Raw genomic sequence first — 113243 nt, forward strand, 5'->3', positions numbered from 1 at the left:
GTGGCGTTCGCGGCGGGATTCGCCAGCATCCGCGCCTTCAATGACACCGTCCGCGAAGTGTTCGCGCTCACCCCGTCCGCCCTGCGCGACCGCGTCGCCAAGGGACATCCGCCCGCCGGGCCAGGTTCGCTGTCGCTGCGGCTGCCGTTCCGTGCACCGCTGTGTCCGGACAACCTGTTCGGGCATCTCGCCGCCACCGCCGTGCCCGGCGTCGAGGAGTGGCGGGACGGCGCCTTCCGCCGTGCCCTGCGGCTACCCCACGGGCACGGCATCGCCACCCTGCGGCCCCAGCCGGACCACGTCGCCTGCACGCTCAGCCTCAGCGACCTGCGCGACCTCCCCATCGCGATCAGCCGCTGCCGCTGGATGCTCGACCTGGACGCCGATCCCGTCGCCGTGGACGACCTCCTCCGCACCGACCCCGTCCTCGCGCCGCTCGTGGACAAGGCCCCTGGGCGCCGCGTGCCCCGCACTGTGGACGCCCCCGAATTCGCCGTCCGCGCCGTGCTGGGCCAGCAGGTGTCGACGGCCGCGGCCCGGACCCACGCGGCGCGTCTGGTCACCGCCTACGGCGACCCCATAGACGACCCAGGCGGCGGGCTGACGCACCTCTTCCCGACCCCCACCGCCCTTGCCGAACTCGACCCGGAGTCGCTCGCCTTCCCCAAGACCCGCCGCACCACCCTGATGACCCTTGTCGACGCCCTCGCCAAGGAGGAGATCGACCTCGGCGTAGGGAGCGACTGGGACGAGGCCCGCGCGCGCTTGTCCGCCCTACCCGGCTTCGGTCCCTGGACAGTCGAGACCATCGCGATGCGGGCCCTTGGCGACCCGGACGCGTTCATCCCCGGCGACCTGGGCATCAGAGCGGCCGCCGCAACGCTCGATCTTCCCGTCACCCCTGCGGCCCTCACCCGACGCGCCGCACAATGGCGGCCATGGCGCGCCTACTCCGTCCAGTACCTGTGGGCCACCCTCGACCACGCCATCAACCTGCTCCCCGCGAACTGAAGGAACCGCTGTGGAAACAACGCACGTCGTCATAGAGAGCGTCGTAGGACCGCTCACCTTGGTCGCCACGGACGGCGGACTGTCCGGGCTCTACATGGAGATGCAACGGCACCGCCCGTCCCAGGAGACCTTCGGCGCCCCAGGCGACCCCGAAGACGAACCCTTCGCGACCGTCGCCGAACAGCTCAACGCGTACTTCGCAGGCGACCTGACCGAGTTCGACCTGCCGCTCCGCCTCCACGGGACGCCCTTCCAGGAGCGCGTCTGGGCCGCCCTGCAGGAGATCCCCTACGGCCAGACCATCACGTACGGCGAACTCGCCGTCGAGATCGGCAGCCCCACCGCGTCCCGCGCGGTCGGCCTCGCCAACGGGCGCAACCCGGTCGGCGTCATCGTCCCCTGCCACCGCGTCGTCGGCTCCACCGGCTCCCTCACCGGCTACGGGGGCGGCCTCGACCGCAAGCGGTACCTCCTCGACTTCGAGCGCAAGGTCCAGGTCACCGAGAACGCGCTGTTCTGACCCTCGCGAAGGAATGTCGGAGCCCCGGGTTACCGTGCTCGTGAAGGCCGTCCAACCTGAGAAGGGCTGATCGAGGTGGAGTTCCGAGTCGAGCGCCAGACGTTCGCCGACGCAGTTGCGTGGGCCGCGCGGACGCTGCCGTCGCGTCCCGCGCTCCCCGTCCTCGCGGGCATGCTCATCGAGGTCACCGAGCAGGGCGAGCTCACCCTCGGCGCGTTCGACTACGAGGTGTCCGCCCACGCCACCGACGAGGCCGCCGTGGCGGAGCCGGGCCGCGCCCTCGTCCCCGGGCGGCTGCTGTCCGACATCGTGCGCAACCTCCCGAACCAGCCCGTGGACGTCCTCACCAAGGGCTCCGAGGTCGTCGTCCGCTGCGGCCCCGCCGAGTTCGGCCTCCTGACGCTGCCCGTCGAGGACTACCCCACCCTCCCCGAGCCGCCCGCCCGCGTCGGCACCGTCCCCGGCGACCTGTTCGCCGCCGCCGTCGCGCAGGTCACCCCCGCCGCCGGACGCGACGACACCCTGCCCATGCTCACCGGCGTCCGGATCGACATCGAGGGCGACACGATGTGGCTCGCCTGCACCGACCGGTACCGCATCGCCGCCCGCGAGCTGACCTGGTCCCCGGAGGAGCCCGGCTTCACCGCCGGCGTCGTCGTCCCCGCACGCACCCTCGCCGACACCGCCAAGGCGATCAGGCGCGGCGCGGAGGTCTCCATCGGCCTCGGCGGCACCGCCGACACCCTCATCGGCATCTCCGGCGGCGGACGCAGCATGACCAGCCGCCTCCTCGACGACCAGTACATCAACTACCGGTCCCGGCTCACCGGCACCTGGACGTCGGTCGCCGAGGTCCGGGTGGCCCCCTTCGTCGAGGCGATCAAGCGCGCCGCCCTCGTCACCGAGCGCGGCACCCCGATCCGGCTGGCCTTCACCGCCGACGAGGTCCGCATCCGCGCCGCCACCGGCGACTCGGCCCGCGCCAACGAGAGCGTCGGCGCCCAGCTCGACGGCGACGACATCGACATCGCGTTCGCCCCCCAGTACCTGCTCGACGGCCTCGCGGGCATCGACACCGAGTACGCCCGCCTCGAATGCACCGGCCCCACCAAGGCCGCCCTCCTCACCGCCATCCCCGACAAGAAGGACGACGAGCCCGACCCCGAGAACACCGACACCGGCTACCGCTACCTGGCCATGCCCGTCCGCCTGACCGGCTAGACCCCCGCGCGCCAGGTCCCTCCGGGGGTCAGAGGTCGAGGACGGCCAGGACGAAGCGGACTTCAGCGTCCTCCGCGTTGCCGTAGGAGTGGGGGCGGTCACCTACGAAGACGGCGGCCGTGCCGGCCTCGACGAGGTCCGTCCGGCCGTCCACGACCAGGGTGAGCGTGCCCTCCTGGACGTACACGATCTCCTTGGTGCCCGGTACGTGCGCGTCGCTCTCGCGCGTCTCGCCGGGTTGGAGCACCCAGTTCCACAGCTCCAGCGACGGCCGGGGGTCGCTGCCGGCCAGCAGCGTTCCCGTCCCGCCGTGTTCGCCCTGCCACAGCACGACGTGCCGCTCCGGCCGGAACATCCGCACCGGGGGCTCCTCCTCGACCTGCACGAGCCGGGTCAGCGGCACCCCGAGCGCGTCGGAGATCCGGATGAGCGTCCCCAGGTTCGGGTTGCCGCGCCCCTGCTCCAGCCCGACCAGCACGCCCTTGCTCACCCCGGCGCGCCCGGCGAGCTCGTCCAGGCTCCACCCGTGCCCGGCCCGCAGCGCCCGCACCGTCCGCGCGACGGCCTCGCCGATCGCCTCCGGCCCGCCCGACCCGGTCTCCTGCCCGCTCAACCCCGGCCTCCCGCCCGCACGGCCGCGCACGGGCCGTGATCCGACGTCCCCCACGATCCCACCATCGCCGGTGGGGGCGTGCGCCGTCTCCGCGCTCACGACTGAATGCTCACCACGGACCTGTACCGGTTCGCGTGGTCACGCGAAGCGGGGGACAGCGCCGGCGGCCAGGCCGTGGACCCAGTCGAAGATCACCTCGTGGGCCTGCTGGAGGGCGCCGTTCTGGCAGTGCAGGTGCCCGCCGTCGGCCTCGGCGAAGGTGTGCACCCGTGCCGAGCGGGCGCCGGTGAGCCGGGCGGCGAAGTCGTGGCCGAGCGCGGGGTCGTAGAAGTGCTCGCGCTCGGCCAGCAGGACGAGGCAGTCCGCGGTGATCTCGCCGGCCCAGTCGCGGTCGTCGAAGGGGCGCATCGCGTCGATCAGATCGGGCAGCGTCGCGGCGCCGAACGTCCAGAGCGCGTTGCCGATCCCCCAGCGGGCCTGGGCGTCGAACCTGCCGTACAGGGGGACGGCGCGGCGCATCCACCACGGCATGCGCTGGAACGCGCCGCGCACCGGCCGGGGCACGTTGTGCAGGAACGCGGTGAGCATGCCGGGGAAGTAGTCGTACAGGACGACACCGTCGTAGCGCGATTCGAACGCGGCGGCCCGGGCGAGGAGGTGGCCGCCGAAGCTGATGCCGACGCCGACCAGGAGCCGGGGCTCGACGAGGCCGCCCAGCCAGTCGAGCACGGCCCGGGTGGGGCGCTCCCATTCGGCGGTGAACGGCATGCCGTGCTCGCGCAGCGCCGACCCCTGTCCCGGGCCGGTGAACATCAGCACGCCGTGGCCGCGCCGCACCGCCGCGGCGCCGATCATGAAGTACAGCTCCTCAAGGGTGGAGTCGAAACCACCCTGCACGACCAGCACTGCGCGGGTGCCCGGGCCGACGGGCCGCATGAACAGAGCCTCCAGGTCGGCGCCGTCGTAGGGGATGCGGGCTCGGGTGACGTCCATGCCTAGGGCGTCCAGCCCGGCGTCGAACAGGTCGGCGCCGGCCGCGGTGCGGCGCGGGTCCGCCGCGTCCAGGAAGAACTCGGCCTGCCGCAGGTAGTTGGCGGCCCGGAGCAGCGCGGTGCCCCGGGACACGGGCTCGCCGTATGTCCGTCCTCGCGCCGCGACGCGGTCCGCCATCGCCGACCACTCGCGGTACCACGACTCGAAGTCGCCTCGGCGGACCCGTGCCATGACGGCGGCGACCTCGCCGAACTCGCCGCCGTCGTAGGCCGCGGCCCACAGCCCGCGCAGCGCCTCGAAGTCGAGCGCCGGCGTCCGGGAGAACCTGATCCTGCGCATCCCGACTCATTTCCGTGTCATGACACATATTCAGCGGGCGCCCAGCCTATGCATGTCATGACACACAAAGCAATAGACTCCCCCCGTGGAGCCCGTACTCGAACTGCTCATGGCCTTGAAGACCGCGCAGCGGGAGGTCGAGCGGCGGTTCAACCACCTGCTGCGCCCCCTCGGCGTCACCGCCGTCCAGGCCGAGGCGCTGCTGATCATCGCCGACGGGCAGCCGGTCTCCATCGCCGACCTCGGCGCCCGGATGGCCGCCGACCCCGGCCACCCCAGCCGGCTCACCGACCGGCTCGCCGCCGCCGGGTGGATCGAGCGCCGCCCCTCGCCGGCCGACGGGCGCCGGACCGACCTCACCCTCACCCCGGACGGCCGCGACCTCGTCCAGCGCATCGTCGCCGCCCGGCAGCCCTACTTCGACCGGGCGGCCGCCGCGCTCGTCGAGGCCGGCCTCGTCGACGTCCTGCCGGACGTCCGGCGCCTGCTCGACCTGGTCCGCGCGCTGCCCGAACCCGAGTGAGCGCCCAGGAGAACAACCGGCCGCGTCCGCGCGTTGGAGAGCAGGCCTCCCAGGAACACCCGTTCGGTCGGTATGATGAACTACTGAGTTCACTCAAATGACCGTCCGGAGGGGAGTAGCGGGATGTTGGAGCGGATCGTGGTGGACGAGGCCGTGCGGGAACTGCGTCCCGACTTCGCCGTGCTCGTCATGACCGCCGAAGGGCTGGAGAACGGCCCGAGCGACGAGGCCGGCGAGGTATGGCTGGCCGAGGCGGCGCTGGCGGCGGACGCGGACGACCCGCACGTCGAGGCGTGGCGCGCGGCCTACCGGGCGTTCGGGGCCAAGCCGCAGCGGACCCGGCCCTCGGTGGACGCGCTGCTGCGCCGCGCCGACGCGCTCCCGTCCATCAACAGGGTCGTGGACGCCTACAACGCGGTGAGCGTCGAGTACGCGCTCCCCATCGGCGGCGAGAACCTGGACGCCTACCGGGGCCCTGCGCGGCTGGTCAGGGCCACCGGCGACGAGCCGTTCGACGTGATCGCGGGCGGCGAGCCCGCGGTCGAGCACCCGAACCCCGGCGAGGTCGTCTGGCGGGACGACCAGGGCGTCACCTGCCGGCGCTGGAACTGGCGCCAGTGCGTCCGGACGCGGCTGACGGAGACCACGAAGAACGGCCTGTTCCTCCTCGAACGCCTTGAGCCGTACCCCCTCGACAGGCTGGCCGAGGCGGGCGACCGCCTCGCGGAGCGGCTGCGGACGATCTCGCCCGGGGTACGGATCGAGACCAGGCTGATCGGCGGGCGGTGATGGTCACGGTTCTCGCCCTGGCCGCCGCTCTCGCCTACGGGGTCGCCGACTTCCTCGGCGGCACCGTGACCCGCGGATCGACCGCGATCAGAGCCCTGACCTGGTGCGTTCCGATCGGGCTGGCGGTCGTGCTGGTGGCGGCGCTGCTCACCGGCGGGGACGTGAGCCCCGGGCCGATGGCCTGGGGATTCGTGGCCGGCCTCTGCGGCGGCGGCGGACTGATCGCGTTCTACCGGGCCCTCGCGCGGGGACCGATGAGCGTGGTGGCGCCGGTGTCGGCGCTGGCCGCGGCCGTGATCCCGGTCGCCGTGGGCGTCGCCGAGGGCGAGCGGCTGGACGCGTCCGTCCTGCTCGGCGTCCTGCTCTGCCTCGTCGCGATCGGCCTGGTCAGCATGGAGGCCGGCGGCGAGGGGGAGCCCGCGGCGGGCGCGGCCAAACGGCGGCGGCTCCTCGACTCGGGCCCGGTGATGGCCGGCCTGTCAGGTAGCTGCTTCGGCGTCTTCTTCGTCCTGCTGAAGGAGGCGGGGGACGGCACCGGGCTCTGGCCGATCGTCGGCGCCCGCCTCGGCAACCTCGCGATCGTGGCGGTCGCGCTGCTGTTCCTGGCGGCCCGCGGCGGCGACGCGGGCCCGAAGCTGTCCGGCCGGACGCTGATCGTCCTGGCGCTGCTGTCCGGCAGCCTGGACGCGGGGGCGAACGTGCTGTACTTCCTCGCGGTCCACAACGGCATGCTCAGCCTCGCGGCCGTCCTGACGTCCCTCTACCCGGCGATCACCGTCCTGCTGGCGAGAGTCGCCTACAGCGAGCGCCTGCGAGCCGTCCAACGCGTCGGCATGGCCGTCGCCGTAGCCGGCGTGGCCCTCGTCACGGTCGGCTGACGGCTGCTCAGGATCGCCGAGCCGCTCCCAGGAACTGCGACATCGCAGCTCCTGCCGAACCCCATCGGACTGAGACCGGGGCCCCAAGAATGGAGGCCCGGCAGATCTGCCGGGCCCCAGGCTGGACGACAGCCGGCGCTTGCGCCGACTACGGCTGCTCCTCGACGACGGTCGTGTCCGTCGTGCGCCGGGCGGCATCCGAGCCGGTCCGCCCGTCGCGGTCACCGGTCGAGACGCGGCTGCGGCCGCTGGCATCGATCTCGATCCCGAAGACGGTGGGGTTGTCGGGGTCGTCGAAGCGCTCGACGTTCGAGATCCCGAAAACGATTCCGCTCATGGCAGTTCACCTTTGTTTCTGGTCTGGTCGCCTCGTCCGTTCGATGTCCGGACGAGCCAGCCGTGTGTTCGGCTGTAGATGACTGTGCGGCCACGGCGGAAGAACGCACGCACGGACGGCTGCCGGTGGCCGGAACGCGGCCGGGAAAGCGCGAAGGCCGCCGTCCCGGGTTCGGGCGGCGGCCTGGGCGGCGGCGGTGGGCATCGAAACGCGCCAGGCGCGAAAGCGAAGGGCGCTTCTCAAGGAACCCGCGCGCTGACCAGGGCGAGAGGCCCCGGCCGCGACAGACGCCGTCACTCCCTCGAAGCCCGGCGACCGTGTGGCGGGACTCCTCCGGGGACTCGCCGGGGACTACGACGACCCCGAAGGCGGCTGGAAAGCGTCGAGGGCGGGACCGTGGGCCCCGCCCTCTGTGCGTCTGGCCAGTTGGACGACCATCTGGGTGGCGGTGGTGGTGGGATTCGAACCCACGGAAGCTTGCACTTCACACGCTTTCGAGGCGTGCGCCCTCGTCCACTAGGCGACACCACCGCGGGAGAGCCTACCCGACTCTGCGGTGCGCGAAGAACTCGATAAGCGGGGCGGCGCACTCGTCGGCCATCACTTCGGCGATCACCTCGGGGCGGTGGTTGAGGCGCCGGTCGCGGACGACGTCCCACAGCGACCCGACCGCGCCCGCCTTCGGGTCGACCGCGCCGTAGACCACGCGGTCCAGCCGGGCCTGGACGCACGCCCCCGCGCACATCGTGCAGGGCTCCAGCGTCACGACGAGCGTGCAGCCGGTCAGCCGCCACCCGCCGAGGACCGCCGCCGCCCGCCGCATCGCGACGATCTCCGCGTGGCCGGTCGGGTCGGTGGTCCGCTCGCGCTCGTTGCGGCCCGCTCCGATGATCTCGCCGGACGCGTCCAGGACGACGGCGCCGACCGGGATCTCGCCGTCCGCGGCCGCCTCGCGGGCCTCGTCGAGGGCCCTGAGCATCGCCGGCCGGAACGTCCCGGCGACCGGATCGCGCGCGTCAGTCACGGAGGCGGTCGAACTCCTCGCCGAATCCGGCCTGCTCGGCGACGGCGAGGAGCGCGTCGCCGGGCAGGGCGCGCTCGCCGAGTTCGCCGAGGCGCCTGGCGCCGACCCCGAGGTCTTCCAGCAGGGCCGCGTCGCCCGCGGCGTCGCCTTCGGGCACCTCGCCGACGAGCTGCTGGAACAGCGAGCCGAGCCCGTCCTCGCGGACGGCGGAGATGTAGGGGCGCGGCTCGTCGTCGCGGTCGAGCCGGACGACCGCGAACCAGTCGTCGTCCTGCTCGATCAGCAGCACGACGGGGTCGCCGTAGGACTCGACGGCGGCCTCCCGCATCAGGTCGGTGACGTCGTCGACGCTTTCCGCCTCGTCGAGTACGGCCTCGGTCCCGACCCAGCCCTGGGGGGTCTGTGCGAACACGGCGGCGAAGTAGGACACGTGCTCATTGTGACCCAAGCGGTCTGCCCGCTCCCACCCCCGGTGCGCGGGAATCGGCGGCCGGGTGCCCGGAAGCGGTTGTGAATAAACTTCGCGTTCTTGTCCGGTGACGGACGCCCGGCGTCCTTCCCCCGCTTCACGCGAGTCCGCATACTGCTCAGCGATCGCCATCCCGGGAGGAGTGCCATGGGTGCGGACGAACTGACCAGGCGCGGGTTTCTGGCGGGGACGGCGGGCACCGCGGCGATCATCGCGGCGGGCGCCGCCGGCGGGTCGTCCGCCCAGGCCCACGCGGCGGAGACGGCCGCCGCCAGGCGCGCCCCGGTCGCCGAGCTGCCCGATCCGGAGGAGTCCGGCATCGACCACATCGTCGTGGTGATGATGGAGAACCGGTCCTTCGACCACTACATGGGTTGGCTGCCCGGTGCCGACGGCCGCCAGGCCGGGCTCACCTTCACCGACGCCGACGGCAACGCGCACGACACCCATCACCTGAAGGTGCCGTGGGGGTGCGGCTTCAACGACCCCGACCACTCCTACCAAGGCGGGCGGACGGAGTACAACGGCGGCAAGTGCGACGGATGGCTGCGCGCCGGCGACAACGACGTGTTCTCCATCGGCTACTACGAGGGCCCCGATCTCGGCTTCCACGGCCGCGCCGCCCTCGACTGGACGGTCTGCGACCGCTACTTCCCGGCGATCATGTCGTCCACGTTCCCCAACCGGATCTTCCAGCACGCCGGGCAGACCGACCGGACCTCCAACTCGCTGACGATCTCCGAGACCACCACGATCTGGGACCGGCTCAAGGCCGGGGGCGTCTCCTGCCGGTACTACTTCAGCGACGTGCCCTTCACCGCGCTGTGGGGGCTGCGGCACCTCGACATCAGCCGGAGCATCACCGAGTTCCGCGCCGACGCCCGCGCCGGCCGGCTGCCCGCGGTCAGTTTCGTCGAGCCCGGCTTCCTCGGCGAGCTGTTCCTGCCCGGCATGTCCGAGGACGAGCACCCGCTCGCCGACATCCGCTTCGGCCAGGCGTTCCTCAACGAGGTCTACACCGCGCTCGTCACCTCGCCGAACTGGCCCCGCACCCTGTTCGTCATCAACTACGACGAGTGGGGCGGGTTCTTCGACCACGTCCCGCCGCCGGAGGGCCCCGACCCGCGGCCCGACCTCGGCACGGGGCTGCGCGGCTTCCGCGTTCCCTGCCTGCTGATCTCCCCGCGGGCGCGGCGCGGCGCCGTCGCCCACGAGGTGTACGACCACACGTCCGTCCTGAAGGCGATCGAGTGGCGCTGGGGCCTGGAGCCGCTGACCGTGCGGGACGCCGCGGCCCGCAACATCGCCGAGGTCCTGAACTTCGACGACCCGCCCGACCCGCACGCGCCCCGCTACGACGCGAAGCGCCCGATCAGCCTCGGCTGCCTCGACCCGCAGCACAGCCACACCGGCGACGACTGGGCGGGTCTGAGCGACTACGCCCGGCGCAACGGCTTCCCCCGCTGACCGCCGGGCACGGCGGTGGGCAGGAAGCTGAGCCGGGCGGCGGGCGGGTCAGGGGACGGTGTCGAGGGCGCGTTCGAAGGCGGGGGCGAAACCGATGCGGCCCGCGATGCTGAGGAGCATCTCGTCCGGGTAGAGCTCCAGGTCGCCGGAGATCGCGCCGAGCTCCATCTCGTCCAGCCCGAGATCGGCGAAGATCGACATGTCGCCGACCGGGAGGACCTGGTCGAGCTCCTCCTCGTCCGGGATCGGGATGTCCAGGTAGTCCAGCACCTGGCCGGCGAGCGGCCAGTCGACCGAGGCGGTGACGTCCGACAGGAACACCATGACCTCGTCGCCGAGCAGGCGGATCGCGACGAAGAAGTCGTCGCCGACCGAGACCAGCCCGACCGTGCCGCCGAGGCTCGGCTGCTGGCGCAGGGCATGGATCAGCCCCGCGAGGTCCTCGGTCAACGCCACCGGAAGGATCTCGGCCTCCCAGCCCTCGTCTTCCCGATACACCACGACGGCGAAGTCCGTCGCGTCCACATCCGTCATTTCCACCCCACCGGCGCGTCTCCTGCCAGGGCATGGTCGCAGATGCGGCGCGCACTCGCGTGCCCCACCACCAAACTCGCCGCCGCACCCGGGGGTGAGGTCGGGAGTCAGTGGTGCCCGGCGGCATGAACCTAACCGATCCGGATCAATTGATGCGGAACGTGCGGCGGCGAAGCGCCGCGTGGATCCGCGCACGGCGGGACCGGTGCGGCGTCACGCGGCGGCGCAGCTCGCGGGCCTCGGCGAGTTCGCGCAGGAAGACCGCCCTGCGGCGCAGGTGCTCGCGCACCTCCTCGGGGGAGATGTCGCCCTGGGGGCCGGGACGCGGAGCGGCGTCCTCGCCTGTGACTTCGGTCACCGTCGTGTCGGGAGCCGGGGGTTCGGTACCGCGAGCCGAGGCGGGAGCGGGCGGATCGGGCGCGGATTCCCGGGCCCGCGAGCGGCCGCTCGGCTGCTGATCGCTCTCGCTGTTCATAGTGCCATCCTGCCCAGCTCAGCGGCGTCCTATCCTGGCGCCCCGGACCGCCCCGCGTGGTGGGCTACGGTGAGCGCATGCAGACCCTCGCCGTCGATCACCCCCTCGTCGCGCACAAGCTGACCACGCTGCGGGACGTCCGCACCGACTCCCCCACGTTCCGTCGCCTGGCCGACGAGCTGGTCACCCTGCTCGCCTACGAGGCGACGCGTGACGTCAGGGTCGCCGAGGCCACGGTGCAGACGCCCCTCGTCCCGGCGCGGGGCGTCCAGCTCGCGAGCCCGAAGCCGCTCGTCGTGCCGATCCTGCGCGCGGGCCTCGGGATGCTGGACGGGATGACGCGGCTGCTGCCCACCGCCGAGGTCGGCTTCCTCGGGATGATCCGGGACGAGGGCACCCTGCAGGCCCAGACCTACGCGACCCGGCTGCCGGACGACCTTTCCGGGCGGCAGTGCTACGTCCTCGACCCGATGCTGGCGACCGGCGGGACGCTCGCCGCCGCCATCCGGCTGCTGGTCGAGCGCGGCGCCGACGACGTCACGGCGCTCTGCCTCCTCGCCGCGCCCGAGGGGCTGAAGTACCTGGAGCAGGCGTTCTCCGACATCTCGGCGCCCATCAAGGTGGTCACGGCCGCGATCGACTCCCACCTCAACGAGCAGGGCTTCATCATGCCCGGCCTCGGCGACGCGGGGGACCGGCTCTACGGCGTCGTCTAACCCCGCCGGCAGGACTCCGTTTCCCCGACGTGACCTGCGATGTTCGTTCCCGACGGCAGGGGGTACCACCACCCTTACGGAACGCGAGCGCGCGTTCCCCTCCGCCGTCCCGGCACAGGGGACCGTCACGGACCGGGCGGCGCGAGCGAGCATCGGGGACACATGATGGCTCACCCAGGGGACGGCGACCTGCCGCGCTACACCGAGATCGGGGAACGGCTCACCGAGGAGTTCCACGAGGTCCACAGCGCGGACACGGTGGAGCGGTGCGTCTCCGCCGCGCGCTACGGCGCGGAGGAGGTCACCGGATCGGCTCCGCCCGACCTCGTGGAGCGGATCGCGCGCCGGCATCTGGAGGTGCTGGCGACGGTCGCGGCCGAGAAGCGCCGCAAGTCCCGGCGATCCTCGCTGGACAACGCGCCCTGACGTGCCGGAAGACGCCGCGCGCCGTCGCGCTGCTTTGCCGCCCGGGTGGGCTGTGCGAAACTGAAACCGGGGTCCGTGGGTCAACGCTCCGGGAGGCAGCTGTGCCGGCCAAGAAGTACCTCACGTGGGCCGCCGTGGCTTTCGTGGCGTTCTACGTCATCACGCAACCGGACGGGGCGACCGAATCGGTGGAGCACGCGGCGATGGGCATCTCCTCGGCCGCCGACTCCTTCGCCACCTTCGTCAACTCGCTCGCCTGAGGCAGGCATGAGACTCGTCACCCCCGGCGACTCCGCGCCGGCGTCCGTCAACAAGTACCTGCTCCCCCACGAGAACCAGGTGATCACGGTACGGCGCCACCCGGCCGTGCTGATGGTCCCGGTCGGCCTCCTGCTCGGCGGCCTCATCCTCGCGGGCCTGCTGAGCCAGACGCTCGCCGAGAACGGCGGCTCGGTCTTCAGCTGGGTCTGGTGGGGCTGGCTGATCCTCCTCGCCTGGTTCGTGTGGCGGGTCGCCGAGTGGTCCGTCGACTACTTCGTCATCACCAACCAGCGGATGCTGCTCACCACGGGCCTCATCACCCGCAAGGTCGCGATGATGCCGCTGGCCAAGGTCACCGACATGAGCTTCAAGCGGACGATCGCGGGTCGCATGCTCGGCTACGGGGAGTTCGTCCTGGAGTCCGCGGGCCAGGACCAGGCCCTCACGAACGTGCCCTTCCTGCCCTACCCCGAGCAGCTCTACCTCGAAGTCTGCGAGATGATCTTCCCGAACAAGAACCCGGCCCCGGAGGAGGCGCTCCCCCCGCCCCCGCCGCCGCGCCGGCCCCGTCCGGCGGAGGACGCCGACGCGCAGGACGCTCCCACCGCCACGCTGCCCAAGGGCGACGACCCCGACGGAGAGATCTAGGGCCCGTCCCGAAGTGGCTCCGGTCAAGCGCGCGAACGCGTGACCTGGCCGGCGGAGCGAGGCCGGAGGCGAGCGGAGCCGGGCGGATCGCGAAGCGATGCCGCGTTCGCCCAGTGCCGGTCACGTAGCGAGCCGCCAGGCGAGCGAAGTGGGCCGGGACTTTGAAACACAGCCTAACGTGGGAGAGCCGGGCACGATCGTGCCCGGCTTTTCCGTTGCCGCAGGGGGCCGAAGGGGAACGCGCGGCCATCTGAGAGCATGCAGGGCGGCCAGGCGTCATCGGACGCGACGCGGCCGCACCCCCGGAGACCGGACGCGGCGATCAGCGGGCGGCACCGGCCCCTTGCGGGCTGGGAGCGATCCCAAGCCCGCGCGGGAGAGCGCCGGACGTCCGGTACTGGCCGGAAAACGTAACGGGCCGCCCAATATCGGCGGTCTCTGCGATCTTGCCGGGACGGTCGGATACCGTCGGCGAATGACAGAACGTCGCGATCGACCGGAGGGGCCGCCGGCGCGAACCGGCGAACCTCGCCGCGGCGCCGTGCACGCGGGCCTCCCGGCCGTTCGCTTCTCCTGTCGCTTCCTTGCTCTCGATGTGTGATAACCCGCAATGTGCAATCATGTCGGCACCCCAGCCGCCTGTTTACTTCCGCTAAGTGAGTCCACATGCCGGGTCCAGGCAACGTCGGCGAACGTGTCCGCAACCTGCGGCTGACCAGACGCTTGTCGCAGGCACAGCTCGCCGGTCACGACCTTTCCGACAGCTACATCTCTTTGATCGAGTCGGGCAAGCGCACACCGACGCCGACCGTCCTGCGCATGCTGGCCGAGCGTCTCGGCTGCACTCCCGAGTACCTCGCCGAGGGCGTCGAGCCGGAGCAGCGCGCCCATCTCGAGGTGCGGGAACGCCACGCCCATCTGGCGCTGCTGCGCGGCGACCCCGCCACGGCCGAGGCCGGCTTCGACGAGGTGATCGCCCGCAGCGACGACCCCGACCTCACGGCCCGCGCCCGTCTGGGCCGCGCCCGCGCCCTCGAGGAGCTGGGCCGCACCGACCGCGCGATCGCGCTGTTCGAGGAGCTGCGCGAGCAGGCCGAGCGCGACCCGGGCCGGGCGAGCTGGCTGCCCCCGGTGATCGCGCTGGCCCGGGCGTACCACACGGTCGGAGACCTGGGGCAGGCCATCGCGCTCGGCGAGCGCGCCCTCGAACGGCTGGAGTGGCTCGGCCTCCACGCCGGCCACGAGTACACCGAGGCCGGGCGCATCCTGCTGCTCGCCTATGTGGATCGCTCCGATCCCGTCCGGGCCCACGAACTCGGGCGCCGCCTCCTGCACCCCGAGGGGACCGAGGACGCCGAGCCGCTGAGCGTCCACTACCAGCGCGCCAGCCTCCGCGCGCTGGAAGAGGGCGCGGTCGGCGACTCCCTGTACTTCGCTGACCAGGCCCTTGCCGCGCGCACGGACACGACGCCCATACAGGCCCACGCGCGCCTCGCCCTCGCCGGAGCAAAGGCGCTGCTCAGGGGCGTTGAGCCGTTCTCCGCAGCCGCGCAGCCCGACACGCGGCCGTCCGGTGAGTACGGGTTCGAGCGTCCGCGCCAGGAAGGAACGCGTGAGGCGGCCCAGGAGGCGCTCACTCTCCTCCAGGACGCGACCGGCCTCGACGACGCCGAGTCCACCGAATGCACCATCGCCAAGGCCCGCGCACTCGTCCTCGTCGGCGATCTGGACGAGGCGATCGCCGCGCTCGAACAGTTCCTCGACACCGGCATGGCGCTCTCCGCCCCCACGAGCGGACACTCCATGGCGCCGCAGCCCGCCGACGAGCTGGGCGTCCGCACCCAGAAGACCGTTCTGGCCCGCTTGGTCCTGGCGCGCGCACGGGTGGCCCAGGGCAACACCTCGGCCGCCCGGGTCGTGCTCCGCGCCGCCTCGGAACAGCTGGTGACCCTTTCCGAGGGACGTCCCGCAGCGCACCTCTACAGGGAACTCGGCGAACTCTACGAACTGATCGAGTCGCCTGACGACGCTGCCACCGCTTACCGCCAGGCCTTGGAGGCGGCGGGTCTGTCGGTCTTCAACCGCGTCGCCCTGAGCGCCCGGCACTAGCCCGCTCGCCCGCGGGGAGGACGGGCCGCCGCGGTAACGCGTGCCGCCTCGTCTCGCCGTCGGGGTCGCCGTCCCGTTCATGCGCCCACCCGGTCTGGATCGACGCTGCCCGGATACCTCCGCGAGCCGCGTGCCGACGGGGCGGAATAAAACCCGGGTCGGGGATGTCGTATCATCGAAACATGGGATGACTGGTTGACTGGAGGTTCGAGTGACTCTGCGGACGGCACGGCGGTCGTCGCTGGTCGACCAGGTGATCGACCAGCTCAGGGATGAGATCACCGGGGGCGGCTGGCCGGTGGGCGGAAAGATCCCGCCGGAGCCCGTGCTGTCGGAGACGCTCGGGGTCGGGCGCAACACCGTCCGGGAGGCGGTGCGGGCGCTGACCCACGCGGGTCTCCTGGAGAGCCGCCAGGGCGACGGGACGTACGTGCGCGCGACGAGCGAGCTGTCCGGGGCCGTCCGGCGGCGGCTGGAGACCGCGGAACTCGTCGAGATCCTGGAGGTCCGGCGGGGGTTCGAGGTGGAGGCGGCCCGGCTCGCCGCCACCCGGCGCACGGACGCCGACATCGCCGCCATCGCGGTCGCCCTCGCACGCAGGGACGCGGCGTGGGCGGCGGGCGAGCACTCGGCGTTCGTCGAAGCGGACCTCGAATTCCACACCGCCGTGGTCGAGGCCACCCACAACCGCGTCCTGACGGACCTGTACCGCGACTTCAGCGCGGCGCTCCGGGCCAGCATCGGCGCGGCCGGGAGCCTGCTCGAACACGCCGACGTCCCGCACGGCCCCATCGCCGCGGCCATCGAGGCGGGCGACGCCGACGCCGCCACCCAGGCGACCCACGCGTGTCTCGACCAGATCCTCGCCTCGACCGTCCCCCTGCCCGGGACGGCTCCGCAGGAGACCTAGCACGACAAGCGCAAGCCCGCACCGTGACGGGGGCGTGACCCGCTCACCTCACGAGGCGGCCGTCGTGGTGCCCGGCGACGGACATGGGCACCGGAACGCAGCAGAAGCAGCTCGACGCAGAAGAACCTGCGCTCGAAGCGACCGAGCAACGAAGGTGACATGAACAGCTCTACGACTCCAGGTTCCCGGGCCGCGGCCGTGTGGTCGCTCGTCGGCCTGGTGCTGCTGACGATCAACCTGCGTGCCGCGATCACGGGGATCTCGCCGGTGCTCGGCGACCTGCGGGACGCGTTCGGGCTGTCGGGGGCGGAGGCCGGCGTCCTCACCACGCTCCCGGTGCTGTGCCTGGGCGTGTTCGCGGCCGCCGCCCCGGCCGTCGCGCGGCGGTTCGGCACCGAGACCGCGATCGCCGGCTCCCTCGTCATGATCACGACGGGGATCGTGCTGCGGGTGGCGCAGTCCCCGGTCTCGCTGTTCGTGGGAACGGTCCTGGCCGGGGCGGGGATCGCGATGGGCAACGTCCTCATGCCGGCCATGATCAAGCGCGCGTTCCCGTCCCGGCTGGGCTCGCTGACCGGGCTCGCGATGATGCTGATGGCGGCCAGCGGCGCGATCGCGGCCGGGCTCGCGGTGCCGCTGGAGGAGGCGGGCGGCTGGCGTCTCGCGCTCGCGGTCTGGGCCGTCCCTTCGCTGGTCGCCGCGCTCGTGTGGGGCCCGCTCGCCGTGCGGAGCCGCCGCGCTCCGACGGCGCCGGTCACCGCCCCGCGCGCCGGGGGATCGCTGCTGCGCTCGCCGACGGCCTGGTTCGTCACCGCGTTCATGGGCCTGGCGTCGCTGATGTTCTACGTGCTGATGTCGTGGCTGCCGGAGGTCATGCGCGACGCCGGCTATCCGGCCGCCACGGCCGGGATGATGGTCTCCACCATGATGATCGCCGGGATCCCGCTGGGCTTCCTGGTGCCGGTGTTCGCCGCCCGCCTGCGCGACCAGCGCCCCCTCGTCGTCGCCGTCGCGGCCACGATGGTCGTCGGCCTGGTCGGGCTCCTGCTCGCCCCGTCCGCCGGGTGGACGTGGGTCGTCATCCTCGGCATCGGCACCGGCAGCGCCTTCCCGCTGGCGTTCACGCTGCTCAGCCTCCGCTCACCGACCCCGTCCGCGGCCGCGAGCCTGTCGGGGATGGCGCAGACGGGCGGCTACCTCCTCGCCGGGACCGGTCCGCTCGCGGTCGGGGTCCTGCACGAGGCCACGGGCGGCTGGAACGTGCCAGTGGCCCTGCTGCTCGTCCTGGTGGTCCCGGAGGTCGTGGTCGGGCTGCTGGCCGCGCGCCCCGGGTTCGTCCGCCCGGCCCGGCCGGCGACGCCGCTGGTCGAGCCGAAGGCCCTCCGGGCGCCCGAACCCGCGCGCACCCGCTGATCAGGAGAAGTCGACGGCGTCCAGGTCGAGGACGCGCGCGTGCAGGACGAGCCGCTGGTGCAGCGCCGCCCGGAGCGCCCGGTGCAGGCCGTCCTCCAGGTAGAGCTCGCCGTGCCACTGGACCACATGGGGGAACAGGTCGCCGTAGAAGGTGGAGTCCTTCGACAGCAGCGACTGGAGATCCATCTCTCGCTTGGTGCTGACGAGCTGGTCGAGGCGGACCTGGCGAGGGGGGATCTTGGCCCAGTCCCGGGACGAGAGACCGTGCTCTGGATAGGGCCTTCCTTCACCCACCGCCTTAAAGATCACCCTTCGAGTCTACGGGCTCCCCAGGGCGCGGAGAAGGCTCGCAACAACATGCGTCACTCCGCTTTCCGCGTTCGGTAAACCAGTTACCGCCCAGCTCAGCCCGCCCGTGACTTAGTGCCGGGCCCGTCCGGAGCGGCCGTTCACGACTGGTGGTCAGACCAGATGTAGGCGCCGGGAAGCAGCTCGGCCACGGGCACGGCCCGCAGAACGCCGTCCGTGTCGACGATGACGTGGATGGCCGGAAAGTAGTCGAGAAGGACCTGCCGGCACCGCCCGCAAGGAGGCATCACCCCGCGGTCGCCGCCCCCGACCGCGACGACCGCGTCCAGCTGGTGCGCGCCCTGCGCGGCGGCCGTGCCGATCACGGCCAGCTCCGCGCACGGCCCGCCGGTGAAGTGGTGGACGTTCATCGCGGTGACGATGCGTCCGTCCCGGGCCCGGGCGGCGGCCGCCACCGTGTGCTCGTCCCCCCGGCTGCACTCGGCGGCCACACGCCCCGCCGCCTCGACGATTTCGTAGTCGACCATCATGTCCTTCCCAGCGTCCAGAAGATCCCGCGAGCGGTGCCGCGCACCGGCCACTGCGCGCCGACCAGGTGGCGATGGTGTTCGAGCATCGCCGGCCACAACGGTCACAGCGCGTCGAGGTCCTCCGGCGTTCCCGTCGCGATGCCGATGTCCATGATCGCAGCCTAATCGCCGTGATCTTCCTGAGACGGACGCGGCCGACAGGGCCGACCTCGGTGATGCCCCAGGCGCTTCCGGCAGCGTCAGGCGGTGGCCGGCAGGACGACGACCTTGCCCGGGAGAGTGCCCGCGGCCGCCCGGGCGTGGACCGACGCCAGGTCTGCCAGTGCGACGCGCTCGGCGACGTCGACGGTCAGCGCGCCGCGGTCCACCCGCGCCACGAGCTCGGACAGTTGCCCGGCGTCGCTGCGGACGAAGAGGTCGATGCCCCGCACGCCGCGCTCCTCGTCGGCCGGGGCGGGCATCCACACGGTCGTGCTGACCACGACGCCGCCGTCGCGGACCAGACCGGCCAGCGCGGTGAACTCGGCGGGGTCGATCGGCGCGAGGTTGAGCAGGACTGCGACCGGTTCGGTCACCGCGGTGGTCACCTCGGTGGTGGTGTGGTCGATGACCTCATCGGCACCAGCCGCCTTGACGCGCTCGATGCTGCGAGGGCTGCCGGTGGCGATGACGTAGGCACCTGCCGCCTTGGCCAGCTGCACCGCGTAGCCGCCCACGGCTCCGCCCGCGCCACTGATCAGGATCCGCTGCCCGGCCTTCAGTTCGGCCTGGTCGAAGAGCGCCTGCCAGGCGGTGAGACCGACCAGGGGCAGCGCGGCCGCGTCGGCGAGCGGGATGCTCGTCGGAGCCGCCGCCAGGATCCCGGCGGGCGCCAGGACGTACTCCGCCGCGGCGCCATCGTCGACGAACGGCAGGAAGCCGACGATCCGGTCACCGATCTCAAGGCCGCCGACGCCCTCGCCGAGTGCGTCGACCGTCCCCGCGACGTCCAGGCCGGGGATGTGCGGCAAGGTCAGGGGCATCGGGTCCTGCATGAACCCCGCACGGATGTTGCCGTCGACGCCGTTGAACGTCGTCGCGGCGACGTGGACCCGCACCTGCCCGGCGCGCGGCACCGGAAGGTCGACGTCCTCGTAGCGAAGGACCTCGGGATCGCCGTACTCGTGGAATCGAACCGCCTTCATTTGTGCTGCCTCATCTCCGATCGAGCGAGTGCTTCGAATCCGAAGCACATGCGTCACCGTAACAGTGCTTCGAAGTTGAAGCAAGTGCTTCGAAAGTGAAGCAGCTGGTAGGGTGCCGCCATGCCTGACACGCCGCCGTCCCCGGACGCCGTCCAGCTGGGCGCGTACTTCGCCCTCATGGAGGTGGCGGGCCTGCTGCGGCACGCGGTGGAGCAGCAGCTGCGCGAGGCAGGCGATCTCAGCTACGTGCAGTTCCAGCTCCTGGCGCGCCTCGGCCTCGACTCGCCGAGCGGCAGTGAGCGCATGACCGACCTGGCCGACGGCGTCGTGTACAGCCGCAGCGGACTGACCTACCAGGCCGGCCTGCTCGAAAAGGCGGGCCTGGTCACGCGCACGCGCTCCGCGGACGACGACCGGGGCGTCACCGTCACGATCACCGATGCCGGGCGGGCGCTGCTCGCCAAGGTGCTCCCCGGCCACACCGAGGTCCTCGACCGGCAGCTCTTCCAGCCGCTGTCGCGCGAGGACGCCCAGGCCCTGGCCGACCTGCTGTCACCGGTGCGCGACCACATGCGCTCGGCGCCGCCCCGTTCGGCGGCGCCCCGCCGCCGGCGGTGACAAGCCCGCCGCCGGCGGTGACAAGCCCGCCGCCGGCGGTGACGCGCCCGCCGCCGGGCCGGTTCAGTTCTCGATCACTTGCGGGGTCCTCGGCAGGCCGGTCACCGACGTCATCGCCGAGTACAGGCCGGTCGTCGCGGTGATGAACAGGCGGTTGCGCTTGGGGCCGCCGAAGGTGATGTTGGAGACGGGCTCCGGGACGCGGACGCGCCCGATGAGGGTGCCGTCCGGGGCGTAGCAGTGCACGCCGCCCTCCAGGGCCGCCGCCCACAGCCGTCCGTCCCGGTCGAACCGGATGTTGTCGAACCGGGCGACGCCGTCGCGGGCCGCGGTGAAGACCTCGCCGTCCGAGAGCGTGCCGTCGTCGCGGACGTCGAAGACGCGGATGTGCGCGGCGCGGGTGTCGGACACGAAGAGGCGGCGCTCGTCCAGGGAGAAGACAAGGCCGTTCGGCCCGCCGAACCCGTCCGCGACGAGGCGGACCTCGCCGGTAACCGGATCGGCCCGGTAGACGTTGCAGGCGCCGATCTCGCTCTCGGCGCGGTGCCCCTCGTAGTCGCTGGTGATGCCGAAGTCGGGGTCGGAGAACCAGACCGACCCGTCGGAGCGCACGACCGCGTCGTTCGGGCTGTTGAGGCGCCTGCCCCGGTAGCGGTCGGCGATGACGGTGACGGTGCCGTCCGGCTCGGTCCTGGTCACCCGCCGCCCGCCCTGCTCACAGGTGATCAGCCGGCCCTGCCCGTCGAGGGTGTTGCCGTTGCTGTGCCCGGCCGGCGCGCGGAAGGCCGAGACCGCGCCGGTCGCCTCGTCCCAGCGCAGCATGCGGTCGTTGGGGATGTCGCTCCAGATCAGCTGCCGCCACGCCGGAAGGTAGAGGGGCCCCTCGGCCCAGCGGCTGTCCGAGTGCAGGTGTTCGAGGTGCTGGTCGCCATGGCAGCAACGTCCGGTGCGGAAGCGCTCGTCCAGAACCTCGTACATCCCGTCGGCCGCTTCCTTGGGCATCGTTTCCCCTCACCGCGTCGTGACTGAATATTCTTCAGAACAACTTCGGGATGATCGTACGCGATACAGTCATCTTGTGAGGAACGTGGATGACATCGATCGTCAGCTGCTGGAACTCCTCCAGCAGGACGCCACCCGGTCCTACGCGGCGCTCGGCACGGCGGTCGGCCTGTCGGCCGGGGCCGTCCACGAGCGGGTCCGGAAGATGCGCGAGCGGGGCGTCATCCGGCGGACCAGCGTGGACGTGGAGCCCGCCGCGCTCGGGCAGGGCGTGCTGGCCTTCGCCCTGATCGACTCCTCGGTCTGGATGGGCGACCGCGCCGCCGAGTTCGCCGCCATACCGGAGGTGCAGGAGGCCCACGTCGTCGCGGGCAGCGCGTCCGTCCTCGTCAAGGTGCGGACGTCGACGACCGCGCGGCTTCAGGACGTCCTGCGGCGGCTGTACGACATCCAGGGCGTCAGCGGGACGAAGGCGACGGTGGTCCTGGAGACGTTCTTCGAACGCCCCATCTCCCCGATCGGTAAGTGACGCCGTTCCACAGCCGGAACCGGCATGATCATCTTACTCGTCAGTTTGGTATGACCGATATCGATCCGTTGGGCGTTCCGGATTCTCCCGACGCCTGGCGCGCTCTCGCCGCCGACTGGGCCAATACCTCAGGCACCCGCTCACAGCGGTACGCGGACCTCATGCAGGGAACGGCCGCCCACCTGGGCGCCGCCCCGCAGGGCCCGCACGCCCTGGCGTGGGCGCTGGGCGTCCTGACGCTGACGGCCCACCTGGAGGGAATGGCTCTGCCCGACGCCGCGCCTATCGTGAAGGCCCTGACCACGGCGGCCGAGCGACTGGACGCCGAACCCTGCGACCACGCCGACCACCCGTACCTGACGGACTTCGACGCCGAAGGTCTCACCTGGAGGTTCCGTCCGGAGGAGATGGCCCTGCGGGCCGTGGACGCCGGACCGCCCCTGGACGATCCCGGCCGGTGGGGGTGTCCGCGCAACGTCGCCGGGTTCGCGCGGGCGGCGGCCGAAGCGGCGTCCCCCGGCACCTTCGACGACGTCCCGGTCCGGGCCCCCGCGAGTATCAGGCGAGGCCTGGAGTACCTCTCCGACGTGATCTATGACCACCCGCACGGCGACCCCTACGAGACCCTCGTCGACGAAGCCCGTGCCCTGCTGCAGGCCGCGCGCGAGGACACTCCCGAACTGCCGGGCCTGGTGGTCGCCAACTGCGCGCTGCTCCCGTACGCCGTCTCCGAGCGGGTCGAATCCACCGAGGTCCTGGACGAGATCATCAACGCCCTGGAAGCCGCCGCGCGACGCTGCGACGAAACCCCCGCGTGCGATCACGCCGCCCATCCGGACCTCGACGACTTCGAGCGCTACCGCAGAGACGCCGAACTGATGCTCACCCCTGGAGGACGGCGCGCCTACCGATGGCGGCACCGATCGCTCGGCGGCCTCCCGCTGGAAGCCTGGACCTGCCGCCACCACTTCGGGATCGAAGCCGAGATCGCGCTTGACGAGGTCCGCGAGGCCCGCGCGGAGCTGACCGCCGAAGAGGGGTAGCAGCTCCTGCTGAAGGGGCGGGACACGCGAAAGGCCGGTGCCCGCGTCGGGCACCGGCCTCGGTGTGTGGCGGAGGATGCGAGATTCGAACTCGCGAGCGCTTGCACGCAACACGCTTTCCAAGCGTGCGCCCTAGGCCACTAGGCGAATCCTCCACGGGGAAGCCTACCGGTTCTCGGGCAGTGACCTGACATCAATTACCACGTCGACCGGGATCGGTCCGTAGACGTGGGGGAACAGTTCGTCCCCGGCGGGCTCGTAGCGGACGGGCGCGTCGAGTCGGGACACGTCGATGAGCAGCAGAACCAGAGCTTCGCGGGGGACGCCGCCGTAGAAGCGGTCCAGGACGCCCTCCACCTGGGCGATGTCGGACGAGCAGTGGATGAAGCCCTCTTCGTCCAGGGTCCGGCCCAGGGTGGACATGGTGTACGCCACGCCCGTGCTCCGGGCGGATTCCCAGTGGGTTCGTTCGGCGATGTGCAGGAGCGTGTCCTGGGGAGAGGCGGGCATGAGCGGAGACTACGCTGGAATGCGTGGCCATCCTGGGCTCGGGATGCCATAGACTCTGGGCAGACCCCTCGCACGGCGTCACCCTGTGAACCTCCCCAGGGCCGGAAGGCAGCAAGGATAAGCAGGCTCTGGCGGGTGTGCGGGGGGTCCCTTGGTTTGACGGCGATCGGTCCGCGACGACCGGTCCACGGCGACACGGCGCTTCTGACGCTCTGCTTCTCGAGGGAGGGCGGACCCCCGATGAGTCTGGCTCTGTACCGCAAGTACCGGCCAGCGACGTTCGCCGAGCTGAAGGGGCAGGAACACGTCGCCGAGCCCCTCCAGCAGGCGCTGCGCAACGGCCGGATCAACCACGCGTACCTGTTCAGCGGTCCGCGCGGCTGCGGCAAGACGTCCAGCGCCCGGATCCTCGCCCGCTCGCTGAACTGCGAACAGGGGCCGACCCCGGACCCGTGCGGCAAGTGCGACTCGTGCGTCGCGCTCGGCCCTTCCGGGACCGGGCACATCGATGTGATCGAGATCGACGCCGCGTCTCACGGCGGTGTCGACGATGCCCGCGACCTGCGGGAACGGGCCTTCTTCGCCCCGGTTGCGGCGCGCTTCAAGGTGTACATCATCGACGAGGCGCACATGGTCACCCGCGAGGGCTTCAACGCGCTGCTGAAGCTCGTCGAGGAACCGCCGCCGCACCTGAAGTTCGTGTTCGCGACCACCGAGCCGGAGAAGGTCATCGGGACGATCCGGTCCCGGACCCACCACTACCCGTTCCGGCTGATCCCGCCTGGCGTCCTTCAGGACCTCGTCGAGGAGATCCTGAAGAGTGAGGACGTCCCGTACGAGGCGTCCGCGCTGCCGCTGGCCGTCCGGGCCGGGGCCGGTTCCGCGCGCGACACACTGTCGATCCTCGACCAGCTCCTCGCCGGGTCGGACGAGAAGGGCATCACGTACGCGCGGGCCGTTTCGCTGCTCGGCTACACCGACTCCGCGCTGCTGGACGAGGTCGTCGCGGCCTTCGCCTCCCGTAACGGCGCCGCCGTGTTCGCCGCGATCGACCGCGTGATCGAGAGCGGTCAGGACCCGCGCCGGTTCACCGCCGACCTGCTGGAACGCCTTCGCGACCTGGTGATCCTCTCGAACGTCCCGGAGGCCGGGGGGACGGGCCTGCTGAACTTCCCGCCGGACGAGCTGGAGCAGATGCGGCGCCAGGCGTCCTCGATGGGGCCCGGTGAGCTGACGCGCGCCGCCGACCTGCTGCACACCGGGCTCACCGAGATGCGGGGCGCGACGTCCCCGCGGCTGCTGCTGGAACTGATCTGCGCCCGGATCCTGCTGCCGGCGGCGTACGAGGACGAGGCGTCCATGTTCGCCCGCCTCGACCGTCTGGAGCGCCAGGCCGGCCAGGGCGGCTTCGGCGGTGGCCAGGCCGGATTCGGTGGCGGCGGCCAGGGCGGCGACCCTCTGGCGCAGGCCTTCGCGTCCGCGGCTCCGACTCCCGTCCAGGAGGCTCCCGTCCAGGGTGGTCCCGTGCCGGGCGGTCCCGCGCAGGAGGCTCCCGCGCAGGGGGCGCCGACGCAAGGCGTGACAGGACAGGGAGCGACGACGCAGCCAGGGGCGACCGCGTCCCGCGACGGGGGTTCTCAAACGCCCGGAACCCAGTCCCCTCCCTCCCGGGGGGCCGACCCCACTTCCAGTGTCAACCCCCACCCTGGGACGGCACCCGCAGAATCCGATTCTGTGGATAACCGCGCGGCAGACCCCGCCACCAGGCCCCCGGCCAGCGACTCCCCAGCCACCCGGCCCCCGGCAACCGACTCCCCGGCCGGTCGGCCCCCGGCCACCGAGTCTCCGGCCACGGCCACAGCCGCGGCCAACCGGTCCCCGGCCGCGCCGAACAACGCACGCAGCGCACCCCCCGCCCCCTCCGGCGCACCGCCGGCCTCCGCCGCGCCCGGCGGAGGAGGCGGAGGGGCGGACTTCTCCACCATCCAGCGGCTGTGGCCGGACGTCGTCGAGGCCGTGAAGCAGAAGAGCCGCGCCACCTGGATGGTCATCATGGCCGGGGTGCAGCCGGTTTCGCTCGACGGCAAGGTCCTCACGCTCGGCTTCGACGCGGAGGGGCGCCGCCTCGGCTTCGTCAACGGCGGCCGCGACGCCGTCCTGCGCGAGGTCTTCAAGGAGCGGATGGGCGTCGACTGGCGGATAGAGACCGTCGTGGGCGGAGCACCCGGCGGATCCCCACCAGGGGGAAGGCCGGGCCCTAGCGCGGGGTTCGGTGGGGCGGCCACACCGAACCCGGCACCGCAGCCGCGGCCGCCCTTCCAGCCGTCCGCGCAGCCGTCCGCGCGAGGGGCCGAGCGTGCCCCGGAGCCGCCGCCTCCGCCGCCGGACGAGCCTCCGCCGCCGCCCGAACCGTCTCCCGTGGACGAGAGCGACGAGGTCGACCCGGAGGGCGACGCCGACGCCGACGGCACCGAGGCCGAGATGAGCGGGATGGCCCTCATCCAGCGCGAACTCGGCGGCCAGATCATCCGCGAGATCGACAACTCGGCTTCCTGACCTGGCCTCGGAGGGGGCCGGCGGGAGGCCGAATCCCGGATGTGCTTCCGAAATGACGCGCTGGGGTCCTCGCGTACCGAAACGGCGTGGGAGCCCGTAGTCTCGTGGGACGGACGTCCGGTGGCTGGCGGAGCGCCAGAGAGAAGGCCCTCGGGGCCGGAAGAGGGAGTGCACCGTGGAACCCGGTGGTCAGCTGAACATGCAGGAACTCCTCCAGCAGGCGCAGGCCATGCAGGAGCAGCTCTTCAACGCCCAGCGCGAGCTCGCGGAGACCGAGGTGACGGGGACCGCCGGCGGCGGGCTCGTGACCGCGAAGGTCAACGGGCAGGGCGAGGTCACGGGGCTGACGATCGACCCGAGGGCGATCGACGCCGACGACCCGGCCGACACGGCGGAGACGGTCGCCGACCTGGTGCTGGCCGCGATCCGCGACGCGGCCCGCGAGGCGCAGGAGCTCCAGCAGGAGAAGATGGGCCCGCTCGCCCAGGGGCTCGGCGGCGGCGGGGGCATCCCCGGCGGCTTCCCCGGCCTCGGCGGCGCCTGAACCGAGACACGCTAAGAAAGGAGGGGTCCGTTGTACGAAGGGGTGGTTCAGAACCTCATCGACGAGCTGGGCAGGCTGCCCGGTGTCGGCCCCAAGAGCGCGCAGCGGATCGCCTTCCATCTCCTCGCCGCCGATCCGGCCGACGTCGAGCGTCTCGGCAAGGCGCTCAAAGAGGTCAAGGACAAGGTCCGCTTCTGCAAAACCTGCGGGAACGTTGCAGAGGAAGAGGAGTGCCGGATCTGCCGTGACGCGCGCCGCGACCCCCACATCATCTGCGTGGTGGAGGAGTCCAAGGACGTCGTCGCGATCGAGAAGACCCGCGAGTTCCGCGGCCGGTACCACGTGCTCGGCGGCGCGATCAGCCCGATCGAGGGCGTCGGCCCGGACGACCTGCGCATCCGCGAGCTGATGCAGCGGCTCGCGGACGGGGCGGTGACCGAGCTGATCCTCGCCACCGACCCCAACCTGGAAGGCGAGGCGACCGCGACGTACCTCGCCCGGCTGGTCAAGCCCATGGACATCACCGTCACCCGACTGGCCAGCGGCCTTCCGGTGGGTGGCGACCTCGAGTACGCCGACGAGGTCACGCTGGGCCGCGCATTCGAAGGACGGAGGCTGCTCGATGTCTGACACCAACAGCCCGCAGGACTGGGACGCCCTCGCCGAACGCGTGGCGTGCCACGTCGACAACTACCTGGACGGCCTGGAGGCGGTCGCCCGCGGCGACGGCGGGACGCACACGATCCCGCTGCTCCTGCTGGAGGTGTCGCAGGTCATCCTGGCCGGTGCGCAGCTCGGCGCCAGCGCCGACGTGATCCTTCCTGACAACTGGGAGCCCGAGGTGGGCGACGACCCCGACCTCGACTCGATCCGGCAGGGCCTGGCCGAGCGCCTCCAGTCCATGGACGAGTACGTCGAGGTCTTCGACCCCTACAAGGACACCGAGCCGACCTCCTACCGCCTGTCGGACGACCTTGTGGACGTCGCCAGCGACCTCGTCCACGGGCTCCGCCACTACAACCAGGACCGTCCCCTGGAGGCCCTCTGGTGGTGGCAGTACTCCTACTTCAACCACTGGGGCAACCACGCCGGCGCCGCCCTGCGGGCCCTGCACGCCTACGTCTCCAACGCCCGCCTGAGCGTCGCCACGGAGGCGGCCACGGAAGCCGCCCCTGCCTGACCCGGCCGCGCCTCGCCTAGCCGGACACGGCGGGGCCGGTCCGCGCGCCCAGCGCCCACGCGATCAGTTCGGCCGCCTTCTCGACGTCCGAGCCGATCTGACCGCTTCCCCCGGAGTGCCACGCGAACTGTCCGAGATCGTCGTCCCAGGCGACCCGGGCCTCCTGCCCCCGGTACGAGACGTGCAGCAGACCGCCGCCCCCGTCCGGTCGTCCCGTCGCCACCTGCGGAGCCCTCCGCCGCAGCGCCGCGTACAGGGACGGCAGCGGCCCCCGGCGAACCCTCGGCAACTCGTCGAACTGGCCCATCGGCTCTCCCATCAGCTCCCTCACCGCCGCACCCGCCCCCCACCGGGTCATGGCACGGACGCGGCGGATCCCCGGTGGACGAGATGAACCGCGGCACACCGCCAACGCCTGCCTTTACATAGACGCCTGACCCCCCGTCCGGGTGGTCCGCAAAAACGATCTGGGCGGCGGCCGGGGGGCCTCATACCGCTTACGCCCCAGCAACCCTCACGTCACCAGCGCCTCAGCGACCTCATCCCGTTTCCGACGCTGGAGACGATTTGTGCTGCGACTCGGCATATCTTCACGGTCGGCCAGGTTGGTGGGCTCGACGAGTTCTGATCGCCGGCCGGGTGTGCCGGTTCAGGTGCGGGGGGTGTGGAGGGGGACCCTGGCGGCCTGGGCGGCCATGGCGGCGATCTCTTTGACGTCCATGGAGGCCAGGGGTTCGATGCCCAGCAGGTAGCGGCCGTAGGCGATGCCGAGGGTCTGGCTCAGCAGGAGGGCGGCGCGCTCGCGGACGGCGGGGTCGTCCGGCAGGGCCTTCTCCAGGGCCGGGACGATCTCCTTGTCGAAGATGGCCTGGACGCGGGCCGCGGCGTCGGGGTGGGTGGGGGCCGTGCGCAGCAGGACGGCCTCGGCGGTGTTCTCGCCGGTCTCCCAGCGGGCCAGGAACGCCTGGATGTAGGCGGCCGCCGCGTCGTCGGCGCCGCCGAGGTCGGGGACGGCGAGGTCGATGACCGAGGCGGCGGCGTAGAGCTCGGCCTTGCTGCCGAAGTACCGGATGACCATGGACGGGTCGATGTCGGCGTCCGCGGCGATCGCGCGGATCGTCGCGCGCTCGTAGCCGTCCTCGGCGAACCGGCGCCGGGCCGCGTCCAGGATCGCCGTCCGGGTCGCCGCCGAACGCTCGGTGAATGCCATGCCGCCAACCTATGCCATCAAGCGTTGGCAAACACGAGGACAACGGTCTAGAGTCCACCACAAGTTGGCCATCAAGCGTTGGCAAACAACTATTGGCAACTGGAGTGATCATGAACGCTCTTCCGGAGTCGACCGGCGTGCTCGTGGTCGGCGCGGGGCCAGCCGGGCTGTCCCTCGCCGCTTCGCTGCGGCAGAAGGGGGTGGACGCCGTCCTGCTGGACCGGGCGGCGGAGGGCGCGAACACCTCCCGGGCGGCCGTGGTCCATGCCCGCACCCTGGAGACGCTGCGCGAGGTCGGGGCGACCGGCGAGCTGGTCGAGCGCGGCATCATCGTGCCGCGCTTCACCGTCCGGGAGCGGGACCGCGTGCTGCTCACCGTCGAGTTCGGCGACCTGCCGACCGACTTCCCCTACACGCTGCTCGTCCCGCAGAACGTCACCGAGGAGATCCTGCTCGGACGGCTGCACGCGGCGGGCGGCGTCGTGCACCGGCCCTTCGAGGTGACCGGGCTGGAGCAGGACGAAGACGGGGTGACGGCCACTCTGACCGATGGAGGGCAGATCCGCGCGGCCTACGCGGTCGGGACGGACGGGATGCACAGCACCGTCCGCGAACACGCCGGGATCGCCTTCGAGGGTGACGCCTACCCGCAGTCGTTCGTCCTCGCCGACGTGCACCTGGACTGGGCCGGCGGCAGCGAGGAGGTCATGCTGTTCTTCTCCGCGGAGGGCGTCACGGTCGTCGCGCCGCTGCCCGGCGGGCGGCACCGCATCGTCGCGACCGTCGACGAGGCGCCCCGGGAACCGACCGCCGCCGACGTCCAAGCGCTCATGGACGCGCGCGGCCCCAAGCGCCACCCCGCGCTGATCAAGGACGTCGTGTGGGGCTCCCGCTTCCGCGTCCACCACAGGCTGGCGGCGCACTACCGCGCGGGCCGCGTCTTCCTCGCCGGTGACGCCGCCCACGTCCACAGCCCGGCGGGCGGGCAAGGCATGAACACCGGCATCCAGGACGCGCTCAACCTCGCCGGAAAGCTCGCCGCCGTGGTGGGCGACGGCGCGCCCGACGCCGTCCTGGACGAGTACGAGGCCGAGCGCCGTCCCGTGGCCGAGCAGGTCGTCTCCTTCACCGACAGGATGACCAACGTCGCGACCGTCGGCAGCCCGGTGCTGCGCGGCATGCGCAACACCCTGCTGCGCACCCTCGACTGGATCCCCGCCGTCCACCGCACGATGGCGATGAACCTCTCCGAACTGTCCACCGACCCCACCCGCCACTAAACCCATTGCCGCGGGCACGGGTGACGGCGCAGCATGCGGGGGTGCGGTATTCGATCAATATTCCGAACTTCGGGGACTTCGCCGACCCGCGGACCGTCGCCCGGGTCGCGGAGGCGGCGGAGCGGGCCGGGTGGGACGGGCTGTTCGTGTGGGACCACGTCGTCCACGTGAAGAGCGATCGCAAGTCCTTCGGGGATCCGTGGATGCTGCTGACGGCGGCGGCGCTGGCGACCGGCCGGATCAGGCTCGGCACGCTGGTCACGCCGGTCCCGCGGCGGCGCCCGCAGCAGCTGGCGCGCCAGGTCGCGACGCTGGACGTCCTCAGCGGCGGGCGGGTGGTCTTCGCGGCGGGCCTCGGCGGTCCGGTCGACGACGAGTACGGAGCCTTCGGCGAGCCCACCGACAAGGCCGTGCTGGCCGAGCGCCTGGACGAGGGGCTCGGCCTGCTCGAACGCTACTGGTCCGGCGAGCCGGTCACCCACCACGGGCGGCACTACCGGGTCGAGGACGTGGCGCTGCTTCCGGCCACGGCGCAGCGGCCGCGACCGCCGGTGTGGATCGCCGGGTTCTGGCCGAACCGGCGGCCGATGCGGCGGGCAGCCCGCTGGGACGGCGCCGTCCCGCTGTTCGGCCCCGGCTCCCACGGCCGCGCGCCCGCCGTCGAGGACGTCCGCGACCTGGCCGCCTACGTCCGGCGGCACCGGGAGGGCGACGGGCCGTTCGAGATCGTCGTCGGCGGCGCAAGCCCCGCCGACGCCCGCGACCTGGTCGGCCCGCTGGCCGACGCCGGCGCGACCTGGTGGGACGAGCGCCGGATGATCGGCACCGAGGAGAACGAGCGCCTCGAACCCGTCCTGCGCCGCATCGAACAGGGCCCGCCGGCGCTCTGACGTCACCGTCCCGTCAGGTTTCCCGTGAAACCGGCCGGGTGAACCGCGAGGTCAGCGGCCGCGGGCGAGCACGTCGCGGGCCACGGCGTCGCGTTCGGCGGCCTCCTGCTCGGCCGCGCGCCGCTCGGCTTCGGTGCGGGCGTCGTAGGCGGTCCGGGCGGCGGCGATCGCGCTCTGGTGCTCCTCGGTCCACACGACGAGCGACCGGATCGTCTCGTGCAGGGTCGCGCCCATCGGCGTGAGCGCGTAGTCGACGCGCGGCGGGACGGTCGGGTGGACGGTTCGGCTGACGAGCCCGTCGCGTTCGAGGTGCCGGAGCGTCCGCGCGAGCATCCGCTGGCTGATGCCGTCGATCCGGCGGCGGAGTTCGGTGAAGCGCAGGGTGCGCTGGTCGAGCAGCGCGATGACGAGCAGGGACCACTTGTCGGCGATGCGGTCGAGGATCTGCCGGACCTCGCAGTCGTTGCGGGTGTGCCACTGCAGAACGTCCTCGTCGGCGGCGGTGACCCCGCAGTAACCGGGGGACGCGAAAGTTCCGTCTTCCATGCTTCCCGATGGTGTCGGACGATGCTGCCGGTAACAAGAGGGAACCGGCGCCCATCGGGGGAACCGGTGCCTCGGAGGAGAGGAGCCGGGTCATGTCCACATCCGCGTCCCGCATGGACGGCCGCGCCTGGGCGTCGCTGCTGGTCCTGTGCGGAGCGGTCTTCCTGGAGGGGATCGACGTGGCGATGCTCAACGTCGCGCTCCCGTCGATCCGGGCGGACCTGGGGCTTTCGACCGGGATGCTGAGCGGCGTCATCAGCGCCTACGTCCTCGGCTACGGCGGGTTCATGCTGCTCGGCGGGCGCGCCGCCGATCTGCTCGGCCGGCGGCGGGTGTTCCTGTTCTGGCTGGCGGTCTTCCTGGTCTTCTCCGGCCTCGGCGGCCTGGCCACCGAGGGCTGGATGCTGCTGGTCGCGCGGTTCGTCACCGGGGTCGCGTCGGCGTTCATGGCACCGGCGGGGCTCGCCCTCGTCACCGCGGCGTTCCCGGCCGGGCCCGCCCGGACCCGCGCGCTCGGCGTCTACGCGGGGACGGCGGCGGGCGGCTTCTCGCTCGGCCTCGTCGCCGGCGGCCTGCTGACGTCGCTCGGCTGGCGCTGGGTGTTCTTCGCGCCGGTCATCCTGTCGGCGCTGCTGCTGGCGGCGGCCGTCCCGCTGGTCGCCGACCCGGACGCCGCCGCGCCGAGGAGGGGCGCGCGCGGATTCGACCTGCCGGGCGCGTTCGCCATCACGGGCGCCATGCTGCTCCTCGCCTACGGGGTCGTCCGGCTGGAACGCCCGGGCGACGGCGCCGCGCTCACCGCGGGCGTCTTCGCGGGAGGACTGCTCCTCCTCGCCGTGTTCACCGTGATCGAGCGCCGGTCGCCGAGCCCGCTCGTCCGCCTCGGCGTCCTTCGGTCGGCCGCCCTCGTCCGGACGGACGCGAGCGCGCTGCTGTTCATCGGCGCCTTCGCGGGCTTCCAGTTCCTGATGACCCTGTACCTCCAGGAACTCCGGGGGTGGACGACGTGGCAGACCGGCCTCGGCATGCTCGTCATCGGCCTCGACACCGTGCTCGCCCCGACCTTGACCCCACGCCTGGTGAACCGCTTCGGCAACCCGCGGGTTCTGCTGGGCGGCATCGTCCTCGCGGCCGTCGCCTACGGACTGTTCCTGCCGGTCGGGCTCGACTGGGCCTACACCGCCATGTTCCCGATCATGGCGCTGCTCGGTCTGGCGTTCGCCCTGGCCTACGGCCCGCTGACGATGGCCGCCACGGACGGCGTCGACGAGCGCGAGCACGGTCTGGCGGGCGGCCTGCTCTACACGGCGATCCAGTTCGGTGCGGCCCTCGGCCTTTCCGCCGTGACGGCCGTCCAGGTCGCGGCGCTCGGCGGTGACGACTCTCCGGAGGCCCGCCTCGACGCGCTCCGGGCGGCTCTGGCCGTCCCCTTCGCCGCGGCCGTCGCCGCCGCCCTGATCACGGCGTTCGGCCTTCGCACCCGTCCCGCGAAGGCCGCCGAACCGGCACAGGAATCCGTCAAGACCGCCGCCTAGGGCGGCCGAGGACAAGCGACGGGCGGGCGTGCCATGGACCGGCACGCCCGCCCGGTGGCGGCGCGGAGGGCGCTACGTGATCGGTGCCTTCCAGGTCGCCTCCCAGGTCTGCGGTCCGACGATGCCGTCGACGTTCAGCCCCTTCTCCCGCTGGAAGGCCACGCAGACCTCCTCCGAGTGGGTGCCGTAGATGCCGTCGACCACGAGGCTAGTCCAGCCGCGCTTGAGCATCTTGTCCTGCCAGGTGCGGACGTCGTCGCCCTTCATCAGGGCGAGGAACCGGCCCGGCCAGGGCGGAGCCTGTACCGCTTCTTGCACGCTTTGATCGGTCATGCCGATCACCTCCTCATGGATGGGTGGAGGGTTCATTTGTCCGCGTTCGCGGGCCGCCGTTCACCGTCGCGGCTCGGAACCGGCACGGACGCCGGGGGCGGTGCGGGCACCGCGGCCGTGGCCGTCGCCTCCGAGACGGAGGTCTCCCGCGGCGTCTTCGGGTCGGCGGTCCCGTGCACGCCTTCCAGGATCTGGCGGCCCTGCTTGTCCACGAAGTTGGTGAACAGCTCCTGCGAATAGCCGAGCAGGACCGCCCAGGCGATGATCTGGCCGGACGAGTCGAGGGCACTCAGGCCCGGCACGACCTCGCCGCGCAGGAGCATGATCCCGAGCACGGCCACGAGCGCCCCGGTGGGGAGTTTCAGCAAGGCCAGCGCCACGGGAATGCCGTAGGCGTTCGAGCTGCCCCGGACCTTCCGCAGGGCGGCGGCCGCCGCGATACAGGCCGCCGTCAGCCCGGCGATCTCGACGATGGCGTAATCGCCCGGCGAGGCCACCGAGCCGGGAGAGTTCGCAGGCGGCACATCGACGGTCCGGCTGGGGCAGGCGATCTTGTTGGCCGGCGTGAAGCACAGGGGCACGGCCGACTTCCAGAAGGCCCCGGCCACGGCGAGGGCGCATGCGAGGCAGAACAAGCCGAACGCCGTCATCCAGACGATTCGCGCAAAATTCACGGCGCGCAGCCTCTCGCGCAGGGAGGCCTCACGTGCGGCATCGACCGCGTCCAGCACGGTCGACAATTGCGGAATCGACGGCGTGGAATGGTCGGCACCGCGCGTCGCCGTCCACCAGTGGTGCCGCCCCGCCGCGGCGGGGGCGTTCTGGCTCGCGGCACACGCCTGCTGCAGTTCCCACGCGGCCTTCTCGGCGGCGATCCGGCGGGTGTCGTCAGGGGGGAGATGCTGCTTGATGATGGCGAAAAGGTCCGGAAGGTGGGGTACGAGGTCCTCCGAAGGAAGCGTGCGCAGCCACATGGTCCGAGCGGAATTGACATGCATCTGCGCCGCGGCCAGGTGTGACGAGGTCCGGGCCCGGGTGTGCTTGTCGAGATCGAGGACCCGGCAGGCATTGTCCAGAGCCAGCGAGGCATTGGAGACGAGTTGCGCGTGCTCGGCGGACTGCGGGCGCGTGCCCTTGGAGGCCAGCTGGGCCTCCAATTCCCGGACGTTCGCGTGCACTCCCTCGCAGAGGACCCATGAGGCCCGCTCACGGTTCCATTCGTATATCCGCGAGATCGGTGTTCGCGACAGCCAGTGCCACATCGGCACCCCCTCGGTACGGCACTCGTCCGTGCACCGCCCTCGGCCTCAGGCTATTCGCGTGTCCCGGCCGTCAAGAATCCATGGCGCGTACATTCTGCGCCACGGTCGTGCATACCGCGCGGGGTCCGGAGGGGGCGGGACGCGGGGGTCGGTCCTGGTCACGGAGTTACCTGGTCGTGACCCACCGGCGCGGGCTCTGTAGACTCGACGACCGAAACGCCTGACCCCGATCCGAGGAGCGCCCACTCGTGGCTCTTGTCGTGCAGAAGTACGGTGGCTCCTCCGTCGCCGACGCCGAAGGCGTCAAGCGGGTCGCCCAGCGCATCGTCGCAACGAAGAAGGCGGGCAACGACGTGGTCGTCGTTGTGTCCGCCATGGGCGACACGACGGATGACCTCATCGACATGGCCAAGCAGGTCAGCCCCCTGCCGCCCGGCCGTGAGCTGGACATGCTGCTCACCGCCGGCGAGCGGATCTCGATGGCGCTGCTGGCCATGGCCATCGCGAACCTGGGCCACGAGGCCCGCTCGTTCACCGGCTCCCAGGCCGGTGTGATCACTGACGGCTCGCACGGCAAAGCCAAAATCATCGATGTGACGCCGGGACGGATCCGGACCGCGCTGGACGGCGGCTCGATCTGCATCGTGGCGGGGTTCCAGGGCGTCTCGCAGGGGACCAAGGACATCACGACGCTCGGCCGTGGCGGGTCCGACACCACGGCGGTCGCGCTGGCGGCGGCCCTGGACGCCGACGTCTGCGAGATCTACTCCGACGTCGACGGCGTCTTCACCGCCGACCCGCGCATCGTGCCCGCCGCCCGCAAGATCCCGAAGATCTCCTACGAGGAGATGCTGGAGATGGCGGCCAGCGGGGCGAAGATCCTGCATCTGCGCTGCGTGGAGTACGCGCGCCGCTACAACATCCCGATCCACGTGCGGTCCTCGTTCAGCCAGAAGGTGGGCACGTGGGTCGTCGACAGCAGCGAGATCGAAGGACAGGACATGGAGCAGGCGATCATCTCCGGCGTCGCGCACGACCGGAGCGAGGCCAAGATCACCGTGGTGGGGGTGCCCGACAAGGTCGGTGAGGCCGCCACGATCTTCACGGTGCTGTCCGAGGCCGAGATCAACATCGACATGATCGTGCAGAACGTGTCGGCGGCGTCCACCGGGCGCACCGACATCTCGTTCACGCTGCCGTCCACCGACGGGCAGAGCGCCCTCACCGCGCTGAACAAGCTGAAGGAGAAGATCGGCTTCGAGTCGCTGCGCTACGACGACCGCATCGGCAAGGTGTCGCTGATCGGCGCCGGGATGCGCTCGCACCCGGGCGTCACCGCCTCGCTGTTCGGCGCGATCGCCGAGGCCGGGGTGAACATCGAGATGATCTCCACCTCGGAGATCCGGATCTCGGTCGTCGTGGCCCAGGACGACATCGACACGGCGGTCGCCGCCGCGCACCACGCGTTCGACCTCGACGCCGAGCAGGTCGAGGCCGTCGTCTACGGCGGCACCGGCCGCTGACCGCACGTCCGAGCGGGCCGCACGGGTTTTCCGTGCGGCCCGCTTTGTCGTGCTCGTCCTGTGGCGCGTGACGCTGACGCCGCCCGCCCGCGGTGGGAGGGTCGTCGAGGGAACCGGCCGCACGCGGCGGGAGTTGGACGTGCGGACGACTCGACGGCGAGAGGGTGACGCGACCATGGCCCTGAATGCCCGGCCGGCCGGCGCGAGGACCAGGGGGACGGGCGGGCCGACGCTCGCCGTCGTCGGAGCCACGGGGGCCGTCGGGGCCGTGCTGATCGACCTGCTGTCCACCCGCCGCGACGTGTACGGGGAGATCCGGCTGGTCGCCTCGCCCCGGTCGGCGGGGCGGGGGCTGCCGCTGCGCGGCGCGGACGTCGAGGTCGCGCCGCTGGCGCCCGAGGTTTTCGACGGCGTCGACATCGCGGTGTTCGGCGTACCGGACGCGGTGGCCGCGCGGTGGGTGCCGGTCGCGACGGGGCACGGCGCCGTGGCGGTCGACAACTCAGGGGCGTTCCGGATGGCGCCGGACGTGCCGCTCGTCGTCCCGGAGGTCAACCCGGAGCGGGTGCGCCGGCGCCCGCGCGGGATCGTCGCGAGCCCCAGCTGCACCACGCTGTCGATGATCATGGTGATCGGGGCGCTGCACCGCCGGTACGGGCTGCGCGAGCTCGTCGTGTCGTCCTACCAGGCCGCGTCGGGCGTCGGGCTGGAGGGCGTCGACACCCTGTACGAGCAGATGGAGAAGGTCGGCGGCGACCGCGCGCTCGGCAACCGCGCGGGCGACCTGCGCTGCGCGGTCGGCGAGTTCGGGCCGTTCCCGGCGCCGCTCGCGATGAACGTGGTGCCGTGGGCGGGCGAGGTGCGCGACGGCGGCTGGAGCTCGGAGGAGCTCAAGATCCGGGAGGAGTCGAGGAAGGTGCTCGGCCTGCGCGACCTGCGGGTGACGGCGACCTGCGTCCGCGTCCCGGTGGTGACCGCGCACTCCCTGTCGGTCCACGCGGTGTTCGAGGACCGGGTGGACCAGCGAGAGGCGCAGGCCGTCCTCGCCGGATCGCCGGGCGTCGTCCTGTGCGACAACCCGGAGACGCAGGAGTTCCCCACGCCCGCGGACGTCGTCGGCACCGATCCCGCCTGGGTGGGGCGGGTGCGGCGCTCGCTGGACGACCCGAAGGCGCTCGACCTCTTCCTGTGCGGCGACAACCTCCGCAACGGCGCGGCGCTCAACACCGCCCAGATCGCCGAGCTGGTCGCCGCCGAGCTCACCCCCTGAGGGCCGCGAGGACGGCGGAGGTGTCCAGGTAGAACGGGCGGAACTCGCTGACCAGGCCGTCCCGGACCGTGATCCATTGCAGGACGGACGTGTCCACCTCCCGCCCGGTCGCGCGGGCACGAAAGACGCAGTCGTTGCGGACCGTGACCGTCTCGCCGTCCACCGCGTAGTGCTGCTCGCGGAACGTCAGCTCCGACCACAGCTCGCTCATCGCGGCCATGAACCGCTCCATGCCGTCGTGGCCGCGCCACGTCCCGCCGTAGGGGAGGCTGGGCGCCTGGTACATCACGACGTCCGGGGCGAGGTGCGCCGCCATCACGGAGAAGTCCCCCTTCCCGGGGCCGCCGGCGGCCAGGTAGTCCGCTTCGGCGGCGTAGAAACGTTCGAGGGCTTCCAGGGCATCGGTCATGCGCGGTGAACACCGCGGCGGGACGACGGGTTGCACCGCGCGGCGGATGGCGGCACGAGCGGGAGGTCGTACTCGGGCTTTAGGGTGGCATGCGTGACCGAGACGAAGGCCGTGAAGTCCGAGCAGACGCGCGCCCTGATCGTCGAGACGGCGCTGCGCCTGTTCCGGGAGCGCGGATACGAGCAGACGACGATGCGGGCGATCGCCAAGGAGGCGGGTGTCTCGGTCGGCAACGCCTACTACTACTTCGGGTCCAAGGAAGAGCTGATCCAGGCGTACTACGACGAGCTGCAGGACGAGCACGTCGCCGCCTGCCGGGCCGTCCTGGACGCCGAGCGCGAGTTCGCGCCCCGGCTGCTGGGCGTCCTGAAGGCCCGGGTCGACACGATGATCCCGTACCACGAGTTCGCCGGGAAGTTCTTCAAGTTCGCCGCCGAGCCGACCAGCCCGCTCAACCCGTTCAGCGCCGAGTCGGGCCCGGCCCGCGACTCGGCGGTGGCGATCTACCGCGAGGTCGTCGAGGGCTCCGACCTGAAGATCGACAAGGAGTTCCGCGCGGAGTTGCCCGAGCTGCTGTGGATCTACTCGATGGGCATCGTGCTGTACTGGGTGCACGACAGCTCGCCCGGCTGCCGCAAGACCTACCTTCTCGTGGAGCGGACGGTTCCGCTGGTCAACCGCATGGTCGCGATGTCGCGCATTCCGGGCTTCAAGTCGGTGACCCGCGAGCTGGTGGGCATCATCCGCGAGGTCCGCGCCTGATCGTGATGTCCCAGTGGTCCTTCTCGCGGGCGAACACGACGCCCTCGGGGGACCGGTGGAGCCGCGCGCCGTCCCCCCGCACGCCGGTGGACGGGTAGCGCCGCACCGCCTCGTCGACGCAGGCCCCCGTCGCGATGTCGATCTTGTAGCCGTTCGCGTGGCTGTAGGTGCCGCCCGCGTGCCCGTGCTCCGTGCCGCCGGTGACGGTGACCTCGCAGCCGCTCGACTCCGCGAAATCGATCAGGCTTCGGAGGGTTCCCCAGCGGATGCCCTCGAAGGAGGTGCAGGTCCGCACCGTCCGGTCGGAGCAGCGGCCGGTGGAGCGCCAGCCGATGCCGCTCGCCCGCAGCGCGTACTCGGCGAGCTGCTGGTCCAGGCGCTGCGAGCTCGGCAGGTCCGGCAGGACGTCCCGAGGCGGGACGGTCCGCTTCCGCGCGGCCGACGACGCCGCCTTGAGACGCGACGCGGCCTTGAGACGCGACGCGGCCTCGGGACGCGGCGCGGCCTTGGGAGGGGACGCGGTCTCGAGACGCGACGCGGCCTCCGAAGGGGACTCAGCCTCGGGGCGGGACGCGGGCGCCGGGGCGAGCAGGCGTCCCGCCGGGAACGGTGGTTCGGCGCCCGCCGCGGTCCGCGGGCCGGAAGACGGCCGCGGCGCGGCGGACGCGCGGGGAGGGGCGAGCGCGAGCAGGGTGGCGGCGATGGCGAGGGCGGTCGCCGCGGCGGCCGGGCGGAAGGCCGGATGGTGGGCGATGCCGGGCGCCCGGCCGCACTCGGACGGCATGACGCAGTGGATGCTGCACGGCCGTGGCATGTGCGATCCCCCCGATCGGTGATGTCCGGGGGGCGAGAGCCGGTCCTGCCTGGACCGGTGGTGCGTGCGGCCGATCGGAGGGATGCCCGAAGGGTCGATCTTGTAAACCCGGGACGGGCGAGGCGGCCCGCCCGTCCCGGGGAAAGATCACGACATGCCGAGATGTTTCCGGGCGAAGCCGATCTCGGCGGCCATCTGGGTGATGCGCTCCTCGACGACGAGGGAGCCGTGGCCCGCGTCGTACCGGTACATCTCGTGCGGGTGCCCCAGCTCGGCGAGCCGCGCCAGATAGTTGTCGATCTGCCGGATGGGGCAGCGCGGGTCGTTCTCCCCCGCAAGGACCAGCACCGGCGCCGTGACCTGCGCGACGTAGGTGATGGGGGACGACTCGCGGTACCGCTCGGGGACCTCGTCCGGCGAACCGCCGAACAGGGACCGGTCGAACGCCTGCAGGCCCTCCATCTCGTCCTCGTACGCGGCGACGTAGTCGGCCACGGGGACGGCCGCGACCGCGACGCTCCAGTCGTCCGGCTGCGTGCCGATGCCGAGCAGGGTCAGGAAACCACCCCATGACCCGCCGGTCAGCACGAGCCGCGCCGGGTCGGCGAGACCCGACTCGACCGCCCAGTCGCGGACGGCCTTGATGTCCTCCAGCTCGGTGATGCCGACGCGCCCCTCGATGGCGTCGCGCCACTCGGAGCCGTATCCGGTCGAGCCCCGGTAGTTGACGCGGACGACCGCGAATCCGTGGTCGACCCACGCGGCGACGGCGGGGGCGAACGAGTCGTCGTCCTGCGCGGTCGGCCCGCCGTGGATGTCGAAGACGGTCGGGTGGGGGCGGTCGCCTTCGGGCTTGCTGATCAGGGCGTGGATGCGTCCGGCGGGGCCGTCCACCCACACGTCCTCGACCGGGACGGACGGCGGCGCCGCGGGCCCGGGCGGGGTCAGCACGACCGCGCCGGACGTGGAGCGGATCACCGGCGGCTCGGCGGCGGACGACCAGGAGAACTCGACCGTCCCGTCCGGCCGGACGTCGGCCCCGCCGAGGACACCGCGCGGCGTGTCGATCCTGGTCAGCGCCCCGTCGGTCAGGTCGTAGCGGTAGAGCTCGTCGCGCGCCTCGTGCGAGTGGGAGATCAGCAGCGCCGCCCCGTCCGGGTACCAGCCGGCGCCGATCTCGCCGGGCAGATCGAGGACGATCTCCTGCTCGGTGCCCGCGACCGGGTCCCAGATGAGCATCTCCTCCCGGCCGCGCCGCTCATGGTTGACCAGGAGCCGCGCGTCGCCGTCGACCGGCGCGAAGCCGGCGCCGTAGACGCCCTTGCCCGGCCCGTCCCACAGGTCGGCGACCGGCGAGCCGTCCTGCCGCACGACGCGCAGCGCCATGTGGCGGCTGTCGCCGTGCTCGCTGTGCCCGATCGCGATCAGGGACTCGTCCCGCGAGACGCCGGCGACGTGGGCGTCCTCCGCGTGGTGGTAGAGCACCTCCGGCGCGGCGCCCGCCCGGCACAGGTGGACGGTGTTGCCGTGCTCGGTCGTCCGCCCGACCACGGCGAGGCCACTGCGGCCGAGGGCGAGCCCCGCCGGGTACGACGGCTCCAAGTCAGGAACGGCCGGAACGCTCTCGGTCTCCCCGAAGGGGACGCGCTTCCATACGCCGAACTCGTCGCCGTCCGTGTCGGCGAACCACCACACCCATTCGCCGGACGGATCGACGGTTCCGTACCACGTCCCGTTGGGACGGTCGGTCACCTGGCGCTGCTCACCCGTCTCGCGGTCCCATGTGTAGACCTCCCAAGTCCCGCTCGCATTGGAGCGGTAGATGCTGCGGCTCGGGGCGTCACGCGCCCACCGGGGCAGGCTGATCCGCGCGGCCCGGAAACGCGCCTTCCAGCGCTCGTCGTCGACCATCCCCCCAGTATCGCCGAGCCCCGGGAGATCAGGTCGGGCGCTTGGCGGGGCCGAGGATGAAGGTCGTCCCCTTGCCTCCCGGGGTCTTCACCACGAGTCCCGTCTCCGCGAGGGCCGCGGCGATCTCCTCGCGGTCGCCCGCCCAGCCGAGGAACAGTTCGCCGACCAGGTCGCCTCTGGTGTCGAAGGCGTCGTCATGGCTCTGCGTGTTCCAGAAGACGGCCTTGGGCGACTCCGCGTCCTGGGTCCGCTCGGCGACGCGCTGCCAGCAGCCCGACGTGGTGGGCCAGAGGGCGGGCTCGGCGACGTACCCCTTCCCGGTCAGGTCTTCGAACGCCCGCATGATCCGGCACAGATCGGAGGTCTCCGCGGGAACCGGGCAGGTCACCGTGCCCTCGTCCGGTCCCTCGGTGTCGTTGACCGCCGCCATGAGCCGTTCCATCGCGGCTTCGTAGTCGTCATCGTCCTCCGGCTCGTCCTCGGGGACGTGAATCACGAGCCCCTCCAGGGCGAAGACCGACTGGATCTCCGACGGGAGGCCGCCGCGCCAGCGGACGTCGACGTCCCGGAGCAGGGCGCCCTCGGTCGAGAACGCGTCCGAGAAGTCCTCCGGCAGGGTCAGCAGTCCGTACTCGCCGGTCGCGGAGGCGAACTCCTTGCCCGTGACGTGCCGCCACCCCCTCTCCTCCAGCCGGTCGAGGGCCCGGTCGAAGGACTCGCTGTGCGACTCGGCGGGCGCGTGGGCCCTCTCCCGCCGTGCCGCCTCCCGGCGGAGGCGGGCGACCGCCATCGCCCACCAGCAGTGCGGGTGGTCGAACGCCTCGGGGTCGAGCTCCTCCAGGTCGGCGGCGATCTCCGCGAGGCGGGCCTTGTCGTCCGCGGGCCGCTCCGACCAGGGCGAGTACACGTACGCGCCCAGCCGGCCCACGAACTCGGCGAAGGACCGCAGCGTCCTGTTCACGATCTCGAACTGGGGCTCCTCGTCGCCGTCCCCCGGGGAGAACAGCACGACGAATCCCTGCCGCACGTCGAGGAAGTACAGCATGTCGCCGTCGGGGCCGGTTCCGCCGAGGATCAGGGCCCGGTTGTCCTCGTTCAGCGGGAGGACGGTGAACAGCCCGAGCGGCCCGTCGGGGATGTCCGCGCAGAAGTAGCCGCCCGCGTCCTTGAGCAGCCCGGTCTCGGTGAGAAGCGTGAGGTCGGCCTCGGACAGCCCGAGTTCGCTTCCCGTCGCGACGTCCAGCGTGACGACGTCATCCCCGCCTGCGGCCACGGCGTTCCCTTCGCAGAAATGGGTTTCCGGTCAGAAAGGGACCGTAGTGACCCGTTCCCGCGGTGTCTCCGGATCGCCGACATTGATGATCATGCGGCCTGCGCCCGTCAGGGCGCGGGGACGCCGGCCACGAAGGTGCGTTCCTGGGGGGACGCCACGAGTTCCACCGTGGTGCCGGGGCGCAGGTCCTCGCCGAGGACGGCGGTGATCGCGTCGGTGAGGGCGGCGGCCAGGCTCGCGGTGATCTCGGCGGCGTCGGGACGGTCGAAGGCGGCGGCCCGGACGCCCATGACCAGCGAGATGTTCGTGTCCACGGCCCGGCCGCCCTGCGCGAGGCGGCCGGCGGGGACGCCGGACAGGTGGATGCTCGCCAGCTCGCGGGCCCATTCGCCGTAGACGCCGACGATGGCCTCGGTCAGCGCGGTGATGAGCTCGGATTCGCGGCCCGCCAGCTTGTCTTCTGGAAGGTGGGCGGTCAGATGCGGCACAGTGGTCCCCGTTCTCTTTGGCCTCAAAGGCTTTGACTGCAAAGGTACTTGTGGAGGGTGCCGATGTCCACCGAACCGGGCGGTCCGGCCGTCGACGAGGCCGTCCGCATCCTGCTGCTGCTCATGCCGCGGATCGTCGGCCGCGCCAAGCGCCTGCCCATCCCCCCGGCGCTGCGGGGCCTCGACCTGGCGCCTCGCCATCTCGCGCTGCTGGCCCATCTGGAGTACGACGGTCCGGCGAGCGTCAACGAACTCGCCGCCCGGCTGGAGGTCGCCCCGACGACCGTCAGCCTCATGGTGAGCGACCTGTCGCGGCCGGGCGTCCTGGAGCGCACCGCCGACCCCGCCGACCGCCGCCGCCGCATCGTCGCCATCGCCCCCGCCTTCGCCGCGCCGATCGCCGAATGGCTCTCCGGCAGCGCCTCCGCCTGGGAGCGCGTCATGCGCGATCTCGCCCCCACCGAACGCGCAACGGTCATCACCGCACTACGCGCCTATGAGGCCGCCTTGGAACAGGGCCCCGGCGAGCGCCGGGACGCGGGGCCGCGGCCTCCCGCGTAGGCGCCGGTCAGGTGAGAGAGGCCTTCCGGGGTCGGCCGAGCGACTTCGGGAGACTCGTCCTGGCCAGCTCGCGGTGGACGGTGCGGGCCACGCGTTCGATGGTGTCGATCCCGTAGGCCATGGACGGGGTGTCCCGCGTGAGGACCACGATCATGTAGTTCTCGCCGTGCCCGTGATCGCCGTGCCCGTCGAAACCGCCGATGCTGTGGACGCGCCAGTGCCTCCCCGGGCGTGGCAGCCAGCCGTTCTTCACGTGCCAGACGACGCCGGCGGGACGTCCGGCGGGGGTCCCCCACCGTTGCGCCGGGACGACCTCGTGCATCAGCTTCAACGCGTACGCGCGGGACCTGGCGGGCAGGAGCGCGCTCGGCGAGGTGAGCCGGTCCAGCAGCTCGATCTCGTCGTGCGCGGTGATCTGGGTCAGCCCCCAGCGGCCGCCGGGGTCCAGTTCGGTGTGCGTCATCCCCGCAAGGTCGAGGAAGCTCGCGATGCGGGCGCGACCCACCGAACGCCACAGAGCGGAGGTCGCGCGGTTGTCCGAGCGGATGATCATCCGGCGGGCCCGGATCCTCTCGGTGCCGGTCAGCGGGCGGTCCTCGTCGGCCGCCTGGCGCAGCAGCGCTCCCAGGACCGTGACCTTGACGACGCTCGCCGAGTCGTAGTGCCGCCCGGCGGCGAGCGCGCAGCGGATGCCGCGCCGGCGGTCGTACACGGCGACCGACTCGGTCCCGGCGCGACCGCGCAGCGCCTGCCTGATCCGCGCGCCGAGCCGGTCGGCGGCCTTCGGGTGCCGGGACGACGAGCAGGGGCCGTCCGGGGCCGCGGCCCGGGCGGGAGCGGCGGACGGCAGCAGCGCGGCCGCGAGCGCGAGCGCGGCGAGGGATCGTGCCATCCGGCCAAACTAATGATCATGAAAGCCCGGGCGGGGCATCCGCCGGCCGTGCTTCGGCAAAGGACGGCTCAGGGAGTGGCCAGGCGGCCGAGCAGCTCGTCGATCGCGGCGCGGATCTGCCGGTCCATCGCCCGCGCGAACCCGGCCTCGACCGTGACCTGCGCGCCCGGGCGCAGCCGGGCGACGGTCTCGGTGAGGGACCCGAGACTCCGGTCGTCGACCGCCTCGTCCAGGGGCCCGACGACATGCGTCGTGATCAACCGGACGAACATCGCGGCGAGGTCGTCCATGCTGCGCTGGAGCTCCTGGCCGGCCGCGAGCACGGCGTCCAGCGGCACCCCGGCCCGCACCAGCGTCACCGTCGCGTCGAGCTGGCGCCGGCTCCAGTGGGTGACGCGGTCGCCGTCCACCTCGATGTGGCCGAGCGCGACGGCCCGTTCGACGGCCCGCGGGCCGACCTCGCCGGGGAACAGTGCGGCGAGCTCGTCCAGCGTCATCGTCACCGGGACCTCGTTCGACCACGGGGTCGTGACCGCCTTCTCGACGCCGAGGACGGTGCCGATGTCGCGGCCCTGCTCCCAGGCGGCCAGCAGCTCGCGGATGCCCTCCAGGGTGTGCCCGCGGTCCAGCAGGCTCCCGATCATGCGGAGGCGGGCCAGGTGGTCCTCGGAGTACAGGCCGATGCGCCCCTCGCGGCGGGGCGGCGGCAGCAGCTTGCGCTCCTGGTAGTACCGCAGGGTCCGCACCGGGACCCCCGCGGCCTTGGCGAGTTCGCCGATGCGGTACTCGCGGGCGTCGGCGCCGGTACGGCCGCCCTGTTCCTCCGTCGGCTCTTCGCTCACGGCGGCCAGCATAGTTCGCGGCCGGTCCCGGCCACGTCCCGTATCGTGCGGCGGCGGAACGCCGGCGCGGCCGCGCACGTCAGATCCCCCGTCGACGCCGACGCCCCCTGCCCCAGAGAAAGGCGAAAGATGCTGAAGACCCGTTCCGCGGCCCTCGCGCTCGCCGGTCTGGTCGCCGCGTTCGGGCTGACCGCCTGCGGTCAGGACCGGTGGTGCGAGCACGACGCGACCGACACGAAGGTCAGCGACCGCTTCTGCAAGAACAACACCCCCGGGTACGAGTGGGAGTCGGACGGCGGAGGCCACAAGAAGAAGTCCTCGAAGCACAAGACGGTCAAGAAGACCAAGTCACGCCACTGACCCCGCGGGCCGTTCGCCGAGACGGCCCGGCGGACGAGGCCGCCCCGGCCGGGTGAACCGGCCGGGGCGGCCGCGCCGCTCGTGGCGCTCTGGACGCCTCAGCCGGGGCAGTGGAGCCGCGTCTCCTCGCTCTTCTCCTGGTGCATCTCCCAGCTTTGAAGGACGTGGTCGACGGCTTCGGTCCGGTAGGTCTCCCAGCCGGGGGCCTGCTTGCAGGGGATCGACACCTTGAGCTGGAAGTACGTCCCCCACTTCTTGGTGACGTACGAACTCTGCGTCTTGTTGCGCGTGCACGACCAGGCGCCGAGCGCCTTGTGCTTGCAGAGCATCACTTCGAAGGTGGTGTATCCGGGCTTGTCGCAGTCGATGCTGCCGTAGCCGACGACCTTGGCGTTCGCGCCATTCCCGGAAATGGCCGGGCGCCAGGTGCGCATGGTGCATTTCCTCTTCGCGGTCGTGGTCCGGGAGGACGTTCCGTTCTGGGCCTGCGTCCCTGACCCGGCCGTGATCGTGGTCTCGGAGGAGCGCCTCACCGCCTGCTCCTGCCCATCGGAGCCGGCCGTGTACATCAGCCCGGCCGTCACGGCACCGCATACCGCACCGCTCGCCGCGATGGCCACAACTCGTCGCCTCATGAAACCCGCCCTTCCGCTTGTTTTCCCAGGTGAGAAAACGCTAGAAGAATGCGGGTCCCGCTTTTCAGGGCCCTAGGCCCCGTCCGGCTCGGCCCCGGCCCCATTACGGGGACGAGGTGACGCGGCGGACGGTCATGGGGCGGGGCCGCCGGCGCCGGGGCGCCTCGTCGCCGGCGCGGGGAGTCTCGCCGGCGCGGGGCGTCTCGGCGGCGAGCAGGTCGGCGAGCGAGCGGGGGAGGATGTCCTCGCGGCGGTCGGCGAACGGTGAACGCATGATCCCTCCCGGATCAGGCGGCGGTGGTCAGGTCGGGGTAGGCCGCGTACACGGTGGTGAGCGCCCAGCGCATCCGCGCCAGAAAGGTCTCCGGGTGGTCGCCGGCCTCCTGGGCGACGGCGGCGGCGCACGCGGCGCTGTCCCCGCCGCAGGCCCCGAACCGGACGTGGATCGCGGCGCGGACCTGCTCGGCGGAGGGACGGTCGGATTCCTGCAGCGGGGAGGTGAACAGGATCTCGGCGAGGTCGGAAGCGTTCATCGAGGTGAAGCTCGGCGTGGTCGACATCGGACTGCCTTCTTCCTGCGGGAGACTTCCTCGTCACCCTTCTGCTGAATACGACTCTGCCTCTCGCCCTGATTCATCGCCATAGGGGAAAACCCCGATTCACGGTGGAGTTTCCCCCCGGGTCGCCCCTGATCCGGCCCTAGGGGCGGTGCACGAAGGCGTCTGCGAGGGCTTCGCGGAAGGCGTGGACGGCCGGGTGGGAGCCGCCTCCCCGGCGGGACGCCGTGAACAGGCGCCGCGTGCGGTGCCCTTCCGGCAGAGCGACGACCGGGACGGCGGGCGGGCCGTCCTGCCACACCAGGCCCGGCAGCAGCGCGGCGGCATGGCCGCGCTCGACCAGCCGCAGATGCAGCAGCAGGTCGGTCGACTCGAACCGCACGTCCGGCTCGAACCCGGCCTCCCGGCACAGCCGCGTCGCCCACCGCCGCGACGCCGTCCCCTCCGGCTCCATCACCCACGGGCTCCCCGCCAGGTCGGGCAGGGCCGCGCCCGGCGACCGCGGCGGGAGCGCGAGGCGGATCTCGTCCGTGCCGAGCTCCGCGTGGTCGACGCCCGCCGGGCGGGGGCTCGGGTCGCCCGGGTACTCCTCGGTGATCACAAGGTCGAAGTCGCGCGCGAGCAGGGCGGGCAGGGCGCTCTCCGGCTCCCGCTGCGTGACCTCGATCCGGAGCCGCGGATGGGCGTCGCGCAGGGCGCTGAGCGCGTCCGGGACGAGCGCGAGCGCGGCCGTCTGGAACGCGGCGACCCGCAGCACGCCCGTGATGCCGTGCAGGGACGCGGCGAGGTCGGCCTCCGCCTGTTCGAGGCGCTCCAGCACGGCTTCGGTGTGCGCGACGAGGATCTCGGCCTGCGCGGTCAGCCGGACGCGGCGCCCCACCGGCTCCAGCAGCGGTACCCCGGCCTCCTTTTCCAGGACGGACAGCTGCTGCGAGATCGAGGACGGGCTGTAGGAGAGGGCCTCGGCGACGGCGGCGAGCGTCCCCCGATGCTTCAGCTCGCGCAGGAGCCGGAGCCGGTGCAGGTCCAGCATGGCCGCTCCTTTCATCGGTTGAGCTGATGATTATCGCTCGGAAACATGTGCTGGTCCGATTGGAAGCGGATGCGGGACGGTGTTCGCCATGGTCACGGCCTCCGCCTCGCTCGCCCGCTCGTCCTGGTTCGCCCGTCCGGCCGCGCGTGACTGGACGTGCCCGCCCGCGCCGCGCGATGTCGCCGCCTTCCATCGGACGCTCCCCGGCCACGCGCCGACGCCGCTCGTGGAACTGCCGTCGCTGGCGGCTGAACTGGGGGTCCGGCGGCTCTTCGCCAAGGACGAGTCGGCGCGCCTCGGGCTGCCCGCTTTCAAGATCCTCGGTGCCTCGTGGGGCGTCCACCGGGCGCTCTGCGACCGTCTGGGCCTCGCGCCCGCCGCGACGTCCCTCGCGGGGCTGCGGTCCCTGCGGCCGGACGCCCGGCTCGTCACGGCGACGGACGGCAACCACGGGCGCGCGGTCGCGGCGATGGCGCGGCTTCTGGGGCTGCCGGCGGACGTCTACGTCCCGTACGGCGTCCATGCCGAGGCCGTGGTCGCGATCAAAGCGGAGGGCGCGGCCGTGACCGAGATACCGGCGTCCTACGACGAGGCGGTGCGGGCCGCTTCCGAGGCCGCGGCGTCCGACCCGTCGGCGCTGCTCGTCCAGGACACGGCGTGGCCCGGCTACGAACGCGTGCCGCAATGGATAGTCGAGGGTTACTCCTCCCTCTTCACCGAGCTGGACGGACAACTCGCGGCGATGGGGGCGGCTCCCCCGGGCCTTGTGGCGATTCCAGTCGGAGTGGGGTCGCTGGCCCAGGCGGCTGTGACTCACTACCGATCTGGACGGTCCGCGCCCACGTTGCTGTCCGTCGAACCCGATGCGGCGCCCTGCGTCTTGGCCAGCCTCCACCGGGACGAGCCGCTGACCGTGGAGACAGGGCCGACCACCATGGCCGGACTGAACTGCGCGACCCCGTCGTCTCTGGCATGGCCCGTCCTACGAGCCGGCCTGGACGCCGCCGTAGCGGTCACCGACGCGTCCGCGGCTCGCGCAGCGCGTGACCTGGACGCCCTCGGCGTCCCGGCGGGGCCGTGCGGCGCCGCCTCCCTCGCCGGGGTCCGCGCTGCGCTGACGCCGGACCGCCGTCCGCTCCTCGCGCCCGGGCACGGGGAGACGGTCGTCCTTCTGGTCACGGAGGGCCGGGCCGCCAACCCCGCTTAACGACATTTCGGAAAAGGGGGCAGCGCAGCTGACCTACGCGCCGGTAACATAAGGGCACCGCATCCGCCTGGATCGGTGTGCTCTCGGCCGACGCTCCCGGTTTCCGCCCGGGAACGAGCAACGAGAGGGGACGCGCCATGCAGCCCACTCTGGACCAGTTCCTCACCGACCGCCTCGACGAGATCACCGCCGAGGTCGCGGGTGAGATCGCCGAGCGCGTCCCCGCCTACACGCACCTGAGGCCGCGCGAGATCCTCGCCCTCGTCCGGGACGCCCTCGCCGCCTACACCGGCGCCCGCGAGACCGGCACCGTGCTCGACGCGTTCCGCGCACTCGGCGCCAGCGAGGCCCGCGCGGGGCAGGACGTCCGCCACTTCGAGTCGGCGCTGCGCACCGGCGCCCGCGTCCTCATCCGCCGGACGGCCGGCGCCGCCGCCCGCCTCTACCCGCCCACGGCCGAGTACATCACGGTCATGGAGCAGGCGTTCAGCGCCGAGGGCCGCATCGTCCAGGCCGCCGTCGAGGGCCACCACCGGGCCGGGCGGCGCGACGGGACGCGCCGCCTCCCCACCCTCGTCTCGGAGAACTAGCGCCGCCGGACGGCCCTCTCGTTCGGCACGCAGTGCGTCATCTTCAGGCCGTCGACGTCCCGCGAACCGTTCTGGCCGAGGTTCTTCAGCCGCTGCTGGTCCTCGTCGGTGAGGTCCTGCCCGGGCAGCGGCCCGTGGTGCCTGACGTCGTCGGCGGAGATGCCGAGCCCCCGGCCGACGCGCAGCCCGAGATCGTCCTCCACGAGCAGGAAGTGCCACACCATGCGCTCCTGGACGGGCCGCGCGCACTCCGAGATCAGCTCGACGAAGTTGTGCACCAGATCGTCGCGCTCCCACTCCTCCATGAGCAGGTAGCGCTGGCCGGCCTGCTCGTAGTCATTCGCGCGGGCGATGCGCTTGCGGGTGAGCCGCCCCGTGATCTCCGGGCCCTGCTCGTCGTGCGTCGGGTACTCGCCCTCGCGCAGGCCCCCGGTGATGGACGGCTCGTAGTTCACGTGGGGGTTCGAGCCCCCGGCGTCCACGTGGTACGCCATCTGCCCGTCGCGCTGGTTCGTCCGCACATGGGCGCCCTTGGCCCGGTTCACGGGCAGCTGGAGGTAGTTCGGGCCGACCCGATGGCGCTGGGTGTCGCTGTAGGAGAACGTCCGCCCGACGAGCATCTTGTCGTCGGAGAAGTCCAGACCGTCGACCAGGACGCCGGTACCGAACGAGATCTGCTCGTTCTCGGCGAAGTTGTCCTCGACGTTCCGGTCGAGGACGATCCGACCGACCGGCTTCGGCGGGAAGTCGTTCTCCGGCCACACCTTCGTGTCGTCGAGGGGATCGAAGCCCAGTTCCGGATGCTCGTGGTCGTCCATCACCTGGACGACCAGCTCCCATTCCGGGAACTCCCCCCGGTCGATGGCCTCGTGCAGGTCCCTCGTCGCGTGCCCGAGGTCGTCGGCCTGCACCGCCGCAGCGTCGTCCGCCGTCATGCTGCGCACGCCCTGCTTCGGCATCCAGTGGTACTTCACGAGCTTGGTCTCGCCCGCCTGGTTCACCCACTTGTAGGTGTTCACGCCGAAGCCCTGCATGTGCCGGTAGTCGGCCGGGATGCCGCGCGGGCTGAACAGGTTGACGAGCATGTGCATCGACTCAGGCGTCTGCGACATGAAGTCGAAGATGCGCGCGGGCTCCTGCCGGAACGTCACCGGATCGGGCTTGAGGGCGTGGATGACGTCGGGGAACTTGATGGCGTCCCGGATGAAGAAGACCGCCAGGTTGTTGCCGACGAGGTCCCAGTTGCCGTCCTCGGTGTAGAACTTGATGGCGAACCCGCGCGGGTCCCGCGCCGTCTCCGCAGAGTCCCGCCCGCCGATGACCGTGGAGAACCGCAGCGCGATGGGCGTGCGCTTGCCCTCCCCCTGGAACAGCTTGGCGCGGGTGTACGCCGTGATCGGCTCGTCGCCCCATTTGCCGTACGCCTCGAAGAAACCGTACGCCGTCACACCCCGCGCGTGGACGACCCGCTCCGGGATGCGCTCCCGGTCGAAATGGCTGATTTTCTCAAGGAATTGGTAGTTCTCCAGTGTGGCCGGCCCACGAGAGCCGACCGTCCGCTGGTTCTGGTTGTCGTACACCGGGTGGCCCTGCCGGTTGGTCAGTACCGGACGCTCGTCCCCCGGCTGTGGCCCCATGCTCGCAACGTCCGTCACGACGCCTTTCTCCTCTCACCCGCTCTCGCTGGCGCCCTACCCGGCGGGGGACAGGGGAAGGTCTGCGCCAGGTAAACCCCTGCTGGCGACGCCCAGAGAGACCACTGAGTCAAGCGGTGAGAGCGGTGGCGAGATCGTCCAGGTGGCGGGAGACCGGGCCCAGCGTGAGCAGGCCGCTCTGCGCGCCGGCGAGCTCGCCCGCGGCAGGGACGAGTGAGTCATGCGCGCGCCGCATCGCCGCTTGGTCGCCCACGGCGATGGCGGCCTGCGCGGTGAGGCACCACAGGGCTTCGAACAGCAGGTCCCGCGGCGGTTCTGGGACGTCCCGCAACGCTGCGGCGGCCTCGCCCGGCGCACACCCGCGCGCCAGAAGCACCAGGGGACGGGCCCAGGGCAGGTACGGCCCCCAGTCGGCCGGCTCGGTCTGAGCGGGGCGCCGGTGCTGGACGCGCAGGCAAAGGAGGGCGAGCGGCAGCAAGCCGCTTTCCAGACCGGGCATACCGCAGCCCTGCATGCGCGCGGCGGCGTCCCGGTAGGCCTTTTCCGCCTCCTCGAACGACGCCGTGCCGGACGCGGCGACCCGCAGAGCCCGGTACCAGGTCGTGAAGACGCCGACAAGAGGACGCTCGTGCCGCTCGGCCAGGCCATCGGCGGCGGCCGCGTGCCGGTCGGCCTCGCCGAAGTCGCCGAGCGCACTGCGGGCCTGGAGCCGGATGAGGTGTCCGAGCACCTCGTAGCTCGACAGGTCGCCCCGCACCGCCAGGTCCACCAGCTCCGCGCCGATCCCGTCCCGCCGCGGGGCCAGCCCCGCCCGGTCGAACGCCTGCATGAACGCGCCGTTCAGCGCGAACGCCAGAAGAGCCGGATCGTCCAGCTCGCGGGCCGTCCGGACCGCGTCCCGCGCCGCCTCGCGCCCGCGGTCGCCGCGCGTGCCGCGCGACTCCAGCGCGACCGTGGCCAGCAGGCGGGCCCGCGCGGCCCCGTGCCCGTGCGGCAGCCGGGCGAGGGCGCGCTCGGCCGCCGCCACCACCCCGGCCGCCTGGCGCGGATCGTCCGACCGGGTCCAGATCGCCGGGACGTCGAACGCACCGATCACCCGGGCGGTCAGCTCCGCGTCGCCCAGCTCCTCGGCCGCCGTGATCACCGCCAGGCGCTGCTCGCGGGCCGCCTCCAGGCCCCCGGCGCCGGTCACCGCGAGGCTCCGCAGGAGCCCGACCGTCGACTCCAGCCGGACCCGAGCGCCGGACGCCACGGTGCGGTCGTACGCCTCGGCCGCCTGCGCCCACACACGCGAAGCCGCGTCCCGCGCGGGTTCCAGGTGATCGGCCTGGCGGAGGATGTCCTCCTCCAGGCGGCGCATAGCCGGACTCGGGTCAAGCCCCAGTTCCTCGACCAGAAGCTTGCGCGCCCTCTGGAGGACCGCCAGAGCGTCCCCCTGACGCCCGGTCCGATACAAGGCGAGGGCCAGCAGGCGCCAAGCGTCCTCGCGCCAGGGATGGTCGGTGACATGCGCGTCCAGGTCCGGAATCGCCTCGGCGGCCAGACCCTGCGCCAGCCGCGCCTCGGCCTTCCGCTCGACGGCGCGCAACCGCAGCTCGGCCAGCCGGGAGTGCTCCGCCCGCGCCCACGGCTCGTCGGCGAACTCGGCGTAGGCGGGTCCGCGCCACCAGCCCAGCGCCTCGTCCAGCGCGGCGGCCAGCTCGGCCGGCGGGCCGTCCGACGTCACGGCCCGCTCGAAACGCCAGGCGTCCACGGCGTCGGGCCCGGCGCGCAGCGCGTAGCCCGGACCCTCGGTGACCAGCAGCCGGGGCGGCGTCCGCGGCGGACGGTCCGGTTCGAGGACGCGCCGCAGGGCCGCCACGAAGGTGCGGACGGCCCCGACCGCGTCCGACGGCGGATCGGTCCACAGATCGTCCACGATCCGGGACACCGGCACCACCCGCCCGCGCGCGACGACCAGGCGGGCGAGGACGGCGCGGTGCCGCGGCCCCTTCAGGGCGATCGCGTTCCCGGACCCGTCCCAGGCGGTCACCGGCCCCAGCACCCCGAACAGGACCTCCACGCCACCACGGTATAGCGCGCTCATCGGATGCTCATCCGCGCCCGGCAGCCTGGACGCATGCCAACGATCAGCGATTTCGACTACCAGCGCGTCCCCGTCGCCGAGGGCGTTTCCCTCAACGCGGCGGTCGGCGGATCGGGCTCCCCGATCGTCCTGCTGCACGGCTTCCCGCAGACCCACCTGATGTGGCGGCACGTCGCCCGCGACCTCGCCGCCGACCACACGGTCATCGTCCCGGACCTGCGCGGCTACGGCGAGAGCGACAAACCGTCCGACGGCTACTCCAAGCGGACCATGGCCGCCGACACCGTCGCCCTCGCCCGCGCCCTCGGCCACGACCGCTTCGCCCTCGCCGGGCACGACCGCGGCGCGCTCGTCGCGTTCCGCGCAGGCCTCGACCACCCCGGCACGATCACCCACCTGGCCTGCCTGGACGTCCTGCCGACCCTGGACATGTGGGACGTCATGCACGGCGCGTCGGCCGCCGTCGGCTTCCACCTGTACCTGATGGCGCAGCCGCCCGGCCTCCCCGAGCAGCTGATCGCCGGGGCGTCGGACGCCTTCTTCGGCCACTTCCTCGACGTGTGGACGAACGACCCGTCCGCGATCCCGCCCGACGTCCGCGCCGCCTACCTGGACGCCTGCCGCGCCGCCGTCCCGTCGATCGTCGCGGACTACCGCGCGTCCGCCGGCGTCGACGTCGACCACGACAAGGCCGACCGTGCCGCGGGCAACCGCCTGCGGATGCCCGTCACCGTCCTGCAGCAGGACTGGGGCGCCGCCCTCGGCTACGACGCCGTCGCGCTGTGGGGCGCCTGGGCGGCCGACCTCCAGCATGAGACCGTCACGTGCGGCCACTTCATGGCGGAGGAGGCACCAGCGGAGGTGGCGAAATCCCTCAGGGCGCTCCTGGACCGCTAGGGGACGTGGGGGCGGCCCCCTGCGGCTACCAGAACGGAGGGCCGCCCTGCGTCGCCGCCCACACCCACACGTAGATGATGAAACCGGTCGCGACCAGCCCCACCAGGAGTTCCCAGTTGGGCGGCGACGCGCTCCGTCCACGCCTGCGGTTCATGGCGATCGTCCGTTCGTCCGGTGTGCCTCGTTGTGACTGACCTAGCCGGAGGCGTCCCGGACAATCCCAGCAACGGGCAAACTCAGCGGAGGTAGTTCTCGAAGCCCTCCGCCAGGGACTCGGCCATGAGCTGCCTGAACGCGGCACTGGACATCTTGGCCGCGTCACCCGTGTTCTTCATGTTCCCGCATTCGATGAACACGGCCGGCACCGTGGACATGTTCAGCCCACCGAGGTCGTCCCGCCGGTCGAGGCCGTCCTTGCCGAGATAGTCGGCGTAGGGCATGCCGGTCCCCGACCTGTAGGCGTCACGGATCGCCTCTCCCAGCCGGGCGGAGGGGGCGACGATCCCCTTGTTCCTGCCCACCGGCAGGGGCAGGATGACGTGGAACCCGTGCTTGGACGCCGCCGCCCCGTCGCCGTGGATCGACAGCGCCGCGTCGGCGTGCGCGCGGTTCCCGATCGCCGCCCGCTCCGTGACGCACGGCCCCACGCCGGAGTCGCCGCCGCGCGTCAACGTCACCTCGGCGCCCCTGGCCCGCAGCATCTTCGCCAGCCGGTTCGAGACGTCCCAGGTGAAGGCGTGCTCGGCGTAGCCGTCCGCGGTGGCGGTGCCGGTCGTGTTGCAGGCCTTGCGGCCGTTCCCGACCCAGACCGGCTTGTTGATCACTTCCGGATGGGCCGCGTTCCCGCCGTTGTGCCCGGGATCGATCACGATCACCTTTCCGCTGAGCCGTCCCGCCCCGGCGGAGCCGACGCTTCGCGCGGCCGGCGGCTCGCTGCCCGTGGCCGACGCGTGACAGGCGACCAGCCCCAGGCAGGCCAGACCAGCGACCACGGGCTTCCTGGTGAGCTTTGCTCCCCCTCGGCTTCGGCCTTCCACCCCGGATTTGTGCGCCGGCCTCCGCGGAGCTAAACGGAACGGGCGGGAGGTCGTCCCTCCCGCCCGCTTTGTCCAGCGTCGGATCAGCTCTTCGTGAACTGGGCGATCGCGCCGAGGACCACCGTGTCGGTCAGGTAGCCGATGTGGGTCTGGCACACGACGTTGTGATTGTTCGCGCCGTCCAGCCGCGTGCTGGTGTAGGGGATGATGATGCCGTCGCACGCCGAGTACCAGGTGGCGTACTGCGTGCTGCCGGGCGTCTCGTCCCCCGCGCTGATCTGCTGGATGAACGTCGACCCGGGCAGCATCTGCCGGCACGTCTCGTAGATCGTGCAGGCGGTGGCGTAGGTCGTCCCGTGGTTGGCGCCCGCGATCGACGCCAGGTGCGCGACGTTCGGGTTCCCGTTCAGCACCTTCAGGTAGTACTGGCTGACCAGACCGCCCATGGAGTGGTTGACGATGTCGACCTGCGAGGCGCCGGTCCGCGACTTCACCTGGTTCACGTACGACGCGAGCCCCGCCGCGTTCTGCTTGTTGTCGCCGTAGGAGTTGTACTCGTAGGCGAACAGCTGGTCGCTGCTGTAGCCCGCGGCGCGGAACACCGCCATGGCGGTGACCCAGTTGGACGCGTTGCCGGTGTACCCGTGCACGAACACCACGGGCCGCGGCCCTGCCGCCTGCGCCGGCGCGAGGCCGACTCCGAACGCCGCCAGCGCCGCGAACAACGCGACGAGGGAACCGAGAACCCTTCTCATGGAACCTCCAGGGGTGGGACAGCCAACGCCCCGGAGTCTGACCCGCGCCGTCCAGGCGGGCATCGGCGAAATCACCGGCCTTCGTCCGCACGACACCGATCACCGTCGCGGGACCTCGCCGTCCCCCCGCCGGCGCTTGCCGGTGCCTTCCCCGGGGAACCCCAGTGACCAGGCCAGGACCGACCCCTGGCCCCCTCCAGGGCTCGTCCGCCGACAGTGGACGTGAAGCCGGAGGGAGGCGCGTCCGGGCAGGCGCACGGCGCCCGGCAGCCCTGGCAGTCGCGGCCTTCAAGACCATCTCGCACACGTACGAAAGGCAGTCGCATGAAGATCGTCGTCATCGGCGGCACCGGCCTGATCGGGTCGAAGCTGATCGCGAACCTCACCGCGCAGGGCCACGAGGCCGTCGCCGCGGCCCCGAACACCGGCGTCAACACCCTCACCGGCGAGGGCCTCGCCGACGTCCTCACCGGCGCGTCGGTCGTGGTCGACGTGTCGAACTCCCCGTCCTTCGAGGACGACGCCGTCCTGAACTTCTTCGAGACCTCGACCGGCAACCTGCTCGCCGCTGAGGAGACGGCGGGCGTCGGCCACCACGTCGCCCTGTCGATCGTGGGCGCCGAGCGCCCGCCGGAGCGCGGCTACTTCCGCGCGAAGATTGCCCAGGAGACCCTGATAGAGAAGTCGCCGATCCCGTACTCGATCGTCCACGCGACGCAGTTCTTCGAGTTCACGAAGGCCATCGCCGACGAGGCGACCACCGACGGCAAGGTCCACATGGCCCCGGTCTTCTACCAGCCCATGGCGGCCGACGACGTCGCGGAGCAGGTCGCGAGGGTCGCGACCGCCTCCCCGCTGAACGGCCGAGCCGAGATCGCGGGCCCGGACCGCTACCGCATGGACGAGTTCTTCCGCGAGGCCCTGGCCATCCGGAACGACCCGCGCGAAGTCGTCGCCGACCCGGACGCCCATTACTTCGGCGGGCCCCTGGAGGAGCACAGCCTCGTCCCCCTGGGCGACGCCACGCTCGGCAAGGTGCACTACAACAGCTGGCCCGGCCGTCTCTAAAACACACGCCGCCGCCCCGAACCCCACGGGTCAACGTCGAGGACGCACGGCGTCCATCAGGTCGATGCGGATCGACCAGCCACACCTGGAGGAGGGCAGGTTGGCTGGCGGGGAGCCGGCCGGGGAGATCACGTGACTCCCGATGTCCGAACGGCCCTTCGACCGGTGGACGATTGCCCTCCGCAACCTCCTGGGCGCCGTCGAGGAGCTGGAGGAGATTTCGGTTCCGGAGACTTCAGACCCGCCTGACCGCTTGCCGCGAGCCCGGGCTGCGCAGACGGGGCGCCCTCGGAAAGGCGCCGCCCGCCTCATGGGATGAGACGGGCGGCGAAGGACGTCACGGCTACGGACGCAGGGTCAGAAGGGGGAGCGGCTGCGAGCGCGCCGTCCGGCCTCCCCGCTGCGGCCGACGGCACGCGAGGAGCTGCGGAACGGCTTGCTCAGCAGCCGCCCGAGCCCGCCCGGAGCCGAAGAACCCGCCCGGGACCCCATCCCCAGCGCGCGCTGCGTACCCCGCTGCGGATGCCGCGACAACCTCGGCAGCAGGAACGCCAGAACCAGTAGAACCGCACAGACTCCAACGATCGCGACAATAACCATGAAACCCGCCCTTTCAGCCGTTTACGGTCAAAGCCGCTCTACCCGCACTTGCCCGAGGCATGCAGCCCGTCCCTCCGCAGTCTCCGCGGCACGACCCTCGACGACCCGCCCCGCCGCCGCGAGGCCGACCGCGCACGTGCAGCGGCCGAAGCGCCAAGCTCAGCGAAACCAACCGACGTCCGAGACGTCTTATGCGGCCCGAGCAGGGGAGCGGAACACCTCGCGGCAGTGCCAGGCGATGTGCTGGTCATCCACATCGGGGAAGGCCCTCTGCGGCATGCTGATCGGGCGTCCAGCCAAAGCGTGAACCTGATGGCGGGCGGCCGGACCACGCCCGACGAAGTGCGCCGACACGGTGACCCGCCGGTCGTCGTTTATGCCGAGCGCGCCCTTGTCGAAGAGCTTGTGATGCAGCGCGCACAGGCAGATGCCGTTGGTGACGTCGTCGGGCCCGTCGAAAGCCCACCACCGGACATGCGCGGCGTCCAGCCCGACCGCGGTCCCGCTCAACCAGCCGTCATAGCCGCAGAACGCGCATTGGTACTCATAGGCGACCATGACTTGCTCGCGGAAGGCACGGTCGCGCCGCCGCGGTGCCACCGCCCCCGCGGCCTCGCCCGACTCCAGGTCGATCCCGGCAGCCGCGCAAATGTCGTCGTGCAACGAGGGTTCGAAGTTGACGTCCAGAATGGCGCGGCACAGTTGCGGGAGCAGCCGCGGATCCTGACGCAACGCAGCCACCAACTCACCACTCAGCTGCCCGCGCGCAGCCTGAGAACGCAGGACACCGACATGGGGCCCAGGACTGGAACCGCCGTCAGCGGTCCGCACCTCCCACAAACCGTCGCTGGTCAGATAATGGAAGGGATAGGCGGGACTGGTCTTCCGGGGCGGCCCGAATTCCCGCAACAGCCCGGCGAGATGCTCTTCAACCTCGCTATAGAACATCGGCGCCTCGCCGCGCCGCTGAAAGTGCCCAAGCGCATACAGCAACAACAGAGGCTTATGCGGCGCCCGCTCCCCGCCCCGCGACCACCGGCGGACCCCCGTAACCCGCTCAACCCAATCCACCCCGGCACCCTACGGCCCCCGCAAAACCTGGCTGGACGCCCGCCCTGGCCTGTCATGAACAGCCGACGCAGCACTCCAGACGTGAGCCATCAGGGTTCGGCTGGGACATCGCTGAGGTCGAGCCGATACCAGTCCGTGCCCGTGAGAACATGCAGGTCCGGGCCGTGTCCGATGGCACACGCGTCACGGGGGAGTTCCTGCCCGTCCGGGACTCGCGGGCGCTGGATGCCAGAACACGCAAGATGCTGCGGAGGCTCACCAAGGACGATTCATCGCCCGAGGTACCCAGCACGGCCACAGCCTGGCACGACCACCCAGCCATTGGCTGACAGCGTTGCCATGGAGCGAAATGGCTGTACCGATGTTCTCTGCGGCCGCGTCAGGCAAGGAAGAAACGCGCGGCGGCTTCGGCGGGCGTGATCGCTTGGCGACGTCCAGGAACATCGTAAACGTTCATTGCACCTTCGGACCGGAGTTGGTCGGCACTGGCGTCCCGGGCCATGACGGCGGCGTAGGCACGCACCTCCGCAGCGGTGAGATCCGTACGGCCTCGTTCCGTGTACTGCTGAAGTAGACCGGTCACGTCCGGGTCGAATCGCAGCATGGTCACCGGGACGTTGAAGCGCCTGGCTATGGCGATGAGTCGCGCCCGTGCCTGTGGTGTGACGTTCGTCGACTCGGCGACCACGGTGCGTCCCGCAGAGAGCCTGGCAATGATTCTGCGGTCACGTGTCTCGAAGATCAGTGCGTCCGCCGCATCCGACTCAGCCTCCACCGGTGAGGTCCCGAAAAGCTCTGCGCGAATCGCATCGCTGGACACCACGGCTTCGGCATCGATCTGCCGACGCTCGATCAGTGCCCGGACGAAGCTGGTCTTGCCCGAGGCAGGTGGACCAACGAGGACAACGAGTCCTGCCGGCACCCGGATGACCGGCGCCAGAGCACTGAGATAAAGGTCGCCTGCGCAGTCAAGAGCTTCCTCCGGGGACCCAACGGGCAGCCCGCTGGGCAGGATTTGATCACGATAGACCTCGCTGTCGGCCAGGTACAGAGCGAAGCCCCAGGTGTGCAGACCGCCGTCATATCGCAGCCGGCATAGCGGCAGCCTCTTTTCTCCGGGCAACTCGGCTGCCACATAAGCGAATCCCTGACGGAAGTGGACCGTGATGGCGTCCACCTGAGGCCAGCAGTCAAGTGCATGGTGGTTCAGGCGCTGGCGCAGGTGGTACTGCATCGATTCCGGCGGATTCTTCGGCACGGCCCCATCCTGCCGGTGCCCCGACACCCGCCATGATGGCGGCCACGAGGATGAACGAGCGACGGGAAGCCCGAGGCGCGCGCAGCGACCGCGCCCGCAACAGCCAACCTGCGACCACTTCCGAGACCGACCTGGCCGCACCGGCCTGTCAGTCAGCCTGTGCCCGGGCGCCTAATATTCGGTTATTGCCCCAGACCAGCAGGGCCCTGACCGACAGACCTGAAGCCTGAAGTGTTCAGCGTCCGCCCCGCCAGCCTCCCACCCCCATGCCTCACACAACTCGAACTCTCACTGCACCGGCCCCGGCAGCCCAACTCTCTCCAACCGAAACAGGAAGATGCGCGCGGGAGACGCTGGCACAACACAGGACGAGGCAAGGCCGCACAGCCCACCCCCCACACACGAAGAATGCGTGCAGCCCGCATCACCTCACACCCGCTGCCTGGGCGTCCGACCTCAGTTGAGATCCTCGGCGAGCAGATCCATGAGTAGGCCGTCCTGCCACAGACCCGTACGGTGGTCCAGCCAGTACGCTCGCATGACCCCCACAGGCTGGAACCCGACCTTGCGATAGCTGCGAATCGCAGCCGCGTTGGCCGCAGCGGGATCAATGACCAGCCGGTGATGCCCACGCTCGCGCACCAGCCATGTGGCCAGCGTGCGCACAGCGTCGGTACCGATTCCCTTCCCGTGAAGCCGCGCCGTCAAGAAGATGTCGATCCCGGCGTGGCGGTACTCCGCCCTGGTCTCCTCGTGGAACTGGATCGCTCCAACGACTTCCCCCTCGACGACGACGGCGAGCATGCGCTCGTAACTCTCCGGAGGCGACCACCACGCTGCGACTTCCGGCTCCCGAACGATCCTGTCGAGAACCTCACCATCACCACGTGCCGCGGACCGCAACACGACCTTGTCCCCGCGTAGCTCCATGATCCTCATCATCTCAGGCGCGGGGCGCTGGGGTTAGCCAACATAGGCCGACAAGAAGGACTGGACACCCCTGTCCCTTCTCCCACTCTCAAAGCGGGACTGAAGGACGCGCGAGCACCTTTAGCGGTACGGCTGAATAGAGTGGTCGACCAGACGCTAACGCCGACACGAAGCTCGCCACAATCCAGGCCGAACACCGTCCAACCTCAAACTAGCGCGCCGTGGACGATGCAATACCGGACGGCCTAGAAACTCTCCCGGGTAAATCGAATCTGAACCCGCGGCCTCTTCATCCCGAAGGGCGAATTGTACGTTTTCTGCGACTCGCAGATAAAGCTTGATCTCTGTAAAATCCCAGGTAGATGGCCTGTTCGACTGCCAGCGCGTGATCTCCAGGGTCACGCCATAACTCGCAGTCCGGGGTCAAACGAGGGTCAGATGATCAAGCCTGGGAGGCGGGAAGCCCATGGGGCAGACGCGCAAGAGAGTAGGTAAGGACGGCAAGCCTCGCTACACGGCCTACTACGACGACATTCGCGGCCAGCGAAGGTCTGCCGGAACCTTTGCGAGCAAGAAAGAAGCGGACAAGGCATGGCAGCGCGCCGAAGTGAAGGTCTCGGAAGGTAGAACCGGAGAACCTGCCCGCGGAAGGCAGCGATTCAGAGACTACGTCGAGAACACCTGGCTCCCGAACCACGAGATGGAGGCCAGCACCAGGGAGGGCTACACCTACGCCATCCACAAGCACCTCATGCCGGAGTTCGGCGGCATGAGGATGGTCGACATCCTCCCCGAGCACGTCCGAGCCTGGATCGCCAAGCTCAAGAACCAGGGCATGAAGCCCGTGACCATCCAGTGCAACAAGATCATCCTCAGTGCCATCTTCACCACGGCACTGGACGACCAGGTCACCTACCTGCACCCCTGCCGTGGGGTGAAGTCTCCGCCCATCGCGCGCAAGCCTCTCCAGATCGTCACGCCCGAGCAGTTCGACGACGTCTACAACGCCCTCCCCGAAGGCACCTTCCGCCTCCTCGCCGAAACCGAGATCGAGAGCGGCCTTCGCTGGGGCGAACTCAGCGAGTTGCGCCCCAGGGACCTCAACCTCAAGACGCGCATCCTCACGGTCAGCCGCACGGTCGTGGAGCTGAACCCGAAGTTCCACCCGAAAGGCGGCCACTTCCTCGTCAAGGACTACCCGAAGGACAAGGAGTACCGCCGCTTCAAGCTCAGCGCCCAAATGACCGAGAAGCTCGAAGAGCACATCAGGGAGGCGCGCCTCACCCGAGACGACCTCTTCTTCCACATGCCACCCCAGGACAAGCCCCGCGCCCGCATCACCGAGATCCCAGACCCGGAGACCCTCGGCCGAACCGAACCCAACGAGAAGGGCCGCACCTACAACCACGGCACCCTCAGCGGCTACACGGCCGGCCGCTGCCGCTGCGACTACTGCCGGGGCGCCTTCTCCCTCTACCGAGCCGCCCGCCGCGCCAACGGCAAGGACAACCCGCGCCCCCTCCGCACGCGCATGACAGACGGCCACATTCCCAACGACTGGTTCCGCCGCAACATCTGGAACCCAGCCATCGCCGCCGCCGGCCTGGACTTCAGACCGACCATGCGCGACCTACGCCACGCCCACGCCTCGTGGCTCCTCAACGGCGGCGCCGACCTCCAGATAGTCAAAGAACGCCTAGGCCACGCCTCCATCGCCACCACAGAGCGCTACCTACACACCCTCCCCGACGCCGACGAAACCGCCCTCGAGGCCCTAGCCAAAACCCGCAGCCGCTCAACCACCCGATAGCCGAGAGTGATCGAGGAAGGCCGAATGACCCGGTCCTCCTCGACCACGAGGTCATGCGAACCCGGACGACGTCCATGGGCACGGTGCGTTGCTGGGAACGATCTGATCTGGGCAAGTGTGTCCCACTGGGGGCTGAATCTGAGCGAGGCGCTCAGGGCGCTGTGCAGTCGAGGATTCGGCCGTCCGTCGTCCCCGGGATGAGGCGGCTGGGAGGCGGCGTAGTGAGCGACAGTGCAACCGCCGGGCCTTGCGCCGACCCGGAGCAAGTGGCTTCAACGCATCGCGCCCGTCACGGCGTCCAGTGCGACCGGCTGGCCCACGGCGGCTTCACCGGTGAGGCCGTCCTTCACCACCGGAAAACTTCAGCTCATCCTCGACGCCGCGATGCACCACCACGGCACTGCCCTACTGGAAGGCTGCCGGAGCTTGTGGGACGAGGGTGGTCGTGGCAGCTGTCGCCAAGTCCCATTTGCCATGCTGGATGGTAAGGGCGACCTCGCCTGAAAGACACAATCGAAGATAGATTTCTCAAGATCATAATTTCAAGATCAGCGCTAGCTGCATCTACGTGAGCAGGTACTTAGCGCCAAGAGCCGACCAGGCATGACCTGCGACCTTGCTTCCAGGGGTCATACGAAATGTACCCTGACTTAGCATGTTCTAGTAACCTGGAAAGTTTTTCTGGCTTCAGCCGCGGAGCATGGAAACCCACTTCGGAACACGCGGTCTGTCGTAAGGTGGGGACCGCGCCAAGGCCCATCTTCCAAAACAGTCTCGGCGCGGTCCCACAGTCCACAGATCGGAGATCTGCGTGTTCCCCACCCTACAACCTGGCGACGGCGCCCCCAGCGATATTGCACTACTCGGTGCCGTAGCGATCATCTCTGTGATGGCAGTGACCATGGCCGGCCTGGGCGCCCCGGCCGCCGTCGTGCAGATGATCGTGGCAGACCTGATCGTGCTGATCGGTATCCGTATGGCACACAAGTCGGGCCCTCCGGATCAGCGGTAAAGCTCACTGAGTCTCGATCCCCTGCCGAATTGGGCTGTTTAGGATCAAGGGGCGGCGGCGCCAGGCCGCCCGGAGCGTGCGGCGTGGTCGCCGGTCACCGGACGGCCGCGCCGGGCCGCGTATCCTGCCACGGCCGCCCCGTCCGCCGGGTGCTGGCGCTCACCAGGTCGCGCCGCCGCCCGTCATCCCGATCTCACGTGGCCGACGTTCTTTTTGCCTACGGCGGTGGCATTCCGACTCCGGGAAGCTCAGGTTGAGCGCGCACGCTCTGCACTACTTGAGCCGACTGATCAGATATAGCAGGCTGCTCAATTCCAGTGCCAACAGCACGATCTGGGGGAGCACCTCTTGGTGTAGCTTGCGACTTAGCGCGACAAAATCGTCGAGGAATTGATGCAATCGTGCCACGTCCAACCTCTCGCGACCGCGACATGCCCTCTCGCAGGCGGTGAACTGCCGAGAGCCGGCGATCGTCTTTTGTTAGGTGGCGTGGCCTTGCATCGAAGTCGAAGTATAGCGAGAGCCGGTGTTCAGTGAGGCTTCTTTCAGTGACAGATTCGTGTGCGCTGATCACAGCATGATCGCGGACGGCGTGGGCGGTGCCAGACGTTAAGAAACCCCTGGTAGGACGGTTGATCTCTTACAACCCCCGCCCCTGCTAGAGGCCTCACATGCTTTTGTACCGTGCTTCGCTGCCGTTGTCGCGCCGGACCCTGACCTACGCCACCGGGGTCGTCCGCCGCCACCGCCAGGCCCTCGGCAGCAAAGGACGGCGCCTGCCCCCGGGCATGCAGGCTCTGATGACCCTGGTCTACCTGCGAAAAGGTGAGACCTACGCCGAACTGGGCGCCGGATTCGGAGTGTCGACCACCACCGCGCGGCGCTACGTCAACGAGGCCGTCGACCTGCTCGCCGCCCGATCGCCCAGACTCGGCTCCGCGCTGGCCAAAGCGGTCGAAGCCGGGCTGCCTTACCTGGTGCTGGACGGCACCTTGTCTCGATCGACCGGGTCGCCGCCGACCGGCCCTACTACTCGGGGAAACATCGCCGCCACGGCATGAACCTCCAGGTCATCGCCGCACCGGACGGGACACTGCTGTGGGTGTCGGGACCGCTGCGCGGCTCAGTTCACGACCTGACCGCGGCCCGGATCTGGGGTGTCATCCGGGCACTGGCAGCCACCAGGCTGCTGGTGCTGGCGGACAAGGCCTACCAGGGCGCCGGCGCGCACATCCTCACGCCCTACAAAGGACGCGACAAACCCGAGCCCCAGAAGGACGCCAACCGCGCACACGCCAAGCTCCGCGGACCCGGCGAACGCGCGAACGCCCAGCTCAAGTCATGGCGAATCCTGCGGAAGCTGCGCTGCTGCCCCCACCGCGCCGGACACCTCGCCAAAGCCATCCACACCCTGCAACTCCGCGAGACCGCATCACGCTGAAAAAGGCTCAATGTGGGGCAGCGCCAACTTTCCTGGCCATGGCGGTTTTTGAGAGGTGCCGCAAGGTCAACATTTCTGATCCGACCGGGTAGGTCAGGGTGCGAGCGTAGGCTCTGCTTCATGGCACAGGAGAACGACAACGATGAGTACGTGACGGAGAAGATGTATGTTACGCGCCGGAAGGACTCTCATTACTCGAACTCACGAAAGAAGCCGGGGGAGTTCAGTCCACTTACTCGCAGCGAGGTAGACGCGGAGCTTGACCAGGTCACTCTCAGGCACGTCGAAGAAGACGAGGAGTCGTTCGCCTACGATGATGGGCCGGTCCGCTTTCGGGAGGAACCCGAGCCACCTCGCCGCTCGAAGGAGCAGGAAGAGCTGGAGGAGTTGGCTCGGAAGGTCGTACGCGAGCTATTGATCGTCGCGATCGGGTACGGCGCGCCCTACGCCAAGCGGCTCTGGATCGAGAAGCTACATCCTGCCTTCCGGACGCGAGCGGAACGCAGGCGCGAACATCGAGCACTCCTCCGTCAGGCTCGAGCACAGCTGCGTCAGCACCGAGCTGAGAAGAGCAGCTCCGTGATCGAGGCGAGGATGGTTGAACCCAGCCAGGACATTGCCGCCCTCGCTGAGGTCAAGCCGATTATGGCCAGCTCCGAGGCGCAAGCTCGCCACCTCATGGCCCTGGCAGCGCAACGCTTCGCTGAGGAGCAGATGCGCCTGCTGGCTGCTGCCGACATCCGAGCAGACGAGGGGTTCCAAGAGCTGGAGCACGCGCTGTCAGAGTTGTCGCCCGAGCAGGTTGCGAAGATGCTTCAAAGGTTCGAGGCGGCCCCATCACTCCTCGTCGGCAATGCGCTGACCGGACTCGGCGTGATCCTCGGCGTCGAACGAGCCGATGGTCCGTCGCCTCTTGAGGACGCTGCCAGCCCTGATCGCGGCTCAGCGAGCAATGGCCGCCAGCGTTCGCTTCAGCCACCTCACAAAGAGTGAGCTAATTCCAACCTCATCCGCCCTGGCAGTGGGGGTAAGGATGGCCTGGACGATGGCGGTGAGGCGGCTGGGCGAGCAGCGGGCCTTGCGCAGCACGTGTCAGCATCTGAGGGCGGCGGCGCCGCCCTCGCCGAGGGCGCGGGCCTTGGCGTGGTGGCGGTTGAATAGCTTCTTGCGTTTGCCGAGTTTGCGGCCCTTTCTTGCGCTTGTAGGGATGCCGATCGCGCCGCCTGCGCCGACGTAGCCCTTGTCTGCGTAGCAGGCGATCGTCCACTTGGTCAGGCCCGCGACGATGCCGTGGGTGCGGGCGGCGGTCAGGTCATGGGTCGAGCCGGGCAGCGCGGGTGAGGCCCAGATCAGCTCGCCGTGCGGGTCGGTGAGGAACTGCACGGCTCTACCTCGCGACCTGACGGCCGCCCGCCTGCACGGCCCCTCATCGGTGCTCTTACCTCGATGGGCGATCGTGCTGCGCCGATAAGGGTTACCTCGGGATCGGTGGCGTGATCGGCACGCCCTAACGCCGCCGCCGCGGGCCTCGGTTCATTCGTCGGTCTGCTTAATCGGCACCGCGTCGACCGGCGGAACGATTGAGACCACCGCTTCCCCGCCAACTGCCTGCACCTGGCCCGCGGCTTAGGGGATCACATCGTCGACTCTTTCGAGGTGGGTGGTGACGGTGGTAGGAGAGCGGTCTAGGAGGAAGGTGTCGATCGCGACGACGGCTGCGGCGTCGGGGACGGCATTTCGGGCGTCGGAGAGTGCCTTGGACAGGCGGGGGCCGGCGGCGTAGTCGGAAGCTTCAAGTGGGTGCTTGGGGATGACGGCGATCTGGTTGCCCCTGCCCCAGAGGCTGCTGTAGATCGCGACGGGTCCGGACACGGTGGTCAGCGTCTCGTAACGGTCCTCGCTGGCCCAGGCGTTGAGCAGGCAAGCGTGCTTTTCAAGGTCGAGGGGCAGGGGTTGGCCCCGGAGGATGGTGAAGAGGTCGCGTGCCAGCTGCCAATCCAGGAGGGCGTGGGCCGACATGTTGGCGTAGTCGCGGAGGCATTCGTAACAGGAGGCGTTGCACTCGGAGCTGTGGGTCGGCTCCGCGAGCTCGTCGAGATAGGAGGAGACCGCGTCGAGGTAGGCGTTGAGCTCCTCGGTGCTGGAAGCCAGGTGGGTGCAGAAGCCTGCGCCATTGTCGAGGGTGTCGGCCATGAAGGCGTAGACCGGGACATCGCCGGCAGAGCCGTAGAGGCCGGAGACCAGTTCGCCGGGTTGGATATCAAGGTGAGGGCAGGCGGCTCGGCGGAGCAGGGTCGCCAATGAAATCCATGCGGCGCGGCGGCCGTGGAGGGGCTCGGTCAGCCCTTGGGCCTGGAAGGCGGGCTCCAGGCTGAGGCGGAGCCCATCGGCAATGCTCTGCCCGGGAGCTGGGCCGAGCAGGAAGAGGTCGGTCTGCTGACTCGAACCCAGGGCGACGGGCGGCAGCGGGGGCTCATTGCCGAGCCGGGACCTGAGATAGGGGTACTCGTCGACCAGTTCGCTGGCGATCAATCCGCCCCAGCTGCTCCAGCTGAGTGACGGCTTCTGAAAGCTGTAGAGCCGTCCGCTGTTGTCATTGACGCTGTATTTGCGGCCGGGCCCCGAGCGGACCGTCATGTTCTCGGTCACCTTGTCGGTGAGCTGCTCGAGGTTGGCGGCTGCCCGGCTGACGGATGATCGAGAAGACCAGGTGAATGTCCCGTCGAAGTCTCTGGCCATGCCGGCGATGAAGCCTTCCGGCTCGGCCATGCTCACGATCTGATAGTCGGGTCCACCGCAAGCGGGGCAGGGGGCCGGTGCTGTGTCGGAGGCCTGCTCCTCGGCCTCTTCGTCGAGGTGACCGCAGGATAGGCAGTAGCCGATGGTGCGCACGATGCCGAGGGGATCATCGATGGGGGCGGCGTTGGGCCCCGCCGGTATGAAAGAGCCGAGCCCGATCGCTGTGTGGACCCGCCCGTCGCGGACGGTTTCGGCGCCTGGGGCGAACTGGGAGACGGCGATGGACAGGGGGCGGTCAATGGCTCCCTTCGGAGGCCAGGGGTAGGATTTTTCGGGTTTCTGCGTGTACAGGTTCCGGACCCGGGTCGGGAAGCCGAACATCGGCAAAACCCCGGCTTCGGCGAGTCGCTGGCTCAGGTCCGGGTGGGCGGCCTTGGCGGCGGCATGCTGGTCGATGGCGGGGAGCAGAACGTTCAGAATGTGGCTGACGGGCTCGACTGCCCTGACAGCCTTGCCTACTGCGAGCTTCAGTGCGTTGGCGGCGGCGGTGATCTTGTCCTGGTTGGCGATGACCCACTTCTCGATGTGCGGCCTGATGACCGGCCAGTCCTTGGCCAGTCCGAATTGGCCGTGGACATTGGCCGTGGACGCCAGTTCGCTGTCGGCCATGGCAGGTCCGTTGGCCGCGAATGCGCTGCGGAGCACTTCTGCCGCCAGGACCCGCTGGAAGACCGCGACCATGTCCATCGCAAGATATGGCTTCGGCGTGGGCTCGTTCGTGACCAGCTCAGGCCTGGCGAAGTAGTAGTCGTCGTGGCTGCGGCCGCGGCACACAGTGAGTGCGACCGCGATCGGTGATCCGCGCCGTCCCGCCCGGCCTACCCGCTGCTGGTAGTTGAAGCGTGTCGGCGGCATGTTGGCCATGTTGACGGCCGTGAGCGCGCCGATATCCACGCCTGCTTCCATCGTGGTCGTCACCGACAGCAGGTCGACGGCATCGGCTAGGTCGACCTCCGAGTCGTCCAGGAAGACCTCCTGGAAGCGCGCCTGTCGCGACTGGGCGTCGATACGGTCAGTCTGGCCCGTGAGTTCCGCGGTGTGGAGGCGGAAGGGCTCGGTATCGCGGGACGCCTGCCAAGCGTAGTAGTCGGCCTCAGCGTCTGCTGCCTCAAAACGCTCCGGCTCGGCTGAGAGCGCGGTGTAGCACTTGGTGCAGGTGAGAGTTCCAGGGTGCAGGTGGAGCCGCTGGCAGTTGCCGCACGTCCAGGACTTGCTCTCGGCGGGCCGCAGACCCACTGCGTCCGGCTTGATAAGCCACTCTGTGAGGGTGCCCCGCAAAGCCGCCGTGGCGCGGTCTGCTACAAGGTCGGCGTCCATACCGTGCTGCTCGCCGACCTTGGCCCAGAAATCGCGGACTTTCTTTGGTGGATCTGCTTGCCCACTGCGCAGTCCGGGGAAGCGTCGCGCATGGCCTAGGACCCGCAGGGTCGCCCGGGCTAGTGCTGTATCCGAGGTGGGCGGGACCTCCGGCCCCAGGTTGTCACCGACGGGAGCAAGCCACCCGAGGCCAAGCGACTCGAAGTCGCGCCCGGCACCGGAGAAGAGCCCGGAGAGTGTCTCCTCACGGAGCTTCCCATCAATTTTCTCGCGGAGGGTTTCCTGATCGGTGTCCAGCTCGAGAACAGATTTCCGCTCCGGCGTCTTTGCGGTCCAGTTGTAGAGGGATGTCCACGGCTTCTCCTCGGTACTGGCCGCGTTGCCCCGCTGCTTCTCCGTCTTGCAGAGGCTTGCTGCGGGTCCACCAGGGTTGACGCCCAGAGCGAGGAGCTTGCCTTCGAGTTCGCTGATATACGCTTGAAGGGAGGGAAGCGCCAGGATCTGTGCGACCAGCTCTTGTTCCCTGTGCACTTGCTCTGAGTCGGCCTCGTCGGTCTCCGCCATGTCAATCCAGAGCATGGAAAGCTCGTTGACGGTGTTCCTCAATCCCTGGGCTTCCAAGCGCTGCTTCGCAACCTTGACCTCGTCCTTGCTCCAGTCGGAGGTGGTGTAGCGCTTCCTGAGGACGTCCAGGTCGGCGGCTGTGTCACCGCGTTCTGCTACGAGGCGGAAGAGTAGAAACCTGATGAGGTCCTGGTAGTGGCGCAGCCCGAGGCCGCTGGCTAGCTTCGCAGCGTCAGCCCGGCTGTCGGAGAACACCACGAGCTTGCGCTGCTGCGAGGGGAGCCTGGTCAGGAGTTCGTCTGTGAGGACCTGGTTGAACTTTTCGAAACCGGTGCGCATAGTTCGGATGGCGGGGCGGAGCCGCGACGAGTCTGTCAGCGGTATGGAGCGGTTGCCCTTCCCCCACGGGATCTCAACGTCGTCGCCGCACGCGATGCATCGGGATGAAAAGGCCGGCAACTTGGGAATAAGCCCCGCTGGCGTCTTCTTGTTCGCAGCGACGTGGAACGACCAGCCTGTGTACCCGTCGCGGTTGTTTTCAAGGCGTCCGGTCTGCGGGCTGTAGATGCTCCGCCGCCAGGAGAACGTGGCACTGGTACTGGCGGCGGTCGATTCCCAGCTCATCTTGCCAAGCTCGGACTTCTTGTCGCTGTGGGGCCAGTAGACGACATAGTTCGCTGCACTGGGCCCTTCGCCGCCTCGGTCAGGGAGCCGGTCGAGTTCTGAGTGGTCGGCGAGAAGACCCGCGTCAAAGCGGTCCGGCGCCTCGGCTGTCTCCGGGAAGTAACCACCAAGGAACGCATCGCCGCAGGTCTGGCAGTAGAGCAGTTCGAGGACGCGGGCGTTGCAGTAGGAGCAGCGGGTGGCTGGTTCGGAGAAGAGACGGCCGATCCGTCGCTCAGGTGAGCGGTCTGCGACCCCAGAGCACTCAGGGCTGGAGCAGGCCCAGACACCAGTGATGTTGCGGAAGAAGAGGTGCACCCGCAATTTCACCATGTCTGGATCAGTCGACCAGCGAAGCGCGGAAAGCAGCCCCTGGAGTGCTGCCTCCTTGTCGTCTGCCTCTGGGAAGAGGACGGATGCGATCTCGTCGTCACTCTTAGCGCTTGGGTGTCCGTCCTCATCAGTAAGGCAGTTGACCAGGGCGTCTGCTGCCTTCGACTCCATGAGGACGGAATCTGCGGCTTCGGCGGCCGGGTCGTGGGGCAGTTCAGCGAACCGCCGGGCGTAGGGTGTCAGGTCCAGTGCTACTGAGGCGGGCTTAACCGTCTCGCCCGGCAGGATTGCGAACCGGTCGCTGTCCACGCCGAAGAACTGCCCGAGGAAAGCGCGGTCCCGGTGCTCCTCCAGTGATGCCGACGCCGCTAGGATGCGCAACCGGTCCGGCCGTGTATCGAGGCCGAGGCGGTGGCGGAGCGCTCGGATCAGATATGCGATCTCCGTGCCAGCGGTGCCGCGGTACATGTGGAGCTCATCGATGATCAGCGTGAACTTGACGTCCGGGTTTTCATTCAGCCATGTGCGGGTGAGGTCGAACATGCGGCTCTCGCGCGGCCGGAGCAGCATGACGTTAAGCATCGAGTAGTTGGTGACGAGGATGTCGGGCGGGCTCAGGAGCATGTCCCAGCGCGAGCGCATCTCTGCGCCGTCGAGCCGCGGCACGAAGAAGGCTGCCTTGCCGTCGTCCCCGTTGACCCTCGCCCTGTTGCTGCGGGCCTCCGTCGCAGCGAGGTAGCTGCGGAGGTTCTTGAGAGGCTGGCTGCTGCGCGTCCTCGGCTCCGGAGGGTTGCCCGGAACGGGGGTGGCGCCGGTGTAGCGGCCGAAGTAGAAGCGGTGGCCATGCCTGTACTTGGCGAACCAGGCCCGCGCGGCGTCACTGTCGAGCGCCCGCCTCATTCGCATCATCTGGTCGTCGACGAGCGCGTTCATCGGGTACAGGACGAGGGCGCGGATAGCAGCCGGACGTCCGTGCTCACCGTGCCGCTGGGCTCGGAACTCGCCGTTATAGGCGCTCCACCAGCGGTCCTGGTGCAGAGCAGGGGCCCCGCCCCATGATGCGGACTCTTGCACCAGGGAGGCCAGAACGGGGAGCATGAACGACTCTGTCTTGCCGGAGCCGGTTCCTGCAGTGATGACCACGTCCTTGTCGGCGCCGATCGCGGCGGTCAGGGCATCGTGCTGGTGCTTGTACAGTTCCTTGACATCGCGCACCAGGCCGGCTGAGGCGAGTTCGGCGAACTCCGGGGGCGCGCCTGCCTGCCGCACCGACTCCGCTACCGGGATACCACTGGATACGTACCGCGGGCGGATCTCGATCAGCGGACGCCGCCAAGCGCCGCCGTCCCGGTCCAAGAGGGCCCGCCTTTCGCTTTGGAGCGACGGGTCGGCGAGGCCGAAGGGCGTGTCGTAGTAGCGGAAGAGTGCATCCTTTAGTGCGTCGAAGGCACCGAGGCCATCGAATGTCCGGATCTGGTTCCCCTCAGCCACCGCGCTTACCCCCTGACAATACATCCAGCAGTCCTAGACTCTGATGCAAGCTCTCGGCAATCGCTGCCGCGAGCGCATAAGGCACATTGAAGTAGACAGCGGTCTCGGCCGTCTCGGAAAACCATGGAGCGGTACCGCTGCTAAGCACTGCAGCCCGTGCATGCAGCGGCGGCAGCGGAGCACCCCAGTCGACAATTAGGCGCCCGATCGAGCTTCGCTCGCCATTGGACTCCGCACGCCACCGCAGCGTGTCGCCGGGCTCGGTGAAGCGGGAAGCCCTGTGCAGGTAGATGGCTTCCTCGTGCGAGGTCTTATACCAGTTGCCGTCAAGACGGAGCTGGACGACCTCCCTGCGATCCGATGTCCTGAAGCGGTAGATGCCGTCCTCTCGGGCCGAGAGGACCTCTTCATAGCCGCCCATCTTGCTGCCGAACCGCTTGTTCTCGTTGTACCTCTTGAGAAGTGTCCCCGGAACCGGCTCCGGCGCCTCCGAACCCAGTTCCAGGCGCGGCAGGAAGGGAATGACTTGGAGGGCGAAGCATGGCACCCAGGCCGCCTTCAGGGCGGCGGCTAGAGCCGTCGCATCGGTGCCTGGATCGGTCATGAAGATGACGGAGTCTGGCGGGGGGATGTCACCTTCACCGCCGTGGTTGGCCGCGGAGTGGTACTCGAGGCCGAGATCGTCGGCAGCATCCTCGATGCGCTCCTCCACCGCCTGGTTCCGTGCGCCCGTCAGCATGAGCAGGCCGCCGGACATGGGGAGCGCAGTGAGGACCGTAGGGGCAACCGACCACTTCCCTGCCTGCCAGTCGACGTCCAGATAACCGAGCGCGGATGCGTCCCGGACCCAGCGGCCGGGGGCACCACCCGTAGTCGGTATGCCGTACCGGCGCGCAGCCCACTCCGCTCCGCTGAGCAGGGTGCTGAGCTCGCCGGCTCCGTTCTCGCTTGCCCAGTGGAGCAGCAGGTCTCCGACAGAGGTCATCGGGCAACCTCCGCGGCGACCGAGACGTACTCCTGCCAAACCGGGTCGGTTGAGCAGTCTCGCGCGTCCAGGACCGCGAGGGCCCATTCCTGCTTGTCCGGTGAAGCCAGTACCGCCTCACGGTCGGGACGGCGCGGCGCAATCGGTGTGATCCGGATTCGCAGCCACTCGATCAGCCACCCAGACCAGCCGAGCGGCGGGACGACGTCGGCGTAGTAGAAGTCGTCAGGAGTAAGGCCAAGCCGTTTGTATAGGTCCGGAAGCTCCGGTGTGCCTGGCTCGATCCCGCGTCCATCAAAGGAGATCAGATAGCGATCGGACGAGTTTCTAAACGACAGGAGCGGACGGGGCGTCGGCTCGGTCCCCTCCGGCAGTAGCGCCCCCCGGATGGCGCGGGCTTCGGGACCGACCGTTCCCGCGCGGCTCTCGGCCTGCTCGCCGACGGGGAACCCCACAGTCCCAGTGCCGGGGGCCTCGGCGTCCGCAAGGACTTCCACTAACTCGAACGACAGCGAAGAGCCGTCAACCAGGAGGCGGTGCCGTCCCACCCCCGACGCCGCTTCGTGCGTCAGTGGGATCGGAAAGCCCCCTGTCGACACCGCCGCTGCCCGCCCGTCGCCGAATTCGAGGTGCACCAAGCGCTGGCTGTGTGCCTGCATATCAACGAGCAGGTCCGGCTGTCCGCCAGCAAGGTAAACGTTCTGTGCAAGCCCTTGCTTCAGCTTCAGCCCTCCGACGAGTCGTGGCTTGGCAACGCCCTGGACCCCGGCCGTCCGGAGCGAGGAATGCTCCCTCGCCGCAGCCCTGGCGAACTTCGACTCCTCGTGGAATGAGATACGGGGGAACAGGCTCCACCCCGAAGCGAATCTAGCCTCGTTGTGCTTGGGCTCCGCGACGCCGGCCTCGCGGAGATTGCTGGTCACCTCGGGGACGGCCCGGTCCCTGACGAGGATCATGTGCTGCTTGAACGCCTCCGGATTGTCCCGGCTCACCCAGCCCAGGTCAGGGTCCTGACGGAAAAAGACGATGTCAGACGGCTGGTAGATAAAGGTGATCTCCGCGCCGCTCGATGTCCGCCCCTCAAGGGCCGCGCCGGACACGAGCTGCGACGGATGGAAGGGGAGCCCGTCCAGCCCTTCGTAGAAGCGGCCGGGGTCGCGACCGAACTCATACTCCTCACCCCCGGAGCCGATGACCGTACCGCTGTCGATGCCGTCGACGGCCTCGGCGGCCCAACCTGGGCAGACGCTGCGTCTATCCATTCTGAGACGGACCCGCAGCTTGACGGCGCGCCTCCCACTAGAGGCGTCCCGCACCACGCCGTCCCACATGCGGGCGCAGTCCAGTACGAGCTGGTTCACGAATTCCGTGAGATCGGGATGCGCGTAGGCGTCAGCGAACGTAGAAGAGAACGCTCTGGGGTGCTGACGGAGCCAGATTCCGAGGGCCCGCTCCAGATACCCGGGGCTGATGTCCTGGCCTGGAGTCAGCTGCGCGTCGCGGAAGAACTGGCTCAGGGCCCGCCGGTCGGGCGTTTTCAGGACTGTTTGGGAGATCGGGTAACCGATCCTCGTCAGATTCTTATGGCCCTTGATGGTGCTGACGCCGAACTTGCCCTCCTGACTGTTGAGCCAGTGGTCGAGGCCAACCCAAAGATCAGCGAGCTGCTGGGAACTCTGGCTGAGGACCGAGTGCTCCTCAGCGTGTCCCTTGCCGAAGAGGTACCTGGCGAGCGGTACGTAGAAGTTCGTTACTCTGATGCTGCCGTCCGAGGCCATCATCGATGCCGCGACGACGGACGCGGCAAGCAGAGGCAGGGAGGGCGGCGGATCCTCCGGCCGGCGGAGCTGCTCGCACCACGCGCTGACCCGGCTGAACACCCGCGAGCGCGATGCCATGTCGAGGGCGCTGCGCACTGCCTCGGAGAGGGGCACACCCAGCTGGTGCTTCTCTGCGAGCTCCTCAGCCGTGTCCTGGTCCACCCAGAAAATAACCGGCGTGCCGGCATGAGCCCTGCTGAAGAACTCCTTAGCCAGCGCTTTATTCCAAGCCCCATACGCGGCCGAAGGCGGAAGCACGGCCATCGGCGGCTCCTTGATTTCTGTGGTGCTAGAGACCTTGAGAATCTTCTAGAATACGTTGGCGTGAAAGTGGGCAAGGTTTCCTATAAGAAAAACTTTCAGTGCCGAGATATCAATCAAGCTATACCAGTGGAGCAAAGAAACTTTTTCAAAACCATCGAGGTATATTCCGCGGCCGTCTACGACTGACGCAGACTCGGGCATCGCGCGTATCGACCTGCATGACCTGCCCCTTCCATCAGTCTGTAGACGCGCCGTGGCTGACGGTGGTTTACAAGGTGGCGAGGTCTCGTGGTCGGCGCCGAAAAGGCGTTGCCTGTCCCTGCCTGCGAGGAGGCGGCTCTGCATCAGGGGCCGGTGTGGACACGGAGGCGGAGCTCAAAAAGTGAGATCCAGGGGGATGTCGCGGAGTCGTTTCCCTCGCAGGAGGGTGTGCAGCATGCTGATCGCGTCATCCTTGTCCGTCTTGAGTATGGCCTGCCCTGCCCAGGTCTGTCTGCGTTGAAGTGACGGACGGTAACTTGAAGGAACTGACGGTTACATCGTGAACGCGGAACTGGCAGGGGCTCAGCCACGACGCCGTGGGGACCGTCCCCCGGATGCATGTCTTCTGGGTGGCGTGGATCACGATCACTGAGGTCTGTTGCCAGGGCATGACTTCACCTAGCCTCAGGTGACTATGTCCTTTGAGTGTCAACCGTCCCTATTTGGGGCTGCACCTCCTGATGCCGAGCTGTCACGCGTAGCAGCGGAGCTGCTCACTCTCGATCCCGAGGGTGTCCGCATCGCAGCGGTGATCCGGAGGACGTACGACATGCTCCTCGATGGACAGCACACCGGCCGGTACAAGTGGGCCCAGCTTCACAAGACTGAGAAGACTCACTTCGGCACACTCATCGAGATCAACCTTCAACGAGAGTTCGACTTCGCCGATGGTCAGGCCATGGACTTCGCGATCTGCGGCATCGACGTCGACTGCAAGTTCTCCCAGGATAAGGCCAGGTGGATGATCCCGCCTGAGGCGATGGGGCACCATCTCCTCGGGCTCTGGGCCAGTGACGATCAAGGTGTCTGGTCAGCCGGCCTCGTCAAGGCTCGTGAGGAACACTTGAGCTCCTCAAAGGGCAACCGGGACCTCAAGCGCGGTCTCTCAGCGAGTGGACGCAGTGCAATCCGCTGGCTCTTCGACGAGAAGCCCCTGCCAGAGAACGTCCTGCTGAGACTTCCGCCTCCGCACGTGGATAAAATCTTCCAATGCTCCCGGTACGGCACGAAGCGGGTCGACATGTTGTTCCGGCTGGCGCAGAGGCGCCGGGTGAGCCGAGCTGTGATCGCAACGGTCGCACAGCAAGATGACTACATGAAGCGCGTACGGGGCAACGGAGGGTCGCGTAGCAGCCTGCGCCCGGAAGGCATTGTGATCCTCGGCCAGTACAGCAGCCATGCTTCGATCGCCCAAACCCTGGGGCTTCCAGTTCCCGGCAGGGGAGAGTTCGTCAGCGTTCGGCTCGCCCAACACCAAGGCCACCATGGCGACGTACCATCAGTCCTGCTAGATGGAGAACGATGGGTCGTTGCGCTTCCGGACGATCCGCCCGAGCTTGCGCCGGTGCTCCCCGATACTCGCAAGTCTTCTGGCAGTCAGGAAGGATGAGCCTGAGGCACCCCATGCCTCGCTGCCAGCGATCACCAATGACTGCCTTGCCTGTGTCTTCGCTCGCCGGAGATTGTCATCCTCTCGCTGTAACGTCATCTCCACGCTCCGTGGAGGTTGGTCCGACAGCTTCCAGCACCGCTTCCACCGCCGCAGGGAGGGGCACATGCTCCCACAACCGCACGACTCGCCATCCAGCCGCTTCCAGCGCGGCATCCGCAGCCCTGTCGCGCTCAACATTCCGGCGCAGCTTGGGCGTCCAATACCACTCGTTGCTGGTCGGCTCCCTTCCATGTTCGGGGCATACATGCCAGAAGCAGCCATCGACGAACACTGCGACTCTGCGAGCAGTGAAGACGATGTCCGGGCGGACCCGAACCCCTCCGGGCAGATCGAGCCGGAAATCCTTACGGTAGCGATAGCCGAGAGCGTGGAGAGCCTTGCGGAGTGTGATCTCGGGCTTGGTGTCCGAGCGGCGGTTGGCCTTCATGTTCCGGGAGCGGCCTTCGTTCGCGGGGCGCGGGTAGAGCCCCGCAGCCCACGCTCCATGACGCCGGTCGTTGCCGTCCCCGGCAGGCACGGGTCCGCTGTCGCTCACTCGATTCGCTCCGCAAGGTAGGTCATGGTCGAAACTACTATCCATGACTCACACCCCGCCCTGCACACCACACCAGGAGGCCACTGTGTCGGATCTTGAAGTCGTTGAGATCTGCGCGGGGGCAGGAGGCCAGGCGCTCGGGCTAGAGCTCGCGGGCTTCAGTCACCGCCTGGCCATCGAACTGGACGACAACGCCGCCAACACGCTCGCCAAGAACCTCGAAGAGCGCAAGGGGCTTCTCCCTGAGACCATCGTCCAGCGGGGCGACGTGGCCGATCCCGAGGTATGGAAGCCTTCCAACCATCAAGGCGTAGCGCTACTGGCTGGTGGTGTGCCCTGTCCACCCTTCAGCATCGCGGGTAAGCAGCTTGGCGCCGCTGACGAACGTGATCTGTTCGCCTGGGCCGTCGAACAGGTAGAGCTCATGGAGCCGAAGGCGCTGTTGCTGGAGAACGTCCGCGGCCTGAGTCTGCGCCGGTTCGCTGGCTACCGTCAGCACGTCTTGGACCGTCTGCAGAAGTTTGGCTACGTCGCTGAGTGGCGGCTACTCCATGCATCAGACTTCGGCGTACCTCAGTTGCGGCCTCGGTTCGTGCTGGTTGCTCTCAAGGAGGAGTACGCCCCCTATTTCCACTGGCCTGAGCCGAGTGGAAACGCCCCGACCGTGGGAGAAGCTCTCCGGGATCTGATGGCCGCGAACGGCTGGGAAGGCGTAGATGAGTGGGCGCAGAAGGCGAACAAAATTGCTCCCACTATTGTCGGTGGCTCCAAGAAGCACGGTGGTGCTGACCTCGGCCCTACCCGTGCGAAACGTGCCTGGGCTGAACTCGGCGTTGACGCTATGGGTGTAGCCAACCATGCCCCGATGCCTGGCGATACCTTTGAGATTGGCCCCAAGCTGACCTGTGAGATGGTCGCACGGCTTCAGGGGTGGAGTGACGGGGGAATATGGGAGTTCACCGGGCGAAAAACGTCTCGCTACCGGCAGATCGGTAACGCATTCCCGCCTCCTGTCGCCGAAGCTGTCGGTACATCCATCATTCGGGCACTAACAAAGAAGGGCGACCCCGCACCACCTCCGGTGAGAGAGGAAGATCCGATCTACCGGGCCCTGCGCGCCGATGAGGGTTTTGTCACCGCTGCACGTCTCATGCGTGCAGCGATCGACGCGGGACTCTCTATAGATGATGCTGAGCTCGAACATCGCATCGCGTTGCTTAGTAGCGACTTCGAGATCGAAGTCACGGAAAGGGCCACCATGGTGGCCTACCGGCTTGGCCAGTTCAAGGCTTTTACTGGTCAGGCGGATCACGACCGCCACGAACGATTCCTGAAGCTCCGAGCCAGGATTAGCTGACGCAAGCTGATCAACTGAACGACCCTTAATCTTTAGGGATCTCGGGGGGAAAGGTGGCCAGCTAGCCTCCCAAGAGCACGGCCTGCAATCGTCCGGCGACCCGGCCGCGGTGATGCTGTGGACATAATGCTGGGTAGCGGGTATGTGCCTCACAGGAATCGGCAAGATGGCACCGGAGGTCGGGTCGCGATGTCAACCATCAGCCCTGCCGCTCGGGGCGTGATCGGGTACTCGAATGTCTTTGGTGCAGCCTGCCGTCGAACTCGCCGACAGGCTACGACCGAAAGCCCTGGCCCTAAAAACGTCGGGGTCTCAGCGACAATCGGTTCGTCAGGCTCGAAAAGAGCGCAGCGGCTCCGATCTCGGGATGTCTCTTCAAGACATTTCTCGGCCAAGAGGGCCATTGGTTGAATCTATTGCCACCATGACATCGCACTAAGATCAGCTAAGAGGCTCGACATTCCGGCGGCCTGACCGGCGCGCAGCCTTACCGAGATGCCCTAGCAGAGCATCGATGTCCTGGCCGTCCATCCCGCCCACCACCGGACCTTCCTCCTCAAGGTCACCAAGCTGCCGAATGGACGGGTCATCGAGTATTCTTCCCATGAATTCCAGTTTCTCGGTGAGGCGCTTCGCGACCACCTCGTCAACCGTTTCGCGAGCCGCGAGGATGGTCACATTTGTCTCGGTGCCGGGTTCCAGTCCGAGACGATGAATGCGGTCGAGACTTTGCAGGTATCGCCCTGCTATAAAATCCCGATCCACATAGACGGCGTCGTGGCATTCCCAGTGCAAGCTGATACCCTCACCAAGGGTCGCCGGGTTGGAAAGCAAGACGAAGCAGTCCGGGTCGTTCCGGAACCTGCGCAACTCCTCATCCCGGTCAGTAGTCCCACCGAATACCATGGCGGGCCGGAACGGCGCGAGAATATTCTCCAGCGTGGTCAAATTTCGGACAAAAGTGCTCCAGACAAGGGTTTTCCGATTCTTGGCCGCGTTATCTCTGACGATCCGCATAACCTCCTCGTACTTCGGCGGAATCTCATACTTCGGCAGATTCTCCAGCAACCTGATGAGCGAGCCCCCCGCGGGCGGGACCAGTGGGGGGACCTGGTATCCCAGAGGTTCGTACCGGCTGCTGCCCTCCACGAGCAGCGCCGGGCTGGTTGCTGCCATGAGGAGGCGCAAGAGTGCGCGTCCTAGGGCGTCGAGATCGCTGCGGGACGCTTCCGCGCGTGCGGTGTAGCGGCCCACCAGTGCGTCATATATCTCGCGGTGTAGAGGCGGCATGGTGACGGGCCTGATCACCGGCTGAAAAGGTGGTAGGCCGAGCTCAGCCTTGGTCGTCCGCGTGAACAATGGCCGCAGCACCTCACTTGCCCTGCCGAGGTCGCCTCCCGCAACGGCATTCACCACCACTCGCCGACCGTGGCCAGGCCAGACGAACGACAACAGGTTCTCCAGGTCACGAGCCCCGTTCGGGGCAGGCGTCCCCGTAAGAATCAGGCGCCGCCGGCTCAGCGGGCCCAGCGCGAGGCATGCGGAGCCGTAGACGCCTCGCGCGCCCAGTTTCATTCGATGTGCCTCGTCCAGGATGAGCATCGCGGGCGCAGCCCGCAGCCAGCCGGCCAGGCCGTCCAAGCCCCGGTCGAGACGCTCGTAGTTGACCACCAGCACTTCACAGCCGCCGGGCATCCGCTTGTCCATGAAGCCCGTTCGCAGCGGAGACGTGAAGCATGTCGCCGCCTCAAAGCGCCAAGAGTCGAATGCCGACTTCGGGGCCACCACTAGGAGCCGCCTGACATCACCCTGTGCTCTGAGGGCGGCGTAGACAGCGAGCGCGACCCGGGTCTTGCCTGCTCCAGGCACGCTGAAGTTCGCGCCATGGCGCAGCGAGAGCAGGCGGGCGATGTCACGCTGCTGGAAGGAGGTCAGGTCCGCATCCCAGTCAGCGCCCAGAAGCCCAGGCAAGTCGTCGGGGTGGACCGCTGCGTCTTCCCCGTCTTCCTGGTGGATGCGTGCTGCGGCCCGGTCCGCGTCTTCCAGTACCTCTTCAACCAGTTGGACGAGTCCTGGATCCCAGCGCACAGATTCCGGCTCAGGCCAGTCTGCGAGCGCCTCAATACCCGTGAGGAAATCGTCGAGTTCCACCTCGGCGCTAAGGGGTCCGCTCTGGCTCGCACCAGGAAACCGTATAGCCAAGCTGGCGAATTCCCCCTCCCTGCCCGCGTCGGCTCGAAGCACGGCCTTGGTCCGGCTGGCATCAAAACCGATAGCGAGTGAAGCTTGCTGCGCGGACGTCACCAGTTCCCCCTGCGGGCAGCATCCAACAGCCAGGCAGCCCCGTCGCCTGGATCCATCTGGATAGTCCGCGCGACCTCGGCCGCGAGTCGGCCCAGCGTCTGGCGCACGTTGAGGAGTGCTTCGTCAAGGGCCTCCTCATCCAGGCTGCGGCTCGCGCGTGCGTACCCAATGTCGGTGATGCATTGATCGATGCTGTTACAGGCCTCCATAAGCCGATCGGGGGCCGCCTGCTTCCGCTTGCGGACCCGGGCGTCCTTGCCCGCCGGCTCCATCGCCCTATCGAACACCTCCTTCAGCTCCTCATATCGCTGGGCTGCTGCCTTGTCGTCTTCGCTGGGCAGTTGGCCATCGGCCACGCTGATTACCTTGCCCTTGAGGACCATGTCCGTGAGCGCCTTCGCCTCCGTTACTTGTGGCCCACCGGAGCTCACAGGCCTGCTGATCCCTGGAATCTTGACGGAGCCTGCGGCGGAGGCGCTGTGCCGGAGGGCATCTTTGATCTCCTCCGGAAGGAGCCGGTCTACATAGCGCCTCCTGAAGTCGGGCTCGATCAGCCGGACATCCGTCTTGGAAAAGTCCATGACGATGGCGGCAAGCCTCGTCTCTTTCAGCATTTCCGCCTTGTCTTTGCTGGAAGCGGACTCTTTGATGTAACGCCGATGGAGCTCCTGAAGCTTGCCAGCCGCGTCCTCAAAATCCAGAAGGCGAAGCCGCGCACCGCCCTGTTCACTCCGCTTGATGAGGTCCCTCAGCAAGTTCAAGATCCACAGGTCGCGTTGGCAGGTGTCGACCCGTTTGTGGAAATCTCTGGCGACATCCTCAATCGGGCGTCCCGTGGCAAGCTGCTCCTCCAGAGCGAAGATGTAGTTGATATAGGAGTAGTCTCTGCGCCGGTCGTTCCGCAGCTGCAGAGCCAGTTCTACAGCGCTGACATCGGCCCACGTACAGGACGCCGGCAGCACCGCCACTCTGATGTGAGAGCTGCCCAGCTCCTTTAGCGCCGCTCGTCGGGTGTTGCCGTTGACCAGTACGCCCTCCCGAGTGATCAGGCCCGGTTCGCTCTGCTTGAAATCCCGCAGGTTGTCTCTCAGCTGGTCATACCGGTTGTCGCGCTCGGCAGGGTTGGAAGGCAGCGCTCGGAGGAGGTACTGGAGGTAGTCCTGGCTATCGTCGCTCCAGGGGTCCGCCTCCAGCTGGGCGTCCCGCGCGGGGTCGTGACTCCGTTGCGCCCGGATGCGGTGGGTCGCCGGGTTGTAGTAGGTCGAATCGATGGGGACGTCGATGACCTCCATGTGGCGAGGCTGACCGCGCCACTCGATTGTCACCGTCTCCTTGATGCCGTCGGCATCGTGGGCCTCTTTCAGTAGCTGCTCGACCATGGCACGGTTCTCCGCTGCCCGGGGCGGCTCGCCGAAGTCCTTACTCACAGATATCTCCTGGTGATTGCTAGGTCTGCGCGGGTTACTCCAGAACCGCTCCTAAAGAAGTGGCTCGATTGACTTCCGGATCTCCTCGCGGGAGTCCGCCGGCAAGGTCCGGTACTCCGCCCACAAGCGCTCCAGCTTGCTGTGCTCGCGCTGGTCGTTCTTCAGCCAGGTAGCGAAGATCTCCCGCTCGATGCCAGAGAGAGCGTTGATGCGAGCGGCGAACTGGCCGGTGTCCACAGCAAGGTCCCGTCCTCCCAGGCGGCAGCGTTTGCATTCCACCACGTACCTAACCACTGAAATTCCGTCAGCCTGCCGGACCTGTCTCCGCGCGATATCAAGCTGCGCTGTCTCGTACGTACCGGCGTACCGTTCTCCTGGGCCGATACCGCAGAACCGGCAGAGGTTCCCGTCTTTGCGCATCAACTCACGCCGCTGCACAGCGGTAATCGAGGTCTGCGCCCTAGTGGCCTTCCCCGGCTCCCATACAGGCTCCCCCATCTCCACGAACCGCTGCTCGTGGGCGCCAAGTGACGCGTCTTCGCGGTTGGTGTCGATACGCCAGCCGTGATCACGTAGGTCACGCATCCGCCGGTCTACCTGCGAAACCCCGGGGAACGACCCGCGAAGCTCTTCCTTGGTAAAGACCTCGCCGACACCAACTTCGGAGACCAGCCAGAGGGCAACTCTCTTCATCGTCCCCACCTTCGTCTCCCGCCATGACGGCAGCGCCATCTCGCTCTCCTGATCATCTGCTCTGAAACGAACCCCGTTCGGCCGCTTCCCGGCCGAGGATTCTTAGATTAAGCCACACTGTCGGCCGATTCGCCACTCGAATTCAAAGTTAGCCATGCTGAAGAATTTGCAACCGTGGCTAATCATAGCCGGTTTGGCTAATTTAAGTTTCAACTAAGAACGATCCGGTTATCCTGTCCCTAGCAAGGATTTGCTATGGCAAGATCTCTCCCAAAGAGCAGACGAGGGGAAGCGCATGGCTCAGCGCAGTCAGTTCACACACGAACCTGTAGCAGAGCTCTCCCCCCTGCGGCTTGAGCTCGTACGGCTGATACGGCATCTCTGCAAGTGCATCCGAGAGGATGACCGCCAGTTGAGCTCGGCGGAGATCAGCGGACTGCTCGATATCAGACCGCCCTCGCTGAGTCACCTCGCACACGGAAAGCGGCTGCCCGCCTCCCGCACCTTGACGAAGCTCTGGCACCAGGCCCAAGCCCGGCTGGGGCACGGCGAGGAACTTCCATGGACTCTGGAGGAAGCCCTGGACCTCCTGGTCCAAGCGAGTGCCGAGCATGCGATGCTCAGGAAGCTCCGGGAATCACAGGAAGCTCAGTCGAAGGAACCGCCGGCCACTCCGGAATGCCCGCCCGCCACGGGGACTGGGTTGCCGGTCCCTCGGCCGGACGCGGACCGGCAACCCAGTCCAGAGCCAGCGCTCTCCTGGGGGCCGACCGGCGAGCTGAGGAAATACATTGAAAACGGGCGAGCATCTGATGCTCTCCACTTCCTTGAGCACGCTGGCCGCACGCTTCCGCCAGGGGAACTGGCCGACGCAGTCGGGGCTTGCAAGGCAGCGGGCTTGCCGGATGTCGTGGAGCCCATGCTTCGCGCTGCCTCTGCTAGGGAGGCAACTGATGCCAAGGCCATCCTCAGGGAGTTCCTCAGACGGGGCTGGTTGTCCGAGATCGAACTGCTCCTGGGTGAGCCGCGCTGAACTATGCGGGAGCCGACTCGCCTGATTGCGTTCACAGAGGTGGTGTATGAGTTTGACCTGGTCAGAGGGCGTGGCGTCGTGACGTGAGACGGTTAACGCGTGATCCTTCGAATCGACCAAGATTAGAGGGAGATGAACGCAATGGCCGTGGACAACAGTGTGGGACCACTTCGGAGTGGCTGACCGAGCAGATTGGGGCGTGTGACGCCGATGTGTTGCGGTCGATAGTCAAGACGAGGGCCGAGTCGCTCACGTCGGCCGCGGCCGATGCGGTGCGCGGCGCGGTTACGGGGCCCGTTCGGACGAGCGGGTTAACCGCGGCAAACGTCTCTCGAGGGCAGAGCTGGGACACCTGCGCCGGCATCATTGAGCTGGCCATCCCCAGACTGCGGTCAGGGTCCGCTTCCCCGAGTGGCTGCTGGGGCGGCGCCGCCGGGCCGAGCAGGCCCTGGTCAGCCGCCTTTGGAGGGTGTCCGTATGCGTTCGTTTGGGTGGACGCCATGACCCAGAAGATCCGCGAGGGCGGCCAGATCGTCAGCTTGTACGTGCTGGTGGCCACCGGCGTCGACGCTGATGGGACCCGCGAGATCCTCGGGACCGAGGTCAACTCGACCGTAGACGGCGCCGGGTGGCTGGCGTCCTTGCGCGGCCTGACCGGTGTCGAGTGCGCCGGCCAATTGACTTCCAATCGACGCGGCCGAAGCAGGCGACGTGGTTACGGTTGACGGTATGGGGTCGAGGCCGCCGGATGGGTGTGATCTGGTTGCGTATGGCGGGAACGCTGAGGACGTTGTGCTGATGCGGGGCTTTGGCGACCAGCCTGGCGGGTTCTTCGTGGATGTTGGGGCTGGGAACCCGGTCCAGGGGTCGCTGACCAAGAACTTGGTGGATCGGCTCGGATGGCGCGGGGTCAACATTGAGCCGTTGCCCGAGCGTTTCGAGCGCTTGCGGGCTGCCCGGCCGGGTGATTTGACGCTGGACGTGGCGATCGGGGAGCAGTCTGGTCCGGCGAGCTTCTTCCGGATCGTTCCGGGGCCGGGGAAGACCGGTGGCGGTGGCCTCAGCACTCTGGAGCGGGATGTGCTGGCGCTGCACCTTGCCGATGGATGGCGTTGTGAGGAGTTGAGCGTCGAGGTGACGCGGCTGGAGACGGTGCTGTCGGATTACGCGCAGCCAGGGTTCGACCTGTTGAAGGTGGATGTCGAGGGGGCTGAGGCGTCCGTATTGGCATCGGCGGATCTGACGGCGTGGCGGCCGAGGGCGATCGTGATCGAGGCGACGGTGCCTTTGACCTCGCATCCCAGCCATCATGAGTGGGAACCAGGCGTCCTGGCGGCGGGGTATAAGTTGGCGCTGTTCGACGGGCTGAACCGCTTCTATGCACGTGACGACGAGCCTGAACTCCGTGAGCGGTTGTCGGTGCCGGCCAACGTGCTGGACGACTACATCCCGTATCGATGGGCGGTGCGGCTGGGCCTGGCGGATTAGAGGCTTAGCTCGTCTTCCACTAGTGCCAGTAGGTCCGGATGGTTGTCGCGCAGGTGACGGGCTATCCATTGGCCGTCTGTGCCGGATATTCCCAGGGCGACGGTGTCGATGAGCCGGCGCAACAGCATGAGCGGAAGCAGAGCGTCCAGGGCCGCGCGATCGAACTCGCCGTAGCCCTCCAGGAGTGGCTCGGTTGACCCGCCGTGTGGGAGGTCCACGGCAAGCGCCCAGGCCAGGTCGAGCATCGGTGGCCCCTGTTCGACGGCGCCGGGGTCCAGGACTCCGGTGAGGGTGTCGCCGTCGAACAGCGCGTTATGGCCGACGGCAACGTCCCCGTGGATCGGCGTCATTTGCATGGCTTCGCAGGCGTCGCTGAAACGTTGGGCGAGAGCAGGGTAGGCGCGAGGGATGGCGCGACGTGCCCAGCCGAGCAGGACGCCGAGCGCGCCAGGGTCGTCCAGCCGCAGGCCGGTGGCCAGGCTATGCGAGTGCCACGAGCGCAGCATGCGTCCCAGCGCGCGCTGCTGCTCAAGAGTCGGCTGGTCGCTGTGTGTTCCGGGGAGCCGTTCGAGGACGGCCCACCAGGTGCCGCCAGGAACACTGCCGTAGTCGAGGAGCCGTGGGGCCGGGATGCCGGTCGCGGTGCGGAGGTGCTCCAAGTGCAGGGCGGTCTCCAGGCGCTCATGGGCGCGACCCTGGAGCTTGATGACAGTGCCTTCCCCGTTGATGATCCCGTCGTCGGCATGCTGGACGGGGAGCCCATCGAATGCCGGAGAGGCGGAAGCCGACCGCACAGTGCGATCGAGGACATCGCCGGGTAGCCGGTTGGTGGGGATGAACGCCTCTCGGTCAGCCACGTCGAGCGGTGCGCACACCCTACGGTGCTGGCGCCGAAGCTGGTCTAGGGGTTTCTTCCAGCGCTGTAGGGCGGTGTCGGCGCTGTCCAGCCATCGCGGGGCCGCATCCCCCGGGGCAGGGATGCTGGCCCACCAACTGGTCACTTGGACCCAGACGGGTAGGCACTCGGGTTGCGGGCCTTGGGAGGACGCGGCGAGTCGCGTGGCGATGGCCGTGGCCTGGTCGATGCGTCCGTCGGCGGCGTATTGCAGTACCCGGATGGCTTCCGCGGGGGTGAGTTCCCCGGTGGCGCCGAGCTCTTCGTACTGACGGGCTGCGCTTTCCAAGAGGTCTGCGGCCTGCGCGTGCTCGCCTCGCAGGGCGTGAGCTATGGAGGCGGCCAGGTCGCACTGGGCCACACCGATCAGTTCCCCGACGGAGGAGTTGAGGTCGCGGGCGCGGGGGACGAGGGCGAGGGTGCGGTCGGGGTCGAACCACATGAGTGCGAGGGCCAGGTGGCGCAGGGCGCGGGCTTCCCACAGCGGCGTTCCCGCGGCTTGGGCGGCTTCCAGCGTGGTCTCGAAGAGACGGGCGGCGTCGGCGAAGCGGGCGTTGTGGATGTAGGTGTGGCCGAGCATGTCGGCGACACGGATGCGGTCGAGGCCTTCGTCGGTGGCTTTGTCCATCAGTTCGGCGACCTGCCGGTAGTCACCGCGGCGAAGGGCGTTGTCGGCCAGGCCGAACAGAGCGCTCGCGCCGATCAGCGAGCCGTCGGGTGTGATCGCCGACAAGTGACCGATCGCTTCGTCCAAGTGTCCCGCGACGTGGGCGCGGGTGCCCAGCTCCCAGCGGTAGTAGTCGGCGAATGGGTCGGTGGACTCGGGGGTTGCGTGCTCACCAACCAGCCTCTGCATCGCCTGGTAGCGGTCCTCGGCGTTAAGGTCGCCGCGGGTGGTCAGCCGGGAGACGGCGGACAGCCGCATTAGCTCGGGTACTGCGTCCGGTGCGGGGAGGGACGCCAGGACCTGCCAGTGGCCGGCGACGCTCAGACTGTAGGCGAGGTCGGCCAGCACCGGCGGCAGTACGCCGTGCTCGATCGCGGCACGCAACAGCAGTAAGAACGCGGCGACGGTCCGGCGGCTCCGCTCAGCCAGCGAGGCCGACTGTTCCTCGTCCCAGATCGACAGCGCGACCTGCGCGAGGTGGGTGATGGCGCGCTGCAGGTGCTCGCGACGTTCGTTGAGGGTCCATCCATCGGGTGTGTGGGCGTCACAGTCCAGAACACTGCGGCGGAGGTTGTCGTGCAGCCGGCAGGCGGGCCACACCGACTCCTCACGCCGGACGAACGGGCGGGAGGTGAAGGCCTCGATCCGCCGGCGGCGGATGCCCGGGAGCATCGCTTGCAGCAGGTCGGCATCGAACGCTTCGAGTAGCGCGGCGGCGCGCAGGAGGTCACGGTCGGTCTCCGACAGGTCCCTCATCGTCCGCAACACCAGCTCGGGGAACCCGAGTCCAAACACCTCCGGGGGCGGCGTCTGGCCGCGCGCGAGGTACTGCCCATACAGGCTCGCCGACAGGTCCAGATACAACGGTGACCCGCCGGATCCGGCGATCATCCGGTTCCGCACCGCCTCGTCGATCGCGGGGCGATCGTCCACGGTCAGCCGGGTCGTCAGATACTCGTTCGCGGACACCGGGTCGAAGCCGTCCAGCCTGAGCTGGACCGGTCCGGCGAGATCGGGCCAGCGGTGCGCGCCGCCGTAGGTCAGTCCAAGGGCACGGACCGGGTCGTGCCAGCCCAGCGGCAACCGGCTGGCCGCTAGGAACGCCACGTTCGGCATCAGGTAGACCAACCGCGACACCAGGTCCTCCAGGCCGCCGCGCTCGGCCGGCAGCCCTTGGACTATCTCCAGTGTGTCGAGAACGCACACCGCGAGCACGGGCCTCTTGGCTCGGGCGCGTTCCAGGTCGGCCGATAGCAGGACGGGCATATAACCGAGCATCCGGTCGGGGTCGGGCTCATCGAGGATGGGGTCGAGCGCGGGCAACTCGTTGCGCAGTGACTTCAGCTTGGCCTTATGCGCGACGGTGCGTCCGAGCTTGTCCAAGACGTGGTAGGTGACGCTGATCGCGCCGAACCCGCCGAGGAACTGGTCGACGGTCCCGCTCACCTGATCCGCTGCTCGCCGTCCGTCCACCGACCCCTTGCCGAGAAAGGCGGCCAGCGACTCACCCGGATGCTTGCGCTCCCAGTAGAGGGCCAGCGCGACGTCGAAAGTCGGCCAGGAACGCGCCAGACCCCCCAGCCCAGCCCGGACACGCAGTAGCAACGACTCGAAGCTGGAGCTGTCGGGGTCTGCGAAGTCCAGCACGGCGCACGCCCGATTCTTGGGAAGCCCGTCCAACTCTCCCCGAACCGCGAGGTCAGCGACGTGCCGCGTCAGGGTGGATTTGCCGATGCCGCCCTCTCCGGCCACCGCGAGGATGTTGCCCGCGGGCCGCTGGAAGTCCATGAGCGCCGGGACGGGCCATTCACGTGCGGAGTGTTCGATCAGCCAGCGATGACACCGATCGATCTGCTCCTCCCTGTTGGTGAACACCTCGTTGGCGGCGAACGGAGCCTCAGGCCCGTAACCGAAGAACTGATCGATGCTCACCGGGACAGCCGACCACATGGGACCGCTCGAAGACAACGCCGTCCGAAGCGTGCCCTGTGCCAGGGGCGTCGTGAGCCAAGCGCTTGAGGGCTGTGGGCTGGCCTCGTGTGCTGGAGTACCTCCGACGGAGAACGGCCCTGGCCTTCAAGGACGAGCTTGAGCCCGTCCGGATCCCTGGAGTCGCGCACAGCCGCGCACTCGGCGTTGGTCGCGCTCTCGAATGCCCACCAAGTAAAGGAAGCTACGCACGCTTGTTACGCGAGCGAACCAATGCACGAGGGCCGGACGGATCTGGCCCACCGTATTTTCAAGGTCGCTCTTGCCTACCGCTGAGCGTTGAAGCCGAGTTCGTTTCTCTTCGCCCTGAACACCGGCCATGCCTCCCGACCCATCGTGCGACCAACAAGGCCAAGCTCGGCGAGTTGCCAGGAGGCGGACACGACGGCGTCTGAATCCGTAGGAGCTCGATCACCCCACGCTGACGATGGTCGAGTAGTGGGCTGGACACTACGGCCATGAGTTCCTGCGGCCTCTCCACACCGTCTCCCCCGATGTCGGAGGGCGTCGCACAGCTCTATCTGGACGAGTAGCGGTCTTGTCCCCGCCCACCCGCTGCCGCGCGGAGGAACCCAGCGCTTCCGGGGAGCTGGGCCGGCTTTCTGGGCCCGGTTTACTTTCAGTCGAAGGCACCGGCCTTGATCTGATGCCTGAACCTCTGCCAAGCCGGGCCTTCGAGGATGAGCTTGGGACCTTCCGGATCCTTGGAATCCCTCACGGCCGCGTAACCACCGGCGCCCGCTAGCTCGACGCACTGATCGGTCGTCTGCTGACTGCGAGTGCTCTTCATCCAAGATGCTCGGCTGAAATCCGGAATCATGCCTACTTGTCTACCCTGTCTGGTGTCGTTGAGCTACGGCTTTGATCAGGTCGACGGATGCCACGGGGCTGAGGGCCGTCGCGCTGAGGTGCTGGAACGCGGTGCTCGTAGCCTCCACGTCCGCTGCACGTTCCAAGAAGAGGGTTCCCGAGACGCTGTCGACGTAGGCAACATCCGGGTCGGAGCCGGGGAAGCCGAAGACCCCGATCATGCCGCTGAGTGAGGCATGTGGACCTGCGCTGAACGGCATCACCTGGATGTCGATCTGGGGGTGGTGCGCCATCTCGACCAAGTGCATGAGTTGCGCGCGCATGACATCGGACCCTCCGATCTCGCGATAGAGGGCGGCCTCGTCCAGCACTGTCCATAGCCGGAGGCTGCCTGCTTCACCGATGACGGCCTGGCGCTTCGTACGGAGGCTGAGACGACGTCCGATCTCGTCCTCTCCGAGTGTCAACGGGCCAGCGCGAGTGATGATCGCTCGCGCGTAGTCGGTGGTCTGCAGAAGGCCAGGGACCGACGAGGGCTGATACGTCCGAAGTGACTCGGCCGCTGACTCGAGCCCAATGTAGGTCCGGGCGTTCTTGCTGAGCATGTCGCTGTAGGGCTGCCACCACTCCTTCTGGCGTGCCGCCTTGGCCAACTGGATGAGTGCCTCCCGAGTGGCGGAGTCGCTGACCTCGTACAGGTCGAGTAGTTCAACGACGTCCGACCACGGGACCGAGATCCGGCCCTTCTCGATCCGCGAGACCTTTGCGCCGTACCAACCCAGGCGCTCGGTGACCTCGTCGCCGGTGAGACCCGTGGCCTCACGCAGTTGACGGAGTTCCGTGCCCAGTTGCCGACGTCGAACGGTTGGGGAGGTCAAGCCGCCACCTCTTGCATCTCCGGAGAAATTTCACGAGAGCAGTTGCACGGCAGCATGCTACTCGGCACACTGACGGTGCGCAGCAAGTCACAACCTGTGATGGCAGGAGCTTCTGCAGGCATTGGATCATGATCGGCTGACCCGACGGAGCGTCTCGGCGGTCAGTACACAGCAGCCGCGCGGCCGGGTTACGGATTGGAGCCCCTGACCCGGCCGCGCGGCCTCACCCTCCCGAAGGAGGTACGGATGAGGATAGCTCTGCGGGCCGTGGCATCGCCTACTGTCCAGCGCGCCGAGGCAACTTCGCAGACCGTCGGAACCCTGGACGGTGACAGCCCCATCACGCCGGAAGCAGACGGCGCGCCGACCATCTTGAGGATGCCGACGGCGCGGCAGGCCAATGGGTACGGGGCGAACGCCGAGGGGGACAAGGACGGCCGCGTCTGGCGCGTTGACGTCCCCGGAGTGACCAGCGCGGTGCCTCTACTGCGTCGCTGGGTTCGCCTGCTCCTGGCCGACGAGGCGGAACTGTGCGAGGCGTTCGAGTTGGTCGTCAGCGAGTACGGCACGAACGCGCTGTTGCACACGGCGAGCAGCCGGCCCGGCGGCCGGATCAGGGCCGAACTCCGCATCAGCAACCGGTGGACGCGCCTCACGGTCATGGACGACGGCCCCGCTGCCGCCCGCACCGACCGGAGCGTCGATCCGGCTGAGCACGGACGCGGACTGATCCTGGCGGACGCGTACGCCGATGAGACCGGGCAGTACGACTGCGCCGACGGCCATGCCGCCTGGGCACTGATCACGCGCTGAGACCAGGACGCGCGCCGCACCCCCGCGACGTGCGCCCTTCGCCGGCCTTCCTTTGGCCGGCTCGTCGTGCGGTCGGTGACCGTCCCCCCGGTTTCACCGGCCGCACGACCCTTCACCAGGCCGTCTCGGCCATCCACCGCCTGATGAGCGTGCTCGATACGCAGCTCAGCGCGCTGCTCGCGACAGTGTCTGTGGGATGTCACCGACATCCCACAGAACACAGGCCCCTGCTTGATTGATCAACAGAAACTGACAGTCATGCTGTAGCCACTCGTGCTGCAGTTTCTTTCTGACTCACCCTGCCTCGATCGCCTTGAAGGGGCTAACACTGCATGTCAGCGAGGCTGCAGTGGGTCATGGCGAGGTGCAACGCGTGACGACGCCCTGCCGGTCCAGCTTGTAGGACCGCCGCGTCAGCGTTGCGATGTGACTTCCGTGAAAGTAACCTCGTTGAGCAACGAACGGTGATGTAGTTTCCCCGGTGCCTCGACGAGCGGAAGGTCGCAAGTGAATAGTGACAAGCGCAGAGCAGTCGTGCTGCTGAGTGGAGGCCTGGACTCGACCACTGTCCTTGCAATCGCCCGCGAGCAAGACTACGAGACGTACGCGCTGAGCTTCCGGTACGGGCAGCGCCACACTGAAGAACTCGACGCGGCCAAGAAGGTCGCGGCTGAGTTGGGGGCCGCTCAGCATGTGATCGCAGACATCAACCTCGCCGTCTTCGGCGGATCAGCCTTGACCGATGACGCTCTCGCTGTGCCGCATCACGAGAGTGTCAACGACGTCAGCGCGGACGAGATTCCGATCACATATGTACCGGCGCGGAACACCATCTTTCTCTCCTTCGCGCTCGCCTGGGCGGAGACGCTCGGCTCTTCCGATGTCTTCATCGGAGTGAACGCGATGGACTACAGTGGGTACCCGGACTGTCGTCCCGAGTTCATCGAGGCCTACGAGCACATGGCCAACCGGGCGACCAAGGCCGGCGTAGAGGGCACCCAGCGGCTCAAGATTCACACGCCGCTGATCGAACTGACTAAAGCCCAAACCATCCAGCGCGGCCTCGATCTGGGCGTGGACTACTCCTGGACTCACAGTTGCTATGACCCAGTCGATGGTCGCGCCTGTGAGACCTGCGACTCGTGCCTACTGCGGGGGCGCGGCTTTGCTGAACTTGGTCTAGTGGATCCCTCCTTCTCCTCAGCAAACGCCTGACCACGGAGATGTACAGAGTCAAGGAGATTTTTTACACCCTGCAAGGAGAAGGAAGTCATGCAGGGCGGCCCTCCGTGTTCTGTCGGTTTACCAGTTGCAACTTGTGGACGGGACGAGAGAAAGACCGGCACCGAGCTATCTGCCAGTTCTGTGATACCGACTTCGTTGGGACAGATGGACCAGGTGGCGGGCGGTTCGGGACTGCCGTCGACCTGGCCGCTGCAGTGGCCAAGACTTGGCAGGGACAGTCACATCCTCGTAGTCGGCCTTACGTAGTGTGCACGGGCGGAGAGCCATTGCTTCAACTGGATGCCGAGGCGCTCGACGCCCTGCATGCCGAGGGTTTCGAGGTCGCCATCGAGACCAACGGCACCCGTCCGGCACCTGACGGGATCGACTGGATCTGCGTGAGTCCGAAGGCCGGCACGGAGTTGGTCCTGATATCTGGGAACGATCTAAAACTGGTCTACCCCCAGGTCGGAGCGGAACCAGAACGCTTTGAAGACCTTGACTTCACTCGGTTCATGCTGCAGCCGATGGACGGTCCTGACCTGGTGGCCAACACCCAGGCGGCGGTCGAGTACTGCCTAGAGCACCCCCAATGGCACTTGAGCGTCCAGACACACAAGACCCTGGGGATTCGGTGATGGAAATCTTCCGTGAGTTCACGTTCGAAGCCGCTCATCGGCTTCCGAATGTAGCGACCGGGCACAAGTGCGCGAGGCTCCATGGGCACAGTTACCGCGTAGAGGTCCACGTTAGCGGCGATGTCGATCCGGCCACCGGATGGCTCATGGACTTCGCCGAGATCAAGGTCGCATTCAAGCCGATCCAGGAGCAGCTTGATCACTACTACCTCAACGAGGTCCCGGGGCTTGAGAACCCGACCAGCGAAGTTCTCGCCAGGTGGATCTGGGATCGCTTGACCCATCAGTTGCCGCTCTCCGCGATCGTGGTGCGTGAGACTTGCACCTCGGGTTGCATCTACAGGGGGGACACATGAGGCTCGAGGACGTGCAAGCGGCCCCAGATTCTCGCGGGATCCCGCTTGATGAGGTCGGTGTGGAAGGCCTTCGCTATCCGGTTCTTGTAGCCGATGGACAAGGGGCAAAGCGAGAAACTGTCGCCACAGTCGCGATGTCGGTGAGTCTCGGACCCGAGGTAAAGGGCGCGCACCTGAGCCGCTTCATCGAAGTGCTCCACGGCGCCCGGGACCAGTTGAGCCCGCAAAACGTAACCAGTATCGCGGACGATCTCCGTCAGCACATGGGCACTGCCTCCGCCTATGTTCAGATGTCGTTCCCGTACTTCCTGGAGCGCGAAGCCCCGGTTACCCGTGCTCGAGCATTCATCGAGTACACCTGCGCGGTGGCCGCCTCCAGCGGTCCTCAAGGTGCCTCGATGGTCCTGAGCGCGGATGTGCCGGTCACTAGTGTCTGCCCATGCAGCAAGGCGATCAGCGATCGTGGGGCCCATAACCAGCGTGGCCACATCACCATCGACGTCAAGCCTGCAGAACACCCGACGGATCTCTGGTTTGACGAGCTCATCGGGATCGCTGAAGCAGCGGCATCCTCGCCTGTCTACGCGTTGCTGAAGAGACCCGATGAACGCCACGTGACCATGGCGGGCTACGACAATCCTGTCTTCGTAGAGGACATGGTCCGCAACGTCGCCCAGGTACTGGCCGCCTCGGAGCGTATCCGCCTGTACCGCGTTCGCGCGGTCAACGACGAGAGCATCCACAACCATCAGGCCTACGCGGCGGTGTCCTGGACGGCCCCGACTGGGAGGGCCTAAGCATGGCGGACGGCACAGGCCGAATTAAGCCGAGCGTGCATGTAGTGGTCACCTGCGCGAACCGGAAGCGTCAAGCGGTTGCTGAGCGGCTCCAGTTCCGCAATCTCGATGTCGACGATTTCGAGGAGCGCTGCACCGAATGGGTGAAGCGATTGTCTTTCGGTTCCCCCAGTGTGCCGGCCAGCCAGATGTACGCGGGTGAGCATTGGCAAGTGGCTAAGACGTTGGCTAAGACCGCTGGCTCAGGTGCGTCCCTATGGGTCTGCTCAGCCGGCTACGGCCTGATTTCCGCCGAAACCCCGATCGACGCGTACGCGGCGACGTTCGCCGTTGGTCAGGAAGATTCGGTCGCCGAGAACACCGAGGGAACCCGTCGATGGTGGTCTGGGCTGACGTCTTGGACGGGACCTCAGCCTGGGCAGCCCCGCTCAATCACCGAACTCGCCGCACGTGACCCGGACTCGGTCATCGTCGCAGTTTTGTCCGAGGCCTACCTTCGTGCGTGCTCCGATGACCTCAGCCAGGCGGCTTCCCAGTTGAAAGACAGCGACAATCTCTCGATCATCGGGCCGAGCGGTCGTTGTCATGAGATCGAGCGTCTCGTCGTCCCGGTCACCGCGGCCCTCAGGCCCGCCATCGGCGGAAGCCTCCTGTCCCTCAACGTCCGTGCGGCGACCCACGTGCTGGCTGCCTCCCGCGAAAACGGAGTTCCCTTCCGCCGATCCAATCTGACCCGTCTTATGGCCGAAGCCACAGCTGCTGCCCCCAAGGAAACTGGGCGACGCCCACCGGGGACTAAGCTCACCGACGACGAAGTACGCAGCTTCATCCGGAGTTCCCTCGGTCTGGGCCCGACCTCAGCTACCCGCTTGCTGCGCCAGTTGCGTGCCTCTGGCCAATCATGCGAGCAGGCGCGCTTCAGAACGCTGTTCAACGAGATCGCCTCCTCCGCCGGGATCGTGTCCTGATGGCGGCCAGGAACAAGCCTCTGGAAACCGAGGTCCGTGCGCTCCGGATTGTTCAGGCGGAGGAGTACCCCCTCTATGTGTTCATGCTCCGCGCCCATGATGTCCTGCGGTTTGCCGATATCTCCCGTGTGAGCCGCGATGAGGCCGGAAAGCTGATCGGCTATCAGCGGCCGCAGGTGCGCAAGCACGTGCAGGAGATCGTGGACTACTTGGATAGCGATGCGCCAATCCTGCCTAACCCCATCATCATGGCGCTGTCCGAGCAGGTGCGTTTCAGGAGCACCCGTGGCGGCAATCGGCATGCCGACGATGGTGTCTGCGACACGGGAAGGCTCATCATCCCACTGCCTCAGGAGGGTAAAATCAAGCCCGCCTGGATCGTCGATGGGCAGCAACGCGCCATCGCGCTGGCCAAGGCTCGGAGGCAGGACTTCCCGGTGGTGGTGATGGCGTTCGTCGCCGAGACGGTCCGGTTGCAGCGCGACCAGTTCGTCCGGATCAACAATACCAGGCCGCTTCCTCGCGGACTGGTCACTGAACTGCTTCCCGAGGTCGACAGCCCGCTTCCGCCTCGCCTGCAGATACAGAAGGCCCCATCCAGCCTGTGTGACGTCCTGAACTCCGATGAGAACTCGCCGTTCTTCGAGATGATCAAGCGACCTTCAACGGTGGGACGCAAGCAGCCGAAGGCGGTCATCACTGACACGGGCGTCGTGGACATGATCAAAGAAAGTTTGATGTCGTCCGCCGGATGCTTGTTCCCGTATCGGGATCTAGGCCGTAACGAGACCGATTTCGACGGGATCATCCAGGCCCTGTTCATCTACTGGTCGGCTGTGCGGGACACCTTTCCCGACGCGTGGGGCAAGCCGCCGGAGAAGAGCCGGCTCATGCATGGTGCCGGGATCAAAGCCATGGGGCGACTCATGGACCGGGTCCTAGGGACAGTCGACCCATTGCGGCCGGACGCGCCCGAGCAGGTTCGGCGGCACCTTGCCCTGGTCGCCCCCCACTGCCGGTGGACAGCCGGCTCGTGGGAGGATCTGGGGCACCGCTGGAACGAGATCGAGAACACGCGCAGGCAAGTGACAGAGCTCTCCAATCACCTGATCCGCGTCTACCAGAACGCCCGCAGGGAGCTCTCGTGAGGTTCTACTTCCCCGACAGCCAAGACCAGGTCAGCCCGACCTACGATTTCCTCAACGAGGAGTACTCCCCCTACCGGGTTCGGCAGCGAGACGATAGGTACGCGCACGAGGTTCTAAACCCTCAGCCTTATGACGGAGTCCTCGTAAGTAAGGCGATCGTCGACGGTTCGGTCAAGGGTTCCGGTAAGTACTCGATGCCGCAGCGAGAACGGCTCTATCGGTTCGGCGTTTCCAAATTTTTTCGGCTGCCGGACAATGTGGCCACCCTGGGCGATTGTGGCGCATTCAACTATGCGGATGAGGAAGTCCCGCCCTACAGCGTTGATGAAGTTCTCGACTTCTACGAGGGTTGCGGATTCGACTCCGGGATTAGCATCGACCATGTCATCTTCGGCTACGACCCCGACGTTTCGGACGCAGAAGTAAACCCCGCCTGGGCAAAGCGTCGGCAGATCTCACTCCGATACGCGGAGGATTTTCTGGCTGGCGTGCAAGCGAGGGGATGCGAGATCGAAGCGGTCGGGGCCGCCCAGGGGTGGAGTCCGGCGAGTTACGCCGACAGTGTCATGCGCCTTCAGGAAATCGGATACCAGAGAATTGCTCTAGGTGGCATGGTCCCACTGAAGACCGATGACATTCTCGCTTGCCTCAAGGAGATCGACACGGTGCGGCGGCCGGATACCCAGTTGCATCTTCTCGGTATTACACGAGTCGGCTCGATCGAGGAGTTCGCGCAGTCTGGAGTAACCAGTTTCGACAGCACGGCGCCGTTCCGGCAGTCGTTCATGGACGATCGTAACAACTACCACACCCCCACAGAGACATTCACAGCCATCCGGGTGCCGCAGGCGGACGGCAATCCCGCCCTCAAGCGCCGGATCCTGTCAGGGGTGGTGTCGCAGTCCCTGGTGAAGGCCGCGGAACGCGAATGTCTCAAACGGCTTCGCGGTTACGATCGGGATCCCGAGCTCCTGGACAAGGTCATCGATATCCTCGGCGAGTACGAGCAACTCGTCGTCCCGGAGAAAAAGAGTCGCCTCGCCGCTTACCAACGGACCCTGGAAGCGGCGCCATGGAGGGCTTGTGAATGCACCCTCTGTCGCAAGTGCGGAATCGAGATCATTATCTTCCGAGGAACTGAGCGAAACAAGAGCCGAGGGTTCCATAATCTGGCTATTTTCAATCGCAAGGTCCGAAATATTGTCCAGTCGTCTGTGCGGGAGAACTAACTAATGGCCGATAGCTACACGCTTCGACTCCCTGCACTGGAGATCAAGCAAGGTTCGCGTAGCATTTACTGTTTCGCGGTGGATGGTAAGCGGCTGCACGAATTCGCGGCGGTCTCCCGTATCAGCCGCGATGACCAGGAGCAGTTGCACGGCTATCAGCGGCCAGAGGTCGCTAGCCACATCCGTACGATCCGCCGGTATCTGGAGTCGGGGGACGCTATGCTGCCGAACTCCATCGTCCTTGCATTTGACGGCCGGGTCAGGTTTGAACCGAGCGCGGCCGGGCGACCGGGGCAGGATGCCAGTCCAGCCTACTCCACTCCTGGTGATCTGATCGTTCCGGTGGATGAGACGCTGAGCGACGAAGAGAAGCCGGCGTGGATCGTGGATGGCCAGCAACGCAGCGCCGCCATTAGAGAGGCCGATATCGGGGAGTTTCCGGTCGCCGCCGTGGCCTTCATCGCCGAGGACGAGACCGAACAGCGCGCCCAGTTCATCCTCGTCAACAACACGAAGCCGCTGCCCAAAGGTCTCATTCACGAACTATTGCCCGACACCAAGGGACATCTGCCGCCCTCCTACGCCCGTCGGCAACTTCCCGCGGTATTGATGACGCGCCTTAACGGCACGTTTAACGGTCCTTTCTACCGCGCCATCGCGACGCCCACCTCGGCTGGCGGTTATATCAAGGACAACAGCATCCTGAAGATGATCGAGCATAGCCTTTATGAAGGCGCTCTCTACCAGTACCGGGACCCTCGCGATGGCTCGGGCGACGTAGAGCAGATGCTGCTGCATCTGAACTCCTACTGGGCGATCGTGCGGGAGATGTTCCCAGAGGCGTGGGAACTGCCTCCCAAGGAATCGCGACTGACCCACGGGGCCGGGATCCAGGCCATGGGGTTTGTCATGGACCACCTTACGGAACAACTGCCTGCCTACAACGTCGGCACACACGTGGTCCGCGACGCACTGGCGCGCATCAAGCGGGCCGCTGCCTGGACCTCGGGCAGTTGGGACTTCGGGGACGGTGAAGAGCGCAAATGGAACAGCCTCCAGAACACTCCCAGCGACGTCCGCTATCTCACCAACGGCCTGATCCGCGTCGTCGACCAGCAGATCCTCTTCTGATACCGAGGGTCCCTCGTCGGAGGACGGTTTTATGCATGTGGTGGCTACACCCGCTGCTGTAGCGCCTTGAGGCCGTTCGTCGCTGCGCGTAGAAGCGATGCCGAGCCGCTTCCGTCCGCGTAGGTGATTTCGGAAGCCTTGGCGTGTGTGGTGATGAATCCGGTTGCGGCGTGAGTGGCGCATCTTGTAGCGAGGGCGATCACATCGGCGCGCCGTGCCTTCTCTCTGAGTGATGGATTGCCCACTTTGTCGAAGGAAAGGGCGATCTTGAGGTCTGGGGCCTGCTGTTGCAACGCTCTTGAGGCACGATCCAGAACCGCCTCGTCGAGGGAGTACAGCAGCAGGGAGCGTCCGGCCAAGTCGCCGAGACCGTCGTCTTCCTCGGCAGGTTCCTCCTGTGGCCAGTCGAGGGGGAGGTCCAGTTCATCGGAAAGTTGCCGCGCGAAGGGCAGGATGGAGTCGTCTAGGCGGCCCTGATAGCGGTGTAGCGGAGTGAATAGTGCGACTGCGAGGCCCAGCCGAGCGTTGTTATCGGGGCAGGCGGCAAGTACCAGTCGGTCGGCGAGATCCAGGGCCGGGTCGGCGTTCTCCGGGGAGACCCATTGGGGGCAACTGTCTCGCAACTCCTCGAGCAGCGAACGGTAGGCGTCGGCGACTGGACGGGCGCGCAGGAAGATCTCGGTGAGTGCCTGGAGCGTGACCAGGTCGGCGGCCGAGAACTTGTTGAAAGTGAGCGCGTAGGTGATGAACTCGCGGACCGTGCCGGGGGCAGTGTCGGCGCTGCCGATCACTTCGATGATTGCCCCGACGGCCGCCCATGCCCGGTTCCAGGCGGTGTCGTCGAAGGCCGCGAGTGCGTGCGAGAGTTCTTCGTCGGAATCCGGCAGAGGAGGCCAGTCCCTCCATACCTCGTGGCGGAGGGCGTCGAGTGCGGCCCGATGTGAGGGGCCGGGAGCGGCGAGACTCTTGAAGAGTTCGCCCCAGGACTCCAACTGGGAGGGCTCGCCAAAATCTGGGGTCGATTCCGGAGCGGGAATCGGCGGCGTTGCGCCGGGCTTTGCCTCCTGGGGAAGGGGCGGGTGAGGGCTCTGGGGTTGCACCAGGATGGTGGCCTTTTGCCACACAATGTCGGGCACCGAGTCCTGGCGGTCGTCCTGGCGCAACGCCGTGACCAGGCGGGCAAGCTGTGAGAGATCACCTCGTCCCACTGCCGTCGTGAGCATGACGGTGACGGCTTCGTCGCTGTAGAAGCCGACATCGGCCTTGATGGGCAGAGGGAGGTTGATCTCGCGAAGCCGGTCGCAAGCACCGGGGATGTCGCCCTGGCTCAACGGCTCGTCCAACGCCGTGCTGTGCACGGCGTTGAGGACCGCTTCGGTGACGGGCCGCGGCGGATCTTGGCGCATGACTTCGGCAAGGCCGTTCAATGCCAGCAGGTCCCGCCCCAGACCCAGCCGGTCGAACCGCTTAATACGTAGATGCGCAAGGTTGGTGGCACTGATCCCGCCGCGGGCGATGACCTGTTCTAGGGCTGAATTCGAGGACGCAACGCCGCCGGCGGCCAGCGACGCATCGAACTCGGCGAGCAGTCGGCCGAGCGGCCTGATCACTGTCCAGGATCTGGCCGGCCGGCTGGCGGCCGTGCTCTGCATCAACTGCAACGCCACGCGCAACTTCGGCCGGTAATGCTGGTGCGAACTGGTCCGGATGACCAATGTGCTTTGCGGACCGGCGAAGTCGATCACTGCGGCGTCGATAGGGTCCTCGGAGTCGAGAGCCGCCGGAATCGTGTCGCCGCCGGTGCTGTAGGTGGGTCCCACGAATGCCCTGACCAACTCTCGTGCCTGGACGAGTTCGGTGGGAGACCGGGTGATGACGTACATTGCGAAATCGCGGGTGTCCGCGTGGAAGCGGGGCAGCACGATCGGGGCGTCCGCTGAACTGCGCAGTGTGTCGACGAACGGCCTGATCAACTCGCCCCATTGAGCGGCGTCATTGCCGGCCCCGAAGAAGCGTTCGAGCAAGACCTCAACGCGGGCGCTCTCGTTGTCCGGCGTGGTCGGAGGAGGGTTCTGGCCGGTCACACCTGGTCCTTCCATCGTGCGGCGAAATCCAGCCGTGCCTGGGCGACGGCCGGATCACCGACGCGGTAGGTCACTGATTCCTCGTTGTCGCCGAGCCCGCTTATGGTGAAATTCATGGATCCGCTGAGCATCCAATCGCGGCCGCACAGAGTTTTCTCGTGGACCTTGGGATCGAGCGTCAACCGAAGCCGCTGGCTGTGGACGGTGGTGCGGAGCCGGTCGATGAAGGCCTGATTATGCGGGGTGGGCCTGGTCACCACGTGCACGTCCGCCCCCGCCGCGCCGATTGAGCCCAGTATTTGCGACAGCCTGCACGTGGCGGGCGGGTCGTCGCCCAGCAGCGCATCGAACGCGCCATGCCCGTTGTCGAGCACTTCAACGTCGGTGATCCAGCTTGACACCAGCCAGAGCACCGGCCCGGGGTGGACGAGTTCCGACAGCAGGGCGGCTCCGAGAATGGAATCTGCTCGCAGCCCCATCCGGCTGCCGGTGCGCAGGGTGCGCTCCCGATCCGTCACAGCTCTGCCTCCCGCAGGACCACTCTTGCGATGTACTGGTTCGCGGCTCGGGTGACATGCTCGACCTCACCGTGGACCCGAAGCACGTCACGGTCCACCCGGATCGCCGGGACCTTGGCCAGAGCATCACTCAGGGCGCGGCGGTCACCCGCTGGGCACGAGAGGTCGGCGGCCCCGGTTTCGGCCATGACCTTCTTGTACTGCTGTTCCCAACCGGATTCGGTCACCTCAATCCGTGGTAGCCGCTCGTCATGGGCGGCCTCCACCAGCAGCCGGTCGAGAAATGCCTTGGCGCCCAGGTACGGTTGGTAGTGCTGCAGATGGTGGTTGCGTGCCTGCGCACCGCGCGGCCACATCATGCTGAATGCCTGGTCGGCCTTCAGAGGACCGGCACCTACCTGAAGGCGCCCGGAGCCGACCGCGTAGGCGATCACGCGGGCATCGATCTCGATTCCGAGCCGACTCTCCAGGCCGGCCCAGGAGTCCAGGATCCGCAGGGCACTCTCGTCGGTTTCCCGGTTGCTTCCAGGGCGCAACAGCCGGGTCGAGACGGTGGCGACCGCGCCATGGCGTGGGGTTCCGTCGAGTTCGGCCCAGGCGGCCCGCAGGGCACCCAGGGCGTGGTCGGCTTCGGCGGCCGAGGGCGAGTTGCGTATCCGCTCGACGGCGGCCGCCGCGGTACCGGCGGGTTCTTCGAACACGATGTGCCGCAAGAGCCGGGTGACGGTCGCGTCGATGTACTCGTAATCGTTCGGCCGCAGGGCACCGGCGACCAGTGACCAGAAGCGTGTTGGGGCCGTGGCGTAGGAGCGGGCTAGTTGTTCGATCACGCCGAGCCCACCGATCGAGGTCTCCGACAGCCAAATCGTGTCGGCCGAGCCGGGACCGGTTCCTGGGACGATGTCGACGATCAGGTCCCTTTCCTGCGCGTCGGGGCAGACCCGTAGCGCGGCGGCGAGCACGGCGGCGGCGAAGGTGTCGCGGTAGGCGCGGCGAGCCTGCTCCCGAGTGAGGTCGGCCACGTCCGGGGCGGTAAGGAGCTGCCCTGCCCGGTCGAGTGCGCTGATCACCCTGTCGTCGTGGCTGAGTTCGATCAGGTCGGCGACCAGGCGGGCTGTGGCCTGGCTTTCGGCGGCCTCGTCCTCGCGGTAGAGCACGCCAAGGATCGTCGCGAGATCGTCGCGCCAGGAACCACCGGACAGCGCTATCCGGATCTGCTCAGGGGTGGTGTTGCCGTCCAGTCCGGCGAGGGCGAAGGCGGTGAGATAGACCAGGGCGAGCCAGTCGCGCTTGAAGACGTTGGCTGCCTCGGCGAGGGTCTCGTCCTCGGCCACCGCATGGAAGAACGCCTGGGACCGCCATTGGGGAGAGGCCAAATATTCCTTAATGCGGGGAGCGGTCAGGTCGAGTGGGCCCAGCCCGATACGGACCGCGTCGACCCGGAGGCTGAATCCCAGGGCGGCAGGCCGACCTTCGAGGGTGTAGCGGATGCGCCTGCGGTCGCTGGAACGCCCGCGTACCACCTCGCAGTCGGCCCCGTGGGTCATCCGGCGAATCTCGATCGGGTTGCCGGTGGCGTGCGTGGCGAAGCCGATGCGCAGGTTCCACTGCCACGGGGCGGCCCCGTTAACCTCTTGATCACCGAGTGTGGCCTCGTCGGGCACGACGATCTGTGTGCCCCATCGGGGGGTGCCTTGGGAGCGGCTCGCCACCTCCTTGGGGGGTTGGTGAAGCCGCATCCGGAAGGGCCGCAGAACCAGCAAGCCGGCAGGATCAGCGCCGAGCGGGTGCCAGGTCCCCTCTTCTTGGGATCGGGGAATGAGTGCCTGGTCGAGTTCGAGTTGGTCGCCGTCCTCGGGAGCGGGCATCCAGGTGCGGTGCTCGTCGCGCCGGTAGCCGTAGCGTTTGCTCACCCGGCCCGGGACGGCTTCATTGAGCGCTCTGGCGACGGGCAGCAGTTCGTCGTCGTTTCCGGTCTCGAACGGCAGGTCGAACTCGACCTCAGGAAGGTTGAGCGCCGCGAACAGCGAACGCGTCACGAACTCGGGGAGCAGTTCCCCGGCTACGGCTCCCGGATCGTCGCGCAGCGGCTTCCACTCGCTGCGCAGCCTGCGCAGCGCGGTGGGAACCACGGCGAGTAGCAGCGAACGAGGCTGGTCCCACAGCAGAGCCTGGGCCTCGTCCGAGCTGACCTGCAGTGCCGCCTGAAGATGGCGGGCCAGCCTGTCCTGCAGGGCGCTGTCGGACAGGAGCCGCTCCAGCCGGTCAGCGAGCCAGTGACCGGCCTGCACTTGCACGGCCGTCAGTTGGCGCCTGGGGGCGGTGAGCAGCACGCGGGGATCCTGTCGGGGATGCACGCGCCGTAGGTCACGGCCGAGCCAGTCCATCAGCGACTGGGTCGCCTGAATTTTCAGGACGTACCTGTTGTGAATCGGGAGGCTCCGCGCGGTGAGTTCGGGCGCGAAGAGCGTCTCGTAGCCCTGGTAGCTCAGGCGGTCGCGGCCGAAGTCCGACAGCGTGACGATGGTGAGCGGGCGGGTGCCGCGGCTGCGGCCCGCCCGGCCCCTGCGCTGGATGAAGGAGGCCGGGTTGTGGGGTGCCTTGTGCTGGAGCACCAGGCCGACGCGAGGGTCGTTAAACCCCACCTCCACGGCGGAGGTCACGACGGTCAACTGGGCGTTCGGGTCGACGCCGGTGTCCTGGGAGGAGGTACGGCCGATCTGCAAAGCCCCGGTTACCAGGTCCGGATCGAGGTGATGCCCGATTCTCTCAGCGAGGTCCCAGGATTGCCCGTCGTCATAGCGTGCCGACTGCTGGGGCAGGTCTGGGGAGCGCAGTCCCGCCACCACCTTCCCGCGTCGCGAGCCTAGCCGGATTCCGCCACGTGACTGACCGCCTTCGGCGTCGCGCAGGTCGTCATAAAAGCGGTTGGTGACGTCCAGGTCGTCGGTGAACAGGAAACCGGTTGAACCGAACAGGGATGGCTGACGTTGCGGATCTAGCATCCGGCCGAAGAGCATCGCGGTCTGGATTGACGTGGACAGCAGGCTCGCGCCTGAGACCGGATCCCCGCGCAGCGCGATCGCGTATTCCCGGCCCTCCTCCTCCAGGTCGGAAGGGGCCGGTTCGATATATTCGATCGCGTTGCCGGGCAGTCCGGTGAGCTGGGCGAAGAACGGGCCGGCGTCCTTGAGCGTGGCACTCAGGCCGACGAAGGTGACGGGCTTGCGTACCGCATGCCGCCATCGTCGCAGGAGCAGGGCAACCTGGGCGCCCTGCGGACCGGCGTAGGTATGCACCTCGTCGAGCAGGACCAGCGACGGGGGGTGCGACCCCGACCAGCCCAGCAGACGGCCCAGCCACGGGTTTGAGCCGTTCCGGTTGAGCATCTCGGTCGTGGTGAACAGCAGATCCGGTGGGTCGTCCTGAAGCGATCGGCGGGTCAGTGCGAGGCGGCCTGGCGGAACGACCTTCCTACAGCCCAGGCAGACCAGCCGTTCCGAACCGGCCTTCCGGTCGGCCGTGTTCCAGAGCAGTTCACCGTCGGAGCATTGCGGGCAGGTCAGGAACGGGCAGATCACCCCATCGCTGCGCCGATGCCATCGCCGCGCTGCCGCGGTCTGCCTTGGGCCCGAATCGTCGAGTTCCTGCGGAGTTCGCGGGGTGTCCGCGTAGAGGACACCGATGCGCAGGGGGCGCCGACCGTCCCGCCTCAGAACGGACTCGACCGCCTGCGTGCTGGCCAGGGCCTCGCGTAGCTGGTCGCGCAGCAGTTCTGTCCGCGGATACAGGGCCAGCGTGTGAACGCGGGAGTGCCCAGGGCGGGCCTGCTCGGCCATGACGGCCATGGCGGGTAGGTAGAACGCGAGCGTCTTGCCGCTGCCAGTGCCCGCACCGACGATCACGCCCGCCGACCGCCCGCGGGTGAGGGAGCCGAGGACCGTCTGCGTTGCCGCCACCTGGAACCGGGCGAGGCTCCGATCGCCGATCTGTGCGGCGGCCGTGTGTTCGTGAACCGGGCCCCATTGCGGGATTTGCCGGAACGCTGCCAGCGCGTCGGCCGCGCAGATGTCCCGACGTGGGTACCGGCGCGCGGCGGTGTGCAGTCGATAGTCAGCGACGAGGCGGTGCCCACGTGTCCACCAGCGGTTCGAGGTGCCGTCGGCGTCGAGATGCCAGGGAAAGAGTTGTCGCAGTTGGGTGGTGAGCCGCAGCGCCTCGGCGAATCGTGTCCGATACCGCGAGGGCGACGAATCCGGGACGGGGTGCAGAAGCGCCATGTCGATCAGCCTGCCCAGGACGTCTTCTGGGGTGGCATTCTGCGGGGCGTCCGGGTGGTCGAGAAGAGATTCGAAGATCACCTCCAGAACTTCGTCCTTGGACAGGGCGCCGGCAGTGACTCCCCATGCCAACAGCGGGAGTTCGAGGTCTTCCAGCCGATCCAGCAGGTGACTGGCCAAGCGCGGGTGCAGGCCTAGTGTCACGAGTTCCTCCTGCGCAATTCGATCTCAACGTCCATCGAGTAGCGGCGCAGCAACGCGATCTGTTCGTCGCTCACCTCCCGCAGCGCCAAGGGGGCCGTGTTCAGACGGTTTAGCAAGTCGAGCAGGGCCGGGGGCGCGTCCTGGGCCTGCTCCAGTTGAGCTTCCAGGCCCTCGTATTGCGTGACGAACATGACGATGTCGGTGGAGGTGAGGTTGGCGGAGCGCGCGCAGGTCCGGAGGTTGCTGAGGGTAGAACGCGCCGCCTTCTGCTGGGTCCCGTCGAGCATCGCGATCCTGTTCAGAGGAAGCCGATCCAGCCGCTGCGCCGTCCAGGTCCGCCAGACGTCCAGGATCTCGGCCAGGAGCCCGTCGCTCGACTCTTTGATCTTCTGGCGGGCGGTGTTGAATGCGCTGTTGCTCGGGAGTCCGCCCGCGGCCTTGCGAGCGAGTTCCCGCTGTCCGTTGCTCAGCCCCGACAGGTCGATGCGGGCACCGGTCCGCTGTGAGAGGGTGCGGGCCAGGTCGGCTCTGCCGCGCAGTTCGCCGAGCGCGGCGCGGAGTGTGTGGACGCGTTCGGCGATGCGTTCGGCTTGCTGGACGTCCTTGCGTCCAAGATCTAGTCGGCGGGCCTCGCCCTGCAATTGCAGGGCCTTGTCGAGTACGGAATATCCGTCAGCCATCGTCGTTCTTCCCCTCGCTCAACGCGGCCCATTCATCGAGCACCGTCTGCACATCCCTGGCGGCGGCGTCACCGGCAAGGTCGCTTCGAGCGCCGGCGTCGCCCAGCGCGGTGGTCAGCCACTGGTCCGCCCCGGTGAGGAACGCCTCAATGGCGGAAAGCGACGCACCGCGATCCCGGACGGCCGCATGGACCCGCACCGCCGTTGCATGGTCAGCCTCGGCTGAGGAGATCTTGTTCAGGTCCCGCTCTAGGGCCGAAACAACCTGCCAGTCGGCATTGGCGGCTTCGGCGATGAGCGCATCCAGGCGGTCCCTCTGCTGGGCTCCGGTGGGGGACAGACCGACCTTGTCCGCTTCCTTCAGCGCCGCCTGAACGGCTTCGACACTGTCTCGCCCGCTGGTTTCTCGTGGCAGGTGCCGGCGGACCCTGCCGAGCGTGGCTGCCAACTCGGTGTTCTGCTCGTCGATGCGCTCCTCCCAGGTCGCAAAGCCCGTGACCGCACGCTTCACCCACTCGGGAACCTGCCCCGGTGAGCGCCAGGTCCAGTTGGAGGCCGCTTGCCGCAGCAACGGGAGGGCTCGGGCCGCGTCGATCATCTGTACGGCCCCGATTCCTTGCGACAAGCCGAGGCCGGCACGGAGTCCTTCCACGAGGGTCTTGCGCTGGTTCAGATGATGCTCCAACAGTTGGCGCCATTGAGCGGTGCGGATGGTGTGGTCGCCGCGCGTCCAGCCGCGGCCGTCGTGCAGTGCGGCGCTGAGCAAGTCGGCGTCGTCCATGCCGGGCCAGGCCTTCCCCGCGAGCGCCGCGCCAATAAGTGCGGCTCGCAACCCTGTGGTGAGGTCGGCGTCAGAGGTCTCAAAGCTCTGCTGGAGCCTGGCTGCCAGATCCGTGGCCTTGGTGTCGGCGAAGCGGGCCAGCCGGCGGATGTCCTCGGATCTGGGGACGCCCGAGTTGTACTTGGCGAGCAGCAGGCTCTGAAAGAACTGGCTGTTGAGGGTGTTGCGCTTGAACTTGATGGGGGCGGCGGCCGTCCCGGGCAGGTTTTCGCCACCCGCCCCCTCGATGGAGACCACGATGGAGTTGTTGGGCCAGGCACGCGAGGCGGCTTCTGTCTTCCCTATCTCCTTCATGAGTGGCTGCGACCAGTTGTAGCGGCGGAACACCGTCTCGCCGATAAGGGCACGCAGTTCACCTGCGATGGCCTGCTGGAGTGGAAGGTTTCGGGTGGCCCAGTTCTCGATGGCCTCGAGTTTGCGCCGCAGGGCCGGAGAGGGCGTGTTCTCCCCCGCTGGAGACTTACCCTTGGCGGACGGAGTGGGCTCCGGACCCGCCGGACGATGCTGACTGGCCTCATCGGGCAAGGGAGGTAGTCCAAATGCCTCGAGGATGCCCGGATCCAACTCAGCCGGGTCGGCCGGAGCATCACCCCAGAACTCCAGCAACGTGTTGCGGCGCTGGGGGTCAATCTGATCGTAGCTGTTGACGAGCTCCGACACCGCGGAGGTCAATGGCGGATCTTCCGGTCCGAGTGGGAAACGCTCCTTGAAAGCAGCATCAGGGAAGGTACACGCGCTGATCTCGGCGGCATCATCGACCAGGACCCGGCGGACGACGTTGCTGAGCACTGTACGGGGGACGAAGGCCCAGGGTTGGTTAGCCGGAGCCACCGAATGGACCATCCGCAGCAGCGCCGACCGGTTGAAGGGATAGAGGCCATGGCCTTCCGGGCTGTGACCGAAGGAGTCGTGGCAGGGGCTCCTGACCGGGCATGTCTCGCAGATGTTGGGCACACGGTGTCCGCCGGACCGCTCGAGTTCATCCTGGCCGATCCGTGCCGCGTTGAGGTAACGGCCTACGAACGAGGCGATCTGCTCGGCGCCATCGTCCTGCCGGTTGAAGATCAGGTCGAGGTCGTAGAGGTATCCGGTGGTGGCCGCGGACACCCGACTCATCACCGTCTCGGGAAGATCGGTGAAGTAGCCGGTGGTCACCGCCATCATCGTGCGCATGTGTGCGTACCGGATGGTGCCCTCACGAACGGCGGGCTCGGTCAGCGCGTCGAGCAACTCGCGCTGCACGCCCTGGACCAAGGCGAAATCCTCGACCAGCAGGATGATTTCCTTGCCCTGGCGCGCATACTCCTGCCGCACCTGGAGCATCGCTTGTTGCAACCGGCCAGAGCCCAGGCTGGAGACGTTTTGGATCGCCGTCTCGATATGCTGGTTGAGCAGGTCGACGGCCGCGGTACGCAGGTCCGGCTTGGACAGCAGTTTGGAGAGTAGCGCTTTGGAGACCTCAGCGGCCTTGTCGATCTCCCTCACCTTTAGCGGCAGGTCGTCCACTGTGAAACCGGCGGGACGTTCGGGGGAGGCGGCGTCACGGTCGTGTAGTAGTTGAGCGGCCAGCAGCGGGACGTACTTGCCGGGCCCCAACAGATACTGCTGAATATGGGGGTCCTGGAGGAGTACAGCGAGCCCGCGGGGTCCCGCCAGAATCCGGTTCGCACCCGACAAGTCCCGGGGTGAGGTGGCCGCCAGTGCCTCGTTCAGCGCGTTGATCAACCGCCGGGCCAGCGCGACCTCGTCCAGCCCACTGCTGAAGGAGTCGATGTCGGCTCGCAGTTTGCTCAGTGACTCGCTGTCCACTCCTTCCAGAAGCGCATTCACGACCGCCTTGAGGCTGGTCTGCGTCTTCTCCAGGTAGATGACCTGGCGGTCGCCGGAAACGGGGATGTTCTCCCTCACCCACCGCACGAGGTGGGACTTTCCCGAGCCGGTGTCGCCCACCACCGGCATCAGCAGTGCTCCTGTGGTTGATCGACGTTCCAGGAAGTCAGCCAGGACGGTGCCCTCGTCGGCAGTGCCGTCCATGGGGATCAGCGAGCGGTCCTGAATTCGGGCCCGGCGGATGCGCAACGGCGTGTGCGTGGCCAGGAACACCGCCGGGGACGGATTGACCGCCTCGGTGTTGATGGTCGCGGAGGCGGTCTCAGGCGCCCAGCACAGGTGGCCGCGGAGGTCAGCCATGGAGATCCTCGAAGATCGTGATGGAACTGCAGGAAAGAGGGGAGGACGGGCGGTCGGGATCGTGGATCCTCAGGGTGCGACTGGCGTCGGCGTCGCGTTTCAGACTCCACCAGCCCTCGTCGGCCCCGCGTAGCAGGGCGAAGGAGAGCGCGGGCCCAGCCACGGTGTCACCGAGGGACGCCACTCCGACCGCGGTCGAATAGGCACCGCCGGGCAGCACCGGCAAGGCGGTCCGCAGCTTGTCCAGTACCTCCACGGCGCTCACCGTGTCCGCAGTTCTCCAGAGCGCTTGCGCCACCTGCCTGACGGCCTGCGTGCAGTCGGGCACCAGGTGGCTCGCGTCACCGCTGACCGTTAGCGCCGCCGCCCCCAATCCGAGCGCGGGGGCCCATACCTTGAAGTAGTTCCAGCGGTTGTTGTTCTCAATGGCTTTCCCGACCACCGGGCTGAGAACGTTCAGTTGGAGCCGGGGATAGTTACCGAGGCCGACGCTTTCCCCTGTGGGGTCCAGGGACAGGAACCAGCACAAGGCTCGGGTCAGGTCACGGGCCTCAACCTGGCTATCGTCGTTTCCCAACCCAGAGTTGAGTTCAGGGGCGAGCACCGCGTTGCGTAGCACACCGGTGAACGCCCCGTAGTCGGCCACACCCAGATGGGCGGCGGGGCCGGTGAGCCGCAGGTATCCCTCGGGTGTCTCCTCCGCCAACCGGAGTCTCTTCAGCGTGTCGACGGCCCACTCGAACATCTTGTGGTCGTCCCCGACCAGCCCGGGAGGCGTCAGGAGATTCTTGGCGCGTTCGGCGGCTACAGGCCGCTTCTCGGCGGCCAGGAATCGCACCACCGCCCACATCGGAGCAGGCCGCGACGCCGGATCGTTGATCAGTGCCATTACAGAGACCTCAAGGCGGTTCGGACGGAAATGCTGCTGCCGTGCACGTCGACGAGGCGCGCGCCAGCCTTGCCGGGGTGCTGGAGATGGCGAGCGTGCACAAAATAGGTGATGTCGGTGCTCCAGAAACGTTCAGCCTCGGCGGTACTCATCTGCTGGCCGCCCAGCACCTGGATGAGGGGACCGGGGAAGCCCGCAAGGAGGTCTTCCTCAGCGTCGAAAATGAGGGGATGCGGCGCGGCGTTCTGCTGGATGCGGGCGAGGAAGCCCGCGTCGAGACCAACGCCACCGACGATGGACATCCCCCTTCGACACAGACGAGTCACCAGATCAGCGACGAGATCTCGATACTCGTCCTCGCCGGCCCAATAGATGCTGAGACTGGTCTGACCTTGCCCGCGGAAGGAATTCAGTGGGTCACTGGGGACGCCGGGCCAGGACACGAGGTCGGGGTCGGGCTGCCACGGTTCGGTGTAGAGATGGCCGTTGTCAGGCGGTTCACGGGTAGTACGACAATAAGGACACCCGCGGCAGGCGGCAGAGGTCGGCAGCGATCCTGCCGAGCGCTGCAGGATGTAATAATCGGCGAGAACGTCCGCGACACATCGGCTGCCCTTCACCGCTTCGCGCAGCCGCTGCAAAGCGGCCCGCTGGGCGTCCAGGATGCCCGTCCTCGCCGCGGCGATCTTGTCGGTGAAGTACCGATGATCATTCGTGCCGCCGTCCAGTAGCCGGACATCGACCCTGACCGGCAGCGCCTCGACATAGTCCTGCAGCCGGACACGCCAGGCATCGGGTGGTTCCCCGTCAGTTGGTGCAGGGGGCTCGGGTGATCTCAATTCGATCAGCTTGGCCCTGACCATGAGGTTGAGCGTATGGATGTTCCACTTGCGATTGGTCTCGTATCCCGTCGCGAGGCTGGCTCGCAGCGACCCGAGATTCAGCTGGTAAATGCCGCCGGAATCGGGGCGCAGACGCTGATGGAACATGGCGCTCCACCGCTCCCACGCCGTCTCCGGCCGGAGGATCGCCTGGGCGTTGAGGTCACTCGCCAAGCGGAAATCCCGTGGGGCAGTGGCCATGTAGGCCACCGACGGGTTTCCGTCGCGTCCGCCGCGCCCGACCTCCTGGTAGTAACGGTCCACGGTCTCGGGCAGGCATGCGTGCACCACGGAGCGGACATCGGCGAGGTCGATTCCCAGACCGAAAGCAGAGGTACCGATCACGGTGTCGTAGTAAGTAGGCGCCGGTGCCTGTGCGCTGCGACCAGCCCAGCCTTCCATGGCGCTCTGCCGCTCGTCGTCGGTGGACCCGCCGGTGACAGCGGTCACCCGCCGCATCCCGAGATCTTGCAGGTGTGCGGCCCATTCCCGGGCGTCCTCGACCCTGGTCACATACAGGATCGACGGTTTAGGCAGAAGAGTCAGCGCCCGGACCACATTCGCCCGCCGGGTCTGCTCATCGCCGAACGAGCCGATGTAGTAACTCGGCTCACTGCGCAGCTGCGAGGCCCAGACGACCTCCGCTCCCAAGGGGCCACCGAACAGGAACTTTAGGGTTTCGACTTGCGCGCTGGTGAGGGTGGCGCTCATGGCCACCGCGCGCGGCTCCCGGCCTTCGGGTGCCCGCCGCCGCCAGCCGCGCAGTTGGCCGGCCATTGTTTGGAACTCGGGCCGAAACTCGTTGCCCCACTGCTCGACCAGGTGTGCTTCATCGATGATGAAGTGGCTGAGCAGGCCCGCC

General features: G+C 68.5%; 103 protein-coding genes, 2 tRNA genes, 1 other RNA gene and 3 pseudogenes (1 of these 109 running past the window's edge). 52 read left to right on the forward strand and 57 right to left on the reverse strand.

What is annotated here, in order from left to right; translation table 11 throughout:
- The 3 genes from AB0C84_RS14410 to dnaN all read left to right on the forward strand — a co-directional run.
- Positions 1–1011: AlkA N-terminal domain-containing protein (locus AB0C84_RS14410; protein ID WP_361065484.1), on the forward strand; the 1011-nt coding region annotated here is incomplete at its 5' end.
- 10 nt (positions 1012–1021) lie between these two features.
- Positions 1022–1531 carry a methylated-DNA--[protein]-cysteine S-methyltransferase gene (locus tag AB0C84_RS14415; protein WP_361065487.1) on the forward strand — a complete coding sequence of 170 codons (510 nt, stop codon included), beginning with the start codon at positions 1022–1024 and terminating at the stop codon, positions 1529–1531.
- A 75-nt stretch (positions 1532–1606) separates the two neighbouring features.
- Entirely contained in the window at positions 1607–2752 is a 1146-nt protein-coding gene (gene dnaN, locus AB0C84_RS14420) for a DNA polymerase III subunit beta (protein ID WP_361065490.1), read from the forward strand.
- 28 nt (positions 2753–2780) lie between these two features.
- On the opposite strand, the gene AB0C84_RS14425 is transcribed toward dnaN, so the two are convergent.
- On the reverse strand, positions 2781–3464 hold the full coding sequence (locus tag AB0C84_RS14425) for an XRE family transcriptional regulator (RefSeq protein ID WP_361065492.1): 684 nt from the start codon (positions 3462–3464) through the stop codon (positions 2781–2783).
- Between the two features lie 39 nt (positions 3465–3503).
- A complete protein-coding gene (locus AB0C84_RS14430; RefSeq protein WP_361065495.1) occupies positions 3504–4697 on the reverse strand; it encodes an alpha/beta hydrolase in 1194 nt (397 codons plus the stop codon).
- Positions 4698–4782: 85 nt separating this feature from the next.
- Here AB0C84_RS14430 and AB0C84_RS14435 point away from each other — a divergent pair, with 85 nt between their 5' ends.
- The 3 genes from AB0C84_RS14435 to AB0C84_RS14445 all read left to right on the forward strand — a co-directional run bounded on the left by AB0C84_RS14435 (position 4783) and on the right by AB0C84_RS14445 (position 6887).
- The gene (locus tag AB0C84_RS14435; protein WP_361065498.1) at positions 4783–5220 is read left to right on the forward strand and encodes a MarR family transcriptional regulator; all 438 of its coding nucleotides are present in this window, start codon (positions 4783–4785) and stop codon (positions 5218–5220) included.
- 123 nt (positions 5221–5343) lie between these two features.
- Positions 5344–6009 (forward strand): phenylalanine--tRNA ligase beta subunit-related protein, encoded by a 666-nt coding sequence (locus AB0C84_RS14440; RefSeq protein ID WP_361065501.1) that lies wholly within the window; start codon positions 5344–5346, stop codon positions 6007–6009.
- On the forward strand, positions 6009–6887 hold the full coding sequence (locus AB0C84_RS14445; protein ID WP_361065885.1) for an EamA family transporter: 879 nt from the start codon (positions 6009–6011) through the stop codon (positions 6885–6887). Before AB0C84_RS14440 ends, AB0C84_RS14445 begins: the two co-directional genes overlap by 1 nt.
- A gap of 148 nt (positions 6888–7035) precedes the next feature.
- Here the strand turns inward: AB0C84_RS14445 and AB0C84_RS14450 are convergent, their stop codons facing one another.
- From AB0C84_RS14450 to AB0C84_RS14465, 4 genes are all read right to left on the reverse strand, one after another.
- Positions 7036–7224: a hypothetical protein gene (locus AB0C84_RS14450; RefSeq protein ID WP_361065503.1), complete on the reverse strand. Its 189-nt coding sequence runs from the start codon at positions 7222–7224 to the stop codon at positions 7036–7038.
- A 443-nt stretch (positions 7225–7667) separates the two neighbouring features.
- A tRNA-Ser gene (locus AB0C84_RS14455) sits at positions 7668–7755 on the reverse strand.
- 10 nt (positions 7756–7765) lie between these two features.
- Positions 7766–8203 carry a tRNA adenosine(34) deaminase TadA gene (gene tadA / locus AB0C84_RS14460; protein WP_179849534.1) on the reverse strand — a complete coding sequence of 146 codons (438 nt, stop codon included), beginning with the start codon at positions 8201–8203 and terminating at the stop codon, positions 7766–7768.
- A 37-nt stretch (positions 8204–8240) separates the two neighbouring features.
- Positions 8241–8678 carry a hypothetical protein gene (locus AB0C84_RS14465; RefSeq protein ID WP_258945134.1) on the reverse strand — a complete coding sequence of 146 codons (438 nt, stop codon included), beginning with the start codon at positions 8676–8678 and terminating at the stop codon, positions 8241–8243.
- Positions 8679–8864: 186 nt separating this feature from the next.
- Here AB0C84_RS14465 and AB0C84_RS14470 point away from each other — a divergent pair, with 186 nt between their 5' ends.
- Complete coding sequence (locus AB0C84_RS14470; RefSeq protein ID WP_361065506.1) at positions 8865–10184, forward strand: alkaline phosphatase family protein; 1320 nt, start codon at positions 8865–8867, stop codon at positions 10182–10184.
- 48 nt (positions 10185–10232) lie between these two features.
- Here the strand turns inward: AB0C84_RS14470 and AB0C84_RS14475 are convergent, their stop codons facing one another.
- Together AB0C84_RS14475 and AB0C84_RS14480 are read right to left on the reverse strand one after the other, a co-directional pair.
- A complete protein-coding gene (locus AB0C84_RS14475) occupies positions 10233–10718 on the reverse strand; it encodes a tRNA adenosine deaminase-associated protein (protein ID WP_361065509.1) in 486 nt (161 codons plus the stop codon).
- Positions 10719–10863: 145 nt separating this feature from the next.
- Entirely contained in the window at positions 10864–11076 is a 213-nt protein-coding gene (locus tag AB0C84_RS14480; RefSeq protein ID WP_179841659.1) for a hypothetical protein, read from the reverse strand.
- A gap of 194 nt (positions 11077–11270) precedes the next feature.
- Between AB0C84_RS14480 and upp the strand changes: the two genes are divergently transcribed.
- The 7 genes and pseudogenes from upp to AB0C84_RS14515 all read left to right on the forward strand — a co-directional run bounded on the left by upp (position 11271) and on the right by AB0C84_RS14515 (position 17676).
- Positions 11271–11909 (forward strand): uracil phosphoribosyltransferase, encoded by a 639-nt coding sequence (upp, locus tag AB0C84_RS14485; protein WP_179845309.1) that lies wholly within the window; start codon positions 11271–11273, stop codon positions 11907–11909.
- A 165-nt stretch (positions 11910–12074) separates the two neighbouring features.
- Positions 12075–12335 (forward strand): hypothetical protein, encoded by a 261-nt coding sequence (locus tag AB0C84_RS14490; RefSeq protein WP_258945182.1) that lies wholly within the window; start codon positions 12075–12077, stop codon positions 12333–12335.
- A 101-nt stretch (positions 12336–12436) separates the two neighbouring features.
- Positions 12437–12595 (forward strand): hypothetical protein, encoded by a 159-nt coding sequence (locus AB0C84_RS14495; protein WP_361065514.1) that lies wholly within the window; start codon positions 12437–12439, stop codon positions 12593–12595.
- A 7-nt stretch (positions 12596–12602) separates the two neighbouring features.
- Positions 12603–13112: pseudogene (locus tag AB0C84_RS14500) on the forward strand (PH domain-containing protein); the annotation flags it as partial.
- 798 nt (positions 13113–13910) lie between these two features.
- Complete coding sequence (locus AB0C84_RS14505; protein WP_361065517.1) at positions 13911–15353, forward strand: helix-turn-helix transcriptional regulator; 1443 nt, start codon at positions 13911–13913, stop codon at positions 15351–15353.
- Positions 15354–15564: 211 nt separating this feature from the next.
- The gene (locus tag AB0C84_RS14510; protein WP_361065520.1) at positions 15565–16263 is read left to right on the forward strand and encodes a FadR/GntR family transcriptional regulator; all 699 of its coding nucleotides are present in this window, start codon (positions 15565–15567) and stop codon (positions 16261–16263) included.
- A gap of 159 nt (positions 16264–16422) precedes the next feature.
- The gene (locus AB0C84_RS14515; RefSeq protein ID WP_361065523.1) at positions 16423–17676 is read left to right on the forward strand and encodes an MFS transporter; all 1254 of its coding nucleotides are present in this window, start codon (positions 16423–16425) and stop codon (positions 17674–17676) included.
- On the opposite strand, the gene AB0C84_RS14520 is transcribed toward AB0C84_RS14515, so the two are convergent.
- The 3 genes from AB0C84_RS14520 to AB0C84_RS14530 all read right to left on the reverse strand — a co-directional run bounded on the left by AB0C84_RS14520 (position 17677) and on the right by AB0C84_RS14530 (position 19699).
- Positions 17677–17985: a type II toxin-antitoxin system VapB family antitoxin gene (locus AB0C84_RS14520; protein WP_179845315.1), complete on the reverse strand. Its 309-nt coding sequence runs from the start codon at positions 17983–17985 to the stop codon at positions 17677–17679.
- 140 nt (positions 17986–18125) lie between these two features.
- On the reverse strand, positions 18126–18512 hold the full coding sequence (locus AB0C84_RS14525) for a cytidine deaminase (protein ID WP_361065526.1): 387 nt from the start codon (positions 18510–18512) through the stop codon (positions 18126–18128).
- Positions 18513–18754: 242 nt separating this feature from the next.
- Entirely contained in the window at positions 18755–19699 is a 945-nt protein-coding gene (locus AB0C84_RS14530) for an NADP-dependent oxidoreductase (protein WP_361065529.1), read from the reverse strand.
- A gap of 120 nt (positions 19700–19819) precedes the next feature.
- Here AB0C84_RS14530 and AB0C84_RS14535 point away from each other — a divergent pair, with 120 nt between their 5' ends.
- A complete protein-coding gene (locus AB0C84_RS14535; RefSeq protein WP_361065532.1) occupies positions 19820–20317 on the forward strand; it encodes a MarR family transcriptional regulator in 498 nt (165 codons plus the stop codon).
- Between the two features lie 63 nt (positions 20318–20380).
- Here AB0C84_RS14535 and AB0C84_RS14540 read toward each other — a convergent pair whose 3' ends face one another.
- Positions 20381–21319 (reverse strand): SMP-30/gluconolactonase/LRE family protein, encoded by a 939-nt coding sequence (locus tag AB0C84_RS14540; RefSeq protein ID WP_361065535.1) that lies wholly within the window; start codon positions 21317–21319, stop codon positions 20381–20383.
- Positions 21320–21395: 76 nt separating this feature from the next.
- Between AB0C84_RS14540 and AB0C84_RS14545 the strand changes: the two genes are divergently transcribed.
- Positions 21396–21848: an Lrp/AsnC family transcriptional regulator gene (locus AB0C84_RS14545; protein ID WP_361065538.1), complete on the forward strand. Its 453-nt coding sequence runs from the start codon at positions 21396–21398 to the stop codon at positions 21846–21848.
- A 161-nt stretch (positions 21849–22009) separates the two neighbouring features.
- Entirely contained in the window at positions 22010–22891 is an 882-nt protein-coding gene (locus tag AB0C84_RS14550; RefSeq protein ID WP_361065541.1) for a hypothetical protein, read from the forward strand.
- Positions 22892–22958: 67 nt separating this feature from the next.
- On the opposite strand, the gene AB0C84_RS14555 is transcribed toward AB0C84_RS14550, so the two are convergent.
- Together AB0C84_RS14555 and AB0C84_RS14560 are read right to left on the reverse strand one after the other, a co-directional pair.
- Positions 22959–23046 (reverse strand) — tRNA-Ser (locus tag AB0C84_RS14555).
- Positions 23047–23056: 10 nt separating this feature from the next.
- A complete protein-coding gene (locus tag AB0C84_RS14560; protein WP_361065544.1) occupies positions 23057–23401 on the reverse strand; it encodes a DUF952 domain-containing protein in 345 nt (114 codons plus the stop codon).
- 59 nt (positions 23402–23460) lie between these two features.
- On the opposite strand from AB0C84_RS14560, the gene ffs reads away from it, so the two are divergent.
- The 5 genes from ffs (at position 23461) to AB0C84_RS14585 (ending at position 27681) form a co-directional block, all read left to right on the forward strand.
- An RNA gene (gene ffs, locus AB0C84_RS14565) (signal recognition particle sRNA small type) lies at positions 23461–23556 on the forward strand.
- Positions 23557–23641: 85 nt separating this feature from the next.
- On the forward strand, positions 23642–25957 hold the full coding sequence (locus AB0C84_RS14570; protein WP_361065546.1) for a DNA polymerase III subunit gamma and tau: 2316 nt from the start codon (positions 23642–23644) through the stop codon (positions 25955–25957).
- Between the two features lie 175 nt (positions 25958–26132).
- A complete protein-coding gene (locus AB0C84_RS14575) occupies positions 26133–26501 on the forward strand; it encodes a YbaB/EbfC family nucleoid-associated protein (protein ID WP_179845323.1) in 369 nt (122 codons plus the stop codon).
- Positions 26502–26531: 30 nt separating this feature from the next.
- A complete protein-coding gene (recR, locus tag AB0C84_RS14580; protein WP_089310736.1) occupies positions 26532–27131 on the forward strand; it encodes a recombination mediator RecR in 600 nt (199 codons plus the stop codon).
- On the forward strand, positions 27124–27681 hold the full coding sequence (locus AB0C84_RS14585) for a DUF5063 domain-containing protein (RefSeq protein WP_258942022.1): 558 nt from the start codon (positions 27124–27126) through the stop codon (positions 27679–27681). Before recR ends, AB0C84_RS14585 begins: the two co-directional genes overlap by 8 nt.
- A gap of 16 nt (positions 27682–27697) precedes the next feature.
- On the opposite strand, the gene AB0C84_RS14590 is transcribed toward AB0C84_RS14585, so the two are convergent.
- The gene (locus tag AB0C84_RS14590) at positions 27698–28000 is read right to left on the reverse strand and encodes a hypothetical protein (protein ID WP_361065551.1); all 303 of its coding nucleotides are present in this window, start codon (positions 27998–28000) and stop codon (positions 27698–27700) included.
- Between the two features lie 330 nt (positions 28001–28330).
- Positions 28331–28891 (reverse strand): TetR family transcriptional regulator, encoded by a 561-nt coding sequence (locus tag AB0C84_RS14595; protein ID WP_361065554.1) that lies wholly within the window; start codon positions 28889–28891, stop codon positions 28331–28333.
- 110 nt (positions 28892–29001) lie between these two features.
- Here AB0C84_RS14595 and AB0C84_RS14600 point away from each other — a divergent pair, with 110 nt between their 5' ends.
- A complete protein-coding gene (locus AB0C84_RS14600) occupies positions 29002–30171 on the forward strand; it encodes an FAD-dependent monooxygenase (RefSeq protein ID WP_361065557.1) in 1170 nt (389 codons plus the stop codon).
- 41 nt (positions 30172–30212) lie between these two features.
- Positions 30213–31061, forward strand: coding sequence for an LLM class flavin-dependent oxidoreductase (locus AB0C84_RS14605; protein ID WP_361065560.1), 849 nt, complete (start codon positions 30213–30215; stop codon positions 31059–31061).
- Positions 31062–31112: 51 nt separating this feature from the next.
- On the opposite strand, the gene AB0C84_RS14610 is transcribed toward AB0C84_RS14605, so the two are convergent.
- The gene (locus AB0C84_RS14610; RefSeq protein WP_361065563.1) at positions 31113–31607 is read right to left on the reverse strand and encodes a helix-turn-helix domain-containing protein; all 495 of its coding nucleotides are present in this window, start codon (positions 31605–31607) and stop codon (positions 31113–31115) included.
- Positions 31608–31699: 92 nt separating this feature from the next.
- On the opposite strand from AB0C84_RS14610, the gene AB0C84_RS14615 reads away from it, so the two are divergent.
- Complete coding sequence (locus AB0C84_RS14615) at positions 31700–33142, forward strand: MFS transporter (RefSeq protein WP_361065566.1); 1443 nt, start codon at positions 31700–31702, stop codon at positions 33140–33142.
- Positions 33143–33214: 72 nt separating this feature from the next.
- Here the strand turns inward: AB0C84_RS14615 and AB0C84_RS14620 are convergent, their stop codons facing one another.
- Both AB0C84_RS14620 and AB0C84_RS14625 read right to left on the reverse strand, forming a co-directional pair.
- Complete coding sequence (locus tag AB0C84_RS14620; RefSeq protein ID WP_246396021.1) at positions 33215–33475, reverse strand: peptidoglycan-binding domain-containing protein; 261 nt, start codon at positions 33473–33475, stop codon at positions 33215–33217.
- Between the two features lie 32 nt (positions 33476–33507).
- A complete protein-coding gene (locus tag AB0C84_RS14625; RefSeq protein ID WP_361065569.1) occupies positions 33508–34737 on the reverse strand; it encodes a hypothetical protein in 1230 nt (409 codons plus the stop codon).
- 248 nt (positions 34738–34985) lie between these two features.
- Between AB0C84_RS14625 and AB0C84_RS14630 the strand changes: the two genes are divergently transcribed.
- Positions 34986–36260: an aspartate kinase gene (locus AB0C84_RS14630; RefSeq protein WP_179845331.1), complete on the forward strand. Its 1275-nt coding sequence runs from the start codon at positions 34986–34988 to the stop codon at positions 36258–36260.
- Between the two features lie 175 nt (positions 36261–36435).
- Complete coding sequence (locus tag AB0C84_RS14635; protein ID WP_361065573.1) at positions 36436–37530, forward strand: aspartate-semialdehyde dehydrogenase; 1095 nt, start codon at positions 36436–36438, stop codon at positions 37528–37530.
- Here the strand turns inward: AB0C84_RS14635 and AB0C84_RS14640 are convergent.
- Positions 37520–37939 (reverse strand): nuclear transport factor 2 family protein, encoded by a 420-nt coding sequence (locus AB0C84_RS14640; protein WP_361065576.1) that lies wholly within the window; start codon positions 37937–37939, stop codon positions 37520–37522. The two genes, AB0C84_RS14635 and AB0C84_RS14640, sit on opposite strands and share 11 nt — an antisense overlap.
- 93 nt (positions 37940–38032) lie before the next feature.
- Here AB0C84_RS14640 and AB0C84_RS14645 point away from each other — a divergent pair, with 93 nt between their 5' ends.
- On the forward strand, positions 38033–38701 hold the full coding sequence (locus tag AB0C84_RS14645; protein WP_258942012.1) for a TetR family transcriptional regulator: 669 nt from the start codon (positions 38033–38035) through the stop codon (positions 38699–38701).
- Here AB0C84_RS14645 and AB0C84_RS14650 read toward each other — a convergent pair.
- The 4 genes from AB0C84_RS14650 to AB0C84_RS14665 form a co-directional block, all read right to left on the reverse strand.
- Positions 38679–39515, reverse strand: coding sequence for a hypothetical protein (locus AB0C84_RS14650; RefSeq protein WP_361065578.1), 837 nt, complete (start codon positions 39513–39515; stop codon positions 38679–38681). The two genes, AB0C84_RS14645 and AB0C84_RS14650, sit on opposite strands and share 23 nt — an antisense overlap.
- 147 nt (positions 39516–39662) lie before the next feature.
- Positions 39663–41426, reverse strand: a complete 1764-nt coding sequence (locus AB0C84_RS14655) for a prolyl oligopeptidase family serine peptidase (RefSeq protein ID WP_361065581.1) — start codon at positions 41424–41426, stop codon at positions 39663–39665.
- A 28-nt stretch (positions 41427–41454) separates the two neighbouring features.
- On the reverse strand, positions 41455–42699 hold the full coding sequence (locus AB0C84_RS14660) for an SUKH-4 family immunity protein (protein ID WP_361065584.1): 1245 nt from the start codon (positions 42697–42699) through the stop codon (positions 41455–41457).
- A 107-nt stretch (positions 42700–42806) separates the two neighbouring features.
- Complete coding sequence (locus AB0C84_RS14665) at positions 42807–43187, reverse strand: hypothetical protein (protein WP_361065587.1); 381 nt, start codon at positions 43185–43187, stop codon at positions 42807–42809.
- A 63-nt stretch (positions 43188–43250) separates the two neighbouring features.
- On the opposite strand from AB0C84_RS14665, the gene AB0C84_RS14670 reads away from it, so the two are divergent.
- Positions 43251–43748, forward strand: a complete 498-nt coding sequence (locus AB0C84_RS14670) for a helix-turn-helix domain-containing protein (protein ID WP_361065590.1) — start codon at positions 43251–43253, stop codon at positions 43746–43748.
- 7 nt (positions 43749–43755) lie between these two features.
- On the opposite strand, the gene AB0C84_RS14675 is transcribed toward AB0C84_RS14670, so the two are convergent.
- Together AB0C84_RS14675 and AB0C84_RS14680 are read right to left on the reverse strand one after the other, a co-directional pair.
- Complete coding sequence (locus AB0C84_RS14675) at positions 43756–44640, reverse strand: serine hydrolase (protein WP_361065593.1); 885 nt, start codon at positions 44638–44640, stop codon at positions 43756–43758.
- Between the two features lie 68 nt (positions 44641–44708).
- A complete protein-coding gene (locus tag AB0C84_RS14680; protein ID WP_258942005.1) occupies positions 44709–45482 on the reverse strand; it encodes a MerR family transcriptional regulator in 774 nt (257 codons plus the stop codon).
- Between the two features lie 129 nt (positions 45483–45611).
- Between AB0C84_RS14680 and AB0C84_RS14685 the strand changes: the two genes are divergently transcribed.
- A complete protein-coding gene (locus tag AB0C84_RS14685; RefSeq protein ID WP_361065597.1) occupies positions 45612–45842 on the forward strand; it encodes a hypothetical protein in 231 nt (76 codons plus the stop codon).
- 98 nt (positions 45843–45940) lie between these two features.
- Here the strand turns inward: AB0C84_RS14685 and AB0C84_RS14690 are convergent, their stop codons facing one another.
- The 4 genes from AB0C84_RS14690 to AB0C84_RS14705 all read right to left on the reverse strand — a co-directional run bounded on the left by AB0C84_RS14690 (position 45941) and on the right by AB0C84_RS14705 (position 48067).
- Positions 45941–46477: a hypothetical protein gene (locus AB0C84_RS14690; RefSeq protein WP_361065600.1), complete on the reverse strand. Its 537-nt coding sequence runs from the start codon at positions 46475–46477 to the stop codon at positions 45941–45943.
- 103 nt (positions 46478–46580) lie between these two features.
- Complete coding sequence (locus AB0C84_RS14695; RefSeq protein ID WP_361065603.1) at positions 46581–46751, reverse strand: hypothetical protein; 171 nt, start codon at positions 46749–46751, stop codon at positions 46581–46583.
- Between the two features lie 13 nt (positions 46752–46764).
- Positions 46765–47037, reverse strand: coding sequence for a hypothetical protein (locus AB0C84_RS14700; protein ID WP_339155858.1), 273 nt, complete (start codon positions 47035–47037; stop codon positions 46765–46767).
- A gap of 139 nt (positions 47038–47176) precedes the next feature.
- Positions 47177–48067, reverse strand: coding sequence for a LysR family transcriptional regulator (locus AB0C84_RS14705; protein ID WP_361065607.1), 891 nt, complete (start codon positions 48065–48067; stop codon positions 47177–47179).
- Positions 48068–48155: 88 nt separating this feature from the next.
- On the opposite strand from AB0C84_RS14705, the gene AB0C84_RS14710 reads away from it, so the two are divergent.
- Positions 48156–49274: a pyridoxal-phosphate dependent enzyme gene (locus tag AB0C84_RS14710; protein ID WP_361065610.1), complete on the forward strand. Its 1119-nt coding sequence runs from the start codon at positions 48156–48158 to the stop codon at positions 49272–49274.
- A gap of 137 nt (positions 49275–49411) precedes the next feature.
- Entirely contained in the window at positions 49412–49864 is a 453-nt protein-coding gene (locus AB0C84_RS14715; RefSeq protein WP_258941999.1) for a hypothetical protein, read from the forward strand.
- Here the strand turns inward: AB0C84_RS14715 and AB0C84_RS14720 are convergent.
- Entirely contained in the window at positions 49861–51519 is a 1659-nt protein-coding gene (locus AB0C84_RS14720; RefSeq protein ID WP_361065614.1) for a catalase, read from the reverse strand. The genes AB0C84_RS14715 and AB0C84_RS14720 overlap by 4 nt on opposite strands.
- Positions 51520–51628: 109 nt before the next feature.
- The gene (locus tag AB0C84_RS14725; RefSeq protein ID WP_361065617.1) at positions 51629–53605 is read right to left on the reverse strand and encodes a BTAD domain-containing putative transcriptional regulator; all 1977 of its coding nucleotides are present in this window, start codon (positions 53603–53605) and stop codon (positions 51629–51631) included.
- Positions 53606–53638: 33 nt separating this feature from the next.
- On the opposite strand from AB0C84_RS14725, the gene AB0C84_RS14730 reads away from it, so the two are divergent.
- Positions 53639–54502: an alpha/beta hydrolase gene (locus AB0C84_RS14730; protein ID WP_361065620.1), complete on the forward strand. Its 864-nt coding sequence runs from the start codon at positions 53639–53641 to the stop codon at positions 54500–54502.
- A 25-nt stretch (positions 54503–54527) separates the two neighbouring features.
- Here the strand turns inward: AB0C84_RS14730 and AB0C84_RS14735 are convergent, their stop codons facing one another.
- The 3 genes from AB0C84_RS14735 to AB0C84_RS14745 all read right to left on the reverse strand — a co-directional run bounded on the left by AB0C84_RS14735 (position 54528) and on the right by AB0C84_RS14745 (position 56294).
- Complete coding sequence (locus tag AB0C84_RS14735) at positions 54528–54656, reverse strand: hypothetical protein (RefSeq protein WP_258941995.1); 129 nt, start codon at positions 54654–54656, stop codon at positions 54528–54530.
- Between the two features lie 82 nt (positions 54657–54738).
- On the reverse strand, positions 54739–55494 hold the full coding sequence (locus AB0C84_RS14740) for an N-acetylmuramoyl-L-alanine amidase (protein ID WP_361065623.1): 756 nt from the start codon (positions 55492–55494) through the stop codon (positions 54739–54741).
- A 128-nt stretch (positions 55495–55622) separates the two neighbouring features.
- On the reverse strand, positions 55623–56294 hold the full coding sequence (locus AB0C84_RS14745; protein ID WP_361065626.1) for an alpha/beta fold hydrolase: 672 nt from the start codon (positions 56292–56294) through the stop codon (positions 55623–55625).
- Between the two features lie 324 nt (positions 56295–56618).
- Between AB0C84_RS14745 and AB0C84_RS14750 the strand changes: the two genes are divergently transcribed.
- Positions 56619–57362, forward strand: coding sequence for an SDR family oxidoreductase (locus tag AB0C84_RS14750; RefSeq protein WP_361065629.1), 744 nt, complete (start codon positions 56619–56621; stop codon positions 57360–57362).
- A 357-nt stretch (positions 57363–57719) separates the two neighbouring features.
- Here AB0C84_RS14750 and AB0C84_RS14755 read toward each other — a convergent pair whose 3' ends face one another.
- The 4 genes from AB0C84_RS14755 to aac(6') all read right to left on the reverse strand — a co-directional run bounded on the left by AB0C84_RS14755 (position 57720) and on the right by aac(6') (position 61221).
- On the reverse strand, positions 57720–57962 hold the full coding sequence (locus AB0C84_RS14755; protein WP_361065632.1) for a DUF6411 family protein: 243 nt from the start codon (positions 57960–57962) through the stop codon (positions 57720–57722).
- 189 nt (positions 57963–58151) lie between these two features.
- Positions 58152–59033, reverse strand: a complete 882-nt coding sequence (locus AB0C84_RS14760) for a phosphorothioated DNA-binding restriction endonuclease (protein WP_361065635.1) — start codon at positions 59031–59033, stop codon at positions 58152–58154.
- 379 nt (positions 59034–59412) lie between these two features.
- Positions 59413–60291, reverse strand: coding sequence for an ATP-binding protein (locus AB0C84_RS14765; RefSeq protein WP_361065638.1), 879 nt, complete (start codon positions 60289–60291; stop codon positions 59413–59415).
- 456 nt (positions 60292–60747) lie between these two features.
- Complete coding sequence (aac(6'), locus tag AB0C84_RS14770) at positions 60748–61221, reverse strand: aminoglycoside 6'-N-acetyltransferase (protein ID WP_361065641.1); 474 nt, start codon at positions 61219–61221, stop codon at positions 60748–60750.
- 466 nt (positions 61222–61687) lie between these two features.
- Between aac(6') and AB0C84_RS14775 the strand changes: the two genes are divergently transcribed.
- The 4 genes and pseudogenes from AB0C84_RS14775 (at position 61688) to AB0C84_RS14790 (ending at position 66477) form a co-directional block, all read left to right on the forward strand.
- Complete coding sequence (locus tag AB0C84_RS14775) at positions 61688–63031, forward strand: tyrosine-type recombinase/integrase (protein ID WP_361065644.1); 1344 nt, start codon at positions 61688–61690, stop codon at positions 63029–63031.
- Between the two features lie 889 nt (positions 63032–63920).
- On the forward strand, positions 63921–64043 hold the full coding sequence (locus AB0C84_RS14780) for a hypothetical protein (protein ID WP_361065647.1): 123 nt from the start codon (positions 63921–63923) through the stop codon (positions 64041–64043).
- A gap of 671 nt (positions 64044–64714) precedes the next feature.
- Positions 64715–65484, forward strand: a pseudogene (locus AB0C84_RS14785) (transposase family protein).
- Positions 65485–65604: 120 nt separating this feature from the next.
- A complete protein-coding gene (locus tag AB0C84_RS14790) occupies positions 65605–66477 on the forward strand; it encodes a hypothetical protein (protein WP_361065650.1) in 873 nt (290 codons plus the stop codon).
- 99 nt (positions 66478–66576) lie between these two features.
- Here the strand turns inward: AB0C84_RS14790 and AB0C84_RS14795 are convergent, their stop codons facing one another.
- The 4 genes from AB0C84_RS14795 to AB0C84_RS14810 all read right to left on the reverse strand — a co-directional run bounded on the left by AB0C84_RS14795 (position 66577) and on the right by AB0C84_RS14810 (position 75720).
- Positions 66577–66939, reverse strand: coding sequence for a transposase family protein (locus tag AB0C84_RS14795; protein ID WP_361065888.1), 363 nt, complete (start codon positions 66937–66939; stop codon positions 66577–66579).
- Between the two features lie 171 nt (positions 66940–67110).
- Complete coding sequence (locus tag AB0C84_RS14800) at positions 67111–72651, reverse strand: DEAD/DEAH box helicase (RefSeq protein WP_361065654.1); 5541 nt, start codon at positions 72649–72651, stop codon at positions 67111–67113.
- Positions 72644–73636, reverse strand: coding sequence for a hypothetical protein (locus AB0C84_RS14805; protein ID WP_361065657.1), 993 nt, complete (start codon positions 73634–73636; stop codon positions 72644–72646). The genes AB0C84_RS14800 and AB0C84_RS14805 overlap by 8 nt, the downstream gene beginning before the upstream one ends.
- Positions 73633–75720 (reverse strand): hypothetical protein, encoded by a 2088-nt coding sequence (locus tag AB0C84_RS14810; RefSeq protein WP_361065660.1) that lies wholly within the window; start codon positions 75718–75720, stop codon positions 73633–73635. Before AB0C84_RS14810 ends, AB0C84_RS14805 begins: the two co-directional genes overlap by 4 nt.
- Before the next feature lie 676 nt (positions 75721–76396).
- Here AB0C84_RS14810 and AB0C84_RS14815 point away from each other — a divergent pair.
- Positions 76397–77371: a NaeI family type II restriction endonuclease gene (locus AB0C84_RS14815; protein WP_361065663.1), complete on the forward strand. Its 975-nt coding sequence runs from the start codon at positions 76397–76399 to the stop codon at positions 77369–77371.
- Between the two features lie 76 nt (positions 77372–77447).
- On the opposite strand, the gene AB0C84_RS14820 is transcribed toward AB0C84_RS14815, so the two are convergent.
- The gene (locus tag AB0C84_RS14820; RefSeq protein WP_361065666.1) at positions 77448–78014 is read right to left on the reverse strand and encodes a very short patch repair endonuclease; all 567 of its coding nucleotides are present in this window, start codon (positions 78012–78014) and stop codon (positions 77448–77450) included.
- Between the two features lie 40 nt (positions 78015–78054).
- Between AB0C84_RS14820 and dcm the strand changes: the two genes are divergently transcribed.
- The gene (dcm, locus tag AB0C84_RS14825) at positions 78055–79326 is read left to right on the forward strand and encodes a DNA (cytosine-5-)-methyltransferase (protein WP_361065669.1); all 1272 of its coding nucleotides are present in this window, start codon (positions 78055–78057) and stop codon (positions 79324–79326) included.
- Positions 79327–79767: 441 nt separating this feature from the next.
- Here dcm and AB0C84_RS14830 read toward each other — a convergent pair whose 3' ends face one another.
- Genes AB0C84_RS14830 through AB0C84_RS14840 form a run of 3 tightly spaced genes read right to left on the reverse strand, consistent with a single transcriptional unit; the run spans position 79768 to position 83789 of the window.
- Positions 79768–81630: a DEAD/DEAH box helicase gene (locus AB0C84_RS14830; RefSeq protein ID WP_361065672.1), complete on the reverse strand. Its 1863-nt coding sequence runs from the start codon at positions 81628–81630 to the stop codon at positions 79768–79770.
- Positions 81627–83057, reverse strand: coding sequence for a transcriptional regulator (locus AB0C84_RS14835; RefSeq protein ID WP_361065675.1), 1431 nt, complete (start codon positions 83055–83057; stop codon positions 81627–81629). Before AB0C84_RS14835 ends, AB0C84_RS14830 begins: the two co-directional genes overlap by 4 nt.
- 51 nt (positions 83058–83108) lie before the next feature.
- Positions 83109–83789 carry a hypothetical protein gene (locus tag AB0C84_RS14840; RefSeq protein ID WP_361065678.1) on the reverse strand — a complete coding sequence of 227 codons (681 nt, stop codon included), beginning with the start codon at positions 83787–83789 and terminating at the stop codon, positions 83109–83111.
- A gap of 256 nt (positions 83790–84045) precedes the next feature.
- Here AB0C84_RS14840 and AB0C84_RS14845 point away from each other — a divergent pair, with 256 nt between their 5' ends.
- The 3 genes and pseudogenes from AB0C84_RS14845 to AB0C84_RS14855 all read left to right on the forward strand — a co-directional run bounded on the left by AB0C84_RS14845 (position 84046) and on the right by AB0C84_RS14855 (position 86271).
- Positions 84046–84783: a hypothetical protein gene (locus AB0C84_RS14845; protein WP_361065681.1), complete on the forward strand. Its 738-nt coding sequence runs from the start codon at positions 84046–84048 to the stop codon at positions 84781–84783.
- Positions 84784–84866: 83 nt separating this feature from the next.
- Positions 84867–85508 (forward strand): annotated as a pseudogene (locus AB0C84_RS14850) (transposase).
- Between the two features lie 73 nt (positions 85509–85581).
- Positions 85582–86271 carry an FkbM family methyltransferase gene (locus tag AB0C84_RS14855; RefSeq protein ID WP_361065891.1) on the forward strand — a complete coding sequence of 230 codons (690 nt, stop codon included), beginning with the start codon at positions 85582–85584 and terminating at the stop codon, positions 86269–86271.
- Here AB0C84_RS14855 and AB0C84_RS14860 read toward each other — a convergent pair.
- The 3 genes from AB0C84_RS14860 to AB0C84_RS14870 all read right to left on the reverse strand — a co-directional run bounded on the left by AB0C84_RS14860 (position 86268) and on the right by AB0C84_RS14870 (position 91510).
- On the reverse strand, positions 86268–89765 hold the full coding sequence (locus tag AB0C84_RS14860; protein WP_361065684.1) for an aminoglycoside phosphotransferase family protein: 3498 nt from the start codon (positions 89763–89765) through the stop codon (positions 86268–86270). The genes AB0C84_RS14855 and AB0C84_RS14860 overlap by 4 nt on opposite strands.
- A gap of 676 nt (positions 89766–90441) precedes the next feature.
- The gene (locus tag AB0C84_RS14865; protein WP_089310690.1) at positions 90442–90642 is read right to left on the reverse strand and encodes a DUF397 domain-containing protein; all 201 of its coding nucleotides are present in this window, start codon (positions 90640–90642) and stop codon (positions 90442–90444) included.
- Positions 90643–90652: 10 nt separating this feature from the next.
- Entirely contained in the window at positions 90653–91510 is an 858-nt protein-coding gene (locus tag AB0C84_RS14870) for a helix-turn-helix transcriptional regulator (protein WP_361065687.1), read from the reverse strand.
- 378 nt (positions 91511–91888) lie between these two features.
- On the opposite strand from AB0C84_RS14870, the gene AB0C84_RS14875 reads away from it, so the two are divergent.
- From AB0C84_RS14875 to dbpB (AB0C84_RS14915), 9 genes are all read left to right on the forward strand, one after another.
- Positions 91889–92323, forward strand: coding sequence for an ATP-binding protein (locus tag AB0C84_RS14875; protein ID WP_361065690.1), 435 nt, complete (start codon positions 91889–91891; stop codon positions 92321–92323).
- A gap of 507 nt (positions 92324–92830) precedes the next feature.
- Positions 92831–93538, forward strand: coding sequence for a 7-cyano-7-deazaguanine synthase QueC (queC, locus tag AB0C84_RS14880; protein WP_361065693.1), 708 nt, complete (start codon positions 92831–92833; stop codon positions 93536–93538).
- An 8-nt stretch (positions 93539–93546) separates the two neighbouring features.
- Positions 93547–94185 (forward strand): 7-carboxy-7-deazaguanine synthase, encoded by a 639-nt coding sequence (gene queE / locus AB0C84_RS14885; protein WP_361065696.1) that lies wholly within the window; start codon positions 93547–93549, stop codon positions 94183–94185.
- Positions 94185–94541, forward strand: coding sequence for a 6-carboxytetrahydropterin synthase QueD (queD, locus tag AB0C84_RS14890; protein ID WP_361065699.1), 357 nt, complete (start codon positions 94185–94187; stop codon positions 94539–94541). The genes queE and queD overlap by 1 nt, the downstream gene beginning before the upstream one ends.
- Entirely contained in the window at positions 94538–95338 is an 801-nt protein-coding gene (folE2, locus tag AB0C84_RS14895) for a GTP cyclohydrolase FolE2 (protein WP_361065703.1), read from the forward strand. The genes queD and folE2 overlap by 4 nt, the downstream gene beginning before the upstream one ends.
- Positions 95339–95340: 2 nt before the next feature.
- A complete protein-coding gene (locus AB0C84_RS14900) occupies positions 95341–96306 on the forward strand; it encodes a hypothetical protein (protein WP_361065706.1) in 966 nt (321 codons plus the stop codon).
- Positions 96306–97454 (forward strand): DGQHR domain-containing protein DpdB, encoded by a 1149-nt coding sequence (dbpB, locus tag AB0C84_RS14905; RefSeq protein WP_361065709.1) that lies wholly within the window; start codon positions 96306–96308, stop codon positions 97452–97454. The genes AB0C84_RS14900 and dbpB (AB0C84_RS14905) overlap by 1 nt, the downstream gene beginning before the upstream one ends.
- Entirely contained in the window at positions 97451–98683 is a 1233-nt protein-coding gene (gene dpdA, locus AB0C84_RS14910; protein ID WP_361065711.1) for a tRNA-guanine transglycosylase DpdA, read from the forward strand. The genes dbpB (AB0C84_RS14905) and dpdA overlap by 4 nt, the downstream gene beginning before the upstream one ends.
- Before the next feature lie 3 nt (positions 98684–98686).
- A complete protein-coding gene (gene dbpB / locus AB0C84_RS14915; RefSeq protein ID WP_361065714.1) occupies positions 98687–99814 on the forward strand; it encodes a DGQHR domain-containing protein DpdB in 1128 nt (375 codons plus the stop codon).
- A gap of 44 nt (positions 99815–99858) precedes the next feature.
- Here the strand turns inward: dbpB (AB0C84_RS14915) and dpdD are convergent, their stop codons facing one another.
- The 7 genes in view from dpdD to dpdF are tightly spaced (each overlapping or abutting the next) and all read right to left on the reverse strand, a layout consistent with a single transcriptional unit that may run on beyond the window.
- Entirely contained in the window at positions 99859–101898 is a 2040-nt protein-coding gene (dpdD, locus tag AB0C84_RS14920; RefSeq protein WP_361065717.1) for a protein DpdD, read from the reverse strand.
- Entirely contained in the window at positions 101895–102416 is a 522-nt protein-coding gene (dpdK, locus tag AB0C84_RS14925) for a phospholipase D-like domain-containing protein DpdK (RefSeq protein ID WP_218825957.1), read from the reverse strand. The genes dpdD and dpdK overlap by 4 nt, the downstream gene beginning before the upstream one ends.
- Complete coding sequence (dpdJ, locus tag AB0C84_RS14930) at positions 102413–106900, reverse strand: protein DpdJ (protein WP_361065721.1); 4488 nt, start codon at positions 106898–106900, stop codon at positions 102413–102415. Before dpdJ ends, dpdK begins: the two co-directional genes overlap by 4 nt.
- Complete coding sequence (locus AB0C84_RS14935) at positions 106897–107580, reverse strand: hypothetical protein (protein WP_089310679.1); 684 nt, start codon at positions 107578–107580, stop codon at positions 106897–106899. Before AB0C84_RS14935 ends, dpdJ begins: the two co-directional genes overlap by 4 nt.
- Positions 107573–110611 (reverse strand): protein DpdH, encoded by a 3039-nt coding sequence (gene dpdH / locus AB0C84_RS14940; RefSeq protein WP_361065725.1) that lies wholly within the window; start codon positions 110609–110611, stop codon positions 107573–107575. The genes AB0C84_RS14935 and dpdH overlap by 8 nt, the downstream gene beginning before the upstream one ends.
- Positions 110604–111500: a protein DpdG gene (gene dpdG, locus AB0C84_RS14945; RefSeq protein WP_361065728.1), complete on the reverse strand. Its 897-nt coding sequence runs from the start codon at positions 111498–111500 to the stop codon at positions 110604–110606. Before dpdG ends, dpdH begins: the two co-directional genes overlap by 8 nt.
- Positions 111500–113243, reverse strand: the 3' portion of a protein-coding gene (gene dpdF / locus AB0C84_RS14950) for a protein DpdF (RefSeq protein ID WP_361065731.1). It continues 848 nt past the right edge of the window; the window shows 1744 of its 2592 coding nt (coding positions 849–2592); the start codon falls outside the window, past its right edge; its stop codon occupies positions 111500–111502. Before dpdF ends, dpdG begins: the two co-directional genes overlap by 1 nt.

It is taken from the genome of Actinomadura sp. NPDC048955, from assembly GCF_040649435.1.
GTDB lineage: Bacteria > Actinomycetota > Actinomycetes > Streptosporangiales > Streptosporangiaceae > Spirillospora > Spirillospora luteofluorescens.

Excerpts from the sequence above, each read along its gene's own strand:
- AB0C84_RS14430 (WP_361065495.1), bottom strand. The coding sequence starts at position 4,697 with ATGCGCAGGATCAGGTTCTCCCGGACGCCGGCGCTCGACTTCGAGGCG.
- AB0C84_RS14440 (WP_361065501.1), top strand. The coding sequence starts at position 5,344 with ATGTTGGAGCGGATCGTGGTGGACGAGGCCGTGCGGGAACTGCGTCCC.
- AB0C84_RS14445 (WP_361065885.1), top strand. The coding sequence starts at position 6,009 with ATGGTCACGGTTCTCGCCCTGGCCGCCGCTCTCGCCTACGGGGTCGCC.
- AB0C84_RS14450 (WP_361065503.1), bottom strand. The coding sequence starts at position 7,224 with ATGAGCGGAATCGTTTTCGGGATCTCGAACGTCGAGCGCTTCGACGAC.
- tadA (WP_179849534.1), bottom strand. The coding sequence starts at position 8,203 with ATGCTCAGGGCCCTCGACGAGGCCCGCGAGGCGGCCGCGGACGGCGAG.
- AB0C84_RS14470 (WP_361065506.1), top strand. The coding sequence starts at position 8,865 with ATGGGTGCGGACGAACTGACCAGGCGCGGGTTTCTGGCGGGGACGGCG.
- AB0C84_RS14475 (WP_361065509.1), bottom strand. The coding sequence starts at position 10,718 with ATGACGGATGTGGACGCGACGGACTTCGCCGTCGTGGTGTATCGGGAA.
- upp (WP_179845309.1), top strand. The coding sequence starts at position 11,271 with ATGCAGACCCTCGCCGTCGATCACCCCCTCGTCGCGCACAAGCTGACC.
- AB0C84_RS14490 (WP_258945182.1), top strand. The coding sequence starts at position 12,075 with ATGGCTCACCCAGGGGACGGCGACCTGCCGCGCTACACCGAGATCGGG.
- AB0C84_RS14505 (WP_361065517.1), top strand. The coding sequence starts at position 13,911 with ATGCCGGGTCCAGGCAACGTCGGCGAACGTGTCCGCAACCTGCGGCTG.
- AB0C84_RS14515 (WP_361065523.1), top strand. The coding sequence starts at position 16,423 with ATGAACAGCTCTACGACTCCAGGTTCCCGGGCCGCGGCCGTGTGGTCG.
- AB0C84_RS14525 (WP_361065526.1), bottom strand. The coding sequence starts at position 18,512 with ATGGTCGACTACGAAATCGTCGAGGCGGCGGGGCGTGTGGCCGCCGAG.
- AB0C84_RS14530 (WP_361065529.1), bottom strand. The coding sequence starts at position 19,699 with ATGAAGGCGGTTCGATTCCACGAGTACGGCGATCCCGAGGTCCTTCGC.
- AB0C84_RS14535 (WP_361065532.1), top strand. The coding sequence starts at position 19,820 with ATGCCTGACACGCCGCCGTCCCCGGACGCCGTCCAGCTGGGCGCGTAC.
- AB0C84_RS14540 (WP_361065535.1), bottom strand. The coding sequence starts at position 21,319 with ATGCCCAAGGAAGCGGCCGACGGGATGTACGAGGTTCTGGACGAGCGC.
- AB0C84_RS14550 (WP_361065541.1), top strand. The coding sequence starts at position 22,010 with ATGCAGGGAACGGCCGCCCACCTGGGCGCCGCCCCGCAGGGCCCGCAC.
- AB0C84_RS14560 (WP_361065544.1), bottom strand. The coding sequence starts at position 23,401 with ATGCCCGCCTCTCCCCAGGACACGCTCCTGCACATCGCCGAACGAACC.
- AB0C84_RS14570 (WP_361065546.1), top strand. The coding sequence starts at position 23,642 with ATGAGTCTGGCTCTGTACCGCAAGTACCGGCCAGCGACGTTCGCCGAG.
- AB0C84_RS14585 (WP_258942022.1), top strand. The coding sequence starts at position 27,124 with ATGTCTGACACCAACAGCCCGCAGGACTGGGACGCCCTCGCCGAACGC.
- AB0C84_RS14590 (WP_361065551.1), bottom strand. The coding sequence starts at position 28,000 with ATGGGAGAGCCGATGGGCCAGTTCGACGAGTTGCCGAGGGTTCGCCGG.
- AB0C84_RS14595 (WP_361065554.1), bottom strand. The coding sequence starts at position 28,891 with ATGGCATTCACCGAGCGTTCGGCGGCGACCCGGACGGCGATCCTGGAC.
- AB0C84_RS14600 (WP_361065557.1), top strand. The coding sequence starts at position 29,002 with ATGAACGCTCTTCCGGAGTCGACCGGCGTGCTCGTGGTCGGCGCGGGG.
- AB0C84_RS14610 (WP_361065563.1), bottom strand. The coding sequence starts at position 31,607 with ATGGAAGACGGAACTTTCGCGTCCCCCGGTTACTGCGGGGTCACCGCC.
- AB0C84_RS14615 (WP_361065566.1), top strand. The coding sequence starts at position 31,700 with ATGTCCACATCCGCGTCCCGCATGGACGGCCGCGCCTGGGCGTCGCTG.
- AB0C84_RS14620 (WP_246396021.1), bottom strand. The coding sequence starts at position 33,475 with ATGACCGATCAAAGCGTGCAAGAAGCGGTACAGGCTCCGCCCTGGCCG.
- AB0C84_RS14625 (WP_361065569.1), bottom strand. The coding sequence starts at position 34,737 with ATGTGGCACTGGCTGTCGCGAACACCGATCTCGCGGATATACGAATGG.
- AB0C84_RS14635 (WP_361065573.1), top strand. The coding sequence starts at position 36,436 with ATGGCCCTGAATGCCCGGCCGGCCGGCGCGAGGACCAGGGGGACGGGC.
- AB0C84_RS14640 (WP_361065576.1), bottom strand. The coding sequence starts at position 37,939 with ATGACCGATGCCCTGGAAGCCCTCGAACGTTTCTACGCCGCCGAAGCG.
- AB0C84_RS14650 (WP_361065578.1), bottom strand. The coding sequence starts at position 39,515 with ATGCCACGGCCGTGCAGCATCCACTGCGTCATGCCGTCCGAGTGCGGC.
- AB0C84_RS14655 (WP_361065581.1), bottom strand. The coding sequence starts at position 41,426 with ATGGTCGACGACGAGCGCTGGAAGGCGCGTTTCCGGGCCGCGCGGATC.
- AB0C84_RS14670 (WP_361065590.1), top strand. The coding sequence starts at position 43,251 with ATGTCCACCGAACCGGGCGGTCCGGCCGTCGACGAGGCCGTCCGCATC.
- AB0C84_RS14675 (WP_361065593.1), bottom strand. The coding sequence starts at position 44,640 with ATGGCACGATCCCTCGCCGCGCTCGCGCTCGCGGCCGCGCTGCTGCCG.
- AB0C84_RS14685 (WP_361065597.1), top strand. The coding sequence starts at position 45,612 with ATGCTGAAGACCCGTTCCGCGGCCCTCGCGCTCGCCGGTCTGGTCGCC.
- AB0C84_RS14690 (WP_361065600.1), bottom strand. The coding sequence starts at position 46,477 with ATGAGGCGACGAGTTGTGGCCATCGCGGCGAGCGGTGCGGTATGCGGT.
- AB0C84_RS14695 (WP_361065603.1), bottom strand. The coding sequence starts at position 46,751 with ATGCGTTCACCGTTCGCCGACCGCCGCGAGGACATCCTCCCCCGCTCG.
- AB0C84_RS14700 (WP_339155858.1), bottom strand. The coding sequence starts at position 47,037 with ATGTCGACCACGCCGAGCTTCACCTCGATGAACGCTTCCGACCTCGCC.
- AB0C84_RS14705 (WP_361065607.1), bottom strand. The coding sequence starts at position 48,067 with ATGCTGGACCTGCACCGGCTCCGGCTCCTGCGCGAGCTGAAGCATCGG.
- AB0C84_RS14710 (WP_361065610.1), top strand. The coding sequence starts at position 48,156 with ATGGTCACGGCCTCCGCCTCGCTCGCCCGCTCGTCCTGGTTCGCCCGT.
- AB0C84_RS14715 (WP_258941999.1), top strand. The coding sequence starts at position 49,412 with ATGCAGCCCACTCTGGACCAGTTCCTCACCGACCGCCTCGACGAGATC.
- AB0C84_RS14725 (WP_361065617.1), bottom strand. The coding sequence starts at position 53,605 with ATGAGCGCGCTATACCGTGGTGGCGTGGAGGTCCTGTTCGGGGTGCTG.
- AB0C84_RS14730 (WP_361065620.1), top strand. The coding sequence starts at position 53,639 with ATGCCAACGATCAGCGATTTCGACTACCAGCGCGTCCCCGTCGCCGAG.
- AB0C84_RS14735 (WP_258941995.1), bottom strand. The coding sequence starts at position 54,656 with ATGAACCGCAGGCGTGGACGGAGCGCGTCGCCGCCCAACTGGGAACTC.
- AB0C84_RS14745 (WP_361065626.1), bottom strand. The coding sequence starts at position 56,294 with ATGAGAAGGGTTCTCGGTTCCCTCGTCGCGTTGTTCGCGGCGCTGGCG.
- AB0C84_RS14750 (WP_361065629.1), top strand. The coding sequence starts at position 56,619 with ATGAAGATCGTCGTCATCGGCGGCACCGGCCTGATCGGGTCGAAGCTG.
- AB0C84_RS14755 (WP_361065632.1), bottom strand. The coding sequence starts at position 57,962 with ATGGTTATTGTCGCGATCGTTGGAGTCTGTGCGGTTCTACTGGTTCTG.
- AB0C84_RS14775 (WP_361065644.1), top strand. The coding sequence starts at position 61,688 with ATGGGGCAGACGCGCAAGAGAGTAGGTAAGGACGGCAAGCCTCGCTAC.
- AB0C84_RS14780 (WP_361065647.1), top strand. The coding sequence starts at position 63,921 with ATGGCAGTGACCATGGCCGGCCTGGGCGCCCCGGCCGCCGTCGTGCAG.
- AB0C84_RS14790 (WP_361065650.1), top strand. The coding sequence starts at position 65,605 with ATGGCACAGGAGAACGACAACGATGAGTACGTGACGGAGAAGATGTAT.
- AB0C84_RS14805 (WP_361065657.1), bottom strand. The coding sequence starts at position 73,636 with ATGACCTCTGTCGGAGACCTGCTGCTCCACTGGGCAAGCGAGAACGGA.
- AB0C84_RS14810 (WP_361065660.1), bottom strand. The coding sequence starts at position 75,720 with ATGGCCGTGCTTCCGCCTTCGGCCGCGTATGGGGCTTGGAATAAAGCG.
- AB0C84_RS14815 (WP_361065663.1), top strand. The coding sequence starts at position 76,397 with ATGTCCTTTGAGTGTCAACCGTCCCTATTTGGGGCTGCACCTCCTGAT.
- AB0C84_RS14820 (WP_361065666.1), bottom strand. The coding sequence starts at position 78,014 with ATGGATAGTAGTTTCGACCATGACCTACCTTGCGGAGCGAATCGAGTG.
- AB0C84_RS14840 (WP_361065678.1), bottom strand. The coding sequence starts at position 83,789 with ATGGCGCTGCCGTCATGGCGGGAGACGAAGGTGGGGACGATGAAGAGA.
- AB0C84_RS14845 (WP_361065681.1), top strand. The coding sequence starts at position 84,046 with ATGGCTCAGCGCAGTCAGTTCACACACGAACCTGTAGCAGAGCTCTCC.
- AB0C84_RS14855 (WP_361065891.1), top strand. The coding sequence starts at position 85,582 with ATGCGGGGCTTTGGCGACCAGCCTGGCGGGTTCTTCGTGGATGTTGGG.
- AB0C84_RS14865 (WP_089310690.1), bottom strand. The coding sequence starts at position 90,642 with ATGATTCCGGATTTCAGCCGAGCATCTTGGATGAAGAGCACTCGCAGT.
- AB0C84_RS14875 (WP_361065690.1), top strand. The coding sequence starts at position 91,889 with ATGCCGACGGCGCGGCAGGCCAATGGGTACGGGGCGAACGCCGAGGGG.
- queE (WP_361065696.1), top strand. The coding sequence starts at position 93,547 with ATGTACAGAGTCAAGGAGATTTTTTACACCCTGCAAGGAGAAGGAAGT.
- queD (WP_361065699.1), top strand. The coding sequence starts at position 94,185 with ATGGAAATCTTCCGTGAGTTCACGTTCGAAGCCGCTCATCGGCTTCCG.
- folE2 (WP_361065703.1), top strand. The coding sequence starts at position 94,538 with ATGAGGCTCGAGGACGTGCAAGCGGCCCCAGATTCTCGCGGGATCCCG.
- AB0C84_RS14900 (WP_361065706.1), top strand. The coding sequence starts at position 95,341 with ATGGCGGACGGCACAGGCCGAATTAAGCCGAGCGTGCATGTAGTGGTC.
- dbpB (WP_361065709.1), top strand. The coding sequence starts at position 96,306 with ATGGCGGCCAGGAACAAGCCTCTGGAAACCGAGGTCCGTGCGCTCCGG.
- dbpB (WP_361065714.1), top strand. The coding sequence starts at position 98,687 with ATGGCCGATAGCTACACGCTTCGACTCCCTGCACTGGAGATCAAGCAA.
- AB0C84_RS14935 (WP_089310679.1), bottom strand. The coding sequence starts at position 107,580 with ATGGCTGACGGATATTCCGTACTCGACAAGGCCCTGCAATTGCAGGGC.
- dpdH (WP_361065725.1), bottom strand. The coding sequence starts at position 110,611 with ATGGCTGACCTCCGCGGCCACCTGTGCTGGGCGCCTGAGACCGCCTCC.
- dpdG (WP_361065728.1), bottom strand. The coding sequence starts at position 111,500 with ATGGCACTGATCAACGATCCGGCGTCGCGGCCTGCTCCGATGTGGGCG.